At 44.9% G+C, this 115,343-nt stretch carries 94 protein-coding genes; 65 read left to right on the top strand and 29 right to left on the bottom strand.

Features of this window, described 5'->3' with window-relative positions; all coding sequences use genetic code 11:
- Window positions 1–54: 54 nt before the first annotated feature.
- From BLW60_RS02605 to BLW60_RS02565, 9 genes are all read left to right on the top strand, one after another.
- Window positions 55–1,095 (top strand): alpha/beta fold hydrolase, encoded by a 1,041-nt coding sequence (locus BLW60_RS02605; RefSeq protein WP_074714329.1) that lies wholly within the window; start codon window positions 55–57, stop codon window positions 1,093–1,095.
- A 64-nt stretch (window positions 1,096–1,159) separates the two neighbouring features.
- Window positions 1,160–3,436, top strand: coding sequence for a Tex family protein (locus tag BLW60_RS02600; protein WP_074714328.1), 2,277 nt, complete (start codon window positions 1,160–1,162; stop codon window positions 3,434–3,436).
- A gap of 12 nt (window positions 3,437–3,448) precedes the next feature.
- Window positions 3,449–4,093, top strand: coding sequence for a DUF2225 domain-containing protein (locus tag BLW60_RS02595; protein WP_074714327.1), 645 nt, complete (start codon window positions 3,449–3,451; stop codon window positions 4,091–4,093).
- A gap of 282 nt (window positions 4,094–4,375) precedes the next feature.
- Window positions 4,376–4,918: a hypothetical protein gene (locus BLW60_RS02590; RefSeq protein WP_074714326.1), complete on the top strand. Its 543-nt coding sequence runs from the start codon at window positions 4,376–4,378 to the stop codon at window positions 4,916–4,918.
- 11 nt (window positions 4,919–4,929) lie between these two features.
- Window positions 4,930–5,346 carry a Fur family transcriptional regulator gene (locus BLW60_RS02585; protein ID WP_074714325.1) on the top strand — a complete coding sequence of 139 codons (417 nt, stop codon included), beginning with the start codon at window positions 4,930–4,932 and terminating at the stop codon, window positions 5,344–5,346.
- A gap of 143 nt (window positions 5,347–5,489) precedes the next feature.
- Window positions 5,490–5,984 (top strand): hypothetical protein, encoded by a 495-nt coding sequence (locus tag BLW60_RS02580; RefSeq protein WP_074714324.1) that lies wholly within the window; start codon window positions 5,490–5,492, stop codon window positions 5,982–5,984.
- Window positions 5,985–6,136: 152 nt separating this feature from the next.
- Window positions 6,137–6,967 (top strand): hypothetical protein, encoded by an 831-nt coding sequence (locus BLW60_RS02575; RefSeq protein WP_074714323.1) that lies wholly within the window; start codon window positions 6,137–6,139, stop codon window positions 6,965–6,967.
- A gap of 163 nt (window positions 6,968–7,130) precedes the next feature.
- Complete coding sequence (locus tag BLW60_RS02570; protein ID WP_074714322.1) at window positions 7,131–8,060, top strand: AEC family transporter; 930 nt, start codon at window positions 7,131–7,133, stop codon at window positions 8,058–8,060.
- 230 nt (window positions 8,061–8,290) lie between these two features.
- Window positions 8,291–9,511: a MarR family winged helix-turn-helix transcriptional regulator gene (locus tag BLW60_RS02565; protein WP_074714321.1), complete on the top strand. Its 1,221-nt coding sequence runs from the start codon at window positions 8,291–8,293 to the stop codon at window positions 9,509–9,511.
- Between the two features lie 106 nt (window positions 9,512–9,617).
- On the opposite strand, the gene BLW60_RS02560 is transcribed toward BLW60_RS02565, so the two are convergent.
- Window positions 9,618–10,130 (bottom strand): VanZ family protein, encoded by a 513-nt coding sequence (locus BLW60_RS02560; RefSeq protein ID WP_074714320.1) that lies wholly within the window; start codon window positions 10,128–10,130, stop codon window positions 9,618–9,620.
- Between the two features lie 188 nt (window positions 10,131–10,318).
- Between BLW60_RS02560 and BLW60_RS02555 the strand changes: the two genes are divergently transcribed.
- From BLW60_RS02555 to fba, 9 genes are all read left to right on the top strand, one after another.
- Window positions 10,319–11,647 (top strand): hypothetical protein, encoded by a 1,329-nt coding sequence (locus BLW60_RS02555; protein ID WP_074714319.1) that lies wholly within the window; start codon window positions 10,319–10,321, stop codon window positions 11,645–11,647.
- A gap of 209 nt (window positions 11,648–11,856) precedes the next feature.
- A complete protein-coding gene (gene xylB / locus BLW60_RS02550; protein ID WP_074714318.1) occupies window positions 11,857–13,380 on the top strand; it encodes a xylulokinase in 1,524 nt (507 codons plus the stop codon).
- Window positions 13,377–13,877 (top strand): GNAT family N-acetyltransferase, encoded by a 501-nt coding sequence (locus BLW60_RS02545; RefSeq protein ID WP_074714317.1) that lies wholly within the window; start codon window positions 13,377–13,379, stop codon window positions 13,875–13,877. Before xylB ends, BLW60_RS02545 begins: the two co-directional genes overlap by 4 nt.
- A gap of 50 nt (window positions 13,878–13,927) precedes the next feature.
- A complete protein-coding gene (locus BLW60_RS02540) occupies window positions 13,928–15,991 on the top strand; it encodes an Eco57I restriction-modification methylase domain-containing protein (RefSeq protein WP_074714316.1) in 2,064 nt (687 codons plus the stop codon).
- 121 nt (window positions 15,992–16,112) lie between these two features.
- Complete coding sequence (locus BLW60_RS02535; protein WP_074714315.1) at window positions 16,113–16,493, top strand: metal-dependent transcriptional regulator; 381 nt, start codon at window positions 16,113–16,115, stop codon at window positions 16,491–16,493.
- A 20-nt stretch (window positions 16,494–16,513) separates the two neighbouring features.
- Entirely contained in the window at window positions 16,514–17,896 is a 1,383-nt protein-coding gene (locus tag BLW60_RS02530; RefSeq protein WP_074714314.1) for a MurL-like N-terminal domain-containing, read from the top strand.
- Window positions 17,893–19,242 carry a UDP-N-acetylmuramoyl-L-alanine--D-glutamate ligase gene (gene murD, locus BLW60_RS02525; RefSeq protein WP_074714313.1) on the top strand — a complete coding sequence of 450 codons (1,350 nt, stop codon included), beginning with the start codon at window positions 17,893–17,895 and terminating at the stop codon, window positions 19,240–19,242. Before BLW60_RS02530 ends, murD begins: the two co-directional genes overlap by 4 nt.
- A gap of 251 nt (window positions 19,243–19,493) precedes the next feature.
- On the top strand, window positions 19,494–19,811 hold the full coding sequence (locus tag BLW60_RS02520) for a hypothetical protein (RefSeq protein WP_074714312.1): 318 nt from the start codon (window positions 19,494–19,496) through the stop codon (window positions 19,809–19,811).
- A gap of 477 nt (window positions 19,812–20,288) precedes the next feature.
- The gene (gene fba / locus BLW60_RS02515; RefSeq protein ID WP_074714311.1) at window positions 20,289–21,152 is read left to right on the top strand and encodes a class II fructose-1,6-bisphosphate aldolase; all 864 of its coding nucleotides are present in this window, start codon (window positions 20,289–20,291) and stop codon (window positions 21,150–21,152) included.
- 57 nt (window positions 21,153–21,209) lie between these two features.
- Here the strand turns inward: fba and BLW60_RS02510 are convergent, their stop codons facing one another.
- The 14 genes from BLW60_RS02510 to murC form a co-directional block, all read right to left on the bottom strand.
- On the bottom strand, window positions 21,210–21,749 hold the full coding sequence (locus BLW60_RS02510; RefSeq protein WP_074714310.1) for a flavodoxin family protein: 540 nt from the start codon (window positions 21,747–21,749) through the stop codon (window positions 21,210–21,212).
- A gap of 351 nt (window positions 21,750–22,100) precedes the next feature.
- On the bottom strand, window positions 22,101–22,880 hold the full coding sequence (locus BLW60_RS02505; protein ID WP_074714309.1) for a M23 family metallopeptidase: 780 nt from the start codon (window positions 22,878–22,880) through the stop codon (window positions 22,101–22,103).
- Between the two features lie 212 nt (window positions 22,881–23,092).
- Window positions 23,093–25,366 (bottom strand): penicillin-binding transpeptidase domain-containing protein, encoded by a 2,274-nt coding sequence (locus BLW60_RS02500; RefSeq protein ID WP_074714308.1) that lies wholly within the window; start codon window positions 25,364–25,366, stop codon window positions 23,093–23,095.
- A 54-nt stretch (window positions 25,367–25,420) separates the two neighbouring features.
- The gene (locus BLW60_RS02495; RefSeq protein WP_074714307.1) at window positions 25,421–25,999 is read right to left on the bottom strand and encodes a rod shape-determining protein MreD; all 579 of its coding nucleotides are present in this window, start codon (window positions 25,997–25,999) and stop codon (window positions 25,421–25,423) included.
- Window positions 25,989–26,912 (bottom strand): rod shape-determining protein MreC, encoded by a 924-nt coding sequence (gene mreC, locus BLW60_RS02490; protein WP_074714306.1) that lies wholly within the window; start codon window positions 26,910–26,912, stop codon window positions 25,989–25,991. Before mreC ends, BLW60_RS02495 begins: the two co-directional genes overlap by 11 nt.
- 11 nt (window positions 26,913–26,923) lie before the next feature.
- Window positions 26,924–27,940 carry a rod shape-determining protein gene (locus BLW60_RS02485; RefSeq protein ID WP_028518405.1) on the bottom strand — a complete coding sequence of 339 codons (1,017 nt, stop codon included), beginning with the start codon at window positions 27,938–27,940 and terminating at the stop codon, window positions 26,924–26,926.
- 184 nt (window positions 27,941–28,124) lie between these two features.
- Window positions 28,125–28,382 (bottom strand): DUF4321 domain-containing protein, encoded by a 258-nt coding sequence (locus BLW60_RS02480; RefSeq protein ID WP_081348081.1) that lies wholly within the window; start codon window positions 28,380–28,382, stop codon window positions 28,125–28,127.
- Window positions 28,383–28,419: 37 nt separating this feature from the next.
- Window positions 28,420–28,857, bottom strand: coding sequence for a dUTP diphosphatase (gene dut, locus BLW60_RS02475; RefSeq protein ID WP_074714304.1), 438 nt, complete (start codon window positions 28,855–28,857; stop codon window positions 28,420–28,422).
- A 2-nt stretch (window positions 28,858–28,859) separates the two neighbouring features.
- Window positions 28,860–30,890, bottom strand: a complete 2,031-nt coding sequence (locus BLW60_RS02470; RefSeq protein WP_074714303.1) for a U32 family peptidase — start codon at window positions 30,888–30,890, stop codon at window positions 28,860–28,862.
- Window positions 30,890–31,252, bottom strand: coding sequence for a cell division protein ZapA (locus BLW60_RS02465; RefSeq protein WP_028518409.1), 363 nt, complete (start codon window positions 31,250–31,252; stop codon window positions 30,890–30,892). Before BLW60_RS02465 ends, BLW60_RS02470 begins: the two co-directional genes overlap by 1 nt.
- Window positions 31,253–31,450: 198 nt before the next feature.
- Window positions 31,451–32,152, bottom strand: a complete 702-nt coding sequence (locus tag BLW60_RS02460; protein WP_074714302.1) for a hypothetical protein — start codon at window positions 32,150–32,152, stop codon at window positions 31,451–31,453.
- Between the two features lie 5 nt (window positions 32,153–32,157).
- On the bottom strand, window positions 32,158–32,634 hold the full coding sequence (locus BLW60_RS02455) for a pyridoxamine 5'-phosphate oxidase family protein (protein WP_074714301.1): 477 nt from the start codon (window positions 32,632–32,634) through the stop codon (window positions 32,158–32,160).
- A gap of 284 nt (window positions 32,635–32,918) precedes the next feature.
- A complete protein-coding gene (gene lexA, locus BLW60_RS02450) occupies window positions 32,919–33,500 on the bottom strand; it encodes a transcriptional repressor LexA (RefSeq protein WP_074714300.1) in 582 nt (193 codons plus the stop codon).
- Between the two features lie 2 nt (window positions 33,501–33,502).
- The gene (gene murC, locus BLW60_RS02445) at window positions 33,503–34,918 is read right to left on the bottom strand and encodes a UDP-N-acetylmuramate--L-alanine ligase (protein ID WP_074714299.1); all 1,416 of its coding nucleotides are present in this window, start codon (window positions 34,916–34,918) and stop codon (window positions 33,503–33,505) included.
- Between the two features lie 369 nt (window positions 34,919–35,287).
- Here murC and spoVG point away from each other — a divergent pair, with 369 nt between their 5' ends.
- Window positions 35,288–35,596, top strand: a complete 309-nt coding sequence (gene spoVG, locus BLW60_RS02440) for a septation regulator SpoVG (protein WP_074714298.1) — start codon at window positions 35,288–35,290, stop codon at window positions 35,594–35,596.
- 41 nt (window positions 35,597–35,637) lie between these two features.
- Here spoVG and BLW60_RS02435 read toward each other — a convergent pair whose 3' ends face one another.
- Window positions 35,638–36,174 carry an NUDIX domain-containing protein gene (locus tag BLW60_RS02435; RefSeq protein WP_074714297.1) on the bottom strand — a complete coding sequence of 179 codons (537 nt, stop codon included), beginning with the start codon at window positions 36,172–36,174 and terminating at the stop codon, window positions 35,638–35,640.
- Window positions 36,175–36,395: 221 nt separating this feature from the next.
- On the opposite strand from BLW60_RS02435, the gene BLW60_RS02430 reads away from it, so the two are divergent.
- The 18 genes from BLW60_RS02430 to ftsZ all read left to right on the top strand — a co-directional run bounded on the left by BLW60_RS02430 (window position 36,396) and on the right by ftsZ (window position 58,294).
- A complete protein-coding gene (locus BLW60_RS02430) occupies window positions 36,396–37,526 on the top strand; it encodes a cysteine desulfurase family protein (protein ID WP_074714296.1) in 1,131 nt (376 codons plus the stop codon).
- A gap of 29 nt (window positions 37,527–37,555) precedes the next feature.
- Window positions 37,556–38,734: a tRNA uracil 4-sulfurtransferase ThiI gene (gene thiI, locus BLW60_RS02425; RefSeq protein ID WP_074714295.1), complete on the top strand. Its 1,179-nt coding sequence runs from the start codon at window positions 37,556–37,558 to the stop codon at window positions 38,732–38,734.
- A 62-nt stretch (window positions 38,735–38,796) separates the two neighbouring features.
- A complete protein-coding gene (locus tag BLW60_RS02420; protein WP_242872814.1) occupies window positions 38,797–39,342 on the top strand; it encodes a CinA family protein in 546 nt (181 codons plus the stop codon).
- A complete protein-coding gene (locus BLW60_RS02415; protein ID WP_074714293.1) occupies window positions 39,342–41,108 on the top strand; it encodes a class B sortase in 1,767 nt (588 codons plus the stop codon). The genes BLW60_RS02420 and BLW60_RS02415 overlap by 1 nt, the downstream gene beginning before the upstream one ends.
- 6 nt (window positions 41,109–41,114) lie before the next feature.
- Window positions 41,115–42,095: a class B sortase gene (locus BLW60_RS02410; protein WP_074714292.1), complete on the top strand. Its 981-nt coding sequence runs from the start codon at window positions 41,115–41,117 to the stop codon at window positions 42,093–42,095.
- Window positions 42,096–42,124: 29 nt separating this feature from the next.
- Window positions 42,125–43,420 carry a SpoIID/LytB domain-containing protein gene (locus BLW60_RS17370; RefSeq protein ID WP_074714291.1) on the top strand — a complete coding sequence of 432 codons (1,296 nt, stop codon included), beginning with the start codon at window positions 42,125–42,127 and terminating at the stop codon, window positions 43,418–43,420.
- 420 nt (window positions 43,421–43,840) lie between these two features.
- Entirely contained in the window at window positions 43,841–44,272 is a 432-nt protein-coding gene (locus BLW60_RS02400; RefSeq protein ID WP_074714290.1) for a division/cell wall cluster transcriptional repressor MraZ, read from the top strand.
- 58 nt (window positions 44,273–44,330) lie between these two features.
- Window positions 44,331–45,272, top strand: a complete 942-nt coding sequence (gene rsmH, locus BLW60_RS02395; protein ID WP_074714289.1) for a 16S rRNA (cytosine(1402)-N(4))-methyltransferase RsmH — start codon at window positions 44,331–44,333, stop codon at window positions 45,270–45,272.
- Entirely contained in the window at window positions 45,265–45,768 is a 504-nt protein-coding gene (locus tag BLW60_RS02390; RefSeq protein WP_074714288.1) for a cell division protein FtsL, read from the top strand. Before rsmH ends, BLW60_RS02390 begins: the two co-directional genes overlap by 8 nt.
- A 319-nt stretch (window positions 45,769–46,087) precedes the next feature.
- Complete coding sequence (locus tag BLW60_RS02385) at window positions 46,088–48,499, top strand: penicillin-binding transpeptidase domain-containing protein (RefSeq protein ID WP_242872813.1); 2,412 nt, start codon at window positions 46,088–46,090, stop codon at window positions 48,497–48,499.
- Between the two features lie 34 nt (window positions 48,500–48,533).
- Window positions 48,534–49,973, top strand: a complete 1,440-nt coding sequence (locus tag BLW60_RS02380; RefSeq protein WP_074714286.1) for a UDP-N-acetylmuramoyl-L-alanyl-D-glutamate--2,6-diaminopimelate ligase — start codon at window positions 48,534–48,536, stop codon at window positions 49,971–49,973.
- Between the two features lie 23 nt (window positions 49,974–49,996).
- Window positions 49,997–51,037, top strand: a complete 1,041-nt coding sequence (gene mraY / locus BLW60_RS02375; RefSeq protein ID WP_081348080.1) for a phospho-N-acetylmuramoyl-pentapeptide-transferase — start codon at window positions 49,997–49,999, stop codon at window positions 51,035–51,037.
- A gap of 33 nt (window positions 51,038–51,070) precedes the next feature.
- Window positions 51,071–52,348, top strand: coding sequence for an FtsW/RodA/SpoVE family cell cycle protein (locus tag BLW60_RS02370; protein WP_074714285.1), 1,278 nt, complete (start codon window positions 51,071–51,073; stop codon window positions 52,346–52,348).
- 2 nt (window positions 52,349–52,350) lie between these two features.
- Window positions 52,351–53,484 (top strand): undecaprenyldiphospho-muramoylpentapeptide beta-N-acetylglucosaminyltransferase, encoded by a 1,134-nt coding sequence (gene murG, locus BLW60_RS02365; RefSeq protein WP_074714284.1) that lies wholly within the window; start codon window positions 52,351–52,353, stop codon window positions 53,482–53,484.
- The gene (locus BLW60_RS02360; protein WP_074714283.1) at window positions 53,481–54,362 is read left to right on the top strand and encodes an alpha/beta hydrolase; all 882 of its coding nucleotides are present in this window, start codon (window positions 53,481–53,483) and stop codon (window positions 54,360–54,362) included. The genes murG and BLW60_RS02360 overlap by 4 nt, the downstream gene beginning before the upstream one ends.
- 227 nt (window positions 54,363–54,589) lie before the next feature.
- Window positions 54,590–55,849 (top strand): UDP-N-acetylglucosamine 1-carboxyvinyltransferase, encoded by a 1,260-nt coding sequence (gene murA / locus BLW60_RS02355; protein ID WP_074714282.1) that lies wholly within the window; start codon window positions 54,590–54,592, stop codon window positions 55,847–55,849.
- Window positions 55,850–55,870: 21 nt separating this feature from the next.
- Complete coding sequence (locus BLW60_RS02350) at window positions 55,871–56,977, top strand: cell division protein FtsQ/DivIB (protein WP_074714281.1); 1,107 nt, start codon at window positions 55,871–55,873, stop codon at window positions 56,975–56,977.
- A gap of 183 nt (window positions 56,978–57,160) precedes the next feature.
- On the top strand, window positions 57,161–58,294 hold the full coding sequence (gene ftsZ / locus BLW60_RS02345; RefSeq protein WP_074714280.1) for a cell division protein FtsZ: 1,134 nt from the start codon (window positions 57,161–57,163) through the stop codon (window positions 58,292–58,294).
- 45 nt (window positions 58,295–58,339) lie between these two features.
- On the opposite strand, the gene BLW60_RS02340 is transcribed toward ftsZ, so the two are convergent.
- Window positions 58,340–59,101: a hypothetical protein gene (locus tag BLW60_RS02340; RefSeq protein ID WP_074714279.1), complete on the bottom strand. Its 762-nt coding sequence runs from the start codon at window positions 59,099–59,101 to the stop codon at window positions 58,340–58,342.
- 328 nt (window positions 59,102–59,429) lie between these two features.
- Between BLW60_RS02340 and BLW60_RS02335 the strand changes: the two genes are divergently transcribed.
- The 16 genes from BLW60_RS02335 (at window position 59,430) to BLW60_RS16370 (ending at window position 77,048) form a co-directional block, all read left to right on the top strand.
- The gene (locus tag BLW60_RS02335) at window positions 59,430–60,023 is read left to right on the top strand and encodes a helix-turn-helix domain-containing protein (protein ID WP_074714278.1); all 594 of its coding nucleotides are present in this window, start codon (window positions 59,430–59,432) and stop codon (window positions 60,021–60,023) included.
- 424 nt (window positions 60,024–60,447) lie between these two features.
- On the top strand, window positions 60,448–61,935 hold the full coding sequence (locus BLW60_RS02330; protein WP_074714277.1) for a coiled-coil domain-containing protein: 1,488 nt from the start codon (window positions 60,448–60,450) through the stop codon (window positions 61,933–61,935).
- 101 nt (window positions 61,936–62,036) lie between these two features.
- A complete protein-coding gene (locus BLW60_RS02325) occupies window positions 62,037–62,618 on the top strand; it encodes a sigma-70 family RNA polymerase sigma factor (protein ID WP_242872812.1) in 582 nt (193 codons plus the stop codon).
- A gap of 97 nt (window positions 62,619–62,715) precedes the next feature.
- Window positions 62,716–62,991 carry a zinc-ribbon domain containing protein gene (locus BLW60_RS02320; protein WP_028518435.1) on the top strand — a complete coding sequence of 92 codons (276 nt, stop codon included), beginning with the start codon at window positions 62,716–62,718 and terminating at the stop codon, window positions 62,989–62,991.
- A gap of 98 nt (window positions 62,992–63,089) precedes the next feature.
- Window positions 63,090–64,538: a Nif3-like dinuclear metal center hexameric protein gene (locus BLW60_RS16155; protein ID WP_081348079.1), complete on the top strand. Its 1,449-nt coding sequence runs from the start codon at window positions 63,090–63,092 to the stop codon at window positions 64,536–64,538.
- A 9-nt stretch (window positions 64,539–64,547) separates the two neighbouring features.
- Window positions 64,548–65,366, top strand: a complete 819-nt coding sequence (locus BLW60_RS02310) for a putative RNA methyltransferase (protein ID WP_074714276.1) — start codon at window positions 64,548–64,550, stop codon at window positions 65,364–65,366.
- A gap of 114 nt (window positions 65,367–65,480) precedes the next feature.
- The gene (locus BLW60_RS02305) at window positions 65,481–67,232 is read left to right on the top strand and encodes an Rqc2 family fibronectin-binding protein (RefSeq protein ID WP_074714275.1); all 1,752 of its coding nucleotides are present in this window, start codon (window positions 65,481–65,483) and stop codon (window positions 67,230–67,232) included.
- A complete protein-coding gene (locus BLW60_RS02300) occupies window positions 67,229–67,753 on the top strand; it encodes a DNA-3-methyladenine glycosylase (protein WP_347496353.1) in 525 nt (174 codons plus the stop codon). Before BLW60_RS02305 ends, BLW60_RS02300 begins: the two co-directional genes overlap by 4 nt.
- Window positions 67,722–68,534 carry a helix-turn-helix domain-containing protein gene (locus tag BLW60_RS02295; protein ID WP_242872811.1) on the top strand — a complete coding sequence of 271 codons (813 nt, stop codon included), beginning with the start codon at window positions 67,722–67,724 and terminating at the stop codon, window positions 68,532–68,534. The genes BLW60_RS02300 and BLW60_RS02295 overlap by 32 nt, the downstream gene beginning before the upstream one ends.
- Before the next feature lie 427 nt (window positions 68,535–68,961).
- On the top strand, window positions 68,962–69,780 hold the full coding sequence (locus BLW60_RS02285) for a polyphosphate polymerase domain-containing protein (protein WP_074714271.1): 819 nt from the start codon (window positions 68,962–68,964) through the stop codon (window positions 69,778–69,780).
- 3 nt (window positions 69,781–69,783) lie between these two features.
- Window positions 69,784–70,524: a DUF4956 domain-containing protein gene (locus tag BLW60_RS02280; RefSeq protein WP_074714270.1), complete on the top strand. Its 741-nt coding sequence runs from the start codon at window positions 69,784–69,786 to the stop codon at window positions 70,522–70,524.
- A 90-nt stretch (window positions 70,525–70,614) separates the two neighbouring features.
- Entirely contained in the window at window positions 70,615–72,111 is a 1,497-nt protein-coding gene (locus BLW60_RS02275) for a carbohydrate-binding domain-containing protein (RefSeq protein WP_074714269.1), read from the top strand.
- 511 nt (window positions 72,112–72,622) lie between these two features.
- A complete protein-coding gene (locus BLW60_RS02270) occupies window positions 72,623–73,267 on the top strand; it encodes a hypothetical protein (RefSeq protein WP_139283352.1) in 645 nt (214 codons plus the stop codon).
- A gap of 51 nt (window positions 73,268–73,318) precedes the next feature.
- A complete protein-coding gene (clpB, locus tag BLW60_RS02265) occupies window positions 73,319–75,916 on the top strand; it encodes an ATP-dependent chaperone ClpB (protein ID WP_074714267.1) in 2,598 nt (865 codons plus the stop codon).
- Window positions 75,917–76,333: 417 nt separating this feature from the next.
- Window positions 76,334–76,609 carry an HU family DNA-binding protein gene (locus BLW60_RS02260; protein ID WP_028518446.1) on the top strand — a complete coding sequence of 92 codons (276 nt, stop codon included), beginning with the start codon at window positions 76,334–76,336 and terminating at the stop codon, window positions 76,607–76,609.
- A 19-nt stretch (window positions 76,610–76,628) separates the two neighbouring features.
- The gene (locus BLW60_RS16370) at window positions 76,629–77,048 is read left to right on the top strand and encodes a DUF6465 family protein (RefSeq protein ID WP_074714266.1); all 420 of its coding nucleotides are present in this window, start codon (window positions 76,629–76,631) and stop codon (window positions 77,046–77,048) included.
- A gap of 147 nt (window positions 77,049–77,195) precedes the next feature.
- Here BLW60_RS16370 and BLW60_RS02250 read toward each other — a convergent pair whose 3' ends face one another.
- Window positions 77,196–79,541 carry a bacterial Ig-like domain-containing protein gene (locus BLW60_RS02250; RefSeq protein ID WP_074714265.1) on the bottom strand — a complete coding sequence of 782 codons (2,346 nt, stop codon included), beginning with the start codon at window positions 79,539–79,541 and terminating at the stop codon, window positions 77,196–77,198.
- Between the two features lie 341 nt (window positions 79,542–79,882).
- Between BLW60_RS02250 and BLW60_RS02245 the strand changes: the two genes are divergently transcribed.
- Together BLW60_RS02245 and BLW60_RS02240 are read left to right on the top strand one after the other, a co-directional pair.
- A complete protein-coding gene (locus BLW60_RS02245; protein WP_074714264.1) occupies window positions 79,883–83,287 on the top strand; it encodes a pectate lyase family protein in 3,405 nt (1,134 codons plus the stop codon).
- A 205-nt stretch (window positions 83,288–83,492) separates the two neighbouring features.
- The gene (locus tag BLW60_RS02240; protein ID WP_074714263.1) at window positions 83,493–85,610 is read left to right on the top strand and encodes a glycosyl hydrolase; all 2,118 of its coding nucleotides are present in this window, start codon (window positions 83,493–83,495) and stop codon (window positions 85,608–85,610) included.
- Window positions 85,611–85,652: 42 nt separating this feature from the next.
- Here the strand turns inward: BLW60_RS02240 and BLW60_RS02235 are convergent, their stop codons facing one another.
- From BLW60_RS02235 to BLW60_RS02220, 4 genes are all read right to left on the bottom strand, one after another.
- Entirely contained in the window at window positions 85,653–86,054 is a 402-nt protein-coding gene (locus tag BLW60_RS02235; RefSeq protein WP_074714262.1) for a VOC family protein, read from the bottom strand.
- Window positions 86,055–86,094: 40 nt separating this feature from the next.
- Window positions 86,095–87,471 (bottom strand): DNA repair protein RadA, encoded by a 1,377-nt coding sequence (radA, locus tag BLW60_RS02230; RefSeq protein ID WP_074714261.1) that lies wholly within the window; start codon window positions 87,469–87,471, stop codon window positions 86,095–86,097.
- A gap of 11 nt (window positions 87,472–87,482) precedes the next feature.
- Complete coding sequence (locus BLW60_RS02225) at window positions 87,483–88,544, bottom strand: hypothetical protein (protein WP_074714260.1); 1,062 nt, start codon at window positions 88,542–88,544, stop codon at window positions 87,483–87,485.
- A 117-nt stretch (window positions 88,545–88,661) separates the two neighbouring features.
- On the bottom strand, window positions 88,662–89,024 hold the full coding sequence (locus tag BLW60_RS02220) for a hypothetical protein (RefSeq protein ID WP_074714259.1): 363 nt from the start codon (window positions 89,022–89,024) through the stop codon (window positions 88,662–88,664).
- A 216-nt stretch (window positions 89,025–89,240) separates the two neighbouring features.
- Between BLW60_RS02220 and BLW60_RS02215 the strand changes: the two genes are divergently transcribed.
- Entirely contained in the window at window positions 89,241–92,609 is a 3,369-nt protein-coding gene (locus BLW60_RS02215) for a glycoside hydrolase family 97 N-terminal domain-containing protein (RefSeq protein ID WP_074714258.1), read from the top strand.
- Window positions 92,610–92,851: 242 nt separating this feature from the next.
- The gene (locus tag BLW60_RS02210; protein ID WP_074714257.1) at window positions 92,852–94,747 is read left to right on the top strand and encodes a substrate-binding and GGDEF domain-containing protein; all 1,896 of its coding nucleotides are present in this window, start codon (window positions 92,852–92,854) and stop codon (window positions 94,745–94,747) included.
- 320 nt (window positions 94,748–95,067) lie between these two features.
- Here BLW60_RS02210 and cls read toward each other — a convergent pair whose 3' ends face one another.
- Complete coding sequence (cls, locus tag BLW60_RS02205) at window positions 95,068–96,600, bottom strand: cardiolipin synthase (protein WP_074714256.1); 1,533 nt, start codon at window positions 96,598–96,600, stop codon at window positions 95,068–95,070.
- A 103-nt stretch (window positions 96,601–96,703) separates the two neighbouring features.
- Here cls and BLW60_RS02200 point away from each other — a divergent pair, with 103 nt between their 5' ends.
- The gene (locus tag BLW60_RS02200; RefSeq protein ID WP_081348078.1) at window positions 96,704–97,138 is read left to right on the top strand and encodes an acyl-CoA thioesterase; all 435 of its coding nucleotides are present in this window, start codon (window positions 96,704–96,706) and stop codon (window positions 97,136–97,138) included.
- An 83-nt stretch (window positions 97,139–97,221) separates the two neighbouring features.
- On the opposite strand, the gene BLW60_RS02195 is transcribed toward BLW60_RS02200, so the two are convergent.
- The 4 genes from BLW60_RS02195 to BLW60_RS02180 form a co-directional block, all read right to left on the bottom strand.
- Entirely contained in the window at window positions 97,222–98,646 is a 1,425-nt protein-coding gene (locus BLW60_RS02195; protein WP_074714254.1) for a family 16 glycosylhydrolase, read from the bottom strand.
- A 120-nt stretch (window positions 98,647–98,766) separates the two neighbouring features.
- A complete protein-coding gene (locus BLW60_RS02190) occupies window positions 98,767–99,216 on the bottom strand; it encodes a hypothetical protein (RefSeq protein ID WP_074714253.1) in 450 nt (149 codons plus the stop codon).
- Between the two features lie 178 nt (window positions 99,217–99,394).
- Window positions 99,395–103,684: a glycoside hydrolase family 2 TIM barrel-domain containing protein gene (locus BLW60_RS02185; protein ID WP_074714252.1), complete on the bottom strand. Its 4,290-nt coding sequence runs from the start codon at window positions 103,682–103,684 to the stop codon at window positions 99,395–99,397.
- Window positions 103,685–103,939: 255 nt separating this feature from the next.
- Window positions 103,940–104,632: a GTP pyrophosphokinase gene (locus tag BLW60_RS02180; RefSeq protein WP_074714251.1), complete on the bottom strand. Its 693-nt coding sequence runs from the start codon at window positions 104,630–104,632 to the stop codon at window positions 103,940–103,942.
- A gap of 144 nt (window positions 104,633–104,776) precedes the next feature.
- Here BLW60_RS02180 and BLW60_RS02175 point away from each other — a divergent pair, with 144 nt between their 5' ends.
- The 6 genes from BLW60_RS02175 to BLW60_RS02150 all read left to right on the top strand — a co-directional run bounded on the left by BLW60_RS02175 (window position 104,777) and on the right by BLW60_RS02150 (window position 112,420).
- The gene (locus BLW60_RS02175) at window positions 104,777–105,412 is read left to right on the top strand and encodes a GyrI-like domain-containing protein (RefSeq protein WP_074714250.1); all 636 of its coding nucleotides are present in this window, start codon (window positions 104,777–104,779) and stop codon (window positions 105,410–105,412) included.
- Between the two features lies 1 nt (window position 105,413).
- A complete protein-coding gene (locus BLW60_RS02170) occupies window positions 105,414–106,190 on the top strand; it encodes a PhzF family phenazine biosynthesis protein (RefSeq protein ID WP_074714249.1) in 777 nt (258 codons plus the stop codon).
- Window positions 106,191–106,307: 117 nt separating this feature from the next.
- Window positions 106,308–107,039, top strand: coding sequence for a MerR family transcriptional regulator (locus BLW60_RS02165; RefSeq protein ID WP_074714248.1), 732 nt, complete (start codon window positions 106,308–106,310; stop codon window positions 107,037–107,039).
- 169 nt (window positions 107,040–107,208) lie between these two features.
- Window positions 107,209–109,239: a M13 family metallopeptidase gene (locus BLW60_RS02160; RefSeq protein WP_074714247.1), complete on the top strand. Its 2,031-nt coding sequence runs from the start codon at window positions 107,209–107,211 to the stop codon at window positions 109,237–109,239.
- Between the two features lie 3 nt (window positions 109,240–109,242).
- On the top strand, window positions 109,243–111,711 hold the full coding sequence (locus BLW60_RS02155) for an ABC transporter permease (RefSeq protein WP_074714246.1): 2,469 nt from the start codon (window positions 109,243–109,245) through the stop codon (window positions 111,709–111,711).
- A gap of 13 nt (window positions 111,712–111,724) precedes the next feature.
- Window positions 111,725–112,420: an ABC transporter ATP-binding protein gene (locus BLW60_RS02150; protein WP_074714245.1), complete on the top strand. Its 696-nt coding sequence runs from the start codon at window positions 111,725–111,727 to the stop codon at window positions 112,418–112,420.
- Window positions 112,421–112,451: 31 nt separating this feature from the next.
- On the opposite strand, the gene BLW60_RS02145 is transcribed toward BLW60_RS02150, so the two are convergent.
- On the bottom strand, window positions 112,452–113,015 hold the full coding sequence (locus BLW60_RS02145) for a TetR/AcrR family transcriptional regulator (protein ID WP_074714244.1): 564 nt from the start codon (window positions 113,013–113,015) through the stop codon (window positions 112,452–112,454).
- 130 nt (window positions 113,016–113,145) lie between these two features.
- Here BLW60_RS02145 and BLW60_RS02140 point away from each other — a divergent pair, with 130 nt between their 5' ends.
- Complete coding sequence (locus BLW60_RS02140; protein ID WP_028518466.1) at window positions 113,146–113,346, top strand: DUF1858 domain-containing protein; 201 nt, start codon at window positions 113,146–113,148, stop codon at window positions 113,344–113,346.
- Window positions 113,347–113,407: 61 nt separating this feature from the next.
- On the opposite strand, the gene BLW60_RS02135 is transcribed toward BLW60_RS02140, so the two are convergent.
- Window positions 113,408–115,300 carry a hypothetical protein gene (locus BLW60_RS02135; RefSeq protein WP_074714243.1) on the bottom strand — a complete coding sequence of 631 codons (1,893 nt, stop codon included), beginning with the start codon at window positions 115,298–115,300 and terminating at the stop codon, window positions 113,408–113,410.
- Between the last annotated feature and the right edge of the window lie 43 nt (window positions 115,301–115,343).

The raw sequence follows: 115,343 nt of genomic DNA, 5'->3' as shown, positions 1-115,343 counted from the left end.
AATATTCATTGTAAGTCTTATTTTATTTTTCCGTTTTTTGACAGGAGGAACTTTATGCTTAATGCTGATCTGAAGGAATTTCAACTGACTTCTGATTTTGATGAGCTTGTGATCTCGGCTGTACTGGCAGTGCCATCAGGAGATATAAACGGCATTGTTCAGATAGTTCACGGTATGAATGAGCACAAGGAGAGATATTACCCCTTTATGGATTACCTTGCCGAGCAGGGATTTATAACAGTGATACACGATAACCGCGGTCATGGCGGAAGCATAATGGAGGCTGACGATATCGGCTTTATGTTCAGAAAAGGCGGCGAAGGCTTTATAAGCGATATCGCCCAGATAAATAAGCGAATAAGAGCAGCGTATCCGAATACGCCTGTTTTTATGGTGGCAAGCGGTTTGGGAGCTTCGGGCGCAAAGTGCTTCATCAAGGGATACGATGACTGCATTGACGGTCTTGTACTCCTCGGAAGCCTGTATTACAGCCCGTTTTCACCTGTAACAAGAGCAATAAACTCTGTGGCGTCAAAGCGTCCGGGAAGCCGTTTCAGAAGCGAGAAGATATTTGATACTATTGATGACTGCTTAGGAAAATTCTTTGAAGATCCAATAAATTCATGGAGATGCAGCGATCCCGATGTGGTACTTGCATTTAATGAGGATCAGCTCTGCAACTTCAAGCCCACACTCAATGGCTATCAGGAAATGCTGTGGATAATGAGGAATTCTCAGTCTGGGACAGGCTGGCAGCTGAAAAATCCCAAGCTTCCCATACGTTTTATATCGGGCAAGGAAGATATGGCAATGGTATCGGAGAAGAAATTCATGAAGCTGATATCGAAACTGGAAAAGGCAGGATATGACAGCATATCCCACAGACTGTTCGATAATATGCGCCATGATATCCTCATGGAGAAGAACAGCATAAACGTTCATAAGGATATAGCAAAAACTCTGTTTTCGTGGCTTGACCGCTGGAACGAGGAGCGTCTTGAGGCTGCAGCAGAAGTTGCAGCCGAGGTCGCAGCAGTAACAGCAGCCGAGGAAGCACCTGCACAGCAGGAAAACGAAGAAACAGTAAATGAATAAATGACGATCTACAGGACCGCGGCAGTACCGACGGTCCTTATATCGTAAAATGAAAGGATCAATTATGGATATCAACAAGACACTGGCAAAAGAATTCGGACTTAAACAGGAACAGGTAGACAATACAGTCGCACTTATCGACGACGATAAGACCATACCGTTTATAGCACGTTACCGTAAGGAGCTCACAGGCTCTCTCGATGACCAGATACTCCGTGAGCTGTATGACAGGCTCATGTATCTGCGCAACCTTGAAAAGCGCAAGGAAGAGGTAACAAATGCCATTACAGAGCAGGAGAAGATGACTCCCGAGATAGAGGCTGCTATCAGTGCAGCTGTTACACTTGTTGAGGTAGAGGACATCTATCGTCCGTTCAAGCCAAAGCGCCGTACCCGTGCAAGCATTGCCCGTGAAAACGGACTCGAACCACTTGCTGTACTTATCATGGCTCAGGAGAATTCCACAGAGCCTGAGAAGGAAGCAGAGGCTTATATAGACGAAGAGAAGAAGATCACCGATGCTCAGACTGCATTGCAGGGAGCTATGGACATCATCGCAGAGGATATCTCCGACGATGCCGATATCAGAAAGAAGCTCCGTGCCCTTGCAGGTGAAAAGGGAGAGCTTGTTTCAAAGGCTTCCGATCCCGAGGCTGAGAGCGTATACATGAATTATTACGAGTACTCCGAGGCTATCCCGAAGGTTGCAAACCACCGTGTCCTCGCTCTTGACAGAGGCGAGAAGGAGGGCTTCCTCAAGGTAGCTGTAACTCTTGACGAGACAATGGCTACAGATGTTATCTTCGGCAAGTACATCAAGGCAAACAATGCCTGCGGAGAGCTTGTAAGAGCAGCTGCCGCAGACAGCTACAAGAGACTTATATTCCCATCTATCGAGCGTGAGATACGCTCAGAGATGAGTGCAAAGGCTGCCGAGGACTCTATAAAGGTATTCGCAGCAAATCTCCGTCAGATGCTTCTCCAGCCACCGCTCAAGAGCAGTATTATCCTCGGACTTGACCCGGGATATGCACACGGCTGCAAGACCGCAGTTATCGACGGTACAGGCAAGGTACTGGACACAGCTATCATCTATCCTGTAGGCTCAGCAGGAGCTGTTGAGGCTGCAAAGAAAAAGGTAAAGGAATTTATCCAGAAATATAACGTAAACGTTATCTCTATCGGAAACGGTACAGCTTCACGCGAGACAGAGAGCTTTGCCGCTGAGATAGCAAAGGAAGTGCCGCAGGACGTAAGCTACATGGTAGTCAGCGAGGCAGGAGCTTCCGTATACTCCGCATCTAAGGTAGCAGCCGAGGAATTCCCCGAGTATGATGTTTCTATCAGAGGTGCTATCTCAATTGCACGCCGTTTGCAGGATCCTCTTGCAGAGCTGGTAAAGATAGATCCAAAGGCTATTGGTGTAGGACAGTATCAGCACGATATGCCCCAGGCAAGAATGAGCGAGGCTCTCGGCGGCGTTGTCGAGGACTGCGTTAACTCTGTCGGAGTTGACCTTAATACAGCTTCACATTCACTTCTTTCATATATTGCAGGTATCAATGCAACAGTTGCAAAGAATATCGTAACTTACCGTGAGGAAAACGGCAGATTTACCGACCGTAAGGAGCTCCTTAAAGTACCGAAGCTGGGCAAGAAGGCTTTCGAGCAGTGCGCAGGCTTCCTGAGAGTGCGTGACGGAAAAAATCCTCTTGACAATACAGCTGTTCACCCCGAGAGCTATGAGGCAGCTTCTTCACTGCTCAGCGAGTGCGGCTTCACTCTTGCAGATATCGCAGGCAGCGGAGCTGAGGGTATTACAGAAAAGGCTGACAGCATAGGTCTTGAAAATATCAGCAAAAATCTGGGCATAGGCGTTCCTACACTTACCGATATCATCGGCGAGCTTAAAAAGCCGGGACGTGACCTTCGTGACGAGCTCCCCGCACCTCTTCTCAGAAGCGGCGACATCATGGAGATAAAGGACTTGAAGCCTGGTATGGAGCTTGTTGGTACAGTCCGCAATATCATAGATTTCGGTTGCTTTGTGGATATCGGCGTACACGAGGACGGACTCGTTCATATCTCTCAGATATGCAGCCGCTACATCAAGCACCCTCTCGAAGCCGTAAAGGTGGGCGAGGTAGTAAAGGTAAGAGTTCTTGACGTTGACCTCAAGAGAAACCGTATCTCCCTTACAATGCGCCTTAACGACGAGGAGGAGAAGAAGCAGCAGAAGTCCGAGCGCAGACCGAACAACAAAAAGCGTGAGGACCGCAAGCCAAAGGGCTTTGATGCTTCACAGCTCCGCAACAGCAGCTTCCGTATCAAGCAGAAATAAGGAGAGACAGGTATGGCTTTCAGAACCGAGGAAAAGGAAATAAAATGTGCTGTCTGCGGCGAAGTATCTGCTCAGACAGTCGTAGCTGAATTTGCCCCCGATACAAGTGTGCCTGACCTTGATATGCGTCCCAATGAAGAACATCGTTCGTATCTGAAATACTGGGTAAGTGAGTGCCCTCACTGCGGCTACTGCAACGCTTCCATAGATATTCCCGTGCGTTTCACGAAGGAGTTCCTTGAAAGCGATAAGTATAAGAATGTGGGCGGCAGCGGACTTGCTGAAAAGTTTATGAAAATGTCTCTTGTCTGCGAAAAGAACAAGGTGTATGAGGAAGCTCTGAAAGCTTGTCTGTATGCTGCGTGGTACTACGATGACGAGAATGACGGCGAAAAGGCTGCGGAGTGCCGCAGAGCCGCGCTGAAAATATTCGACCTGCATAAGCAGGAATTTGCAGATAAGCCCGATTACGTGCTGCTTGCTGCCGACCTTATGCGCAGGAGCGGCGACCATGAAAGAGTTATCCGTGAATATAAGGGCAGACTGTTCCCGTCACGACTGATAATGGCTCTCGCTGCATTTGAAGCGGAGCTTGCCGAAAAAGGGGACAGCTCATGCCATAAAGCCGACGAGGCAAAAGGCGTAGCACTTAAATAATAAAAAGCCGCACTTTATAGTGCGGCTTTTGTGACGATGAAATCAATTTTCAAAATATAATGTTATGTAACGAGGAGTTTTTGTAGGGGACGCCGCCCTCGGCGTCCCGAATGCTCAAATCTGCTTACTGTTTCGGGCGGACGAGGGCGTCCGCCCCTACAAATTTAATCTTCTGATCAATAAAATTGAAATTTGTGCTATTATTATCATTGACGTTGACAAGGCGGAGAAATAGTGCTATAATCTGTATGAATATTGAATGATAGCAACGGAGGTAACAAAATGAAAAGATTTGCAGCTATTCTGGTTGCATTAACAGCAGCTTCCTGTATTTTTACGGGCTGCGAGCCTAAGAAAAAAGACATAAAAAGCAAAGAGGTAACTGAGCAGAACAGCGATTCGTATGAAAGTGCAATAAAGGAATGTTTTGATGCCATGAATTCTGAAGGCGGCGGAAAAGCGTTCTATTCGTATATGTATCCTGATGCTGCACTTGATGCTATGAAGCAGAGCGGTGAATTCGATGAACTTGTGAAAACATTCAACGACACACAGGCTGAAATAAACAAAAACAGCAATGATAAGTACACATATGCAGGAGTAAAGGAATCAAAAGAACTCAGTGAGAAGCAGGTTTCAGGTGTAAAGTCTTATTTTGTTGAACTCAGTGCGCCATATGTTCCTGACATTAAAGAAGAGGCTCTTGATATAAAGGAAGGCTACGAAGTTACATACAACTATAAGAAAAACGACGAGGACGCAGGCGATGAGACTGTTATAGTAGTTAGTCTCAATAATGAGGGCTGGAAGGTAATCACACGCTGACGGAGGTAATGATGAAAAGAGAGTCGGGATATAACACCAAGCAGAAGGAAAAGCTGCTGGAATATCTTATAAGTAATAAGGAAAAGCATACCAATGTGCAGGAGATAAGCGCGTTTTTGTCCGCAGAGGGCTCCCCTGTAGGTGTGGCAACTATATACAGGCAGCTTGATAAGCTTGTTGAGCAGGGACTTGTCAGAAAGTACGCTTTTGACGGCAAGACCTCTGCCTGCTATCAGTATATCGAGGATAATGAACAGTGCCGCAGCCATTTCCACCTTAAATGTCTTAGCTGCGGCAGGCTCATACATCTTGACTGCGAACATCTTGCAGAGCTGTCACATCATATTGAAGAAGAGCACGGCTTTGAGTTAGATTATTCCCAGACTGTTTTTTACGGACGCTGCTCCGACTGCAAGGAAGATGACTGAGGGGCAGTTTCACTGCCTTTGTGTTCTGTGTTCCTTGGGATATAGATCTTAACATCATTTTCGATATTTTCGGGCATAGTACCACCTCCGTGGATATTATGCCCGTTAATTTGATTTTTATAATGTCACGGAAAGGAAAAGCTATGAAAATACTTAAAGCTCTGCTGAGACTGGCGGCTTGTGAGATACTGTGCCTTTTCATTGATATTACGTTTGCAGCCTCGGGGAGTACTCTTATAAAGCTCATATGCCTTGTCTGCACTGTTATGATAATGATATTTGTTCTTGCCGACTTTTCGGTGAAAGAAGCCAAAGCTGATATGAAAGCTTCGAGAATGGACGGCAGCACCATAAATAAGGCGGCTATATTTGCAGCAGGCGGAGCTGTTACGTTGCCGCCGCTCATAAGCTGGATACTTCTGTATATCTCCGCAAAAGGCAGCAGCTTTGAATATTATCCCCTCCACAAGCTGCTTAATGCGCCTTTTTTGCAGTTTTACAATATCATCAACAGCAGTATCCACGCCTGTGACCTGTCAAATGCAGACCTTACAGTAATGCTTGTGCCGATAGTTTTTCCTTCATTGGCTGTGATAATACCGTATCTTGTCACCTGCGGAAAAGAAACCGAAAAATGACGGGTATTTGCAGAGTTACGGGACTGTTCGCTTTTATGCATTATGCTGAAAAACGTTGGTATATAGCAATATTAAATTCTTTCACTTGACATTATGCTGAGAAATATGCTAAAATATATTCTGTAATATTTTTTGTTTATGGAGGTTTTGTTATGGCATTTTGTAAGTACTGCGGTAAGCAGATCCCGGAGGGAGGCTCTTGTGACTGTCCTGCTTCAAAAGGTGCGGAAGAAGTCAAAGAAGCAGCTGCAACAGTAGAAAAAGAAGTCGACAATGTACAGAACACAGTTGAGAATACTGCTGAAAAGGCTAAGGATACAGCAGCAGAGCTCAAGGAAAAAGCAGGAGATGTTGCTGACAAGGTAGGCGACGGCATCAAGCAGGGCGCAGCAAAGGTAGATGATCTTGCAGGCGAGATATCAGAAAAGCTCCCGGGCGGATTAAAGAACAATAAGGGTGCTGCATATGCTGCATTAGGTGTTATCCTTATCCTTATTATCTGTATCCTCTGTCTTATCTTTGGCGGCGGAGTAAAGAGCACTGTAAAGAAGTATGTAAACTCTGCTTCTGATAAGAAGGGCGGAAAGACATTCTATTCACTTTCATATCCTGAGACAGTTATCGATGCTTTAAAGGACGAGGATAAGTATGATGATATGGTAGAAGCATTCAATGAAGCTGTTGAGGACAGACTTGATGACATGGAAGATGAAGAGACAGCTCCAAAGTTTGAGAAGATCATCAGACAGAAAAAGCTCAGCAAGTCAGAACTCGAAGATTGTCAGGAATATTTCGAGGATATGTGCGACCGCTATGATGCTGATGATGATATAACCGTTTCTAAGGGCTATGAAGTCAAGGTAAGAGTAAAGTACAGAAACGAAGACGGCAAAAAGAAGCACGATACAGAAAAGATCTGTGTTGTAAAGATCAAGGGAGACGGCTGGAAGGTAATTCCGAATTCAATTGATTATATCGGCTGATAAAACAGTCTGAAAGATCCGAAGCAGAAATGCTTCGGATTTTTTATTGACTAATTCAAAGAAATATGGTAAAATAATTCGGTCAATGCAAAAACAGCGGAACGACTCAGCTTTCATTCATAGTATAGATCCGTCTGAAATATATACATATACGGAGGCTAAAATGTCATCTACTATACTTAATCAGACGATAATCATGCTGATACTTATAGGTATCGGCGTACTTTGTGCCAAAACTAAACTTATAAGCGAGACTTCAAACAAAGACCTTTCAAAGTTCGTGCTTCAGGTAGTAAATCCCGTGGTCATATTCATGTCGTATCAGAAGCCTTATAAAGCGGAGCTGGCGAAAAATCTCCTGCTCACATTCGTTATATCGCTGGCTGCAATGACGATAATGATATTATTCTCATATTTTCTTGTGCGAAAGAAAGAGGGCAGGGAATTTGAGATAGAACGCTTTTCTTCTGTATATTCAAACTGCGGCTTCATGGGCATACCCCTTGTGAATGCGCTTTTCGGCGATGAGGGAGTATTCTACCTTACCGCATTTATTACCGTATTCAACCTTATCGTGTGGACACACGGAGTTATACTCGTATCAGGTGAAAAGGACTTCAAACAGGTTGTGAAGGTATTTTATTCTCCGACAATAATTTCCATATTCCTCGGACTCATAACATTCTTCTTTGAGATAAGGCTGCCCGATACAGCAGTAAGCGCACTCAGCTTCATAAAAGATGTAAATACACCTATGGCGATGATAGTTTCGGGCGTTACAATAGCCGCAACTGATGTGCCGAAACTACTAAAAAATTACAGAGTGTACTATGTTTGTTTTTTAAAACTTTTTGTTATGCCACTAATATTGGCAGTACCACTTTCACTTTTTTCCGATTTTGATGACAAAGTTCGCATGACTGTGCTGGTTGCAGCAGCTGCTCCACCGGCAGCAATGTGCACACTTCTTTCCATTCGTTATGGAAAAAATTCTGTATACGCATCGGAGATTTTTACCGCTGGTACTATACTTTCCGTAGGTACACTGCCGCTGGTTGTCAAAGCTACGGAATATTTAACAAAAATACTATAATCAGTTTGTCAAAAACGCTGATTTTAGAAATAATTGCGTTAAAAGGTTTGAATTTTAATAATATTGTGTTATAATATAAATACGTTAAAAAAGATTGGTTTAAAAATAAAAAGAAAAAATTATACGGGCAGTTATAATTGACGGCGGCAAGAAATTCCAAGGGGATAATGTAGGTTGTAGGTGAGGATAAGAAGAATCCGAAACGAATTAAGAAATGGAGTTGTTGTTGTATGGAAAAAAGAGGAATCAGTAAACTTGACCTGAAAAGAAGAAACAGAATGCAGATTCTCAGAGTGATCAGAGAGACCGGTCCTATTTCGAGAGTTGACGTAGCAAGTGCTCTTGAAATAACAAGAGCTGCCGTAACTATCATTACAAACGAAATGATAGAGGAAGGCGTACTTGTCGAGATAGGCGAAGCTCCTGTAAATACTGAGAAGCTTCAGAAGGGAAGAAGAAAGATACTTATCGACATCAATGTCAACAGCCGCTTTGCACTCGGTGCAACAGTTGACGAGAAGGAGGTAAGCATCGGTCTTACAAACCTTAATTCGGAAGTTCTGGACAAGGCAAGCATGGTCATTGATGACAGGACCACAAGTAAGGATATCATCAACTACATAATCAAGACCAGCAACGAAATGGTCGAGAACAGTGCCCTTACAAAGGACAAGATACTCGGACTGGGTGTCGGTGTAGTTCCTTCCATGTGGGGCAAGCTGAAGATATTCTACAAGGACGGTGTACTTGACTTCACCAATTTCATTGATAAGCTCTCGGGCGGACTCAATTTCGAGATCCACTGCGGAAATGCTATCGGACTTATGGCTCTTGCAAGCAATGATTTCAGAACGCAGAACGGTTATCAGACCAATCAGGCGTTCATTCACAACGGAAATCAGGTAAACCTTGCTATGATAAATAAGAATGAGCTTTCAGCAGATTATGTATCTTATACGTCAACTATCGAGAGATATATAGTTTGTCCGAACGGAAAGTCATATGAGGGCTATCCTAACGGCTCTGTAAAGGCAGAGCTTTCAAGAACAGCTATGCTCAATGCTTTCTATGAGATATATTCCAAGGACAAGACACCTGTTCTGTACGAGCTTACAGAGGGTGACAAGACCGCTATCAATACAGATAACGTATTTATGGCACTTATGAGAGGTGAAGAACCTGTCAAGGCACTTGTTGACGATATTATCGCAAAGTATACTGTTCTCATCAACAATCTGGCTATCAGCCATTTTGCAAAGAGGATAGTGCTTCACAACTTCAAGCTCAACGAAAAGCAGTTTGACTACTGCAAGCGTGAGATGATACGCCTTGTAAGTGAAGAGATCGCTGACAGAGTGGTACTCAGCAAATTAGACGGAAAGAACAATTTCCTCGGCGGCTGCGCTCTTATCATTCAGGATAACTTCTACGTAAGAGGCGGAATGCAGTAAGATCAAAGCCCTGAAGAAGCATGACTTCTTCAGGGCTTTTCAGTTATTTATGTAGGGGACGGCGTCCTCGACGTCCCGAGCTGTAAGTCATATTGCTTTCTGCTATCTACTTGCTGCTCACTCTACGGCGTTTGCGCACTATCAACGCTATTATACCCATAATTACGAGCGATATCAGCATACCTGAGGTGACTCCGCCTGTATCTATCATCATATCGCGGAATTCGCATGAACGTCCATTTACGAATTTCTGGTGGAACTCATCGGAAGCTGCATACATGAAACCGAATAATACGACTCCGAGGCTTTTCATTGTGAAGAGCTTTCTTTTGCCCACTGCAAAGGAAGCGCAGAGCCCGAGGAGGGTATATATTGAAAAATGAGCAGCCTTTCTTATCATGAACGAAGTCTTGTCCCACATTTCCTTCTGTACCTCAGGAGTCTGATTGTCATAATCACTGTAAAATATCCTTACAGCATACTTTGTGAACTTGCTGCTGGTTTTTGATGACTCATCTGCGTCCTGTGCCGAGAATATGAATATCAATATCATTACCGCTAAGGTAAGGACAATGAATACGCGCTGCCTGCTGTCCAGCTGTCTGAGCTTTTCGATCATTTCATTTTTTCCTTTCAAATCTTGCTATATATATTATACAATTATTGCGGACTTTTGTAAAGAAGAAGTTTTTCAGAAAAAATTTAAAAAACATCTTGTATCTCGCGAATAAAAATGGTATAATATACTGTGTGTGACTTTTAGCCGCATCGCTTTTATATATAGATAATGATTATTCGGAGGCAATAATGAAAAAAATATTTGCAAATGTCTGGACTAAAAGAGTCGTAGCCATAGTCAGTGTTATATATACATATTTTGTATGCAAGCTTTGCTATTACTCGATATTTTACGATATCCACGTACAGCAGCGCACTTCGCTGTGCCTGTCCATAACAGGTGTCTCACTTGCTGCACTTATAATAATGCTCTATACGAGACATCAGATACTCACACGAATATCAAGCTTTATAATACTTCCTGCGATGCTGCCTGTAGTATTGCTGTATTTCGGCGAATGGGGGCTTATAATCCCGATAATCGTCGTGGGAATAGTGATACTGCTGCTTTCGGGCGCAGGAGAGGGCGTTAAGACTGCTCTTGCCACCATTATTCTTCTCATGTACATTTTCGGCGCACTGGGATACTTCCTTTTTACCTCGTTCTTTGTATCTCCTGCCAAGGAGACAGAGGTAGGCAGCGGCGTTTCACCGTCTGGCGACTACAGATACAGGATAGTTAACAGCGTCGATACTTCAAACGGAAGCACAGCTATCTACGTTGAGCCTAATACAGCCGATGTAAAGTATGCTTTCGCCACATTCACACTTAAAAATATGGAGCGCGTTGTGTTCCTCGACAGACCGTCCGATGACGAGATACAGGTAAGCTGGTCAACAGAGAACCGCCAGCAGATCACAGAGCACCTCAATTCTATTTCCGATAAGATAGAGGTAACTGTTACAGATGCCGAGCTTGAACAGCTTGGATATACTTACGATAACAAGCTCCAGCTCACAAATCTTTCAGCAAGCCGTAAGTTCGCTATAGGTCTTACAGCTTCTGATGTAAATCCTGTTTTTATGGATACACTTACCGATGAACAGCTTGACTTCTACGGTATCGGAAGAGAAGCTGACGGAAGATACTATATCAAGGAACCTTCTGCCGAGCTGCTTGAAGAGATAGACGGCGAGCATGGCAAGAGAGTTTACTTCAATGAACTCAGTGCAGGCGGTCTCAGACAGTTCAACCGCGAGCAGGTAGATGCTGCTACAGGTATCACTCTTTTCAACGTAAAGAAGAGCCACACTGTAATGCTCAATACTCTTACTGATGAACAGCTTGAATCTCTCGGAGTATCGCAGAGCGGTGACGTAATGTCCATAACTGTTTACCGCGATGTAAAGAAGAACGAAGATGAAGAACAGACAGAAGAGACTGAAAATACAGAAGTTGCTGCACCAGAAAGGATAACGGTTGCCGAGAACAAGATAGTTTTCCGCTATTATGTAGCAGAGCTTGAGGACTTCTATGATGTGAATTCAAGACGTATCTCGGTAGAGCTTTTCAATTAATAAGAAATCAAAGGCGTTGCGGGCAAATATGTGAAAAATACCTGCAGCGCCTTACGTTTAAAGTATATTGGAACAAGTCCGCAAAAGAAGCGCAGAATGTAAAAAAATGAGCAAAAAAGGTCTTGAAAAATTTCCCCGCATAAGATATTATAATTTATAGAATAATGCAGGGCAGAGTCCCTGAAATATATAAAAGGAGTTGCAAACATATGGCATACATAATCGGAGTTGACTGCGGTACAAGCGGTACAAAAACAGTTATTTTTGACGAAAAGGGAAGCGTTATCGCTTCAAAAACAATCGAATATCCTATGTATCAGCCAAAGAACGGCTATGCAGAGCAGGAGCCTGCGGACTGGGCAAACGCAATGGTTGATACTATCAAGGCTGTAATGGCTAAGAGCGGAGTTAAGAAGGAAGACGTTAAGGGTATCGGTATTTCAGGACAGATGCACGGTCTTGTAATGCTTGATAAGGATAACAACGTGCTTCGCCGTTCTATAATCTGGTGCGACCAGAGAACTGCTGCCGAGGTTGAGGAAATGAACCGTATCGTAGGCAGAGACAAGCTTGTTGAGATAACAGCAAATCCTGCTCTTACAGGCTGGACAGCTGCAAAGATACTCTGGGTAAAGAACAATGAGCCCGAGGTATACTCAAAGGTAGCTCATATCCTTCTTCCTAAGGACTATCTCAGATTTATCCTTACAGGCGAGTACGCTACAGAGGTATCAGATGCTTCAGGTATGCAGCTTCTTGACGTTCCGAACCGCAAGTGGTCGGATGAGCTTCTCAGCGCATTTGAGATAGACAAGAGCTGGCTTGGCAAGGTACACGAGAGCTGTGAGGTAACAGGTACTCTTACAAAGAAAATGGCTGAGACACTTGGTCTCTGTGAGGGCACTATCGTAGTAGGCGGCGCAGGCGACAATGCAGCAGCTGCTGTTGGTACAGGTGTTGTTGAGGACGGAAAGGCTTTCACAACTATCGGTACATCTGGCGTTGTATTTGCACATACTTCAAATATATCTATCGACAAGAAGGGCAGAGTACATACCTGCTGTGCTGCTGTTCCTGATACATGGCACGTTATGGGTGTTACACAGGGCGCAGGTCTCTCACTTAAATGGTTCAGAGACAACTTCTGCATGACAGAAAAGGAAACAGCTAAGCTCATGGGTGTTGACGAGTACTATCTCATGGACAAGCAGGCTGAGACAGTTCCTGTAGGCGCAAACAGACTCCTTTATCTCCCATACCTCATGGGCGAGAGAACACCTCACCTTGATCCTGATGCAAGAGGCGTATTCTTCGGACTTTCAGCTATCCACACGAGAAAGGATATGCTCCGTGCAGTAATGGAAGGCGTTACATATTCACTCCGTGACTGCGTTGAGGTATTCCGTGAGATGAACGTAAACGTAAGCGACATGATGGCTTGCGGCGGCGGCGGATCATCACCGCTCTGGAGAAGTATGCTTGCTGACCTTTACAACTGCAACGTTAAGACTGTTGCATCTAAGGAAGGTCCTGCACTTGGTGTTGCTATCCTTGCAAGCGTTGGCGCAGGCATCTACAGCAGTGTTCCCGAGGCTTGCGGAGCTATCATCAAGACCGACAAGGTACAGGCTCCTAAGCCTGAGAACGTTCCCGAGTATGAGAAGTACTATCAGCTTTACAGAGAGATCTATCCTGCTCTCAAGGCTCAGTACGCTAAGCTTGCAGCACTGTGATAAATACCGAAAGACTTCTGATACGTCCGTTCAGTATCAGCGACGCGGAAGATGCCTTTGAATGGCGTTCGGATCCTGAAGTGAACAGGTTCATGCCTTATCCTTGCGATGACAATGTTGAGGAACTTCGGCAGAGGATAGAGGAATGGATAGCCGATAATGACAAGTATGCCATAGTTCTGAAAGAAACTGATAAAGTCATCGGTGATATAAGCCTTGAATGGAACGAAAAGGACAAGTCGCATGAGATAGGCTACAATATCAACCGCAGTTTCTGGCGAAAGGGCTATGCTTCGGAAGCTGTCCGCGGACTCCTTGACTGGGCTTATAATGAGCGTGGAATACATGATTTTACGGCTTTTTATGCAAAAGATAACGGAGCATCGGGCAGAGTCCTTGAAAAATGCGGCTTCGTACAGGAGTATACAGGCCAGTATTCCCGTGAAAACGGAAAAATAGTATTTGAAGCACTTTTTGTAAGACTTCATATTGAATAACGAAAGGCGGACTTTATGTCCGCCTTTGGAAATTGTGAGGAGATGTGAAAATGAACGATCAACAACTGAAAAAAACAGCCGCGAGAACGTATTCACAGCTCCTTGCAATATGCGGCGAAAAACAGGCGTATTGCGGCTTTATGCGCCTATGCGCAATGCTTTATGCAAAGCGCGGTGCAGTTGAAACTATCATGGCTGAGCCGGAGAAGCTGCGCAGCGAACTTTTTAAGGAAAAGTGCAGTCAGCTCGCGGATAATTACGGCGGTATTTTTTCGCTTTACGGTGAGCTTTCGGTACCGTCCGCACTTTTATCCGACGGCGGAGCGGCTTCGGAGCTGCTGAGTCTGCCCCGTGAAGTGTTCGCAGGAGATGACGCGGTACTCGGCTGGTGCCACCAGTATTTCAACGAGCCATACAGAAATGAGATAACTGTGGGACTTAAAAAGAGCAAGCGGCTCAGTACCGAGAAAATAGCTCCTGCGACGCAGATCTTCACCCCCGACTGGGTGGTGCGGTACATGGTGGATAACACTCTCGGGAGATATCTTGCGGAGCACGGTCATGCCGTAAATAGCGGAGAACTGAGTTTTCCTGCCGAGCTTAAACAGCACGAAATGATACCGCTTGAAGAGATAAAGCTCATAGACCCCTGCATGGGCAGCGGCAATGTGCTGCTATACGCATTTGATGTGTTTTTTAAGCAGTATATCTCGCTTGGATATGATGCAAAAATTGCTGCGGAAAAAGTGCTGAAATACAACCTTTTCGGACTTGAACTCGACGAACGTGCAAGAGCTGCTGCAGAGACGGCTCTGCGCATAAAAGCTCATAGATACGGCGCAGATGCGCTGCCGCAAGTGTATGACTTTGCTGGAGTAAGTGATACAATAGGCTCGCTCCACTGTGAAAATGACCTTCCTAATGGCAGTGAAAAGGCAGCAATTATTGGTAAGCTTCTCGGGCAGAAATATGCAGTTGTTGTCACTAATCCGCCGTACCTCGGCAAGCCTGCCATGAATGAAAAATTGTCGGGATATGTCAGGAAAAACTTCGGAGATTACGGAGCTGACCTCTTTTCGGCATTTATGGCAAGGTGCATGGATATGGCTGAAAACAGCGGATATCTGGGTTTTCTGACTCCTGCCACATGGCTCTTCTTGCAATCCTACGAAAAGCTTAGAAAACGGATATTTGAAAACTGCTCATTGCAGACGCTTATCCACTTTGAATATTCAGCCTTTGAAGCTGCCACTGTGCCAATATGCTCCTTTACCATAAAAAATACGGCTGAAAGCGGCAGGGGAGTATATCTGCGGCTGACTGACTTCAAGGGCGGCATGGAACAGCAGCGCAAAAAAGCTGAGGAAGCATTGAGCGCAGAGGACTGCGGCTGTCGATTTGAAGCCGATACATCGGACTTTCTGAGGATACCGTCCGCTCCCTGTGCCTACTGGCTGGGACAATGTATGCTAAAGGCTTTCAGCGGAGAACCTCTCGGCAATTCTGTTGATATAAGGGAAGGGCTTATCTCGGGAGATAATGACCGATTTTTGCGGAGATGGTATGAAGTTGATGTAAACAGGATTGCTTTTATGAAAAGTCAGAATAAGCGTTGGTATCTTCTCAACAAGGGCGGCGAGTACAGAAAATGGTACGGCAACCGCGAATTCGTCGTGAACTGGGAGAACGACGGCTATGAGATAAAGCATTTCTGCGATGAAAAGGGGAAACTCCGCTCACGTCCGCAGGGACTCAGCTATAATTTCCGACCTTCCATAAGCTGGTCACAGATAACCAGCGGAGCTTTTTCAGTGCGGTATTATGATGAAAACTTCATGTTCAACGTTGCAGGCTCAAGTGCATTTCCCGAAGAGGAGCATCAGCTGCTTATGCTTCTCGGACTGCTCAACAGCAAGGTAGCCGCAGAGCTTGCAAAAGTGCTCAATCCCACCATAAATATGAATCCGGGAGACGCAGCAAGACTTCCCATGCCCGAAACTGAGATATATGACGCTGATATCGAGGCGATAGTCCGCGAAAACGTGGAAATATCCGCCTCTGACTGGGACAGCTTCGAGACTTCATATGACTTCAGGCGTCACCCTTTGCTGTGAGTGCAGAAAAAGTGTAAATATTTCGCCGCAAAAGTTGATTTATGCGATTTTTTGTGTTATAATAAAATAACCGTATATTGTTGACAGAAGTATAATATTTATATAGATAAGGAGAATACGAATGGCTATTACCGAAGCAGTTGAGAATTACCTTGAAACAATACTGATCCTTTCACAGAAGCAGCCTGATGTCCACGCTATTGACATCTGCTCTTACCTTGGCTATTCCCGCCCCACAGTCTCAATTATCCTCAAAAAGATGAAGGACGAGGGACTTGTTGCCGTTGATGACGATAATCACATCAGACTCACAGACGGCGGAAGGATAGTTGCTGAGCGCATATACGATCGTCATACAGTTCTTACCGAGTTTTTTACATATCTCGGTGTTAAGCGTGATGTTGCAGCTGAAGATGCCTGCAAGGTCGAGCATGACCTGTCGGACGATACCTTTGCCCTTTTGAAAGCACATTACAAAAAGCTTGCCGAAGAGCAGAAATAAGCTATTTTCGGAGGAACTTAATGGGTAAATATGAACAATTCAGGGAGGAAGCTCCCGTATTTGTATACAAGTCATACAGCATAGAGGAAACTGCCGATACTATAGAAGTCAGCTATGAATTCGAGTTCCCGAACTTGGCTAAGTTCACCCCAGGCTGGACTTTCCGTAAGCCTGCGGATATGACGGTAAAGGGCGACCTTACATTCGAGAGGCTGGTCTTTTCGCTTGGTATGGCAGAAGCCGTAAGCTATTGGAAAGCTGCCTGTTCACCTGTGTGCCGCGTAGAGTGCGGCGAGCTTGACAGCGAGCAGATACAGTGGTGGAAGAAGCTGTGGTTCCTCGGACTTGGCGAGCTTTTCTTCGTAAACGGTATCAAAGCCGATTTTGAAAGCTTTGTGGAGATAGTCCCCACAGGAAGCTTTGACAGCTCACTGAAAGAGTCAGAGCGTAAGCCCTCAGGCTGTCTTGTGCCGATAGGAGGCGGAAAGGACTCCGCACTTACACTTGAAACCCTTGTTAATGCAGGTATGAAGTGCAGGTGCTACTCCATAAACAAACGCCGTTCCATAGCCGATACAGTGACTACAGCAGGTCTTTCCGAAGATGCACTGATGATCTCACAGCGTCACTTTGACCGCTCACTTATCGAGCTCAACAACAAGGGCTACATCAACGGTCATACGCCGTTTTCGTCCATAGTTGCCTTTTCTGCTGAGATAACAGCATACCTCAACGGACTTAAATATATCGTCCTTTCCAACGAGTCAAGTGCCAACGAGAGCACAGTTGTAGGTCAGGACGTAAATCATCAGTATTCCAAGAGCTTTGAATTCGAGCAGGATTTCCACAGCTATGAGGAGAAGTATCTCCGCACGGGACAGTACTATTTCAGTTTCCTGCGTCCCCTTGCGGAATTCCAGATAGCTAAGATGTTCGTATCGCATAAGAAGTATCTTCCCGTATTCAGAAGCTGCAACCTGGGAAGCAAGGTTTCTCCCGATATATGGTGCGGAGAGTGCCCGAAATGCCTTTTCGTATGCCTGATACTCTCACCGTTCCTCAGTCTTGGGTCGCTTAATGTCATATTCGGCAGGGATATGCTGAATGATGAGAAAATGAAGGAGTACTTCATCGAGCTTATCGGACAGTCAGAGCATAAGCCTTTTGAGTGCGTAGGAAGTATCGACGAGGTCAATTTGGCTGTTTCACTGGCAATACGCAAACTTGAACAGGAAGGTGAGAAGCTTCCGATGCTGTTTGAGGAATATAAGTCACGGGGACTTTATCACCCAGAGACCATTGATATGCTCAACGAGAAGTGCTGCGGCTCATTCAACGAGCAGAACCTGCTGCCCGAGGAATTCAAAAACATACTGACAAAGGAAATGGAGCGTTTGCTGTGAATAAATTCAGCGAATATATAACAGAATATACTGACGGAAAAAAGATATGCATTCTCGGTTTCGGACGAGAGGGAAAGTCCACATACAAGATACTGGAAAAGTACGGAAAACAGGCTTCTTTGACAATAGCCGACCTCAATCCCGTTGACCGTGAGGCAAACGGACTTCCCGACAGTGTAGAGCTTATCTGCGGTAAGGAATATCAGCAGTGCCTTGACGATTTTGACATGGTGTTCAAAAGTCCCGGAATCGTTCTCGAGAAGCCCCTCAGTGAGCTTAGATGTCAGATAACCTGCGAAACACAGGTGTTCTTTGAGGTCTTTCGTGAAAAGATAGTCGGCATTACAGGTACAAAGGGCAAGAGCACTGTTACTTCGCTCATATATCATGTGCTGAAGGAGTCGGGAGCTGACTGCCGTATCGCAGGAAATATCGGTATCCCCGTATTCGATATCGCTGAGGGTATGTCTCAGGACACTGTTGTGGTCTGTGAGCTTTCCTGCCACCAGCTTGAATATATGACAGTTTCTCCGAGGTATGCAGTATTCCTCAATCTCTATGAGGAGCACCTCGACCACTACGGTACTATGGAGAATTACTACAACGCAAAGAAGAATATTTATCTCCACCAGCATAGTGGTGACCTTCTCTGGATAAACAGCGACATAGCTCCGAGCTGTGATAATACGGAAGTTATCCGCGTTTCAAACTCCGACAGCTGTGCTGATATATACGTTGCTGACGGCGTTGTGAACTATGAAAACGGCAGGAAGTACAATATCCCTGTTGATGATATAAAGCTTCTTGGCGTTCATAATCATTACAACATCGCTATTGCACTTGGTGTTTGCAGTCAGTTCGTGGACGAAGCAGACTTCGACAAGGCTGTACGCACGTTTGATCCGTTGGCTCACCGCCTTGAATATGTGGACACTGTCCGCGGTATACGCTGGTATGACGACTCTATCTCTACAGCCTGCGCAACTGCTATATCTGCATTGCAGAGCGTTCCAAGCGTGGGAACTATACTCATCGGCGGCATGGACAGAGGTATCGACTATACTACCCTTGTGGATTTCCTCGCTGATTTCGATGTCCGTGTCATCTGCATGGAGACTTCTGGCAAGCGCGTATTCGATATGATACAGTCATGCGGAAGCTTTAATAATAAAGACCGCGTACACTATGCAGACCACCTTGAGGACGCAGTAAAGCTTGCTGCGGAGATAACTCCCGAGGGTATGAGCTGTGTAATGTCACCTGCGGCTGCAAGCTACGGCATTTTCAAGAACTTCGAGGAGCGCGGCGACGCTTTCAAAGCACTTGTTGCCCAACTGAGCAAGTAAAAGGGAAACAATCCCTGTAACCTTCCTTATATTAAGAACAGGCGGATATCCGTCTATACACACCAAACGTTTCAGATTTAGTTTCAGAAATAATACACATTTTGTTCACATTATATATCTTATATATTATTATAAGTGTACAAAAAACAGTTCTCCGATCTATCAAACCTTACAAAATCAGCGGCGGCTGTGGAAATAATATTGACATTGTACGCTTGTGGATATATAATACTTGTAAGGGGGCGCATTTTATGTTACGCAATATAGGCAAAAAACTTAAAATAGTGTCAGGAGCAATGTTTTTGATCTCAGTTATTGGCAGCATAATTTCTTCTGTTTGCGCCATAAGCAAACGGAAAGGCTTTTCGCTGGTGTTAACACTTGTCTCATTGTTTTTCAGTTATATTATCTGTTTCGTAATATATGTATTCGGATACTTATATGATTATTTGGCAGAAACGAGCTCCACTTTCTATAATATTGCATCAGCTAACGGAAACAGTTTTCCTGATATTTCCAAAGATAATGAGGACAAAGATGACACAGATGTCTCAGTGTTCTACAGGTGATTATTTAGTTAGTGAGTAGAAAGTAGAGAGTAGTGAGTAGATAGTAGTAGGGCGGATCATTCCGCCCTTTTTATGTTTTTCTATAAGAGGGCAAAAACAGGCTTTTTTCAATTAAAAACCATTGAATATCAAAAAAGATACACCTTGGGTGGAGTTTGTATATATGATATGTAAATATGATCATCGCACAAAAATATTGTCATTTACAGTTATTAAACGGGCGAGCGGAACTCGCCCCTACAGCGCGTTCATGTTAGTTATTGCGTAAGGCTCGGGCTGTCGAGGACGCCAGCCCCTACGATCCTACTCACTACTCACTAATAACTGATAACTATGCACTAACCGCTAAAAAACTTGTCAAATAGGCTTTTATTGCTAAATTTTATGGAAACGCTTGCAATTCACAGCAACCTATGATATAATATTAACGATGGGGTCAAGATCCCCGTAAATGAATTCTCAGGAGGAATTATATCTATGTTAACTTCAGCTACAGAAATGCTCCAGAAAGCAAGAGCAGGCAAATACGCAGTAGGTCAGTTCAATATCAACAACCTTGAGTGGACTAAGGCTATCCTTCAGACAGCTCAGGAGTGCAATTCACCTGTTATCCTCGGTGTTTCAGAGGGTGCTGGTAAGTATATGTGCGGTTTTGAGACTGTTGCAGCTATGGTTGCAGCTATGGACAAGTCTCTCGGAATTACAGTTCCTGTTGCACTTCACCTCGACCACGGCTCATACGGTGCTTGCTACAAGTGCATCAAGGCTGGCTTTACATCAATCATGTTTGACGGTTCACACTTCCCGATCGACGAGAACGTTGCTAAGACAACTGAGCTCGTAAATGCTGCTCACAATCTTGGTCTTTCAATCGAAGCAGAAGTTGGTGCTATCGGTGGTGAAGAAGACGGCGTTATCGGTAAGGGCGAGTGCGCAGATCCTGCTGAGTGCAAGATGATCGCAGACCTCGGTGTTGACTTCCTCGCAGCAGGTATCGGTAATATCCACGGTGTATATCCTGCAAACTGGGAAGGTCTCAGCTTTGAGACTCTCGAAGCTATCAACAAGACAGTAGGTGATATGCCTCTCGTACTCCACGGCGGTACAGGTATCCCTGACGATATGATCACAAAGGCTATCTCTCTTGGTGTTGCTAAGATCAACGTAAACACAGAGTGTCAGCTCGTATTTGCTGAGGCTACAAGAGGATATGTTGAAGCAGGCAAGGACAAGCAGGGCAAGGGCTTTGACCCAAGAAAGCTTCTCGCACCAGGTGTTGAGGCTATCAAGGCTAAAGTTAAGGAGAAGATGGAGCTCTTCGGAAGCGTTAACAAGGCTTGATCATAATAATTCCATAAATATAAAACCTGAGGACTTTGCGTTCTCAGGTTTTTCTTTTTATATAGTATCGCAGAAGGCTGTTATCTCAGCTTTTCTCGGTTCAACGGCTTCCTTGTACTCTATGGAGCAGAGCCCGAGACTGCCGCAGCAGTCTATTTCGAGATGACCGTAGAAGTGCTCTATAGTGCCTATTATTCGCTGGCACTCTTTCATATTCGGACCTGTACGGAGTGCTATGGAATAGCCCTTTTTTCCGCTGCTGAGCTTTGCATGAGGCTCATGTGTATTGCACCACGGAGTGCATCTGTCAATGAAAGCCTTGAACTGAGCAGGAACATCAGCCCAGTAGGAGGGAGCTACAGACACGATGATATCGGCGTTCCCGAACTTATCCATAATTACATCAATGTCGTCGTGCTGAACGCATTTAGCTGTTTTATGGCAGCTCCTGCAGCCTTTGCAAAAGCTGAAATCATAGTCGTCTATGCATATGCTTTCGGCAGTGTATTTTTTTGACAATTCCTCCGTAACTATGCGGACTATCTCCGCAGTTGCGCCGTTTCTTACGGGGCTGCAATTGATGATGAGAGCTTTCATACTGATACCTCCGTTTTATGATAATAAAACAGATTATAGCACAGTATCACGCAAAAGTCAATATGTAAGAGCGATGATTTAGGCGAATGTAGGGAACGCCTTCTCTTGCAAGGCGTTCCCTCTTCAAAAACAGTCCACTGGACTGTTTTTGAATTCACCCTTTGCGATGCGCCTTCGTATTATTTCGCTGTTCTTTAAAAGCTGTGAACAGCGACCAGAGACGCTGTCTCTGGACTCTGCCAAAGGAACACAGTCCCTTTGGAATCCCTTTCATGGGCTCGGCAAATTTATTCGTTAATTCATAATTTGAAAAAGGAATAATACTTCTATATGATAATAAGCTGACATTTTTTAACTTCCCAGTAAAGACAATGGATCAATAAATGCGCCGTTGTGAGTCATTTCGATGTGGATATGCGGAGCAAGTGAGCTTTCGATATCGGCAGAGCCGCCAACAGTTCCTATGACATCACCGCCATTTAGCTTATCGCCCTCCTGCACGGCAAGGTCGGCATTGAGTCCGCAATATTTGGTTGTATATCCGTTTTTGTGGTCGAGGAGGAGAGTTACTCCCCACAGCGCGTCATTCTTCACAGCTGTTACCTCACCGCCTGCTACGGCATAGACCTCTGCACCTACCTCGGCAGCTATATCCACACCGTTGTGAGTCTGCCATGAGCCTGTTGTCTCATTTTTTACAAGCTCGCCGCCGCTGAATGGGTTGATGATATTACTTATATCTGCCACAGGGAGTTTAAGGTCTGTCATGCTCTGTGCGGCAGTTTCATCTGCTTCTGCCTGTACGGGTTCGGCGGGCGGAGCGTCAACGCTTATCTCGGCAGCAGGTATGGTCACTGTGGGAGCATCCGTAAAAATCGGCATTGTGACCACTGAGGTAGTGACTCTGTAAGCAGGAGTCGTGGCTTTTGGTATGTTTGTAACTTGTCTGTCAACGGCTGCTTCATGGACAGCAGGCTTGTTTGTGACAGGTTTCATATCGGCTATTTTGTCACCCTGTTTGTGAGCGAAAAGGCAGGCAGCACCTATCATAACAGCACTTATACCAAGTGCGGCATAGAAGCCCTTAGAGCCTTTTGCGTAATGTTTATCGGTCAGTTCGTTTTTCTTCACACTAACACCTCCGACCATATTATTGACAATTAGTCGGAAAATATACATTTTCATGTTTTAGAACTTAGAGCAGTTGTAGGGGCTGTCTTGCGTAATAGATAACATGAGCGCACTGTAGGGGACGGCGTCCTCGACGTCCCGCAAATTTGAAAAAATAATAAAGGGACGATATAGCATCGTCCCTTTGAGTTTAAAATACAAGTTTTAAATTATCATTGATAGTTCGGATCCTGTGAAGCTTCGGGAGAAAGTGCATTAGGATCGTAAGGCACTGTAGTCTCTGTTGGAACAGCGGCAGGATATTCTGTCCACGGCTGCTGCTGAACAGGCTGAGTCCACGGCTCAGCAGGAGTATCAGTAAGAGGTTCTGTGTATGGCTCGATAACAGTTTCAACAGTAGTTGTGGTAGTCGTAGTAGTGGTAGTTGAGGTAGTAGATGATGTAGTTGTAAGCTCTGGACGTACTTCCTCGGGGAGCTTCTGCTTCGAGGGCTTGACACCGTTAAGACCATAGCACTCCTGATAAGCAAGGAGAAGGTCGCGTATCATATACTTTGAATACTCACCGCTTTCGATAACGCCTGCGAAAGCGACTTCGGGATTGTCAGCAGGAGCAAAGCCGATGAAGAATGAGTTCTGTTCATCGAGGTTACGACCTGTCTGAGGAGTACCTGTCTTTATAGCAACATCGTAGCCTAAGTCTGTAAGAGAGTATCTTGCAGGCATACTTCTTGCAGCGTCCATCATACCGCCGATGATATAGTCATAAAGGTCGGGGGTATTCAGCTCTATCTGCTGAGCAATAGTAGGCTCGGTCTTTTTGATAAGAGTATCTGTGCCGTATTTGTAGTAGCTGTCTACCAGATATGGCTCATATCTTACACCGCGGTTAGCGATAGTATTTGCAACTACAGCCATTTGCAGCGGAGTCATACCACAGTCCTGGTTACCGATACCTGCCTGTATAACGTAACCGATATACCATTCCTGACCGTGCTCGGCAAAGGTCTCCGGGTTACAGAGATAGCCCTCTGCGTCACCTGTTTCGATGCCTGTATGTGAGCCGAGTCCGTAGAGCTTGGCGTACTTTGTGATATTGTCGATACCTAACATTCTTGATACTTCATAGAAGAAGCAGTTACATGATACCTCAATAGCAGGGCGGACAGTGATATTGCCGTGATAGCCTGTACAGGAGTAGTATGTTCCGTAGAAATCATATCCCTGATGACATACAAGGGGAGTGCCGCCTGTGATGACTCCTTCATTCAGACCAGCTGTAGCAGTAATGGTCTTGAAGGTTGAACCCGGACGGTAAAGACCATATGTGCAGCGGTTAACAAGGGGAGTATCCTTAGCCTGCAAAAAGTAGTCATAGTTTTCTGTGTAATCCTTGAGGTTGTAGGTCGGAGCTGTAGCCATTCCTCTTACAGCACCTGTCTTAGCGTCAAGAACGCATATTGCACCGCAGTTGCCTTTGAGTATTGAAGGCTTGGGATTTATAGACGGGAAAGTGTTGGTAAGGAAATTGTCAAGTATATTCTGGAGTTTCAGCTGATAAGCACCGTTTACGGTGAGCTTGACTGTTTCGCCTGATGTGGCATCGGATATAGTCTTTACATCTCTTACCACACCGTCCTTGACAGCTATCTGTTCCTGTCCGTTAAGACCTCTCAGCTCGGTCTCCATAGCGGCTTCGATACCGCTCTTTCCGAGCACATCGTTGTAGCTGTAGCCCTTATTTTTCAGTTCGTCGTATTCCTCAGCGTAGATAGGACCTACAGTACCTATCTCATGGGGGAGGATATCTCCGCGGACTATCTTTCTCTCGGAAGCGTCAACAGCTTCGATGCCGCGGTAGAAGTTGCCAAGCTCTTTAAGGTCAACGACGGTTTTTTCATCGACTCCCTCAGCAAGGAGAAGGTCATTGCTGTAGGAGAAGTCCTTATCTATCATCTGATAGCGCATACCTGCGATGATACGCTTTTCCTCGTCGGTATACTTATCGTCTATCTCGTAATCGGATATGAGCTTGTCGATACAGTTTTCGGCAGTAGCATAAACGTTGAGGTTAAGGTCTGAGATAAGCTCATCTGTCTCTTTTGAGGTGAAAACATAAGGCTTTGTAAAGGATACAGGTATGCTTTCCTTGAATTTATAGCCTCTTTCCTCAAGTGCGCGGTAAATCCCGAGAAGTATCTTATTGCCCTCTTTCAGGTCGGTAGGGAAGAAAGCCATTCTGAGGACAAGGTCTGTTCTGGAGTCGTTTGTAACGATCACATTGCCGTCATAGTCAATTATTTCTCCGCGGGTAGCCTTTACTCCTTTGGCATAGGTAAGAGTACCGGGCTCGTACTGGTTCGGAGCTGCGATATTCTTATCACCTACGACCTGTATTTTCATAAGTCTCAGGGAACTGAGCAGAGCGAGCAGGACTACCAGCAGGATAATGATCATGGATTTTAGGTTTTCTGCAAATCCTTTCAATTAACTGCCTCCTTATAGTTTTGACCGCACAGTTAAAGTGCGGTCCGAAGCATTTCATCTTTTGTTTTCGTTTTGTATATTTGTATTTATAGCTTCTTCGATAGTAAGGTGCTCCTTTGGCATGAGCAGCTTGTTGACAAGCTTTACAAGGAGATACATGAAGAAAGCTGATATTACAGTGTATGCCCAGACTCTAAGGGAAACTCTCACGAATATGCGTCCTACATTTTCGTAATCCCATATTTGGTAGTAGAATTTATAATCCAGCCAGCACTGTATGTATGATACTACAGCAGTTATCATCAGATAATTGATGAAGCGGTTTTTCAGGTAAAGCTCAAAGACAAGATTGGTCAGTATGCAGAAGAATGCAAGTATAACGGCATTATATCCGAAAAGCTTGCCGCAGCATATATCAATGAGGAAACCGCAGAATGCTCCCGTTGCCGCTGAACCGTAGATATTGTTGTTGATAGAGATAGCTATGGCAAGGGGCACAAGGAGTATGGGCTTATAGAGCGTTCCCGAGGTCATTATGATAAAGCTCAGGAAGATAAGCAGGTAATACAGCAGCCAGCGCAGCGTTGTTTTTATGCGCAGGATATGCTGCTGACGGGTAGTTTTAATCCTCATGGGCTTTTCCCTCGTCCTTATCAGCCTTATCCTCTGACTTTTTGTTATCGTCTTCGTCCTCGTCCTCATGGAATTTACCGCTGAAATCGGTTATAACGATGACTGAGGTAAGTCTTGTAACGTCCACACATGGCTGTATATCTGCACATACGGAAAGTCCGTTAGAGTCGAGACCGATATCAAGGATAGTACCGATAGGGTAATCCTTGGGGAAAAGTCCGCTTGTACCTGTAGTAATCATAAGGTCGCCGCGTTTGAGCTTATTCTTTTTCGGAACGTGGATAAGCTTTGTCTGACCGTTCTCAGATGAGAGTATATTGCCCTCGATTATGCCCTGATCGGCATTTGAAGAAGAAGCAACAGCTGCTACGGAAAGGTCGGGAGAAAGGATAGTTCTAACAGTGGAAACGTGCTTTGACACCTCAACTGTTATTCCCACAAGTCCCTCTGCGGTAACAACAGGGCAGTTCACAAGGATACCGTCCTCAGAGCCCTTGTCGATAGTAAAGGACTTGAAAGGATCATTGGTAACATATCCCAGAACGCCGCAGGGCTGAGAAAGCTGATAATCCTCATTCTTTTCCTTTATGGTAACGAATTTGCGGAGCTCTTCGACCTCTGCCTTTATAGCGTCATACTCGGTAAGCTGAGCGTTGAGCTCGCCTATCTGTTTCTTGAGGCGTTCGTTCTCCTCATAGTACTTGTCGGCGTTTGAGAGCTTATCGACAGTATTCTCCATTTTCATGCTTATCCTGTTGGAGGCTGCACGGAAAGGCTTTGTGATCGTATTTATAAAGGAAGCTCCCGAAATGGAATAGCCGCCTCTTGTGACGGCATAGATCATTATACCAATAAGGAAAGCGAGAAAAGCAAGCAGGACCTTACATCTGGTGCTTTTAAAGAATTCACGCATGAAGCTCCTCCTTAATAGTACTTGACGTTTTCGGTGAGAGCGTCCTGATAATCGCTGATATTTTCCAGTATCTTGCCTGTACCCTCTGCAACGCAGTCAAGAGGATACTCTGCGATATAAACGGGCATACCTGTTTCGCGGTTTATGAGCTTGTCCAGACCGCGGAGAAGTGCTCCGCCGCCTGCGAGAGTAATGCCGTGGTCGATTATATCTGCCGAAAGCTCGGGAGGAGTTTCTTCAAGAGTGGACTTTATAGCGTCGATGACTCTTGAAAGAGGCTCAACGAGAGCGTCACGTATCTCGGCAGAAGTAACTGTTATATTCTCAGGGAGACCGTTGAGAAGATTTCTTCCCTTTATCTCCTGAGCTTCTTCCTTCTCACTTGGGAAAGCAGAGCCGATATCCAGCTTGATGTTCTCGGCAGTTCTTTCGCCTATAAGGAGATTATACTTTTTCTTGATATAGTTGATGATAGCTGCATCGAACTCATCGCCTGCACATCTTACAGAGCGTGAAGCAACGATGCCGCCCATTGATATTACAGCGACTTCGCTCGTACCGCCGCCGATATCAACTATCATGCTGCCTGCGGGAGCGTTTGTGGGGAGACCTGCACCGATAGCGGCAGCCATAGGCTCCTCGATAATGAGTACGTTGTTAGCGCCTGCCTTTTTGCAGGACTCACGTACAGCACGTCTTTCAACGGCAGTAACGCCCGAAGGTATACATATGATAACGTTAGCTTTGGTAAAAAGAGTACCCTTTAGGGCTTTTCTTATAAATTCCTGAAGCATTGTGGTAGCTATATCGAAATCGGCGATAACGCCGTCCTTCAGAGGTCTGACAGCAACGATAGAACCGGGAGTACGACCGATGACGTCCTTTGCCTCCTTACCGACATAGCGGCATTTATCCGTTCTTGTATTTACGGCAACTACTGAAGGCTCTCTTATTATTATACCTTTTCCCCTCATATATACGAGGGTATTAGCAGTTCCGAGGTCAATGCCAATATCTTTTGTAAACATTTTGCAGCTCCTTAAAATGCATTAATTCTTGTTATACACATATTATATTATATCACCAATGGGACATATGTACAAGAATTTTCGGCGAGAAAAAGCATTTCCCGACAAATTTAGTGTATTACGGTGACATAACTGTCCGCTGGTGATGAAAAACTGTCGAAAAGGACAACAGCAGATATATTTTTCAGCCTGAGATCACCTTCGGAGCGGTCTTTATGTACGCATATATCGCTGCGATGATACAGATGACCTGTGCAACGCTGATATTTACAGAAAAACCGAAGGTAAGTGAGATAAGATCAGTTGCAAATGTACTCGGAGCGAGTGTGATGCCTCTTGACCAGCCAAGCCATGCAAATGAGCCCGAAGCCGCACTTGCGATTATTCCGCCGAGTATACAGCCGCATATAAGAAGAAGCAGAAAATATAGAGTTTTTTTCATAATAATATCTCCAATCTTTTGTAAAACTTAGTATATATCAGATGCCTGACGAGCCGAAGCCGCCGCTTCCGCGCTCAGTCTCCGAGAGTTCGTCACTGACTTCTATCTCGGGCATTAAGATACGTGTTGGGATCACCTGTGCGATACGCATACCGTGTTCGACCGTGAACGGAGCTTTTCCGTGGTTTATGAGCGGAACGAACCATGCTCCGCGGTAATCGCTGTCAACAACACCGACGCAGTTAGCGAGGGAGACTCCGAATTTTGATGAAAGTCCCGAGCGTGGGTAGATGAGCAGTGCTATATCATCACAGTCAGGCTGTGCAGTGATACCTATGGGTATCATTTTTATCTCTCCTGCTTCGAGAGTAACAGGCTCATCGAGGCAGGCGCAAAGATCAAGACCTGCGCTCCCTGCTGTGGCACGGGAGGGGATAACAGCCTTTGGATCGAGTTTTTTGAAGGTGAGTTTCATATTCAGATACCTCTGTAGTATAGTCCGCGGGTGATGTTTCCCTGCGGCTTTCGCCCTGTGAGAACAGAGCGTATCATATCATCGTCCTCATCTGAGAGATAAGCGACTCCGAATGATATATTGTTCAGCTCGTCTGTTCTGTCGAGCATGGAGAGTCTGTCGGCGTTGAGTATCTCCACATAGTCCTTTGAGCAGGCTACAGTGAGCTCGCGTCCTGTGCGGTCTATGAGCTTCTTTGTGCATTTTCCGCAGCCCACTTCATTCTTTATTGGGCAGTTTCGTGTGAGCATAAGTGGAAGTCTGCCGTATACTGCCGCACCGATCGGCAGAGATGTACACACATTGGCTATCTGCGGCAAGGTAGCTTCTACGGAGAAAATGCAGTCCTCAAGTCCGAGACCGTGAAGGTATTCCGCACTGAATGAGTTGAAAACATTCAGTGTGAAGCTTCCGTGGAGCTTGTATCCCGACTTTCTGCCCATAGCGATATGATCGGGAGTATGGCAGTAAAGCCTGTTCAAGCCCTTGCTTTTCAGCTCTGTGAGTCTGTTTGCGAGTTTTTCCTCATTGACAATGAAGCGCGGAGGAGAAACTATTATCTTTCCTGTATCCACGGCACCGAGAAGTTCATCATTTATCAGCTCTTCGGGGATAATTACATATTCCGAAAGAGGGGCTGCAATGACAGCCTGTTTTACTGTTCGGCAGAAAGCCCTTACAGGAAGCTTTTCTGACATACAGACTGCGGAGCGTTCAGGCTTCTGCGGTAAGTAGTCTGTTATGGTATAAGCAGGTGTATTTGCAGATATAATGCGCTCTGTGAGCTTTTCAGCCACTTCGCGGCGCAGCTCGTTGAGCTTGCCTGCGGGGACTATAAGTCCATCATCTATATCGGCAGTAAGTCTGCCGAAGCTGAATACCGTATCACCAAGCTTTGAAAGCTGCTTTGTGAGCATATCCATATCGGTAGGGCGTTTTATAGCCTGCTGAGGGATATCACCCTCGGCACTCACCGAGATATCGCCGCAGTTCGCGGTGATGCACACAGGTGTGTTATTCTTTATGACTGCATGGAAATCAGCAGTAAAAGCCTTGCGCTCAAAGCGATAAAGCTCGTGTATCTTTGGGATAAGCTCGTGAGCGGAAATAACATCGTCCTTCTCGCGTACTCCGAACATATCCGTTCTCTGCGCGGTATAGTAGCCGTCAGTAAAGCCGCTTCGTGAGAAAACTCCGCGCAGAAGCTTCATATCGGGGGCTTCACCGTCAAGAGAAGCTTTGAGTTCGTGTACTGCCGAAGCTACATATTCGGGGCGTTTCATGCGTCCCTCTATCTTGAATGAGTCAACGCCCATTTCGGCAAGCTCCTGTGCATATGGCAGGAGAGATAGGTCTTTCAGCGACAATACGGCTTTGCTCTTATTTCCCACAGCCGAGAACGGCAGTCTGCAAGCCTGTCCGCAGCAGCCGCGGTTAGCGGAACGCGAACCTATCATGGCGGACATATAGCACTGTCCCGAGACTGACATACACAGCGCACCGTGTACGAATATCTCGGTCTCTATACCCACATTGCAGATGCGTGAAATAGCAGCTTTGTCAAGCTCTCGCGCAGGGACTGCTCTTGTATAGCCCAGCTCACGGAGCAGGGAAGCTCCCTCGGCAGTATGCACCGACATTTGTGTAGAGCCGTGAAGTACGGCATCGGGAACACAGCGGCGTATAAGCTCCGCACAGCCCCAGTCCTGAACGATGAACGCGTCAACTCCGCTTTTTGCAGCGGCTTTGATGTATTCGCAGAACTCTTCGGCTTCTTCATCGGAAATGATAGTATTCACCGCAAGATCCAGCTTTGCACCGTACTTATGGCAGAGCCTTGCGGCTTCGGCTATTTCCTCCGCAGAGAAATTTGCAGCACTGCTTCTGGCGGAAAAACGCTTGCCGCCTATGTATACAGCGTCTGCACCCGATCTGAGAGCAGCCTGTAAAGTCTCCATGCTGCCTGCGGGGGCGAGTATTTCGGCTTTATTCATTAAATGCTGTCACTGAGCTGCTTGAGCTTTACCATATTCTCAAGCTGAACTATCTTTGATTTGAGTACTTCGATCTCCTTCTGTGCAGCGTCACGCTCGATACGTGTTCTGCCTGCCTCGTCAACATATTCCTTAGTCTGGTCGCGGATACTGTCAAGACGCTGATTAGCCTTGTTGAGGTCGTCAAGGAGAGCCATAGCGACCATTATTGAAGCAGCATAGGGTGAAGAACCGCTTGCTGCGGTGATCTCGTTGATCTTTGTTTCAAGTGCTCTTGCAAGAGCAAATACGTAATTAGGTGCTTCTGCGGTCTTTATCTTGTATTCCTTTCCGCAGATGATTACCTTAACTTCATTAAGCATAGTATCGTCCTTTCTGTGGCGTATTTTAAACCAACTTACATTATACACTATTTTTCGCAGAAATGGAAGAGGTTTTTGAAAAATTTTTATTTTAGTGACAAGTTGTCAGTGCGTATTGATAGTGTGAACGTTATTACAGAGCGGGATATTTCTCCATCAATATCGAGCTGTTAAGGGGGGGCAATAATAACTCTCAGCTTATATAAGGGCGAGAATGACACCTATCATAAATACAGCTGATATTATGATATGCGGGATACTTTCCGAAACAGCTTTGCGTATAGGCAGCTGTTTCTTGAAATATCTGTATCCTATTCCGAAAAGAGCAGGGATAAGGATAGCAACAGGGGAAAGCGGTCCCGGTAGTCCCGAGTCCATTGTAATAACAAAAAGCAGAACAGCAATGACTGTAAGGACTATTACTTCGACTGTTTTGGGCGAATAGGCTGAATTCTTTGTTTTTTTCTGATTTTGCGAGCTTGCAAGAGTCAGCATCTCGGAGATCTTTTTCTCGGCTTCTTCTGAACTCAGCCTGCCCTCGGTCAGCTCTGCGGAAAGTGCGGCAACATCAGATTGTAACCTCTCATCTTTTGTTTTTGCACTTTCTTTCTTTTCCTTTGTGCCTGTGAATATGCCTGTGCTCTTTTCCGCGGCTTCCGAGGGTTCTGGAGCTGTCTCGGGCAATTCAAAAGAAGCTGGAGCTTCTTCGGCAGATGAACTGCCGCGCTTTTTCTTTTTGCCTGTACTCTGAGCCCTTGCCTGGGCAAACATTTCCTCGACTTTTGCCGCAGCTTCCTCGGAGCTCATTTTCTGTCCCGAAGAGTTTTCGTCGTCGGACGCAGCTGACTTAAAGGCTGACAGTATGTCGTTAAGATCGTTATTCTGTTGCTTATCCTGCATTGTTATCAACTCTTTTCACTGAACTTTGAATATCCGTTTTCGTATTTTTTGTCACTGTCAAATGAGTCTATCTCTGTCTTTGAAAGATCACCTTTTCCGTCAAAGCGGTAAGATCTGCCGCTTTCGGCTATAATTTCCAGAACGCAGTAGTCCTCATCATCTATGCCCTTGGGATAGTACTTTTCATCGCCCTCATTCCAGAGAAGTTCTCTGTATTCTCTTTCGGAGCGTATCTCAGCTTTTCCGTACAGGCATACGCCCTCGAAGGTCGTATCATCTGAGAAGTACAGGCAGACGTTATTGTTTTTCATCAGGCTCTTTACATGGCTCGAACTTGTATTCGTGGAGATAAGATGTCTGCCCAAGCCCTTGTGCCATACACAGAAAACCTTGCGTATATTCTGTCGGTTTTGTTCGTCGGTGTATCCAATTTCGGCAAATAAAGAACGGTCAATAAGTGCCATTATTTCGTTTAGTGTCATGTTTTTTTACCTCGGAGTTGGTTTAGTTGAGAGTCTGAGATAAATCAGAATTTAGCTTTGCTAAATTTTGATTCAGTTTAGAGTTGAGAGTGTAGAGTTGAGAGTTAATGTGTTCGCTGCGCTCACGTTATTTAAATAGTATCGCCGCAGGCGATACCACAACTCTCAATTCTCAACTCTCAACTTTGCGCTTATGCGCAAAATTCCGATTTATCGTAGTAACGTCTGTCTGAGGGACGTCGAGGACGCCGTCCCCTACAAGCTGACGGCTAACGGCTAAGGGCTCAATAATAACGCTTTAAGCCGATGACTTTGCCGAGAACTTCCACTTCGTCCACGATGATAGGCTCCATAGTATCGTTTTCGGGCTGCAAACGGTAGTGTCCGCGTTCCTTGTAGAAGGTCTTGACAGTAGCCTCCTCACGGCCGATAAAGGCTACTACGATATCGCCGTTTTCAGCGTAATTCACGCGCTGAACGATAACTATATCACCGTCGAGGATACCTGCGTTTATCATGCTCTCGCCGCGTATTTTCAGTGCAAAAAGGTCCTGCGGATCAACTCCCGGAGCTTCAAAGCCGATATATCCCGTGATATCTTCAACAGCTGTGATAGGCTTGCCTGCTGTGACAGTGCCCATAACGGGAACAGAAGTAGTACCACTGTTTGGCAGGCGCAGGGTGCGGTTCAGGTTGCCTGTTTTCTCGATGAGCCCATTGCGGACGAGAGTCTCGATATAACGGTGGGCAGTTGATGTGGACTTGAAGCCCATAGCGTCCATTATCTCTCTTACAGAAGGTGACATACCGTCGCTTAGACGGGATTTGATGTAGTTGAAAACAGCGATTTCCTTATCCTTGAGCATAATCATTCCTCCGAAAGCTTTTTCAGTATCATCTTAGCGATCTTGTAAGCGTCACCGCAGCCGAGAGTTATGACAAGGTCGCCCTCCTCAGCGTGATCGCATACATAGTCGCATATCTGTTCAAAGTTAGCATATTTTCTTTCGTCTGTCCATTCAGCTGTCTCGTCCTGCGGGAACCATATGCAGTTCGGTATCTTTTCTGCAAGGTGACGGGTGAAGATACCGTAGGTGTTTTTTTCGCGGCTTCCCATTATGTCGGTAAGGACTGCGTGGTCGGGTATCTGTAAGACTCTTGCAAAGTCGTCAAGCAGTAGCTTTGTACGTGAGAATGTGAAAGGCTGGAACACAGCCCATACGTGGTTGAAGTTCATCTCCATAGCTGCATTGAGAGTAGCTTCAAGCTCTGTTGGGTGGTGAGCGTAGTCATCGACTACAGTTATGCCCTTTTCAAAGCCGAGCTTCTCGAAACGGCGTTTAGCACCGCGGAAGTCCTCAAGTCCTTTCTGTATGAACTTGAAATCAGTGCCAACATAACGGGCAGCGGCAACTGCTGCAAGTGAGTTGAGGACATTGTGTATTCCTGCAACGTGAAGAGTAACAGTGCCAAGCTTTTCGCCCTTGTACATAGCGTCGTAAGTGGTGAGGAGACCGTTTTCGTGCTTTACATTCTCGGGATAGTAATCGCAGGAGCTGTCCTTGCCGAAGGTGATTATCTCTTTGCCTGTAATGCCTTCAAGTGACTTCATTGAGTTTGCGTCAGAGCCGTTTACGATGATACACTTTGAAGTGTTCTCGTTGAATTTATGGAAAGACTTGATGATATTTTCAAGTGTGCCGAAGTAATCAAGGTGATCGGCGTCGATGTTGAGTATTACGGATATATCGGGGAAGAATTTAAGGAAGTGATCCTCGAATTCGCAGGACTCGCATACCATGATATCGCTTTTGCCTGCAATGCCGCTTCCGCCGATGCAGGGGAGCTTTCCGCCAATATATGCCGAGAGGTCGATGCCTGCTGTGTAAAGTATCTGTGTTATCATTGAGGTGGTCGAGGTCTTGCCGTGAGTACCCGAAACGCAGATAGCGTTGCTGTACCAGCTGGTTACGATACCGAGAAGGTCTGCACGTTCAAGCACAGGGACTCCGCTTGCTCTTGCGGCTACGAGCTCGGGGTTGTCAGCCATGATAGCGGCAGTGTGTACGATAAGGTCAGCACCCTCAATATTTTCTGCTCTCTGACCTATGAAAACGGGAATACCCATTTTTCTTACAGCATCAAGGGTCTCGGTCTCATTATTGTCAGAGCCTGTAAGGTAGTAGCCCTGAGAGTGGAGTATCTGTGCAAGAGGGTACATACCCGAACCGCCTATGCCTATGAAATGAATGTGCTTTTTACCGTTTAAAATATTGGTATCCAAAATGATCACCTTTCTTATATATTATAATAGTATATGCCCGAATAGTATCGGGAGATATAAACAGTCCATTATTTATGATGAACTGATATTTTCTTGTGCTGAAAAACGGAAAATGTTAACAGTATTTGTGATCTCATGATGTTTACAGAGAGGTCAAAACAACGCTGTCACGCGCTTTTCACAAAGTTTTCATCGCTTTGACTTGAAATAATTAGATTTTTTCCTTATAAAAACAAAATTTAGCTTGCATTTTTACAAAATATACGCTATAATAGTTTATAGGTTTACTAACTGCTGCGTAATGTGGGAGATATAAAGAAAATCAGCAGTCAGACCAAGGAGTTCATAGACGTTTAAGGAGGAAAATCTATGGAAATTACAGATGTAAAGGTTAGAAAGATCATGTCTGAGGGCAGACTCAGAGCGGTAGTTTCGGTTACTATCGACGATATGCTCGCAGTGCATGATATCAAGGTGGTACAGGGAGATGAAAGACTCTTCGTGGCAATGCCCAGCAGAAAGGACGAAAACGGAGTATTCCGTGATATCGTTCATCCGATATCAGCTTCCGCAAGAAAGCTTTTTGAGGAAAACGTTATCGAAGCTTACGAAAGACAGCTTGCTATCCTTGAAGCTGAGGAAGCAAACGAAAATGTTGAAGAAGCTGAAGAGGCTTGATCTATGGCACTGTTTAAAGACCTACCGTGAGGTGGGTCTTTTTATATTCCCAGTATACGTGCGGCTTTGAGTATGGTTACCTGTGTTTTGCCGTCACGGATAGTACCGTCCATGACCTGCTTTACGGCTTCCGAAAGAGGTATGCGCTCAACATCGAGAAATTCATCGGGATCAAGGTTCTGGCTGCTGAAAGTCAGTCCCTTTGCAAGGTACATATATGTTACCTCACTGTTGTAAGCAGGAGTAGGCAGCATTTCACCGAGGTAGACGTATTCCGAGCAGGTGTAGCCTGTTTCCTCGAGAAGCTCGCGTCTGCCGCATACGGCGTGATCTTCGCCTTTTTCGAGCTTGCCCGCAGGTACTTCTCTTGTTACTGTCTGAAAAGGATAGCGGAACTGCTTAACAAGGAATATCTCGTTGTTTTCTGTTATTGGTATCACGCATACGCCGCCGTGGTGGTGGAGCACGTCTCTGACAGCAGTCTTGCCGTTTTCAAGCTCTGCGGTGTCGTGAGTGATAGTGAAGATAGGTCCTTCGTATTTAACATCACTGGATATAGTTTTCTCCTGTAAGTGCATAATAATTCCTCCAAGCATATTTTAAGACTTATCAAGTTATAAGCAGATAGATACATTTATTATATCATAAGAGTACTTAAAAAGCAACAGAAAAACGAATATATTTTCGATTTTGCGCTAAAAAGTGGAAAGCGGCAGATCGCTCCGCGCGAGTGTTGCTATTTTTTGAATTATATGTTATAATATAGAGTGCAACTATAAACGAATGAAGGGAACATGAAATGGAAGTTTACCTTGACAATGCAGCTACCACCAAGCCCTGCGCAGAAGCTATAGAGGCTGCTGTGGGAGCTATGACCGATAACTACGGCAATCCGTCGTCGCTGCACCGTGTGGGACTCAATGCGCAGCTCCTCATGGACGGTGCAAGAAAGGCGATCGCCGACTCAATAGGCGTTGAAAGCGGCTGTATAATTTTTACTTCGGGAGCTACCGAGAGCAACAATCTCGCACTCCGCGGAGCTTCGGCTGCTTACGGAAGAAAGCGTAAAAAGATAGTTATATCAGCAGTTGAACACGCTTCCGTGGAGGAGACTGCTGCCGACCTTGAGAAAAAGGGTTTTGATGTGGTGCGTGTTTCGCCTCGTGAGGACGGAAGATACTATGCCGCTGATTTCGTAAATGCCTGCGATGACGATACCTGCCTCATCAGCATGATGTACGTCAATAACGAAACAGGCTATATTATGCCCGTCAAGGAGACTTTCTCCGCAGTAAAGCGGAAATTTCCCGATATCATAACTCATACGGACTGCGTTCAGGCTTACATGAAACTACCTGTTAAAGCAAACGCACTCAGTGCCGATCTCATATCCCTCAGCGGACACAAGATACACGGTGCAAAGGGTGTTGGAGCGATCTACATAAAAAAGGGAGTCCGTGTGCTTCCCGTAGTTACGGGCGGCAAGCAGGAAAAGGGCATACGCTCGGGAACTGAAAGTGTTCCGCTCATTGCGGCATTCGGTGCGGCTGTGAAGAAGCTTGCTCCAACCATATCGGAGCGTTACGAAAAAGTCAGCGGACTTAAAGCCTATCTGCTTGACAAGCTCAGCGGTATAGAAGGTGTTACGGTGAACTCTCCCGAGGACGGTTCGCCATATGTGGTGAATATATCGGCGGTGGGCAAGCGCTCGGAGATAATGCTCCACTTTCTTGAAAGCAGGGAGATATATGTTTCAAGCGGCTCGGCTTGCTCAAAGGGTCAGCAGAGCGGAGTTCTCGGACAGTTCGGCATAAGGGACAAACGTGCGGACAGTGCGCTGCGTATCAGCATGACTGCCGAGACTACCGAGGCGGAGCTTGACAGCTTCTGCGAGGGACTCAGTGAGGGCATGGAAAAGATAAGAGGTTAATATATATTTAAATAGTATAGGAGAAAAATATGAAAGAGTTAATACTTGTAAAATACGGTGAAATGGCACTGAAAGGTCTCAATAAAAAGACCTTTGAGGATATGCTCATAAAGAACATAAAGCGCAGACTGAAGCCACTCGGTCACTTCCAGATGACCAGTGCTCAGTCTACCACATACATAACTCCTCTCGATGATGACATCGACCTCGGTGAAGTTGCCGACAGAGTGGGCAAGATATTCGGTATCGCTACATACTGCCGTGCCTGCGTGTGTGAGAAGGACTTCGATGACATCTGCAATAAGAGCTATGAGTATCTTGAGGACGTACTGAGCTGCGCAAAGACATTCAAGGTCAACGCAAAGCGTTCGGACAAGGCTTTCCCGATGAAGTCACCTGAGATATGCATGGAGCTGGGCGGCAAGCTTCTTGATAAGTTCCCACACCTCACTGTTGATGTTAAAAATCCCGAAGTTACGGTAACTGTGGAGATACGCGACGAGAATGCTTTCGTTCACGCCGAGAACATCAAGGGAGCAGGCGGACTCCCCGTAGGAAGCAGCGGAAAGGCTATGCTTCTTCTTTCGGGCGGTATCGACAGCCCCGTTGCAGGCTATATGATGGCAAAGCGCGGTATCCATATCGCGGCTATACACTATGTAAGCCCTCCCTATACTTCCGACCGAGCACAGCTTAAAGTTGAGCAGCTCTGCCAGAAGCTCACAGACTACTGCGGCGGTATCGCATTCTACTGTGTACCGTTCACAGAGCTTCAGGAGGCTATCAAGGATCACTGTCCCGAGGAGTTCTTTACTATTATAATGAGGAGACTCATGATGGAGATAGCTCAGCGCATCGCGGCAAAGGACAACTGCCTTGCACTTATCACAGGTGAGAGTGTGGGACAGGTTGCAAGTCAGACAATGGCGGCTATGGTTTGCACCGACGCGGTATGCCGCATACCTGTTTTCCGTCCCTGTGTCGGAATGGACAAGACAGAGATAATCGAGATAGCCCGCAAGATAGATACATTTGATACATCAGTACAGCCTTATGAGGACTGCTGTACAGTATTTACCCCTCGTCACCCTAAGGTAAGACCTCAGCTTTCGGATATCGAAAAAGCTCAGAACAGCTTTGATTTTGAGCCGCTCATACAGAAGGCTGTTGAAAATACAGAGATGAAGACCTTCAATTTTGGAGATTGATTTTTTAAGTTTTTCACAAAGTAATCACTTTATTTTTGTGAAATGTTGACTAAAGAGAGCGTGTGAATTTAGTGGTAAGCAGTAAATTTTCTGAATGTAATACCGAAAAACTTGACAAAACAGTTGAAAGTGTTGTAAAATTATTAGAACGGAAGGGTCTGAAGATAGCTACAGCGGAGAGCTGTACGGGCGGACTCCTTTCGGAGCTTATAACATCAGTATCGGGCGCGTCGGCAGTTTTTGAACTGGGGATCTGTACTTATTCGGAGAGAATAAAGACAGAATTTCTTAACGTTCCTGCTGAGGTGATCAAAGATTTCGGAGTCGTAAGTGAACAGACTGCACTTTACATGGTCAGAGGACTAAAGAAAAGTTCGGGTGCAGATGTGTGTGTTTCCGTAACGGGGATCGCAGGTCCATCGGGCGGAACTGCTGAAACACCTGTGGGAACGGTATATGTTGGCTTCGATATCTGCGGCAGACAATTTGTACGGCTGCCCGAGCTTTGGAAGCTCAGTGACATGAGCAGAGAGCATATAAGAAAGTGTACAGCGGCTTTTGCCTTTGACACTATTGAAAAAGTACTGATGGAGGCGGAAACAGACTGATGAGCGATAGATTAAACGACGAAAGCTCAGAAGCTCAGCGCAGAGCTGAGAAGATAAAAGCTATCAGAAGGTCGATACACGGCGAAGCAGAAGTTGCGCCTACGACTTATGACAATAATAAAACATCGGAAAGCGAACGCTCGGAAACTATATCTGATCGTATAATGCGCGCCAAGGAAAAGCACAGCTCAACAGCTGAGGATATCCTTGATGAGCTGGATCAGGCTATAGCTTTTGAAAAGGCTGAAGCTGAGAGAGCAGCTGCCGAAACGGCTGCTGCGGCTGAAAAGTCCGCAGTTGACGCTTCTCCCGATATCTCGGACATCATCAATGAGCTTGAAACACCCGTACAAGAGGAATTGAGCGAGATTGCTGATGAAATTACCGAGGATTTTTCAGAGGTGGATACCGGTATCGCAGCGGAGGTTGAGGACTTCACTGAAACTGTGACTGAAAGTTCGGAAGAAGATACAACGATGGAAGAAACAGCTGCGGCTGTCGAAGAAACGGCTGAGACTTTCACAGAGGCTGAGGCTGATGATACCGAGGATACAATGGTGTTCACTCCTGTTGGTCATAATAATACTGTTGAGGATCAGCTTGCTCCTCTAAAACGGGCTGAGGAGGAGGCTGCACAGCAGCTGAAAAAGACAAGCGAGAGCATTGACGAGCAAAGCTTTCAGAAGAGTACAGTGCCTGACGAGACAGTCAAGCCTGCAAAAAAGAAGAAAAAGAAGAAGAAAAAGACTTTCAAGCAGTGGCTTCGCGGACTGTTCCCCGAAAAAGGCGACAGTGTGCTGGAGTGCGTAAGAAAGATCGTTTTTCTCGGCTCAATAATCGCAATATGTGTCTGCGGATATCTTGTTGGCGATTATTATTACGATCTCTGGTCAAGTAAACACAAGACTTCAGAATTAATGGATATATACGATATCTATAAGGATCGTGAGCCGGATATTGAAGAAGTAACTACTCCCGAGGGAGATAAAAGAAAAAAATATGGCAGTATGCTCGACGGAGCTAAAAAGCTCTGGGACATCAACCATGATATAGTAGGTGTTATCAGTATCCCTGATACACCGCTCAACAACCCTGTTTTACAGGCAGACGATAATTCAAAATATCTGGACAAGAAATATGATCTCACTGATAATATTGCTGGTGAGATATTCATGGACTACAGAAATCACTTCGATGATGTAGGCGAGGACGGATATTTAAGGTATGAAAATTCGCAGAATCTGATCCTTTACGGACATGATATGTACGACGATCAGATGTTTGGCTTTTTAAAATATTATCTCAGGAACGAGGCGTATTACGGAGCACATCCTGTAATTGATCTCAGTTCCAATTATGAGAGATACAAGTATAAGATATTTGCATTTTTTATGCTTGATAACAGTGACGATACAGATACGAGGTTTGACTGCTGGAATACTCTTGACTTTGCTGACGAAAAGGAATTTTACGATTTCGTAAATGAAGCAAAGAGAAGGACGATACGCACAAACGACGTAGATGTTGAGTACGGAGATCAGCTCCTTACACTTTCTACCTGCAGCACCTTCTTCCCCGATGAAAGAGGACGTCTTATAATTCTTGCAAGGCGTGTAAGAGAGGGAGAAGATCCTAAAAAGGGAACTGAACACAGCGAGGCAAATCCTAACATAAAGTGGCCTACATTATATTATTCGATCCATCCGGACGAACATTATGATCCAGATGCCAAATTCGTTCCCTATGGTCCAAAGGGAGGAAAGTGATAAGCAATGAACAAGAACGCTAAAACAATAACAGCCTGCGTAAGCTGCGCTGCGGCTGTTGGACTTGGTGCGTTTGCATTATATTTGAACAAGGACAAAAAATCTGTTCCGACAGTTGACAGTGTTCCCGAGACTGTGACAGAAGCAGCAACGGAGGCGAATGCCGAAAAGCTATCAGCCGATTGGGCAGACAATTATGATTACGTGCCGTCACTTAACGGTGTGTGCGAGAGGACCAAGTCACTGATGCGTCTCAACAAGGACATTATGGGCTGGGTAAAGATCGATGGAACTCAGGTCGATTACCCGTTCTTGAGAGACCCCGGTGAGGTAGCTGCAAACGATCCGTATTACGGACCTGATGAGTGGGTGCCTAATTCCTATTATCTTGAAAAGGATATATTCAGACAGTATTACGACCGCGGAACATTCTATGCGGATTACCGCAACAACTTCGGCGGCGATGAAAGTCAGCAGTCTGATAATCTTGTGATCTACGGACATAACTGGTATGACGGAACTATGATGGGATCGTTGAGAAAATATCGTCCCGATCCCGAATTCTATGAGCAGCACCCCTTTATAGAGGTGAGCTCGAACTATAAGGAATACGAATACGTCGTCTTTGCATATCTCATAACAAGCGGAAGCTATAACGCTACCGATTTCCATTACTGGGATATGGAAGATTTTGATACAGAAGAAGACTTTAAGTTCTACATCGACAACTGCCGTGGCGGACAGCTTCTGGATACAGGTGTCGATGTAAAGTACGGCGACAAGCTGCTGACTCTTTCTACCTGCTACGCTGACTATGATAACTCACGTTTCATAGTTGTGGCAAGAAGACTGAGAGACGGCGAAGTCGCAGGAGACATGACAACTATACAGCACACTGAGGAGTATTTGAAGAAAAAGAAAGAAGAAGCAGAAAAGGCTTCCAAGGAAGAAGCCGAAAAAGCAGCAAATGAAGAAAAGTCTCAGTGAACTGACTTTATAATTTAAAGGAGATTGTTATGAAAATGCAGAAAATGCTTAAACGAGCAGCAGCTGCAGCCTCGGGAGTAATAGTATTCGCGGGGACAACAAGTATGACTACCGCTGAAAGTGCCGAAACTGAAGTGAAAACTTCGGTGACTGCCGAAGAGGTAAGTGATGCAGCAGATGCTGTTACGGAAGCAGCTTCTGAATTAGCTGCGGAGATCGCAGAACCAAAACAGAAGATGCCTGAGGATTGGGAAAAAGCTGATATCAGCGATTATGACTCAAGCCTCACGCTTATAAGCTATGAGCTTGCAACACCTGAAATGGCTAAAGTAGGCGAAGCTGTCGATCCTTATGCAGGCCTTTCCGAGGAAGAGCGCAAGGCTCGTGAGGAAGAAGTGGAAAAGAAGAAGAGTGCTCTGAAAAAGGGAACTCCTACCTTGTCCAAGAACTCTGCAAAGAGCAGGAGCAAAACTCCGACTGCTGTCGAGATAAAAACTTCGGGAGCATTTGTGGGTGATATCCCTGATTCTCAGCCAGGACCTACAATAGACGCTCAGCCGGGACAGTTCGCATTCGTTACATACGGTTGGGGACACGGCGTTGGCATGAGCCAGAACGGTGCTAATTTCTATGCCGCTTATGCGGGCTGGACTTATCAGGATATCCTGTTCCACTATTATCCCGGAACATACCTGATGAATACAGGAATGACAGATGACGAAGAGCTTACTATCGCTCACGAACCCGCAGGTGATACCCTGAAGGTCGTATCCGAGATAGTTAACCGCGAGGTCGGCGGAAGCTTCTCTTACGAAGCTATCAAGGCTCAGGCAGTTGCTGTATATACTTATTTAAAGTATAACGGTGACGATTCAAGAGACCTAAGAGGTAAGCCGAATCCGCCGCAGGTAGTTATTGACGCTTGTCAGGAAGTACTTGGCGAAGCTCTTTATTATGATGATAATTATGCTCTTACAGTATTCTCTGCTTCAAGCGGAGGCTGTTCGGCAAACTGCTATGAAGTATTCTATGCAGACTACCCGTACCTGAGAAGCGTACCGAGCGAGTATGATGCTGCGTTTGATCCGCACTGGGGTACAGTAAAATATATGGACGCCGCAGAGGTGAAGAAGAAGCTGGAAACAGCTTACCACATCACACTTTCCGACGATCCCGACAACTGGATACAGCCTGTATACTCTGAAGAGACAGGTTATGTAACAGATGTAAATATCGACGGACAGACTACTGCAAAGGGCTATCCGTTCTCAATGATGATGGGACTTAAATCATCAAAATTCAATCTTACATATACACATGATTGATAAAAGGCGTAAAACAGCCTGATTAAGAACAAAAGTAATAAGTCTTTGGATATACTAAGTGTTACGGCATTTTATATTCGGAGACTTATTATTTCTTTTTGGGTGATAAAAGGTGAAGCCGAGTGGTGAAAAAATCCTTAAAATTACCCGAAAAGGTGAAAAAAGGTGAAAACAAAACAAAATATTTAACGAATATAAAAACGTTTGTTTCGTTTTAAAGCAACCGTAAGTTAAACTTTAAACAAAATCGACAAAAAATAGCCGATTTTAGGGTTTATACTTGTGAGATATTCCATCTTGAATTTCTACCCAATTAATGATAAAATATGTTTAGGGTGAAAAAAGGTGATTGGATGTGAAATTTTCCAAATTAGGGTGATCTGATCCTAAGAGGTTGTACGAAAGCGAGGCGAAGTTCAAATGGCAGATCTGTTATGTGGTACCTATTACCCAAGTATAGATCAGAAGGGCCGTATGAGCTTCCCGACAAAGCTGCGTGAGATCCTCGGACCTGAGTTTTTTCTCTGTCAGGGACATGATGACTCTTATATCGCCGTATATTCACCTGAGGCATTTCAGGACTATTGTGAGACTCTTAACTCGATCCCGGGCAAGCAGGGTGCTGACATAAGACGTAAGCTCCTTGCAGGTGCTGATAAACAGGTCCCCGATAAACAGGGACGTATCTTTATCACACAGCAGCTCAGAGATCATGCAGGCATCACCGATGAAGTCGTTGTTATCGGTGCAAACAGAAGAGCCGAGATTTGGAACAAGTCCAAGTGGGAAGAATTCAACAATAATATCTCTCAGGAAGAGATCAACAACGTTCTTGCTGATCTTGTCCTCTGATACGAACGTTTTTGTATTCGTTTTCCGAACTTTGTCGGATTAAGGAGAGTTTTGTTTAATGGAATTCAGCCACATACCTGTTATGCTTGAGGAATGTATCGAAGGACTTGACATTCGTCCCGACGGTATCTATGTAGACGGTACCGCAGGCGGTGCTGGTCACTCCTCTGCAATCGCTGCCCGACTGAATGAAAAGGGCAGACTTATCGCTCTTGACAGAGATCCCGACGCAGTTGCTGTTGCAACGGAAAGGCTGTCGGTGTTTCGCAATGCCAGAGTGTTCCACAGGAACTACTCGGAGATAAGGGCGGTCCTCGATGAACTTGATATAGACTATGCCGACGGTATCCTTATGGATCTTGGCGTTTCGTCATTTCAGCTGGACGAGGGAAGCAGAGGCTTCTCTTATCACTCTGATGCTCCGCTCGATATGCGAATGAGCAAGGAGGGTATGAGTGCAGCAGATGTTGTCAATACCTATTCCGAGTCAGAGCTTGCAAGGATAATATTCGAGTACGGAGAAGAAAAATTCTCGCGAAAAATAGCTGCGAATATAATCAGAGCAAGAGAAAATGCTCCTATAGAGACTACATTACAGCTTGCAGATATAATAAGAGAAAGTGTTCCTCAGAAGGCAAGGCGTGATAAAAACCCTTGTAAAAAAACCTTTCAGGCAATAAGGATCGCTGTCAACGGAGAATTCGAGCACCTCGAAAAAGGGCTTGAGGACGCATTCCACAGCCTGAGACCGGGCGGACGGCTCGCAGTTATAACCTTCCATTCCCTTGAAGACAGAATAGTAAAAAAGAAATTTGCGGAATGGTGCAGAGGTTGCATTTGTCCACCTGACTTCCCACAATGTGTATGCGGACACAAGCCGCAGGGAAAACTTGTGAACAGAAAGCCATTAGAGGCTAAAGAAAAGGAACTCGAAAGAAACAACAGAAGCAGAAGCGCAAAGCTCAGAATAATAGAAAGGAGTGCGGAAAGCAATGGCTGAAAACACTGTACGCTATTATAACGACGAAAGCTACGACGATGCCGACTCGGACGAGACAACCGATATGGACGACGCAGTAAAGATGGATACTGAGCAGAAGCCTGAGATACAGATCAGAAAGAACGAAGCTCAAAGCGGTTCGGTCCTTATGATAATATTCGTATCGCTGCTGGCTGCCGCACTGCTTGGCTCGGTTATCTATTCGCTTGACAAGCGGAACACCATGTACAACAAGGTATCCGCTATGAACGAGAAGCTCGATGAAGCCGAAGCCGAAAATGTAAGACTCCAGTCTGAACTTGATAGTAAGATGTCCGCTAAGAATATAGAAGAATATGCGGAAAATGTTCTGAAGATGCAGAAGATAGATTCTACTCAGATAAAGTACATCAAGATACAGACAGGTGATGTCGTGACTATTCCGGAGCAGGAAAAAGGTGTGATAGCGAAAATAAAATCCTTTTTCGATAAATGCGTGGAATATTTCAGAGGGTAAGTCCAATATAAATATAACACAAGGACTGCCTGTATAATTAATGAGCACTATCGGCGATAAAAATATAAAAAGCCGAAGTTATATGTAGAACACGGAGATACAGCGGGTGATCGGAATATCGGAATTGCAGTTCCTGGGCTCTTAGAGAGAAAGAGAGCCCGGGGGCGGCAGTCCCACGCTTGAATAGCGATAAATCCTTCGTCGTATCAAAACAAAAGGACATCCCAAAAAAGAAATAAAGATGTTCACGGGCGGGGCACACAAAAACCCTGCCTTATTTATTTATAGTCGATTTTTCGCGGAAAGGAAGAATTCTGCTGTGATAAATACAAATCCGTCGAACTCTATGCGTTTCAGGTCGAAAATAGTTATGACAGCTGCTTTCAGTCTGCTTTTCGGAGCTGTTGCAGCTAACTTCTTCAAAATATCCGTTCTTAACAACAAGAAGTATCAGGATATGGCAAATGACCAGCATTTCGGTTCGATAAGCATCTCTGCACACAGAGGTACTATATATGATTCAAAGGGCATAACTCTCGCAAAGAGTGCGACTGTATACAAGATCTTCATTGATCCTGCTGCCTTTAAAGAGGACCTTGAAAGTCTTCAGAAGCGCATAAACAAGAGAAATGAAGATAAAGCAAACGGTACATATACTCCTGAGTATGATGAGAACGGTCAGGAGATAAATGTTCTTCCCGAGTCTGCTGAGGAGTTCAAGAACAAGGCAGCCGCTTTTATTGCGCTGAAACTGAATGTAACAGCTGAGAAAGTCAAAACAGCTATGGACGCAGAAGGCAGATACTCTGAGCTCAAGGTCCAGACGGAAAAGGCTGTTGCTGACGAGATACTGGATTATTTCTATGATATGGGCTTTGTTTCCGTAGGAAGTGTCGAGGATACAAAGCGTTACTATCCTCAGAATGACCTTGCTGCCTCTGTAATAGGCTTTACCAGAGGAAACATAGCATACGGTGTAGAGTCATATTACAATAAGTACCTGTCAGGCGTTGACGGAAGAACTGTTTCTGCCAAAGACTCTAACGGTAAGGAGCTTCCCTACAGATACTCCAAGACCTTTGAGCCTAAGGACGGCGATGATGTATACCTTACTATCGACAGAGAAATACAGTATATCCTTGAAAAGCATCTCAAAGAGATGACTGAGGAGCATGATGTAAAGAACAGATCATGTGCTATAATGATGAACCCGAAAACGGGTGCTATACTGGGTATGGCTACATATCCAAGCTTTGATCTTAACGATCCTACCGAGCTTTCAAGCGATATGCTGCTCAAAAGAGTATTATATGATAAAGAGATAGAAAATCCTACAGAAAAGGATATTGAAGAATGTACTCCCGAAGCCCGTGAGCGTCAGTGGAACAACAAGTGTATCAGTGAGCGTTACGAGCCGGGTTCGGTATTCAAAATAATAACAGCTGCCTCTGTAGTTGAAGAAAAAGCTATAGATTTCGATACATGGTCTCATGTTTGCAACGGCGTAGAGTATTTTCAGGACGGCGACCGTAAGCTTCCGATCGCCTGTCATAGTGTAGACACAGGCGGACACGGACCCGTGTCGTTCCAGGAGGCACTTACAAAGTCCTGCAACCCTGCTTTCATGGCTTTGGGTCAGGCTCTCGGCATGGAGAAGTTCCAGTATTACTTCGATGCTTTCGGTTTCAGAGAACCAACAGGCATCGATCTTCCATATGAAGCAAGCGGTGATCTTCCGACTCTTGAAAAAATGATAAATATCGACCTTGCCGAAGCTTCATTCGGACAGTGTGAAACAGTTACACCTTTAGAGCTTATCACCGCTTGCAGTGCAGTCGTAAACGGTGGATATCTGCTTCAGCCCTATGTTGTTGACAAGGTAGTAGATCAGGACGGAAACATCGTTCTGAATAACGAAAGAACTGTAAGAAGACAGGTAATATCGGAAGAGTCCTCGAAAACAATGGCAGATGCACTGAGAAATGTCGTTATAGGCAATATAGAAGGCAACGTTGATATAATGGGCTTTTCAATTGGCGGTAAATCGGGTACTTCACAGCGTTTCAGTGCCATAAAACAGAATGTTGCTCAGGAATACGGCAAGGAAGACGAAAATCTTAATGAATACGGTGCTTCGTATTTATGCTTTACTCCTTCCGATGATCCCGAACTGATACTCCTTGTATTGGCTGATATGCCTGATAAGGCTAACAATCAGTATTACGGAAGCAAATGTGCAGTTCCATGCGCACAGGATATCCTCACAGACGTACTCAGATACCTTGACAAGAGCCCTGAGTATGATGAGACTGAGCTTAAAAACCTTAATGTAAAGGTACCGCTCCTCAAGGGCGCATCTATAGATGATGCAATAAAGACTATACAGGGACTTGGCGGCGGCACCGTAAAATATGAAAAGATAGGCAACGGTATCGAAGTAGTTGAGCAGTCTCCTATAACAGGAACATCTATATCAAAGGACGGCTGTATCTACCTTTATACCGAAAAGGGAAATACCTATGAGCCTGTAACCGTGCCTGATCTTTCGTATTATAGCCCTGAGCTTGCCAACGAGGTGCTTAGCGCACTCGGTCTTAACTATGTTGCGAAGAACTCTCTTGCAACGCAGGAGGGAGCAACGGTCAAGAGTCAGAGCATAGATCCGTATTCAGTTGTAGCTAAAGGTACTACTATAGAACTTGAATTCCAGGCACAGTCGTTCAACGACTGATGATGCCCAAAGAAAAAGACAGGAGGCAGACGAAATGAAATTATGCGATCTTATTGAAAATAACGCCGTGACAGCTATAGGCGATACCGAAATAAGTTCCGTGACCGACGATACACGCAAGGTAACTGAGGGAAGCCTCTTTGTCTGCGTAAAGGGCGGAAGCTTCGACGGTCATACGGCAGCTGCGGAGATGCTGGAAAAGGGCGCGGCGGCTGTTGTGTGCGAACGTGATCTGGGACTTGGCGACAAGCAGATAATCACGGATAATTCCCGTAAGCTTTACGGTCAGATATGTTCGGCATGGTTCGGACACCCCGAGCGAAAAATGAAAATGATAGGCGTTACGGGTACTAACGGTAAGACCACTATAACTAATGTTATCAAGCATATCCTTATGAAAAACGGTCACAAGACAGGTCTTGTGGGAACTATACAGAACGAGATAGGCGATGAAGTGATCCATACCGACAACACTACACCTATGGCATACGATTTCATGCAGCTCCTTGCAAAAATGGCTGATGCAGGCTGCGAGTATGTTGTAATGGAGGTTTCTTCGTTCGGTCTTTGTCAGTACAGGATAGGCTCATCTCACTTTGAAACTGCGGTATTCACAAATCTTACTCAGGATCATCTTGACTATCACAAGGATATGGAGGACTATTATCAGGCAAAGAAAATGCTCTTCGATATCTGTGATACAGCTGTTATAAATGCAGATGATGACTACGGAAAGAGACTTTTCGGTGAAGTCAAGTGCAGAAAACTCAGCTTCAGCGTAAAGGAAAATGCAGACATCTATGCCGACGGCATTAAGATAAAGTCTACAGGTTCAAGCTTCTGGTTCTGCTGCGGCGATAAATCACACCTTATAAAAACAAGAATGCCGGGACTTTTTAATGTTTCAAATATCACAGCTGCTATAGCGGTATGTCTTGAAGCAGGTATCAGCATTGACAATATAATCCCTGCAATTGGGGAATACAACGGTGTAAAGGGACGCTGTGAGGTAATACCTACTGGGCGTGACTTCACAGTTATCTGCGATTACGCACATACTCCCGATGCTATCGAGAATATCCTCAGAAGCGTCAAGGAGTACACCGAAAACGACCTTATATGCCTGTTCGGCTGCGGCGGAAACCGCGATGCGGCAAAGCGTCCGAAAATGGCAAAAGCTGCGGCAAAATACGCCGACAAGCTCATAATAACATCGGATAATCCGCGAAATGAAGAGCCTGAGGCTATCATAAAGGATATACTTGCAGGCATCGAAGGTATGACGGTGAACTATGATGTTGTCACCGACAGACGTGAAGCTATATATCATGCCTTGAAAATTGCTGATAAAGGTGATATAATAGTACTTGCCGGCAAGGGACATGAGGATTATCAGATACTTGCAGGCATGGAGCATATCCACTTTGACGAGCGTGAAGTGGTTGCAGAAGGTCTTAAACTGCTCGATAAATAAAAAACTGGAGTTGTTATTTTAAAATGTCTTTCTGGATAATTAATCTTGTCACAGCACTTCTTTCATTCGTGATAGCAGGAGTTTCGGGTATATTCCTTGTACCTTTCCTGCATAAGATAAAATTCGGTCAGCCCATAAAAACTGTTGACGGACCTAAGTGGCACGCGAAAAAGCAGGGAACTCCCACAATGGGCGGTTTCATGTTCATCATATCCACTGTGCTGACTGCTATTGCAGGCTATTGGATATACAGGTGGAAAGTGGGCATAGATACTACCGATAAAAAGAGCTTTTATCCGTTCTATCTTATGCTGGGCTGTATACTTTTCTCCGCAGCATTCGGTATCATCGGTTTTATCGACGACTACACAAAGGTTGCCAGAAAGAAAAATGACGGTCTTACTCCGTGGCAGAAAATAGCTTTGCAGCTTGTATTCTCTGTAGGCTTTCTTGCAGTGATACACTTCTTCGGTGACGGTGAGACACGTATAGACCTCGGTTTCTGGAAGTCTCCTTCACTGGGAATATTCTATTATATACTTATGATGGCTGTGATAATTTACCTTACAAATGCGGTAAACCTCACAGACGGCGTTGACGGACTTTGCGGCTCTGTTACATTTGTGGCTATGCTCATATTCACAGTATGCTGCACTATCCTCAAAAAAGACGAGATGACCTGCTTCACTATGGCACTTGCAGGCGGCTGTCTCGGATTTTTGCTGTGGAACTTAAATCCTGCAAAATGCTTCATGGGCGATACAGGCTCGATGTTCCTCGGTGCAGCCGTAACAGGTGTGGGACTTATCCTCCACAAGCACCTGCTGCTTATCCTCGTTGCTCTTGTGTATATCCTTGAAGCACTTTCCGTAATGATACAGGTAACCTACTTCAAGTACACCAAGAAGAAATACGGAGAGGGCAGACGTATATTCAAAATGACTCCTATCCACCACCACTTTGAAATGAGCGGATTCAGCGAATACAAGATAGTCATATCTTTTTCACTTTTCGGCATGATTTTCGGAGTATTGGGCATAATTACTCTGCTGGCACTTAACTAACGGCAGCTATAGTCACTACTTTAAGGAGGAAAAATGGCAGCAAGCAAAACTGAAAAGAAAAAGCGCGTTTCGCTCCCGAATGTCTTTTCGGGAGGAAGAAAAGGAGACCTGAGCCTTTCGTTCTTTGCATACGTTATGATACTGCTTGTTGTCGGTATCGTAATGATGTCCTCAGCAAGCTATGCGTGGGCATACAGCGAGCACGGCGGTGATGGTCTTTACTATGCAAAAAAACAGGCGAAAAATGCCATAGTAGGCTTTGTCGCAATGATCTTCTTTATGAAGATGGATTATCATAACTTAAAGAATTTAAAGCTCCCTGTGCTTAAAAAATTCAACATAGCAAGCCTTTTGTATTTCGCGGGAATCATACTTCTCATAGCCGTACTTATTTTCGGTAACGATGAAGGCGGTTCAATGGGCGCAAAACGTTGGATCGACATCGGTCCGCTGAACTTGCAGCCCTCAGAGGTGGCGAAGCTTGCGCTTATCATCTTCTTTGCCTATAATATGGAGCGCGACGGCGATAAGATGAACGACCTCAAAACAGGTATAGTAAAGTACGCTGTTATTCTCGGAGTCTATGTAGTCCTCATAGCCGCTGAGAAGCACATCTCAGGTATCATTCTTATCAGCACTATCGCTATAGCTATGATACTTTGCGGCGGTGTAAACAAAAAGCACTTCCTCGCTTTCGGAGCAGCTGCTCTCGGTCTTGCCATAGCTTATATCTCATGGCAGGCACAGGTACCTGACAGTTACGTAAACGTCAGATTAAGAGCGTGGAGAGATCCCTTTGCAGATAAGCTCGGCGACACATGGCAGAATGCAAACTCCATAATCGCTATCGGTTCAGGCGGACTTTTCGGACTCGGTCTCGGAAACTCACGTCAGAAGTACCTCTATCTCCCTGAGACAAAAAACGACTTCGTTTTCCCTATCGTATGCGAGGAACTCGGTTTCGTGGGAGCACTTGCAATTATAATAGTATTTTTCCTTCTTATTATAGAAGGCTTTTCCATTGCAGTTCGCTGCAAGGACAGATTTGGTATGCTCATCGCTGTTGGTATCACAACACAGATAGGTATACAGACTGTTCTCAACTTAGCGGTTGTAAGCAACCTTATACCTAATACGGGTATCAGCCTTCCGTTCTTCAGCTACGGCGGTACTGCGCTTATTATGCAGCTGGCGGAAATGGGAATAATGCTGAATATATCTCAGCACAGGTATTATCCCGACGAAAAGCCTAAACCGAAAAAGAAGAAAAAAGCTGTCAAAGAAGAACAAGCTGAGTTAAAAGGAGCATGAACATGAGAGTACTCATTGCCTGCGGCGGAACAGGCGGTCATATAAATCCGGGACTTGCAATAGCTGATATAATAAAGAAGAAATATCCCGATACGGAATTCCTCTTTGCAGGAACTCCTAAGGGTATGGAGTCAAAGCTTGTCCCGAAAGCAGGATACAGACTTGAGACAATCAAGGTCGCAGGATTTCAGAGAAAGATATCCCTTGAAAATATCGGAAGAAATGCAAAGGCTGTAGCTTATCTTGTCACCTCGGGCAGGAGGGCAAAGCAGATAATAGAGGGCTTCAAGCCCGATATCGCCATAGGTACAGGCGGTTATGCAGCAGGTCCTGTTATCAGGAAGGCTGCAAGAATGGGCATACCTACGGCTATCCATGAGCAGAATGCTTACCCGGGCGTAACAAACAAGCTTCTTTCCAAGGAAGTGGACTATGTTATGCTCACTGTCAAGGAAGCTCTTAAATTCATGGACAAGAGCAAATTCGAGTACAGCGTTACGGGACTTCCCGTAAGAAGCAATATAAATACAATGAGCCGCGAGGAAGCGCGAAAGAAGCTGGGCATGGACGACAGCTTCACTATCCTTTCATTCGGCGGCAGTCTCGGTGCAGGCTGTATAAACGAGACTATGACAGAAGTCATCAAGTGGCACGTAGGCAAGGGACTTGACATCAATCATATCCACGGCTACGGCGGCATGGGAAAGGATTCTTTCCCACAGGCTATGGAGGCAGCAGGCATACCTCTCAAAAATGACAGACTTCGCATCACCGAGTATATAAATGATATGGACGTTTGTCTTGCTGCGGCTGACCTTGTTATATGCCGTTCGGGTGCGTCCACACTTGCTGAGCTTGAAGCAGCAGGAAAGGCTTCGATACTGATACCCTCGCCTATAGTTGCGGGAAATCATCAGTACCACAATGCAATGGTTCTCGGCAATGCAGGTGCGGCAGTAGTAATCGAGCAGAAGGACGTTACAAATGAGCGCATGATAGCCGAGATAGAAAAGCTTTACGGCGACAGCGCGAAGGTAAAGTCAATGTCCGAAAGTGCTGCAAAGCTCCACCTTGCGGATACAAATGACAGAATACTTGCAGTAGTAGATAAACTCATTGAAAAGAGCAAAAAATGAACACAGGTGAAAAAGTCGAAGTAAACGGCGTAAAGCTCAATGTGTACAGCGAGGGGAGCGGCGATGTTACCATAGTTTTTATGGCGGGCAATGGCGTTACCTGTCCTGTGTTTGAGTATAAGCCGATATATCGCAGAATGTCAAAGAAGTACCGCATTGCTGTCATTGAAAAGGCAGGCTACGGCTTCAGCGACAGTGCGAAAACTCCGAGAACTATCGAAAACCTTGTCAGCGAGGACAGAGAGGCACTTCTCAAAGCAGGTATTGAGCCGCCGTATGTTCTCGCAGCACATTCCTATTCGGGATTTGAGGCTGTATACTGGGCAAATACCTATCCAGATGAAGTTAAGGCTGTACTTAGCATGGACATGGGCATACCGACTATGGCAGTATTGCAGGCTAAAGAAGTTAGCGAGGAAAAACGCTGCGGCATGGTAAAGAAGCAGCAGAAGCTGCTGCAAAAAGTGGCTAAAGGCGGTTTTATCACAAAGCTGTTTAAAAACAAGCTTGAAAATGTTTCGGGACTTCTCAGCGGCAGCGAGCTTAATGACGAGGAAAAGAAGATATACAGGGAAATGTTCTATAAGAACATCGCTAACCCCGAATTTACCGACGAAGCTATGCACATGACAGAAAATGCGCAGAAAGCCGAAAATACAGGCGTTCTGAAATGTCCGTGCTGCTTTTACATAAGTGATATGAAAACTTTGGCAAAAAATGTGTCGTGGAGACAGGTGGGTATGGACTACGCCGAAAAATGCGGCGGAGAGGTACATCTGTCCGATAAAGGGCACATGATGTACGCTTTCATACCCGATGAAATGTCGGAAACATTCAGTGATTTCTTAGATCATAATATTAGCTTAGCTAAATTATGATCTATAATGCTTAATGCTTAATGCGTAATTCGTAATTATTGGTGTCCGCCATTCGGCGGACGGGATCAAAATAATTCTTTGATCTGTCGGCGTAAGCCGACACAATTAATTACGCATTACGAATTATGAATTACGAATTGGATTTAACGGCAAAGCTGTTAAATTATGAGTTGTAACACATTACCGCCCTCAGGCATACAATACAGAAAATGCTGTGAGGTGGTATAATGCAGAAATTCATAATAACGGGCGGCAAAAGCCTGCGCGGAGAGCTTGCCCTGCAGGGAAGCAAAAACAGTTCACTGCCCATAATGGCGGCTGCACTGCTTTGCTGCGGCGAGTGTACGCTGCACAGCTGTCCTAAGCTTACCGATGTGTATGCAGCTTCAAGGATACTGAACTGTGTGGGCTGTCGGTGTACATTCTCGGATAACACGGCTGTGATCAATTCGCAGGTGGTAGATAAGACTCATATATCCGAGGAGCTTATGCGCGAGATGCGCTCTTCCATAATTTTCATGGGTGCTATGCTTGGCAGAGCGGGGGAATGTGTTGTAAGCGTCCCGGGCGGCTGTGAGCTTGGTCCGCGCCCAATTGATATGCACCTTGCGGCACTTAAAAAAATGGGTGTCGATATTGCCGAAAGCGGCGGCAGCATAATCTGCAAGGCTGTAGGCGGCAGAGCAAAGGGTGCAAAGATATCGCTTGCTTTTCCTTCGGTGGGGGCAACGGAAAATATTATCCTTTGCGCAGTTACTGCTGACGGTGAAACAGTGATAAACAATGCTGCCCGTGAGCCTGAGATATGTGATCTCTGCGGATTTCTGAGAAGCTGCGGAGCCGACATAAAGGGCGACGGCGAGAGCAGGATCATAATCAAAGGAAAAAAACAGCTTCACGGCTGTGAATATACAATAATGCCCGACAGGATAGCTGCGGCGACATACCTTTCAATGGTCGCAGCCACACATGGCGAGCTTATACTTACAAATGCCTGCGTCCCCGAAACAGAGCCGTTCCTCTCGGTGCTTGAACAGACGGGGTGCAGCATTTATACATCAGAAAATAAAATATACCTGCGCAGCGGTTCACGCCTGCGCGCTGTAAAGGAAAGGATAAGGACTATGCCTCATCCCGGATTTCCTACAGATGCACAGGCTGTACTCATGGCTGCGCTTGCTGTTGCTGACGGAACGAGTATTTTCGAGGAGAATATCTTCGACTGCCGCTATCGTCACACAGATGCTCTTATAAAAATGGGAGCAGATATACAGGTGCTTGGCAAAGTCGCAGTTGTAAAGGGAGTTGAAAAGCTTCGCGGTGCAAATGTGCAGGCTACCGACCTTCGGGGAGGAGCAGCGATGATAATAGCTGCACTTTGCGGTATGGGGACTTCCGAGATAAGTCGGATCTGTCATATCGACAGAGGATATGAAAAAATTGAAGAAGCCGTAAGACTTCTCGGCGGAGATATGCGTCGGGTCTGAGGCGGAAAGTCTGGAGAAAGTATGAAAGACGTCGAGAAAACAAGTGTCGAGAGAAAGAACAGCCGTAAACGTATCAGACGGCGAAAAAGAATGATGAATGTTTACGGACTTGTTGGACTTCTGCTGGCAATAACCGCAGGAATAACCATAAGCTACACTTTCCTTTTCAATATCAGCGAAATTCGTGTTTCGGGAGAATCCGATATGTATTCCGCTGAGGAGATAGTTGTGGCATCAGGCATAAAAGAGGGAGATAATCTTCTCAGACTCGATCTGAAAAAGAGTGAGCAGAGGATACTTGATGAGCTTCTTTATGTTGAGACTGCAAAGGTGAAAAGAGACTTTCCTTCATCACTGGAGATAACGGTAACAAGGTGTATCCCTGCATTCAATGTACAATACGAAGGCGGAGTGCTCATTGTAAGCAAAAAGGGCAAGATACTTGCCAGCAACGATTTTATCACGGAGGGGCTCCCTGTGATAAGCGGACTCGAGCCGTCACAGCTGACTCCCGGAAAGCCTGTTGCTTCGGAGAATGAGCATAAGAATGAGGCGTTCCACGAGCTTATAAAAACAATGGTATCAATGGGCGATGACAATATATCCATAGTTGATATGAGCGATGAACATTCCATAATCGTTCAGTATAAGAACGATATGATATTCAAAATGGGCAACTGGAACGATGTTGAATACAAGCTCAATCTTGCCAAGAACGTAATGAACGACGATACCGTAAAGGGTAAAAAAGGCTATCTTACAATGATAGGCTCAAATCAGTGCAGCTTCAGAACAAGCGATTCTCCTGCTTCCACACCCGGTATCATAGAGCCGACAACACAGCCTAAAACAGACGAATACGGCAATCCTATAGACGAAATAGGAAGTGGTGAACGAAATCCCGAACAGGAAGCCGACTTTGACCGCATAAACAGTACAACTGCACCGACTCAGCCTGAGCCCGAAACAGAGGCACAGAACCAGTGGACGGATAACGGTTACGACTACAACAGCGGCTATGATGACGGGAGTCAGTGGCAGAACGATAACGGCTACGATAATGGTGGCGGATACAGTGATAACAGCGGAGATTACGGCAATTATGACGGTGCAACACAGCAGTGGTAAGAAATAAAAATGTACAAAATGCTGAAAATATGCTGCTCGTTATTGTTAAATTCGCAGAAATTTAAAAATGTTTTATTTACTCTTGAAAAAAAAGACTCAGTATGCTAAAATATAAAGTGTATTTATAGGTTAATATATAAATTTGATGATTTATAAGGATAATAAATAGTAGGAGGAGTTCAAATGTCAGATTTCAATTATGAGGAAACACTCGAACCCGATGTTAATATAAAGGTCATAGGTGTAGGCGGCGGCGGCGGAAACGCTGTAAACTGCATGGTAGATTCGGGCGTTAATAATATAGAATATATCGCTATCAATACAGATGCAAAGGCTCTCAACAAGTCAAAGGCTACTACAAGAATACCGATCGGTGCTAAGCTCACAAAGGGCAGAGGCGCAGGTAATAAGCCTGAGATCGGTCAGCGCAGTGCTGAAGAGAACCGCGATGAGATCGAGACACACCTCAAGGGTGCTGATATGATCTTCATCACAGCAGGTATGGGCGGCGGAACAGGTACAGGTGCTGCTCCTGTTGTTGCTAAGATCGCTAAGGAAATGGATATCCTTACAGTTGCTGTTGTTACAAAGCCTTTCCTCTTTGAGAGAGAGCAGAAAATGGCACAGGCTGAAAGAGGTATCGCAGAACTTAGAAAGTATGTTGATTCTCTTATCGTTATCCCTAACGAGAGACTTCTCGTAGGTCTTGACAAGCCTCTTACAATGATGCAGAGCTTCGCTCTTTCAGATGACGTTCTCAAGACAGGTGTAAAGAGCATCTCTGATCTTATCGTTGAGGAAGGTTACATCAACCTCGACTTCGCAGACGTTTCTACTATCATGAAGGACGCTGGTTATGCTCACATGGCTATCGGTCACGGTACAGGCAAGGACAAGGCAAGAGATGCAGCAAACGCAGTTATCTCCAGCCCGCTTCTCGAAACATCTATCTCGGGTGCTAAGAGACTCCTTATCAATATCGCAATGTCAGAAGATATCCTTTCATCTGATGTTGATGCAGCTACAAAGATGATCACAGATACAGCTGCTGAGGGTGTTGAGTTCATCTTCGGTACAGCATTCAAGGAAGATATGCAGGATGAGATGACTATTACAGTTATCGCAGCAGGCTTCGATGATGATACAGCTCCTGTTGCTGATGCTCCTATCGAGGAAGCTCCTGAGGAGGAGATAATTCCTATCGACAATCCTCTTATTGACGGCTTTGGCTATGGTGCTCCACAGCAGAGACCTGCACAGCCTTCTTCAAGTCAGGATTATGATCTTGACGATATCTTCAAGATGCTTGGCAACTAATAAAAATATAGGCGGTCCATTCGGACCGCTTTTTTGTTCGTTATATCATCTGTCTGGATACTGATCGTTCCTGCGTTTCCTGTCATGCAGTACTACTATCAATATGATAGCTCCTACTATGACTAAAAACAGGGCTTTTATCACTACACTGCCGATCAATACAGCTGAAATTCCCTTGCCTACATTTATTCCGTGGTCGAGGGTGCATTTAAGAGACTGACCGTCAGCCTTTACATAATAGTTGACAGGCTCGTCTGTTATCTCGGGCTCATACGCTTCCGTGACCATAAGCACATTTCCTTTTTCGTCGCAGTATGCTACTTTCAAGCTGCCGTAATAGCTGCTTATCTCGGTGTTCTTGGCTTTTTTTGTGCCGAGCAATATGGTTACAGGTCTGTATTCTCCATCGGAAGTCGTGTATTCCGTTGCAAGAGCTCTTCTAAACATAAGGCTGGTATAGCCGTCGTCATATTTTGCAAGTCCGCAGTCCTTATCAAGCTCTATAGTACGTTCTTTAACATTGATATTCCTGGTGTTGTAGCCAACATATCCTTCATTTGTCTCTTCTTCGGAATATTTTATATTCACACTTGAACATGGACTTTCACCGTCTTTGCCGATGCCGTATATGTCACCCTCTGTATTTTTAAACAGTATGTCCGCAAAAACTGTCCCTTCGGGAGCGTTTTTGTACTCTATAATAAACGAATAGTCGTTATTCGCCCATGCATAAGCGTTCGTGCTTCCGAATACACACATTGTTACAGTAAATAGTACGGCTATAAATGATTTTATAAAAGCTTTCATTATTATTACTACCTTTCAGCCTTTATTGGCTTATTATCTTGTTTGACCTAATTATATCACCGATAGGACAGTAATTCAATAAACATACTTGTATTTTAAATATATTGTAAAAACTTCGTAATAAAGACGGATATTCTTTGACCATCTTTTAATAATTTTTTTCACTGCATTTGAGTGCAGATAGTGAATACTTCGATATATAGCCATGTCAAACAGATTTTGCAGAGAAAAAATGCTCCTGCAAAGCAGATTTGGTTGATATGTATCACGCATAATGCTATGATGAGTTCGGACAAGGGGAGTACCCTTGCGAAAGGAGTGAAATGTTATGGAACTGCATGAGAGAATAAAAAAGCTGAGGAACGAAAAAGGCTGGTCACAGGAGATGCTGGCAGAACGCGCGTATGTCAGCCGTCAGACTGTATCCAACTGGGAGACCGACAAGTGCTATCCCGATGTCCGCAGCCTCATTATACTTGCAGATATCTTCGGCGTTTCGCTCGATGAGCTTATCAAAGGAGATGTTGATACCATGAAAGAGACTATTACAAAGAACGACGGAAAGATGCTGAAAAAGCTTGAATATCTGGCACTTTTTGAAATGCTCGTGCTGATGTTCGGTGTGACGCTGCTTGTTGACTGGGGAGGTGAGATCGGGCGGCTTATTGGACTTTTCTTAGCAGGAGCACTGACGGCAGCCATATTTATGACATTCCATAAAATGGAGCAGATCAAGAAGGACAACGATGTTCAGACATATCGTGAGGTAATAGCTTTTATGAAAGGCGAGTCGCTTGACGATATTGAAAAGGCAAAAGAACTTGAAAAGCGCGGTGCTGAAAAGAAAAAGATACTGATATTCTTGATTTGCTATGTTTTGAGTGGAGCAATTCTTGCGCTTATCTGTCATTATTTGCTGTAAAAGCATAGTGCGTAACAGGCTTCTGCTCTGAAATTATATGTCATTTTCAGGGCGGAAGCCTAATTTTATGTCAAAATTGTATTTCTTTATCATTTTATATTTTTTAATTGTAAATAAATATATATTTATTACCGTTAAAGTTAAAAAGAATGACTGTAAAATGTACAGATGGTATATTTTGAGTGCTTTTTATAGTAAAGTGCACTAAAATCAATCCAAAATTTCTACATTTCAATAGTTGAAATAATATAGGCAATATGTTATAATTTATGTAAGGCATAAATCGGCAGAACCTGTATTCTTATACTGTGAAGGCTTATTTATATGCAATATCACCAATGAGAAGAGCTTCACTGTGTCAGAGTGCGGGTTTTTGTTCCTTAAATTTTTAACCTCGTTCTTAACGAGGGGAATGGAGTGTACCATGAGCGAACCAACACCAACAGTATTAAGAGAAACCAAAATAGGTCAAAAAGGCTTTGTGAAAGAGGACGTTATCACATATCTTGACGAACTCAATTCAAAGATAGTTGCCCTTGAGGAAGAAAATAAAGCTTTAAAGGAGAATGGACCTGCAACCAATTCTGACGAGCTGAAAAAGGCTTTATCTCAGGTCGAGAACCTTCAGGAGAAGCTCAATACCTCCAACAATGCTCTCAGAACCGCTAAAAGAGAAAACGAAGAACTTCAGAAAACTATAGCTGAACTCAAGGCTGCCGGCGGCGGACAGGCATCTGTTGCTGCTCTCGAGGCTGCTAAGAAGGAAATAGAAACACTTAAGGGACAGCTCAAGGCTGCTGAGCAGAAGGCTGCAGCAGGCGGAAACGCTTCACAGGCTAATGCACAGACAACAGCTGCACTTGAAGCTGCTAAGAAGGAAATAGAAGATCTCAGAAATCGTCTCAAGGCTGCAGAGCAGAAGGCTGCTTCTACAGGTGCAGCTGCTGCAACAGGTGCTGCTGCTGACGGTGAGATAGCTAAGCTCAAGCAGGAGATCACTAAGCTCTCTGAGGATATCAATGCTAAGAACAAGGAGCTTTCAGAGAAAAACGGAAAGCTTGCTGACCTTGATAAGAAGGACGCTGAGATCAAGTCTCTCAATGACGAGATCGCTAAGCTCAAGGAAGAGGGAAGCAATCCTATCGCTATGATGGGCGCAATGTTCGCAGAAGCTCAGAAGAACGTTAACCAGATCCAGAATCAGGCTAAGATCGACGCTGAGAACGTTACTAAGGAAGCTAATGACAAGGCTGCTCAGATACTTGATGATGCAAATATCGAGGCTGAAAAGGCTGTTGCAGTTGCAAATGCTGCTGCTGAGACTTGCATCAAGGAAGCTAACGATCAGGCAAGAAATACTATAAATGAGGCTAATGCACACGCTGATAAGGTAAATTCAATGTCCAAGACTGTACGCGAGATGCTCCTTACAGAGATTGAGAGCGTAAACAGCAAGTTTGCTGATATCAAGTCTGTACTCAATAACCTTACAGGTCAGTGCACAAGCAGAATGGGCGAGGCTCAGAACCTTATCGGTGAAGCTCGCAAGACTGTTGATACTGCAAAGTCTGACGAGAATACTATAAAGAAGGCAGAAGCTCCAAAGGCTGAATTCTCACCTTCAAAGGCTCCGAGAGCTGACCTTTCAGATCTCCCTTCTGCTAAGACAGGCGATAAGAAGAGCGATCCATTCGCTAACGTAGGCGGTTTCAATAAGGATAATAACAACAAGAATAACAATAATAACTTCAATAACAATAATAATAACAATAATAAGCCTGCACAGGCACCTGCTCAGAACCAGCAGCAGAACAAGCCTGCACAGGGCAACAAGAGCGCAAGCTTCAACTTTGATATGGCAGAGCTTTTAAAGGCTGCTGAAGAGGAAGCTGCTAAGGATCCTGAGAACTAATATGACGAATTACCGATCTCCCTTCGGAGCGATCCGAGGGGAGTCGGCAATAATACACTTGTATGGAAAATGCAGATTGTTGGGTGGATATCTTGCTTGATTTGGATTTCAATTTAAACGAACTGAACAGCAAACCTGATGAGGAACTTGCCGTTCTTGGAAAGACCGATAAAACAGCAGCAGCTGTCCTTATATCACGCTATTCCAGACTTATTTTTATTAAATCGGAGATATATGCTACTGCCGAAACTGACAGCGATGACCTGCATCAGGAAGGTATGCTGAGTCTCCTTAAAGCTATCGAGGCATTTGATCCTAAAAAGGGAGTAAAGTTCTGCACATTTGCTGAGGTATGCATCGTTAATCGCATGAGGACTCTTTCAAAAAGATCGGTGAAGAATACATCTTTTGCAGAGCGTATCGATGACGATGAGGCAGCAGATGTACTGTCTGTTGATGAAACTCCAGAAAGTATCTATTTTTATAAAGAATTTTTTTCTGAGCTCTGGAAAAACATCTGCTCGGTGCTGTCATTGACAGAGCTTAATGTTCTTACTCTGTGCGTACAGGGATTAAGCTATAAGAGTGCAGCTGAAAAGCTCGGTATTACCGAAAAAGCTGTTGACAATGCCATGCAGCGTGCAAGAAAAAAGATACGTGCTGTCATGCACGACATAAATTGAATATGACCGTGTAGCTCAAGCCAGAGAGCGTTGTTTTACAAAGATGTGGGTGGAAGTCCAACCGTGGTCGAAGAAATAATTAAGCGAGGTATTTAAGATGTACGAAGACAAGACATTAGTTTGCAAAGAGTGCGGTCAGGAGTTTATTTTCTCCGCAGGTGAACAGGAATTTTACGCAGAGAAAGGCTTCGTAAATGAGCCACAGAGATGCAAATCATGTCGTGATGCAAGAAAGAACGCAGGCAAGGCTGAGCGCGTTATGTACACAGCAACTTGCGCTTCATGCGGCGGCGAAGCAAAAGTTCCTTTTGAGCCAAAGGAAGGAAGAGCTGTTTATTGCAGCGAGTGCTTTGCAAAGATGAACGAAGCATAATTGATAAGACCGAAAGCACAGTCGGAAACGGCTGTGCTTGGTTTTGTTTATGCGTACTGCCGTGCAGTGCGCTATTTTTGAGTTTATGAGGTGCAGAAATGCTTGATAACAGACTGAAAAAAATTGCAGAGCTTGTCAGCGGCGAGGGCATCGCCGTAGATGTCGGTACAGACCACGCATACCTCGCGGCTGAACTGGTAAAGAGCGGAAAGTGCAGCAAGGTCATCGCTTCCGATGTTAAGGAAGGACCGCTTGAAGCTGCGCGTAATACTGTAGAAAAGTACGGAGTAAAGGACAGCGTTGAGCTTGTGCTCTCCGACGGACTTGACAATGTTGACCTTAACGGTGTGTCCGATATCATTATTGCAGGCATGGGCGGCGAGACTATCGCTGAGATAATCGGTAATTCCACAGCAGATAAGCCTGAAAATGTCAGATTTATACTACAGCCAATGACAAAAGTAGAGCTTCTTCGCAAAAAGCTCTATGAATATCAGTATGAGATAACAGGGGAATATGCCGTAGAGGATAAGGATAAGATATATGTTATTATAACTGCGGAAAGGTCAGCTGACTGGAAGCAGCTTACGGAGAGCGATGCTTTGTACGGCTTTTTTGACGATAACGATGAGATGGGAAAGAAATACCGCAGCCGCGAAAAGGCGAGGCTTGAAAAGATAAGTGCTTCGCTGAAAAATGCAGGCGATAAAAACGGCAGTCAACATTATGCGGCTCTGGCGCAAAAAATGGAAGGCGGAGCTGACATTACCGAGATATCGGATATATACAGTTTCCTCAACAGCCTTTACCCCTTCGGTTTGCAGGAAAAATGGGACAATTCGGGGCTTCTGGTGGAAAATTACGATATGAAGTGCAGCAAGGTAATGCTTTCCCTTGATATTACCAACAAGGTAATAGATGAAGCCTTTGAGAAGGGGGCTGAGCTCGTAATCTCTCACCACCCCGTTATATTTGAGCCACGAAAGAGAATAACTCGGAATGATCCCGTGTTCAGGCTTATCGAGCGTGAGATAGCGGCTATCTGTATGCATACCAATCTTGACATAGCAAAGGGCGGTACTAATGGCGTTATACTGAGCAAGCTCAGTGAGAAATTCGGAACTGTTGGCGATCCTGAGCTCTTTGAGGAGCTTGGCGGCGAGAACAGTCTCGGCTGGATAATAACTCTTGAACAGGAAGTATCTGCAAAGCAGCTCGCAGAAGTGTGTAAGGAGGTATTCGGCTGTGAGTTCGTTCGTCTCAGCAAAAGAACCGGTGAAATAAAGCGTATTGCTTTTTGCTCGGGTTCGGGCGGCTCTATGCTGGGAGAAGCTTTGGAAAAGGGCTGCGATGCCCTGATAACAGGTGATGTGAAGCACGACGTATGGATAGACGCAAACAACAGTAATATAGCAGTCCTTGACTGCGGTCACTTCCACACGGAAAATATCGTTTTATGGGAGCTCCGCCGCGTACTGGAGGAAAAATTCCCACAGCTCGATATTGAGATCGCAGCAGCTTCTGTGGACCCCTGCGAGTACGTCTGAGGTGAGAATATGAGTATATTCATATGTCCCGTGTGCGGAAAAAAGCTTGATTTTTCGAGAAATTCCTACGTATGCGATAAGGGACACAGCTTTGACAGGGCAAGGAGCGGCTATGTAAATCTGCTGCTCTCGAAGCATATGGGTAAGACAGTCCACGGTGACAATAAGCTCATGGTGCAGGCGAGGCGAGATTTTCTGAATAAGGGATACTATTCGCCACTTTGTGATGCACTGTGTGAAGCTGTATGTGATAACCTCAAAGGCTCGGTCATAATTGATGCAGGCTGCGGTGAGGGCTATTACACAGCAGCAATAATTGATAAGCTGAAAGATAAGGGCGTTGAACCGTTGATTTGCGGTATTGATATCTCAAAAACCGCGGTCGAGTACTGTTCAAAGCGCATCAAGTCGGCAGAACTTGCAGTCGCAAGCGTTTTTCACATACCTGTCGCAGACAGCTCATGCGATATGCTGGTAACATTATTTGCGCCGTACTGCGGCGAGGAGTTTCAGAGAGTCCTCAGAAAAGGCGGCATAATGATAATGGCTATACCCTCAGAGGAGCATCTTTGGGAGCTTAAACAGGCTATATATGATACGCCGTATAAAAACGAAGTCAAGCCCTATGAGCTTGAAGGATTCGAGCTTGTGAGCCGTAAGCGTGTGACCTATGAGATGCATCTTGACAGTCAGGAGGATATAAACGCACTGTTTTCCATGACTCCCTATTACTACAGGACAGGACGTGAGCAGCAGGAAAGGCTGTCACAGATAAACCAATTAACAACAAAAGCAGATTTCGAGTTGCTTGTCTATCGCAATATCTGATAGATTATGACTCGCAATAAATGCTGCTGAATTTACATAACACTATCAACGCTCATAGCTGAGTCAGTTGAAAGCAGTGGAACTGCACATAAAAAATAGCAAAGGAATGATCTTATGGCTCTTGACGGAGCTTTCTTATATGCAGTCAGAAACGAACTTTTGCCACTTATCGGCGGAAGAGTCGAAAAGATACATCAGCCCTCCCGTGAGGAGGTCATAATTTCCATACGTACCAGAAGCGGCAGCAAAAAGCTGTATATTTCCTCAAATGCAGGAAGTGCGAGGGTGCATATAACTGAAAATACTGTGGATAATCCCCAGACTCCGCCAATGTTCTGTATGCTTCTTAGGAAGCGTCTCGGCAGCGGTAAGCTCATTGATATCAGGCAGGACGGACTGGAAAGAATACTCTTTTTTGACTTCGAGTGCGTCAACGAGCTTGGCGATGTAGTCACAGTGACGCTTGCCTGCGAGATCATGGGACGCTGTTCAAACCTTGTCATCATCAGCCATGAGGGCAAGGTCATCGACAGTATCAAGCGAGTTGACGAGGATATGTCCCGTGAGAGACTTGTGCTTCCGGGAATGAAGTACACTATGCCGCCCCGTGATGACAGGTTGAATTTCCTTACAGCCGAGCCCGAGGAGATAGTTTCGCGGCTGCGGAGTACCGAGCCAAAGGAGCTTTCAAAGGCTCTTATCCGCATATTCGAGGGCATATCGCCTATACTCGCCCGTGAGTGGGCATTCTTTGCAGGCAGGGGAGCGCATCTCGAAAGCGATACCATAGACGGCGACCAACTTGACAGGCTTCTTTTCGTCATAAAGCGTACAAAGGGACAGCTTGAGAACGGCGAGTGCTGCTTCTCGGTGGCAAGCGACAAGGAAGGACAGCTGAAGGATTTCTCGTTTATCCGCCTTTCACAGTTCGGAACGCTTATGTACACAAAGGAAATACCCACAGCCTCGGAGCTGCTGGACTATTTCTACTCCGAGCGCGACAGGGCAGCGCGTACAAAACAGCGCGCAAATGATCTTTTCAAGCTGCTGATGAATTTGACTGACCGTACTTCAAGGCGTATCGCTGCCCAGCGTGAGGAACTCGACGCCTGCGCTGACAAAGAACACGCAAAGCTCTGCGGCGACCTTATCTCGGCTAATATGTATCGTATTCAAAAAGGCGACAGCAGTGCAACTGTGGAGAATTTCTACGATGAGAGCTGTCCGCAGATGACCATAGAGCTTGATGTGAGGAAAACTCCTGCACAGAATGCTCAGCATTACTACAACGAATACAAGAAATCAGTTACTGCCGAGGAAAAGCTGGCAGTGCAGATACAAAAGGGCGAGGAAGAGCTTCAGTACCTTGAAAGCGTGTTCGACTCGCTTACAAGAGCGACCTCTGAAAACGATATCATACAGCTTCGACTTGAGCTGCGTGAGCAGGGCTATGTCCGCTATGCAGGCGGAAAAGCCAAGCCGCCAAAGGCTCTGCCGCCTGTGGAATACAAGTCCAGCGATGGTTTTACCATACTTGTGGGACGCAACAACAAGCAGAATGACCAGCTCAGTCTGAAATTTGCGGAAAAGTCCGACATATGGCTGCATACACAGCTTATTACGGGCTCTCATGTGCTTATACTCACTGACGGAGCAACTCCCCCAGACAAGACCATTGAGGAGGCTGCCATAATAGCGGCAGTAAACAGCAGCGGCAGAAATTCGGGACTTGTTCCCGTTGACTACTGTCTTGCCAAGTTCGTTAAGAAGCCTGCCGGAGCTAAGCCCGGAAAGGTAATATTCACCAACTACAAGACCGCATTTGTTAAGCCCGACGCAGAGCTTGAACAGAGTCTGAGGGTATGAGCATGAACAAGAGACTTGATGCGGAGTTTTTCCACCGTGATGCACTTGATGTAGCTCCCGACCTTGTGGGGAAGATACTGGTTCACAGACTTCCCGACGGCACTGAGCTCCGAGAGCGTATCGCTGAGATGGAGGCTTACCGCGGCGAAGAGGACAAGGGCTGCCATGCGGCAAAGGGGCGAACAAAGCGTACCGAGCTGCTGTACGGTGAGAGCGGTGTCATTTATGTGTATCTCTGCTACGGTATGCACTGGCTCATGAATGTCATAACAGGCGAAAAGGACCAGCCGCAGGGCGTACTTCTCCGTGCAGGGGAGCGTTTTGACGGACCTGCAAAGCTTACCAAAAAAATGCAAATAGACGGCAGCTTCAACGGTGTGCTGCTCAAAGGCAATGAAGAGATATGGTTCGAGGACGACGGATACAGACCCGAGATAAGGACTGCGCCCCGTGTGGGCATAGATTACGCAGGCGACTACTGGAAGGATATTGAATGGCGGTTCATCGCTGACGGGAAGTGATAATGTGAATATACGCTGTACAGGCTGGAACTCCATATATAAAAGCGGAACTGTGATGAAAAAGCAGGCTGACGGTGAGTATATGCTCATGCTCATTAGGAGCAGAAGCCGTGTAGTTATTGACGGAGCGGATATGCACCTTCCTGCAAATACACTTCTTCTGTGCAGCGGTGAGCGCACTCTGGAATGTTCGGCAGATGAATGTGCTGTGGTATGTGACTGGATATGCTTTGAGGCAGGAGACGAGAAAGATTTTCTGGACTCTCTTGAACTTGACTTTGACCGTCCTGTAAGGTTTGCGGATACAGAGTTCATATGCGGACTTATGCGGAATATTTCCGAGGAGTATTATTCTATCGGTGCAAGAAGGCTGAAAATGCTTGACAGTCTCATGAGGATACTGCTCGTAAAGATAAGCGATGCGGGAGTTCACAGAGATATGACTGTGCAGACTTCCGAGCCTCATTACGGGCTGCTCATAGAGCTGAGAGAAAAAATATACCGCAATCCTCAGATGAAATGGAACGTTGATACAATGGCAGCGTATGTAAATATGTCGAGATCCTATTTCCAGCACCTTTACCGCGAGACATTCGGTGTGTCCTGCATAGCCGATGTTATCAGCGGAAAGATCGAAAAAGCCAAGGAGATACTCAGCGAGACTGGCTGTACCGTATCACAGGTGGCAGCCATGTGCGGCTATGACAATGAGGAGCACTTTATGAGACAGTTCAAGAAAACTGTTGGAGTGACTCCGACAAAGTACAGAAAGCAGCTTTGATGTTAAAAAATAGTTCACAATTAACAAAGATTATTAACAGTAATGTGCGGCTAAACAACGAAATAACGGCATTTATGTCAATTATTGCGGACTATTGTTCAATTGTTGCTGTTTTTATATACAAAAGGGGTGATTTAACTTAAAAATGCAATACGCCTATGGCAAAATAATGGTATATTTCAACAATAATAAACAAAATATTGTTATTTGGCTGCAAGGCAATTCTTATAACCAAAATAAAAATTCATTGTATGGTGATCGCAAAGGACGTATTACAGGCGAAAAACAGCTTTTATTCTCCTTTTGTGGAATAGAGATGAAGATTTGGTGAATTAGTGGCAAACTTAAGACTATTTTAAGGAACGGCTACTATAATGTAATCAAATGATACGAAAGGAGTGTGAGACTCCATGCGGAGGTATCCGTTATGGAGGCAGTTATGGCAATCAATACATTTGCTCGAAAAGAAATTAAATTTCTCCTTAATATGGATCAGTATCACGGACTGATGGAGGTCATATCGGAGTATATGAATCCTGATGATTACTGTATAGGCGGTAAGGAGTACGGTATCTACAATATCTACTATGATACTCCGGACGATTATCTTATAAGAGAGTCCCTCTCAAAGCCTTATTACAAGGAAAAGATCAGACTTCGCAGCTACTATTCGCCTGCAAAGCCCGATGACAAGGTATTCCTTGAAATAAAGAAAAAGATCGGCGGTATTGTTACAAAGAGAAGAGTGTCAATGACTCTTGCAGATTCAGATGCGTATTTCGCTGACAGAACAAAGCCTGCATTCGATAAGTACATAACAGAGCAGGTCTTCAGAGAGCTTGATGTGTTCCTTGACAATTACCCCATCGCACCAAAGCAGTACATCAGTTATCAGCGCGAGGCTTTCTTCGGAAAGCACGATCACGATTTCCGTCTTACATTTGACAGAAAGATAACTGAGCGTCGCTATGATCTCGGATTGAACTATGAGAGCTACGGCAATTATATAATCGGCGCAGACCAGAGACTTATGGAAGTTAAGGTCTCAAACGCTATTCCTGACTGGCTGGTAGGCAAGATGTCTGAACTGGGCATATTCAAGACCAGCTTCTCAAAGTACGGCAGAGCATACCAGAATTTTGTTAAGACTCAGATCGAGGGTGCTCAGCAGACAACAGGAAGAAGGATCTATATATCAGGCATCTCAATGGTTAATAATAACGTAATTATGAACAGGAGCGTATAATTTATGTTTGAACACGGTTTTTTCGGAAATGTACTTTCAAAGTACTATGAGTCGAGTGATTCGGTTTTAGGCACAAGCACTTCATTGGTACCTATTAAAGCGGGAGAGTTTTTCCTCTGCGTTGGCGCAGCTCTTGTGATAGGTTTCCTCATAAGCCTTATCTACATCGTAACTCATAGAAAAGAGGGTTATTCTCAGAGCTACGTTCTGACAATGATAATGCTTCCGACTATCGTTTCACTTATCCTTTTACTTATCAATACAACAGCAGGCGCACTCAGCCTTGCAGGTGCATTCACACTTGTACGATTCAGAAGCGTTGCGGGTGACCCGAAAGATATTGCGTACATTTTCTTCGCAATGGCAGCAGGTACAGCCTGCGGAATAGGATACATCGGCTTTGCTATCGTATTCTTCATTATCCTCGGCGTTGTAATGTTTATCCTCAGCGAGACAGACTTCGGCGGCTGCAAGAAGAGACATATGACTCTCAAGATCGCTATCCCCGAGAACCTTGACTATCAGGGCGTATTTGAGCCTGTACTCGGCAGATACACTACATACCACAAGCTCAGAAGAGTTAAGACAACAAACTTCGGTACACTCTTTGAGCTTATCTACAGCGTTGATGTTCTTGACAATATCGACCAGAAGAAGTTCGTTGATGAGCTCCGTGCTCTTAACGGCAATATGACCATCAACCTCGTATTCTTCAAGTATGACGATAAGATCTACGAAGGCTGATATAAAAAATTAAAACCCTCTCCAGCGAATTTGTCAGGCTCTAATTATAGGTCTGACAAATTTTGCATATTTGGAAAAGGAGATACAGATATGAAATATAGAAGGTTTATTGCAGCGGCTGCTGCACTTTTAACACTGATAACAACTATATCCTGCGGAAAAGATGAAGTACCTGAGTCTGACAAAGACCAGAGACCGACCGTATATACTGAAACTACCACCAAGAACTCACAAAAGAAGCTTGACTGGGGCGACAGCCAGCAGAATAAACAGCAGCAGAGCAACGGTGGTCAGAATATGCCGCAGAACGGCAATAACGGGGGAGGTATGCCCAACGGCAATGCTCCTCAGGGCGGTAATTCAGCACCGCCAGTGAACGGAAATAATTATTCGCAGAATAATAACAATAACTTCTGGGGTAACAGTAATCCAAATAACGGCGGTTCATACAACGGGGGACAGCCCAATGGCAATAATGCGTGGGGCGGCTTCCAGAACAACTATTACGGCGGCGGTTTCAGCGGCTATAATGGAGGTAATAATGGAGGCGGCAGCGGTGAGGGCAGCAGTGAAAATAACGGCAATGAGCAAAATCAGAGTACACAGCCTGCTACACAGCCACCAACTGCACCGACTAACAATTCCTCTGAACCAACAACGATCGAAGATAACATGAAATATACTGCTGAGGTAACTCTCGGCAGTGAGGTAAATGTAAAGGGCAGCAATGTTAAGGTGAACGGCTCGGCAGTAACTATTACATCTGAGGGCGATTATATCTTTACAGGAAGCCTTACCAACGGATATATCTGCGTTGATACAGAGTCTCCTACAGATAAGGTGACGATAGTGCTCAACGGCGTTGATATAGCAAACTCAAACGGACCTGTTATTCTTATTGATGAGGCTAAAAAGTGTACTATCAAGGTGAAGGACGGAACAGCGAATTTCCTTACTTCCGGCGGCGACAACAAGATATACGACGGAGCTATCTTCTCAAATGATACCCTCAGACTTAAAGGTAACGGTGAGCTGTATATAACTGCAAACAATTCTCACGGTATATCCTGTGATGACGATGTTATCGTTGATAACGGTACATATAATATCATGTCTGCAAAGTCGGGAATTATGGTACATGATGATATAACGATCAACGGCGGCAGAGTAAACATCAAGGGTGGTACAAACGGAATCAAATCCAAGGGTACTATAAATATAAACGGCGGCTGTACTATGATCTCAGGCGGATATAAAGAAGAAAAGCGTTCTATTTATGCTATGGGAACATTCAGCTATACAGGCGGATACGTATTCGCAGCAGGCAATCAGGTATCTGTGCCGACATATTCCGAGAGACCTTATGTTATCATGGATCTCGTTGATCCTGTTGAGGGCGGCAGCAGCGTTGAAATGGTGCTCAATGATGTGCAAATGGCTACATTTGTTCCGCATACAGAGTTCAGAAGTCTTATGATGCTCGCACCTGAAATAACAGCAGGGAACACATTCTATGTTGTAATAAACGGTGAAGATACCGAGACTTTCACCATAGAAGAAGGACTAAACTTATTTACGACAAAATAAAAGAATTATTATAAAGTAAATGTAAATATGTAATATATAAATACTTATTTACATAAAATTAACTTGAAAAAATATGAAAAAAAGAGCAAAAGTACACATTATTATATTTTTGTAGACAAATGTATATTGTAAAGTACGTGATAATGCAATATAATAAATACAGCAAATGAAGATTATTGGTATTCAACATCAAGTACCCTCCCCTCTCATGTGCTTGATATTGAGTATTAGTTCACTTGCACGCCATAGAAATAGTTTTGTCAAGTAATAAAACTAACCCCTTTCATTTGTAATTTTTTCATGTTTTCTATTCTCAATAATTTGTTTTAACTTATCGTCTATGGCTCGACTCACAGTGCTAAACGAGAAATCGTTTGAGTCGAATATCCGCTCCCTCTGAGCGGATTTTTTTTTGCATTGTGAAATTTGCGTGAAAGATTATATAATCCGCTTGACAAATTCTATAATCCGTGATAGTATATATGTAATGAAGAAGGGAAGTGATGTACCCGTGAAAAAAAGTGTATACAGTCTCGTTCTTATGGACGATGTTATAAAAGCCGTGGACGAACAGGCTTACCGAATGGGAACGAGCCGCTCAAATCTTATAAATCAGATACTTGCCGAGCACCTTTCCTGTGTTACCCCCGAGATGCGTATGAGGGAGATCTTTGAACAGGTGGCAGAGCTTGTGAGCAGCAGCTTTCGCATACAGGAGCAGCGTTCACCGTCGCTTATGACAGTGCGGACGGCACTGGAATACAAGTACCGACCTACTATCAATTATAAGGTGGAGCTTGAACGCTCACCGTCGGACTATATAGGTACGCTGAGAGTGAATATAAGGACGCAGAGTGCTGCGCTTATAGATATGTTCCACAGCTTTTTTGCGTATCGTGCAAAGCTTGAAAACTCATATTTGAAGCAGCTTGGTATAAATAAGTACAGCTGTGAGATAGGTGACGGAAGCTTTTCACGAAGCCTTATAAATACAGGAAAGCTGTCAGGCGAGCAGGTGGGCGAAGCAATAGGCGAGTACATCAAGGATCTCGACCATGCAGTGAAAGTCTATTTTGCATCTCCGAGTGAATTCGGCGAAAATGCGCCCATACTTGAAAAGAATTATCGGGCACTGCTGGGCAGGTATATTATTTAGTGAAGAAAATGATTTGTTGATAAGAAAGAAAATGTGAATGGAGGAATAAATATGAATGCAGAGAAATTGACTCAGAAATCCATAGACGCTGTGAGAAAGGCACAGAGCATTGCTGTAATGCTCTCAAACTCAGTGATCGAACCTATTCATCTTCTTGCAGGACTTGTTCGGCAGGAGAACGGACTTATACCGCAGCTTCTTAAAAAGATGAATATTGACGAGGATATCTTCGACTCCGAAGTCGAGAAGAAGATGAACGGACTGCCAAAGGTAACAGGCAGCGGCAGAAGCAGTAATATCGGAATTTCGGCTGAGTGCGACAGAGTTCTCACATCTGCTGAGGGCATCGCTTCAAATATGAAGGACGAATTTGTTTCTGTTGAGCACCTCATGCTTGCGCTTATAGACAGCAAGGACAGAGATGTATCTCAGCTGCTCGGCACCTTTAATATTACCCGTGACAGCTTCCTCAGCGCACTTATGTCCGTCAGAGGAAATACAAGAGTTACCAGTGAAAATCCTGAGGACACATACGATGTCCTTACAAAATACGGTCAGGAGCTCGTTGGACTTGCGAGGAGAAACAAGCTTGATCCCGTTATCGGACGTGACAGCGAGATACGAAACGTTATCCGCATACTCTCAAGAAAAACGAAAAACAACCCTGTGCTCATTGGTGAGCCGGGTGTCGGAAAAACTGCCATTGCTGAGGGACTTGCCCTGCGTATCGTGGCAGGCGATGTGCCAGACAGCCTTAAAGACCGCAAGGTGTTCTCACTTGACATGGGAGCTCTCGTCGCAGGAGCAAAGTACAGAGGCGAGTTTGAGGAGCGTCTGAAAGCTGTCCTCAATGAGATAAAGAACAGCAACGGACAGATACTGCTCTTTATTGATGAGCTTCACACTATCGTTGGTGCAGGCAAGACAGACGGTGCTATGGACGCAGGCAACCTTTTGAAGCCTATGCTTGCAAGAGGTGAGCTGCATTGTATCGGTGCTACAACACTTAATGAGTACCGCCAGTACATCGAGAAAGACCCTGCACTGGAGCGTCGTTTCCAGCCTGTTATGGTGGACGAGCCAAGCGTTGAGGATACTATCTCCATACTTCGTGGACTCAAAGAGCGTTATGAAGTGTTCCACGGCGTTAAGATAAGCGATAATGCACTTATCTCGGCAGCTGTACTCTCTAATCGTTATATTACAGACCGTTTCCTGCCCGATAAGGCTATCGACCTCATTGATGAAGCCTGCGCAACTATCCGTACAGAAATGGACTCTATGCCTACTGAGCTCGATGTGATCTCACGTAAGATAGTACAGCTTGAAATTGAAGAAGCTGCGCTGACAAAGGAGAGCGACAATATCTCTCAGGAGCATCTTGAAGAGATACAGAAAGAGCTTGCAGAGCTACGTGAGAAGTTCAACAGCATGAAGGCAAAGTGGGAGAACGAAAAGAACGATATCTCCGCTGTTCAGAAGCTCCGTGAGGAGATAGAAAAGACAGGCGGCGAGATAGATAAGGCAGAGCGTGAATACGACCTCAACAAGGCTGCCGAGCTGAAATACGGCAAGCTCCCACAGCTCCAGAAGCAGTTGGAAGAGCTTGAAAAGCAGGCTGAACATGATGTGGAGAACGGCAGACTTCTCCGTGACAAGGTAACTGAGGACGAGATAGCAAAGATAGTATGCCGCTGGACAGGTATCCCTGTATCAAAGCTCATGGAGGGCGAAAAGGAAAAGATACTTGGACTTGAAGGTCTTCTTCACAAGAGAGTTATCGGACAGGACGAGGCTGTTACAAAGGTAAGCGAAGCTATCCTGCGTTCACGCGCAGGCATACAGGCTCCTGACAGACCTATCGGCTCATTCCTCTTCCTCGGACCTACAGGTGTGGGTAAGACAGAGCTTGCAAAGGCACTTTCAGAGATACTCTTCGATGACGAGAGAAATATTATCCGTATCGACATGAGCGAATACATGGAGAAATTCAGCGTAAGCAGACTTATTGGTGCGCCTCCAGGCTATGTTGGTTACGATGAGGGCGGTCAGCTCACGGAAGCAGTCCGCAGAAAGCCTTATTCTGTTGTACTCTTTGATGAGATAGAAAAGGCTCACCCCGATGTGTTCAATATACTCCTGCAAGTTCTTGACGACGGACGTATCACCGATTCACAGGGCAGAACAGTTGACTTCAAGAATACCATAATCATACTCACTTCAAACCTCGGTTCACCGTATATCCTTGAGGGCATAGACGAAAACGGCGAAATAACCGATGAAGCACGTTCGCAGGTGGAAGGACTGCTGAAAACTCAGTTCAGACCTGAGTTCCTTAACCGTCTTGATGAGATAATCTTCTACAAGCCGCTGGCTAAGACTGAGATAATCAAGATAGTTGACCTTATGCTTACAGACCTTCAGAAGCGTCTTGACGACAAGCACATACGTATAAATGTAAGCGATGCGGCTAAGAACTATATCGTTGAATGTGGTTACGATCCGAATTTCGGAGCAAGACCGCTGAGAAGATTTATACAGCGAAACGTTGAGACTCTTGCAGCAAAGCGTATCATAGGCGGCAATCTGTCAGCAGGCGATGTTATCGACATTGACATTGACGCAAATGGTAAGCTTATCGCAGACTAAAATAACAAGCCATAGTATTTCTGAGCCTCAGAGATACTATGGCATTTTTATACTCTTTTCGGGGGAGCTTCTTCAATTTATTCTTATAAATATGTTGAAAAACCTGTATTTTAGCGCGAGTTCACAAAAAGTTTAGAAAGTCAGTGCTGAAAACGTTGATTTTTTTACCTTCAAAGGGCTGATTTCAGTGTATATTTCGGAATATTTTAGATATAATATACAAAAAGTAAAATGATAAATGCTTAACAAGGCAGTTCTCAACGGAAAATAGGCAAATTCTATGGCGGAATTGAATAAAAATGGGGCGGTATACAGCCAAATATAGGTAGATTTGTCATTTTTTTACGAATTCCTTGACAAATCATCACAAAGGGTATATAATTCAATTGTAAAATCTTATTTATGGAGGATAAAATTATGACAAAGACCGAATTAATCAGTGCAGTTGCCGACAAGGCAGACTTCACAAAGAAGAATGCAGAGACTGCTGTAAACGCTATCATCTCAACAATTACAGATGCTCTCGCAAGCGGAGAGAAGGTTTCAATCGTAGGCTTTGGAACATTTGAAGTACGTGACCGTAAGGAGAAGCAGGTAATCAATCCTCAGACAAAGAAGATGATGACGGCTCCAGCTTCAAAGGCTCCTGCTTTCAAGGCTGGTCAGGCATTCAAGAACGCTGTAAACAAGTAATTCTAAGGAGGATATTATCATGCCGGAGAAGAAGACTGCAGAAACAAAAGTAGTTGAGACAGCTGCTCCTGTAGAGGAGAAGAAGGCTGCTGCTGCAAAGAAGCCAGCTGAGAAAAAGGCTGCTGCAAAGAAGCCTGCTGAGAAGAAGGCTCCAGCTGCTAAGAAGCCAGCAGAGAAGAAAGCTGCTGCAAAGAAGCCTGCTGAGAAGAAGGCTCCAGCTGCTAAGAAGCCTGCTGCAAAGAAGGAAACAGCTGAGGAGAGAAAGGTATTCATTCAGTACAATGGTGCTGAAGTTGCAGGTACAGACCTCATTGATAAAGCAAAGGCTGTTGCCGGAGTAAAGTCTGCTAAGAGCGTTGTTGTATACGTAAGACCTGAGATCAACAAGGTATATTACGTTATCGACGATAACATATTCGGCAATTTTGATCTTTTCTAAGAATTGAAAAGCTCCGCTATATGCGGAGCTTTTTTGCGTCATGCGGACATAAACAAGGCTCTCCGTACAGGAGAGCCTTGTTAACTATATCATGTTTTGCAGTTGCAGCTGCTTTCGCTGCTGAATGTTATTTGTGCTGCGTTATTTTTAATCAAGACCGAGGAGTATGCGCTGTATTGCAAGTGCGTCCTGAGTTGAGAGACCGCCGCCGTTAATATCGCCGAGAGCAGATCCTCTCTTTGTGATGTGGTTTTCGTCAGTACCGTTTTCGCCGTACTTGTTAGGATTTGCGAGAGACTGCATTATAAGTACGACATCGCCCATATCAAGTGAGCTGTCCCCATTGGCATCACCGATATCACCTGTGTATTTGCTTACTTCAAGTTCGCCGCGAATGATAGTATTGTTATCAGGATCAACATAGATATCGCCTGAAACTATATCGCCCTTGCGGAGATCTAAGTCAGCACTGCTGCTTCCGAGCATACTTTCTCTGTTGTTAATAGTGTAAGAGCCGATCTTGCTTATAACAAATCCGTTTTCTGAACCGATAGTGAAGTCTGTGACCTCAGCGTTGCTGATCTTAACGAGCTTAGCTGACTTATCAGCTGAATTGATGTAGACTATAAAAGAGAATTCAACTGATTGTGTGTCATAAACAGTGCGGTCGGATGATTCACCTTCTACATTGCACTTGAAGCTGCCGTCTGTACCTATCTTTACGATATAAGCACCGCCCTTGAGTGTGCTGAACTCATCGGCTGAAACAGAAGTCTTTCCGTCAAGTGACTCTATCTTGATGTATTCGGGATAAATGTTTGTGATATCCCATAAGTAATCGGTCCTTAAAACCTCAAAATTGCCCTTGTTTGAATGTCTGTTTACGCTGTGGTAAGCACTGATAGCAAGACCGCTCAGATCGAGTGACTCGCCCTCGTCGTAGATAGTCTTTGTTGGGATAGTCTTTATCTCGTTGAAGTGGTCAACGCCTGTACCGTACATCCAGAGTTCAGGTTCTGTATATGTTGTTGAATGGTCGGGAACATCGTTATTTGTACCGCCGTAAGGGTAAGATACATTAGCTGTTGTGGTAGGGCTCGGGTTATAGTGAGTTGTAACAGAATATAGATCAATGCTGAAAATATCATAGAGATAGTTTACAGCCATATAGCTTTGATTAGCAGTTACTATTATATTATCGCCCTTATTGAGGCTCTTTAGTATTTCTGTGACTTTTTCATCGGAAAGACCGCCTTCGAGACGGAGAGAACTTAAAGTGTATTTTATACCGCCGCTGAGATAAAGCTCCTTATAGCTACCACAATCAACATAGCTGTCGAAAGTACCTCTGAACGATGTGCGGTCATATTCTTTGACGCTTGTTACCGGAGCTGTTAACGTAGTTGTGATCGTAGCAGTTGTTACGGGCTGAGAAGTAACAGCTCCGCGGACAGTTACCTTAAATGATTGCTTAGCCATTCCTTCGCCTTCGCCGTATGTTACGTAGATAGTATAAGTACCCGGCTTTGTGTTGTCAAATTCAGATGAGTCTACCTTGAAATACTTTGAATCTATTGGCTGTGGGAAAGTATCTCCGAGCATTCCGAGAGAATCATATACGGTTCCGTATGCGCTTCCGCCTGTGAAATCAAGCTCTTCACCGATATTGTATTCGGTTTTTTCAGGAGGGATCAGGGAAAGAGCATATTGTTTCCAGTAGGTTGTAGTAGCAGGCAATGTCGTGTTAATGCAGGTGGTCGTTGTCGTTATTGATGTCTGGACGCTTGTTGCTGTAGTTGTGCCTTCAATTGTCTTTTCTACACTTATAATAGTATCCGAAGATGAAAGGGTAACATTTATTATATTGCCCTTACTGAGCGAATTGACGGCTGCTGCCAGTGATTCGCCATATGGATATTTTTCGTTGTTGATGAAATAGAGATAACCGTCCTCTGCATGGTCGAAAACGCCTGCAATACCGTGAACTTCATTATCCTCCACAGTTACAGCGGAATCGTTTTCTGTGCTTGCGCTTTTGAAAGTTATGATATAATGATCGTCTGTATGCTCGGGATTATCCACATATGTATATTCCATATTCAGTTTTTCACCGACTTTGGGTTTGTGACCGAGCTTGTTTGTGAGGTGCTGTAATTCAAGGGGAGCATTGAAGAAGAATTTTCCTGCCTTGTCGAGAGTTAACGAATCGTTGTCGATAGCAGTTATAATACCGCTTGTGCTGGTTGTTATTGTCGGGAAGCAGCATGAAGCAGCGGGATAGCAGTCATAACAAGCGGAACAGCCGTTTGAAGCAATGTGTATTTCGCTTTTTGGCACTTCCTTATGACAGAGCATACACTTTGCCATATAGGCTTCCTGTGCTGTATCAGCGGCTACAGCTACTGATGTACTTGTGATCGTAGGTGCAGCTGAAATCATTGATGCTGACATTGCAGCTGCAAGTGTGATTGATAATATTTTTTTGAATAGCATAAATAATACCTCCTTTGTAAATTTTTCATGCTTTCTATTACTTAGACGGATCAGGATAAATAATCTCTCACATTTTTTCAGAAAAATATTATGAACTTTTTATTAAGAGATACTCTACTTTTATTACTGTATATAAGATATAAATAGCAAAATTACTACCATATGAGATGATAATTGACGGATTGTGTGAGACTATATATACTTATAGCACAAAATATCATCTAATAAGTATTATATGTCATTGAAATAGTGGCATGGGAGGCATATAATATAGACAGTGAGAAAAAGGTATGCGATAGGCATACTGTTCAGAGGATATTAAAAATCTGGAGGGATTTGCTATGAAAAAAACTGACCTTAAAAGGAGAGCGGTATCTGTAGCAGCTGCGGCTGTTATGACAGTGTCCGCAGCAGTCGGTACAACAGCCAATGTATTTGACTTTGGCGCAGATGTTTCTGTAATGACCGTGTATGCGGCTGATAGCAGTGTGAAGGTGCTCAGCAGCAAAGGCTACGGCGAGGGCGTTTATGCCACATGGTCATCGGTATCGGGCGCATCGGGCTACAATGTCTATGTTGACGGCACTCAGATAGACAGTATGCTCATAAGACAGTACAGCGGCTACATGAGAGCTGATGCAGTAGGTCTCAAGGCAGGAAGTCATACTATTAAAATAGTACCTGTTATAGGCGGCAGGGAGGATAGTTCAAAGGCTGCCGAGACTAAGGCAAATGCCTATGCACACGACAGAAGCGGCTTCGCTTTCGTAGGCGGCAATGCTAACGGTGCATACAATGCAGACGGCACACTCAAGAGCAATGCTGTCGTTGTATATGTTACAAACTCCAATAAGGACAGTGTTACGGCAAGTATTGATGCTACTGGTAAGGGAGCAGAGACTCTTACAGGCGTTCAGAACATCATTACAGGCTACAAAAAAGGAAAAGAATCAAGACCGCTGAATATACGCTTCATCGGTAATATAACAGATCCCTCGGTTCTCACTAAAGGCGATCTCATGCTGGATACGGTCACAGCAGGCTGTACCGTTGAGGGAATAGGAAATGATGCAACTCTTAACGGCTTCGGACTCGTTATGAAAAACTGTTCAAACGTTGAGGTGAGAAACCTCGGCTTTATGAACTGCAACAGCAACGAGGGCGACAACTGCGGATTACAGCAGAATAATAACCACGTATGGGTGCATAACTGCGATTTCTTCTATGGCGATGCAGGCTCCGATGCAGATCAGGTAAAGGGCGACGGAGCACTTGATACCAAGACATCTACATATATAACTCATTCCTATAACCACTTCTGGGACAACGGCAAGTGCAACTTGCAGGGTATGAAGTCTGAGTCGACAGATAATTATATCACATACCACCACAACTGGTATGACCACTCAGACTCACGCCATCCCAGAATAAGGACCTGCTCTGTACATTGCTACAACAACTATTTCGACGGCAATGCAAAGTACGGTGTAGGCGTAACAATGGGGGCTTCATGCTTCGTTGAGAACAACTATTTCAGAAACTGCAAGTATCCTATGCTTATTTCCATGCAGGGCTCTGACGATATCACAGGCGGTACATTCTCAGGTGAAGCAGGCGGCGTTATAAAGTCCTTCGGCAATATTATGACAGGACAGAAGGCTTATACCACATATCAGCAGAATAATACTGATTTCGACGCATATGAGGCTTCTTCAAGAACAGAGAAGATAGGTTCTGACGTAAAGGCAAAGAGCGGCGGAACTTCATATAACAACTTCGATACATCAAGTGTGATGTACAGCTATACTCCCGATAATGCCAATGATGTGCCTTCCATAGTCACATCAAAGGCAGGACGAGTTGACGGCGGCGACTTCAAATGGCAGTTCAACAATGCTGTGGACGATGAGAGCTATGCAGTCAATCAGGGACTTAAATCCGCACTTGTGGCATATAAGGACAGCGTAACAGCTATCGGCAGCGGCTTCAAGGAGGATAATGCTCCTGCGCCTGTAGTAACGACTACAACTGTTACTCAGCCTGTAGCTACAGATATAACTACTACCACTACCACAGTTTCACAGGCAGCTTCAACGACTACTACGTCTGCTCCTGTGGTAACTCCCGTAGCAGGCGGAAATATCATCTTCGCTTCACCAAATGGCGGCGGTGACGGTAAGTCTGCAAACTCACCTACAGACGTTCTTACAGCTATAAAATCAGTACCCGCAGGCGGCACTATATATCTTCTTGCAGGTACATACAAATATACCTCAACTATCATGATAGAGGAAAGCAACTCAGGCAAGGCAGGCGCATACAAGACTATTGCTGCTTATCCAAATGCTGAAGTAAAGTTCGACTTTACAGGACAGGCTGTTGACGGTGCAAACCGAGGATTTGTTCTTGACGGTTCATACTGGCACTTCTACGGCTTTGAGATAGCAAATGCAGGGGATAACGGTATGCTCCTTTCAGGCGATAACAATATTATCGAAATGATGATATTTGACGGCAATCAGGATACAGGACTCCAGATATCGAGGTATAACAGCTCATATACAAGCGTATCACAGTGGCCAAGCAACAATCTCGTCAAGAACTGTACCTCGCGCAATAACTGCGATGATGCCACAATGGAGAATGCAGACGGCTTTGCTGCAAAGCTTACCTGCGGCGAGGGCAATGTATTTGACGGCTGTATCTCATACTGCAACTCTGATGACGGCTGGGACTTATACGCTAAGGAAGCTACAGGTCCTATAGGCGTTGTAACAATAAAGAACTGTATTGCATTCCGCAACGGTTTCACAGAGAGCGGCAAGGGCTACGGCGACTGTGACGGCAACGGCTTCAAGCTTGGCGGCGGCGGTGTTGGCACACGCCATATCGTTGAGAACTGCCTTGCATTCGAGAACCTCAACTGCGGCTTTACAGACAATAATAACCCGAAATTCGGCGATATGAAGAACTGCACCGCATACAATAACGGTATCGGCGGCAAGGGCAAGGCTAATTATATGGTATACCGCTGCGATACATCTGCGACCTTTAATGGTATGATGTCATACATCAATACCGGCAAGGTCTCAAAGACAAATGCGGCAGGCATTAAAGTCTCAAATGATAAGTTCGTCGGAAATATGACCAACTCAATTTACTACAACAGCAAGTACTACTTTGCAAAGTCAAATACTGTTATGACTAACGGTGCAAAGCTGGGCGATATCATTACTCCTGCGGACAGTGACTTTATGACACTTAACGTTGCTGCTATGGGGACTGATTTCCACAAGGCATGGAGAAATGCTGACGGCTCACCAAAGACAGGCGGCTTTGCTGAAACAGCATCAGGCAGTGCGTACAAGAACATTGGTTATCATATGAGCAGCGGAGTTAAGCAGACTTCAACTCCCGATCCTTACGCAAACGGTACATCAAATCCTGTACAGACTACATCTTCCGCAGCAACTACTACAACTACAACTTCAATGACAACATCTACATCAACTGCACTGCCAAATAACAACGGTGTGGCAGGTGATGCAAACGGCGACGGCGAGATAGATATGTCTGATATCGTTCTTATCATGCAGAGTCTTGCAAATCCGAACAAGTACCGGATAGCTCCCGAAAACCTTACAAATGCAGATGTTAACCAAAGAGGCAACGGAATAACCAACGGTGATGCACTGGCTATACAGAAGTATCTCCTGCATCTCATACCCACTCTCCCCGAATCATAATATGATCGGGCTCCAAATAAATGATACAATGGAAAAAGGAACCTCCCCCCATCAGGTTCCTTTTTTCATAATTTAAGCTTTCAGCTTAAATTATAACAGATTTTTTACATTTAAAGATAGATAAAGTGTTGACATTGAGCTTAAAAGAAAGTATAATAAGATTAAAGAATTATTGGAGTTTTCCAATAAAAGGAGGATATATAACATGAAAAGCAAGTTAAGAAAAGTGATCGCACTTGCTGCTGCGGGAGTCATGGCAGCTGTACAGTGCAGTTCAACAGGTCTTTTCAATGCTATCGCAGCAGGTGAGGCAGCTGCTGCTACAGCTTTCCCTTACACTATCGAGGGCGAAAAGATGAAGGGTGCAGACCTGTGGACATCTATCTATCAGACAGAGATACCGGGATACTCAGGCGAAGGTTTCTATTATCTCACAGCTCAGCCTGCATCATTTGAGGTAACTGTTCCCGAGGACGGAATGTATTCTATCGTTGTCCGCGGAGCACAGATACTCAATGAGGGCGGCAGACAGCAGGCTGTAAAGATCAACGGAGTTAAGTACACGACACAGGCTGCTTATTCGGACAAGTGGATAGACTATGATTTCGGAATGGTGCGTATGAACAAGGGCGTAAATACTATCGAGTTCATAAGCGAGTACGGCTATATGGCTATTGATAAGGTAACGGTGGATAATGCACAGTTCCCAGATCTTTCAAAGGCAAGCGGCACTACTGTGGACGCTAAGGCTACTCCCGAGACAAAGGCTCTTATGAAGTATCTCAAGAGCGTTTACGGTAAGCATATCCTTTCGGGACAGCAGGAGATATACGGCGGCGGTCACGCTGTTGAAACTACTATCCGCTATGACGCAAATGCAAACAAGTGTGTAGATCAGGACGGCGTTGAGTACGTTATCGATCAGGAGAGCTGGGACAAGACCGAGCAGGGCGAGAAGTTTCCGTGGCACTGCACAGGTCCAGACGGACAGGTCTATACCTACAGCACTCAGAACCGCAATTACACATATAACGACTATAACTATGAAGTAAGATACATCAAGGAGCTTACAGGCGAAGAGCCTGCTATACGCGGCTTTGATTTCGGAAGCTACTGCCCCTGCTATGCATGGGACGACGGCGTTGCACAGCGTATGATCGACTGGGCTACAAAGAAAAACGGGATATGCACAGCTTCATGGCACGTAAATGTTCCGACTGTAAAGGCTGACTACACTCTCGGTGAGCCTCTTGACTTCGCAAAGACAACTTATACTCAGAATACTGACTTCGTAACTGCAAACTGCATGGTAAAGGGGACTATGGAGTACGATTACTTCCAGCTCTGCATGAAAAATCTTGCAGCTGAGCTGAAAAAGCTTCAGGACGCAGGTGTACCTGTAATATTCCGTCCTTTCCATGAAGCTGAGGGAAATCCCAGCCATACCGATGATCCTATCGACGGTTCGGGAGCATGGTTCTGGTGGTCCAAGGAAGGCGCAGTTGTATACAACAAGCTCTGGAACTTCTTGCAGGATACTCTCACAAACGAGTACGGGCTCCACAATCTTATCTGGGAGCAGAACCTCTATGCATGGTCTGACAACTCCGCAAAGTGGTACTCAGGCGATGACAAGGTGGATATCGTAGGCTTCGATAAGTACAACTGCCAGTACAACCGCCACGACGGCAAACAGCAGGGAACTCCTAACGAGGACGCTGAGGCAGGTATATTCTATACTCTGAATAAATTCGTTAACGGCAATAAAATGGTATCAATGCCTGAGAACGACTCCTGCCCGAGCCTTAACAATATGCAGGTAGAACACGCTTACTGGCTGTACTTCTGTCCGTGGTATGATTCTGAGCAGGCACACTTCCTCTGTGGTAAGGAGTATCAGGATCCCGATACATTCAAGGAGCTTTACAAGAGCGATTTCTGTATCACGCTTTCAGAGCTGCCAAAGGATCTTTACAAGGGCAGTTCAGAGCCTTCAACAAGCACAACAACGACTACTGCTAAGCCTGTAACAACTACGACTACTGCCACAACTTCTTCAACACCGGCTGTAGCAGCTAAGAAGTACGGCGATGTAAACTGTGACGGCGAGATAGATATGTCTGATGTTGTACTTATCATGCAGTCACTTGCAAATCCTGACAAGTTCGGCATAAAGGGTACTGATAAAAACCATATCACCGAGCAGGGTGAAGCAAACGGCGATGTTGACAAGAGCAGCAAGGGCATTACTTCCAACGATGCACTCCGCATACAGGAGTTTCTCCTCGGCAAGGTAAAAGACCTTACACCGTCAACCAAGTGATAATAAAAAACCGAAAGCAATGCTTTCGGTTTTTTTATATATTTATCGCTCAAATGGCTTATTGAATGAACCGATCTCGATCAAATTGCCTTCGGGATCGGCAATGTAGCAGGTACGCTGTCCCCACGGCTCTGTAGTGGGTTCTAATACTGATACTGCGCCTTTTTCAACAGCCTTTTTGTATTCGATGTCCACTTCTTCAAACGTGTCCACATACAAAGCTATTTCGGAATGACCGTTCATGCCTTTGATGTATTCGTACTTTCGGCTGGTCATCTTTTCAAAATCATTTCTGCCGTAGAGCAGGAACAGAGTTCCGTCCTTAATGAGATATACGTTGGAGGTATCTTCGGCTTCTTTTATCTCAAAGCCAAGTACATCGCGGTAAAAACGTATCATTTTTCCCATATCTTCAACGAATAATCCGAAGCCGTCAAGTCTCATAAGATCCTCCTAAATAGTATCAGTTGGTGGTTGGAATACATTATTTTATAACGGCAAAAGCCTGTTTCAGTGTACTTGCAGGGATAATATTTATATTATAGTCCTTTGGGTCTATAGCCGACATGGACTGCTTCGGCACTACACAGGTGGTAAAGCCCATGCGTTCAGCCTCGCGTATACGCTGTACTATATGTGATACCGAGCGTATCTCTCCGCCAAGACCTATCTCACCGAAAGCTATGAGCTGCTCGTCTATCTGCTTATCCATTATGCCTGAGTACAGAGCCATTGCTACGGGCAGGTCGCCTGCGGGCTCGTCAAGCTTGAAGCCGCCGACGATATTGAGGTAAACGTCCAGTCCGCCCATGAATATGCCGAGACGTTTTTCAAGTACGGCGATTATTATATTTAGCCTGTTGAAGTCAAATCCCGTGACCATACGGCGCGGAGCAGAATAGCTGGTCTTTGCGGCAAGTGCCTGCACCTCCGCAAGTATAGGGCGGCTGCCCTCCATGACACAGGCTACGCAGGTTCCCGATACGTTATGGGGACGACCTTCAAGGAGCATCTGCGACGGATTTGATACCTCACGCAGTCCCTTGTCAAGCATCTCGAATACACCTATCTCGTTAGTAGAGCCGAAACGGTTCTTAACAGCGCGGAGTATACGGTAGCTCTGATGCCTTTCGCCCTCGAAATAAAGCACAGCGTCAACGATATGCTCCATTACCTTTGGACCTGCAATAGCACCGTCCTTGTTTACGTGACCAACGATGATTATCGGTATCTCCTGATTTTTGGCGGTATGCATGAACAGGTTGGTACATTCTCTTACCTGTGTGAGACTTCCGGGACTTGATGTGATATGGCTTATGCTCATAGTCTGTATGGAGTCTATTATAGCGATATCGGGAGCACTTGAAGCGATAGTCTGAGATATTGCCTCAGCGTCTGTTGCTGTGAGTATGTAAAGGTTTTCCGTATCGACTCCGAGCCTCTTTGCGCGGAGCTTTATCTGCCTTGCTGACTCTTCTCCCGAAACGTAGAGTACGGAATGTTCCTCACCGAGAAACTGGCATATCTGGAGGAGTATGGTACTCTTACCGATACCCGGTTCTCCTCCGAGAAGAACAAGAGAGCCTTTTACAAGACCTCCGCCGAGGACTCTGTTAAGCTCTCCGATACCTGTATCATAGCGGACATCGCTGTCTGCACCGATATCCTCAAGTTCGAGGATATTGTCGGAAAGGTCGGGAGCAGCTCCGTTTGATGCCGATGAACGCATACCAACAGGAGCAGTATCGGCGATGTCCTCCTCGAAGCTGTTCCAAGCTCCGCAGGAGGGACATTTTCCGTTCCATTTTGTGCTTTCGTAGCCGCACTGATTACAGGTGTATATATATTTTGATTTAGCCATTTTTTACCTCATTAAGCAAAGGCTTTGTCGATATTTTCAGCTGTAAGCGGATATTTTCTTCCGCAGAGCATAGTACTGTCAGAAGGCTTGAAGTTTGAAACATCAGAGCCTGCAAGAGACCAGCACTGTACCTTTCCGTCAAAATCAGTAGCATAGAATATCTTTGAAGTTACATCAAAGTGTATGCCGCCGTCGGTATCGCAGGTGGTATCAAGTTCCTTGATGCCGTCCTCTTCAAGGTAGAATACACATACCTTTGAGTCATCGAGGATACCTGTGGATACGACTACCTCAGGGACTCCGTTTACGTCGAGGTCAACTATCTCAAATGCAGCATCATTGAGTTCGGACTCGGCAAGTATCGACGACAGCTTTTCCTTGTATACTGACTTCTGGTCGTCCTTCATAACAGTGTTCCAGCACTCGGTATTATTCAGAGCGTAGTCAACAGCATTGTCGCCCATAGTGTATTTTCTGCCCACCTCTGCTGTGACGAAATCGCGGTAAAGGTGGAGGTATTCCTCATACTTTGCAAGAGTTACCTCATTGCTGTTTATTTCATAGCGAATGGTAGTGCCCGAAGAAGCACTTCCCGAATTGTTGTAGAAATCGAACTCTTTGTTGAAGCTTCCTTCCTTGAAGGTGAGATATTCACCTGTAGAGAAGCTTTCTCCGTCATAGGAGAAGCCAATAGCAGTCTGCGACGGTATGTACTGGAAAGTACCGTAAGCTCCCGTAGTGGCAATAAGGTCGGCAGTGCTGCCGATGAGCATATATACATCGCACTGTGAAGCAGCTTCCGAAGAAGGTGATATCACAAGCTCGGGGATATCATCGCCTGTAAGGTCACAAAGATCAAACATTGAGTCGTCCGAATAGTTTTCAGAGCTTTTGAAGCTGCTGATGATCGTTTTAAAAGGCTGCTGCCAGTCAAAGGTCACATCGGACGGAGCAGAATTCACTTCAAGCAGACTCGGCGGCGGTTCAACTGCCTTTTTTGTTTCATTACAGCCTGTAAAAGCTGAAAGTGCAGCTGCCATTATGAGTAAAGTAGTGTTTTTCTTTATATTCACTGTTGTTGCCTCCTGATTTTATATACAATTATTGTACCACTTTTGACGAACTCTGTCAATAAATATTATTACAGGCTGAAAGAGCATTTTTTTATGAAAAACAACGGTTTTTCGATGTTAAATACGGTCATATCTCAACTCCCAGAAGTACTTGCGTTTACATTCGGGGAAATCATCGAGCACACCATGTTCGGGATCGTAGAAAGTACCTTCGCAGTACAGCGACCAGTGCCAGCAGCGCGGAGTTTCAAGGCTCAGCAGACAAAGTGGCGGCAGTTGGGAATTATCCTCAGCCTGTTTACGTTCATCGGATATGTAAACACCATGGTCGCGGAAGGTGCGCTTCATCTCTTTCAGGTCTGTTTCACGGTCATTATCAAGGTATTCACATATGTATTCGGGAGTTTTTTTCAGTACCATAGCAAGTACAGCCTGACCGCACTGGAGGTCTGTAGGTTCATGTATGTAAGAAATATCCATTTTATCACCTCTCTGATATTTTACCATATCTGTAAAATGGTGTAAAGACTGTATTTTTGGCAAAATATCCACCTTATCTGTGTTATCGGGGTTGAAATAGGGAAAAAATAGAGGTATAATATATAAAATGGACAAAATATAGAATGGGATAATAATAAAATTATACACTTTATACTGTAAAGTGGTAATTTAATAATATAGAAAGAGGGTATTAAAATGAGGAAAAACTTGATCCGAAAAACTATCAGTACAGCTGCGGCATTATGTGTACTGATACAGCCGTCGGTACAGATAATACCGCGGACCACCGCAGCAAACACAGCATTAAACTATTCAAATGCAGTCGCAGCCAATAAGGGCTCTGCCGCAGGCGATGCCGTTATCAAGGGCGGCAGTGCAGCGGTAGTGTATGACAGTACCCTGAAGTCAGATGTGCTGGACCTGCACGGCGACTCCTTCGGCAGCGGCTGGCTGCAGCTCCCTGCAATGTTCGGCAAGGGGTGTGAGAACGGTTTCAGCTTCTCATTGAAGTATAAGCTGGACAGTTATGCTGAGAACTACACAAGGCTTTATCAGTTCTCACCCGTACCCTTCGGAGCAGGTGCAGCACCCAGCTATTCTTCTCCCGATATATCAATTGACCTAAAAGACAAGAAAGCTTTCAGAACAAGTATATTCGTGGGAAAGGGAACGACTACCGAGAACGACGACAAGCACAGAGCTATATTCGATGTTCAGTCTGCTCCCGACAGTGGAAAATGGCATGAGCTTACGGCTGTATATTCAAAGAATAAGGCTGAATTCTACATTGACGGCAAATTACAAAGCATAAGTGATGCGGATACTCTTACTGATACCATGAGCAGCCTTTTCAGTGAGGGAGTCCTGCCGTCTTATATCTATAATTCTATCGGACATTCGGTGTATTCCGATAACGATATAAAAGCCTGCGTGGACGATGTGGCACTTTACGGCTACGCACTTACTGCACAGCAGGCAGCATCACTTCCAAATGATCCGCTGTATCTTTACACATTTGAGGAGGATACCATAACCGAGGGCGAGGCTGTTCCCGAGCAGGAAAATGCTACAGCCCGTGACGGCACAGTCCTTACAAGCATTCCCGAGTACGAAACTGTTTCTCCCGACGGTACTCTGGTAACAAAATTCTGGAAAGACAGCAGAGGCAGCTATTACTACTCTGTAAGAAAGCAGAGCAACGGTACATGGGGCACAGTCATCGAGCCCTCAAAGCTGGGACTTGTTACTACTACCGAGGATCTGTCATCGGGCTTTTCGCAGACAGCTCCTGCAGCTGCGATCGTGGAGCATGACGAGACCTACTCCATGCCTTACGGCAAACATTCTAAAATACGAGACAACTACAAGGAAATATCATTTCCGCTGAAAAAGGGCAGCTCCACTCTTACAGTCTATTTCCGTGTTTATGATGACGGCATGGGCTTCAGATATGCCCTTGACCACGGTGCTTCCATAAAGGAGGAGACCAGTCAGGTCATCTTCCCGAGCAAGAGCAAGTTCTGGGGCAACTGGCCAAACGCCACCTATGAGTGGGACATGGTCGAGCTCCCAAGAGACAGGGCAAACGAGACGAATGCTACCTATTCCTGCCCGTATACAGGCGTTATCAACGATAAGTACTGGGTAACTGTCACAGAGGCAAGCGTTTTCAATGAGGACGATCCTTACTGTGCAGGCTCTTTGCAGTTCATCGGCGATTATCACAGCCTGCGATTCAAGGGCGGCGTAAAGGTCAGCGGCATAACAATGGGCAGTGCTTTTCATACTCCGTGGAGAGCGGTAGTTATCGGCGACAGCCTTGACCAGATGTCCTCCAGCGACCTTGTACTCAACCTTAATCCTCCCTCGGTAATAGAGGATACAAGCTGGATAAAACCGGGTAAAACAGCATGGTCATGGTGGAGCAGCGGCGGCGATTCACCTGTGGAATATCATACTCAGAAGGACTATATCGACTTTGCGGCTGATAACGGCTGGGACTTCGTATGTCTCGACTTTGGCTGGGCTCTCTGGGACGACAGTGAAGCTAAGGTCAAGGAGCTTTGCGAGTACGGCGCAGAGAAAGGCATAGGCATCTATCTCTGGTACGGCGTTAACAACAAGGGACATTCAGGCTATAAGGACAGCAAGGGAAATCCTGCATATCCATATTATTCGCTCCTTGATGAAGCAACTATAGTACGTGAGTTCAAGCGCATAAGAGGTCTTGGAGTAAGCGGAGTCAAGGTAGACTACTACGAGAGCGACACTCAGGAGACCATGAAGCAGATGAACCTCTGCGCAAAGATAGCTGCTGAAAATCATCTCATGGTGCTCTTCCACGGCTGTACCATTCCACGCGGCGAAAGCAGAACATATCCTAATATAGTCTCATATGAGGCTGTAAACGGAACAGAGTATTATAAGTGGTTTGACGCTCCTGCACTGGCTAACCGCGTGTCATATACATTCACAAGAAATGTAGTAGGCTCGGCAGACTTCACACCTACAGGTATACCGATATACGGCATAAAGGCTACAGCAGGCTTTGCACTTGCCGACGTTGTAACTATCGAGTCCGGCATACAGCACTTCGCACATTCTGTATACACCTATCAGGGCAACAAGGCTCTGCCGTTTCTCAATGATGTTCCCGTTGCATGGGACGATATGAAAGTACTTGACGGCTATCCAATGCAGTTCAATGTTACAGCAAGAAGAAGCGGCAGCGACTGGTACGTAGGAGCTTCCACGCTGTCGGCAAGAAAGGTCACAGTAAAGCTTTCCAAGCTCATTGACGATGACGGAACATATACCGCTTATCTCTTCGGCGATAACAAGGACGGCAGTGAGATAGAGGTCAGGATAATCGAGGACCTTACTAAAGACAGCGTTATCGAGCAGCAGCTTCTGGCAAACGGCGGTTTTGCAATGAAGATAACCAAGAGCGGCATGAAGCTTACGACTCCGTACAGCAATTTCAAATTCTACGAAGCTGAGAAGGCTAATATATCAGGCAATGCGAGAATCACCTCTGGCAAGGACGGCAAGTACAGCTCCGGCAGCGCATACGTAGGCTACATCGGCGGCGGAGCTAACAATGCAGTCACATTCGAGAACGTAAATGTTGACAAGGCAGGGGAGTACACTCTCCGTATCTACTATGTATCGGGCGAGAGAAGAAGCCTCAGCGTAGATGTAAACGGCACAAACGCAGGCAGACTGGACGGACTTTATGCAAACAAGAACGACTGGTCGGGTATTGCGGCTGTTGATACCAAGGTCACTCTGAAAGCAGGCAATAACACTGTCAAGCTTTACAACGCCAGCGGCAATGGTCCGTCTATCGACCGTATAGCTGTAGCTATACCTGTTGAGGATATTGAAGGTGACGTAAATCTTGACGGCGAATTCAGTGTGGCTGACCTTGTTCTCATGCAGAAATATCTGCTTGGAGCAGCTTCATTCAACAAGCAGCAGTTTGCTGCGGCTGATCTGAATAGGGACGAGATAATAGATATCTATGACCTTATAAAATTCCGCAGACAGCTCATTTCAAAGTGAGATAAAAGCTTTATAAACAATATTATCGCGGAAAGCTTTCTTATGAGAGTTTTCCGCGATATTTTTCTCAATGATAAAAATAAATACTCCTTTATCGGAGCGGCAGCAGGTGATCACAGCATTTTTTATAAAATATGAATATTTTTTGCCTGAGATATTGATATTTTCCGATATTTATGTTATAATATAGTATTACAGATCTCGGTTTAATATTCAACTTATTTACAAAAAGGGGTGCAATAATGGATAGACCAATTGAAATAGCTGTTATTGTTGCGGGAATCGATGAAGAGTATCAGAACGCTGTTTTAGAAGGTATAAAAAAATGTGCCAAAAGGTACAGAGCTAATATTTCCTGTTTTTGTTCATTCAGCGGAGTCCTCTCCAGCAGAAAATTTGATATAGGCGAATACAACATTTTCAATCTTATCAATTATAAGAAGTTTGACGGAATGATACTTCTTACCAATACTATCAGTGATCCTCTCGAAAAGGAAAAGATCACTTCAAAAGTAAAAGACTCGGGTATCCCCGTAACTGTCCTCGACTGTGACGACTATCCCGAATTCTATAACATAAGCATAGACAATTACAAAGCTATGCGTTCACTTGTGGATCATATCCTCGATGAGCATAAGGTAACGCTGGTAAATTACATATCAGGTCCTATTGCAAATCCCGAGGCTTCTGCAAGGCTTAACGCTTTCTATGACTCTATGGACGCTCATTCTATCCCTGTGGATAATGACCGTGTTTATCTCGGAGAATTCAGAGCTGCTGACGGCAAAAAGGGCGTAGATCAGTTCATAAGCTCGGGAATGCCGCGTCCGCAGGCTATAATATGTGCCAATGACGCAATGGCACTTGCCGCTATTGAAGAACTGGGCAATTTCGGTTATAATGTTCCGAATGATATCATCGTAACAGGTTTTGACAACACCTATAACGCTCAGCATCATGTACCTGCGCTGACAACAGTATCACGTCCTCTCGAAGAGGCAGGATATAAAGCCTGCGAGATACTTGTCAAGGTAGCAAAAGGCGAAGAACACGATGACGATACTGTCTTTGAGGCTGTTCCTGTATTCAATGAGAGCTGCGGCTGTAAAAGTAAAAAGCTCAATGATCTTGATGAATTCAGGACATCTGCATATAAGCTGCTCAATAAATGCAGGGGAGATATATCTCTCCTTAACCGCATGACGACAGAGCTTGCCGAAAAGGACGATCTTGACAGCAATCTGCGTACTGTTGCCTGCTTTATACGTGATATAAAATGCGACAGATTTTGTATATGTTTATGCACGAACTGGGACGAGGTCGCATCTGAAAGTAATGGTTCAAAGGGGTATACCACGAAGATGAGTGCTCCGCTGGTACTGGAAGACGGAACGAACCTGCCTGTAAAGGAGTTCCCGACTGCGGATATGCACCCTGTTCCGCTGAAAAACGGCGGAAATATAAGTTACTTTATGCCGCTCCACTTCCGTGAGAACTGTCTGGGATACTACATATTTGTAAACAGCAGCTTCCCCACGAAGAGCCTGCTTTGCCATACGCTCATGCTTAATATAAGCAACTCTATCGAAAATATCCGCAAGCTTTTGCATATGAACAGCATGATAAAGGAGCTTGACCGCCTTTATGTTATTGATCCGCTCTGCAACATCTATAACAGAAACGGATTTATCAGAGCAGCTGATGAGATGCTGAAAAAGAGTCAGGGCACTAATAGTAAATTCCTTATCTCTTTCATAGATATGGACGGTCTGAAGCCCGTAAATGACAATTACGGTCATAAAGAGGGAGATTTCGCTCTCCAGCAGCTTGCAAACGTTATAAAGGAGTGTTGCCGCGGCGGCAGGATATGCGCACGTTTCGGCGGTGATGAGTTCATTATTTTCGGCGACAACGCCTGTGATGAGGATATTGACGCACTTGAAAGCGTTTTCAATGTTCAGCTTAAAAACATGAATAGACTGATCCATAAGCCTTACGAGCTTGATGCAAGTATAGGCACTATAGTTACCGAGGTCAATGACGAAACTTCACTTTTCAACCTGATAACACAGGCTGATGAAATAATGTACGAGAGGAAAAAGCGTAAGAGAACTTCACGCTACCTCAGACACGACTGATATGATGACAAAACTCCCCGATATAACTGCGGCAATCGTATAGAAACTTTATACGGGAATATCGGGGGAAACCTTTCTGAGGAAAGGTTATCCCCCGAACCCCCTTCCAAAGACTTTTATCTGGTTTTTCCCTCTATAGGGCGCGTACATAATAAAAAAAGACCTGTAAATTACAGATCGCGCCCTATAGAGGGAAAAACAAAAACGAAAGTTTTAGGGAAGGAGTTTGAGGAAGAACCCTTTTTCAAAAGGGTTCTTCCTCAATATCTCATGTAAAGCTTATATACAAATACCGCGGTCATATATCGGGGCGTACGTTATCAAAGCAGCGGAGCGAACATATTTAGTATAGCTCCTGCGATTTTTTTGAACACTGAACGGCTGTTGCAGTCCTCCATAGTTATAAGCTGTGAAAGCTCGGCAGTTTCATTGAAATCCCGTACCATTTCCTTTATTACGGAACACTCATACAATACGCTTCCACATTCAAAGTGCAGGTAGAAGCTTCTGTAGTCGAAATTGATAGTACCTATAAGTGCAGTCTTGCCGTCTGCAACGCAGGTCTTGGCATGGATAAACCCGGGAGTGTATTCATATATCTTTACTCCGAGTGCAGTAAGCTGTGCGTAGTTGTTCCATGCTATCATGTGGACATACCATTTGTCGGGGATATGCGGAGTGATTATCCTTACATCTACGCCTTTCTTAGCGGCAAATCCGAGAGCATTTGTCATCTCCTCATCGAGGATAAGATAGGGCGTTGTAATGCAGACGTACTCACGGGCATTATTAATAAGCTCAAGATATACGCGCTTTCCCACAGGTTCTTCATCAAGTGGTGAATCGGAAAACGGCTGCACAAAACCGTCATCTTTCAGCATGGAAAGATACGGGGGAATTTGCGGACTGAATTTCTGCAATTCGCTGTTTTCAGCCTTTTCCCAGAGCTGTAGGAACATGACTGTATAATTCCACACTGCCTGTCCGCGTATCATGATGCCTGTGTCTTTCCAGTGTCCGAAACGCTCCTTGCGGTTGATGTATTCATCGGCGATATTCGTACCGCCGTTAAAGGCTGTATGACCGTCGATAATAACGATCTTTCTGTGGTCTCGGTTGTTCTGCACCGATGATATCATAGGGCGGAAAGGATTGAACACCTTACACTTTATGCCTTGATCTGCAAGGTTGCGGAATGGCTTGACAGAGTTGAGCATACCTGTGCCGATGCCGTCATACATAAGCCTTACGTCCAATCCCTCAGCAGCTTTCTTAATGAGAAGTTCCGATAAGGTGTCAAACATATATCCCTCGGTGATTATAAAAAATTCAAGGAATATGAAGTGTTTTGCGGACTCTATTTCCTCAACGAGTCTTTCAAACTGTACCTCGCCAAGAGGAAAATACTCCGCATTAAGATTTCTGTAAACGGGGTACATACCATAGTCCGAAACATATCTTGCAAGATTGAGTGCATCGGGGCACATGGCAGACAGCTCGTTCATTATGTCATTATCCTGAACAAGCAGTTCCTTTGTCTGCACTTGATTTCGCATATCAAGGGATTTTGGAAATTGCTGTGAAAGCTTTATGAAGAGATAGGATATACCGCCCATAAGAGGGAAAATACTGATAATTACAATCCATGCGAAACGATAGGCGATAGGTTCGTTCTTGTTGGTGATATATATAGCAAGGATTATGTCAAGGATAATAAGTATGAAGTATACAAAGTAAAAACGTGTTCCGAGACTTGCTACAGCAAGCATCAGAAATGCGATCTGAAATAGCAGAAGTATAACGAATGCAGCGTTTGTACTGAGGATACTGCTGAGAAGTTTTTTTATCTTCATTTTCCACCTCCTGATGATGATATAAAGATTATATCATAAAAGTTCAGAAATAGCAACGAGTAGTTCACACGATGACTTAAATATGATGAAAGGAATGATGTATATGAATAATATCAGACCATATGAAAGAAATGTTTATTACTATGAGACAGATAAAATGGGTGTGGTGCACCATTCAAACTATATAAGGATATTCGAGGAGACAAGAATACACTTCCTCAACGAAGCAGGAATGCCTTTTGAGCAAATAGAAGCTATGGGAGTATATATGCCTGTGCTCTCTGTAGAGTGCAGGTACAAGCGTCCCCTTAGTTTTGATGAGCCATTTGCAGTATACCCTAAAATCGTAAAGTTTAACGGTACAACGCTTCACATTGAATATAAACTTATAAGCAGGAAAACAGGGGAAATCTGTGTCGAGGGCAGTTCTTCGCATTGCTTTACCGATCTCGAACTGAAACCGCTCAGGACAAAGCTCCACTATCCTGATATATATAAGGTATTCAGCGAATATAACGGATATGAGATAACAGAATAAAAAGCAAAAGCTCCCATAAAGGGAGCTTTTTTGGTATAGGAACGAAGATGTTTTTGATCAGATTTAACTGGTCATGATAGAGGTCAAGCTATCTCTTCGATTCTTACATTTGAAATATAAACTGTAGCAGTTGAACCTCTGTGACCGAGATTGTACTCAAGACGTCCCTTTGGATCGTCCTTTTCCTTCATCTCGAATTCATAGGTAAATGTCTGCTTTTCGGGAGTTACAGTAAGCTTTGTATCCTCGAAATATCTTATCCAGCCTGCTTCGGGAGCAGAAACGCAGGTGATGATCTCTCTTTCCTCATCTGCATATGCGTCGAAAGAGAGCTTGTACTTCTTGCCCTTTATCATCGGGATATCAGGCTGTACCAGCTGTACAGAGTAGTCCTCTGTGCCTTCCTTTTCTGAGGTGATAACTATCATGTTATCCTTTATCTCAGCTGCACCCTCACCGCCGTTGAAGAGCAGGAACTTCCAGTTTACATCATCAGTGAGATCCTCTGCCTCTGAGAAATCGCCGTTGTAGATGTAGTTGCCGTCCTCAAGTGGCTCACGGTAGGTCTTTTCGGGCTTTTTAACATTTGTGTCGTATTCGGGCTTCTGATAAACTCTTACGTAGTCTATCTCGAACTCTGCGTTGTCAAAGTTTGTAGTTTCGTCAGGGTTACCCGGCCATGTTCCGCCTACTGCCAGGTTCATCTGAACGAAGAACGGCTGATCGAATGGTGCAGGATAAGGCTTTTCGTCCTCGCCCTGAACTGCTGTGAACCAGTCGTTTACTGTATTGTAAAGATTGCCGTCGATATACCAGCGTATCTCACCCGGCTCCCATTCTACAGAGAATTCATGGAAGCTGTCAGCGTATGTCTGACCTGTAAGGTTCCATGTGCCCTGCTTTTCGCCGTGAGGTTCGCCGTAATGGAGAGTACCGTATGCAGTGCTTACGTTATTTCCGAGTACTTCCATAATATCTATTTCGCCGCACTTAGGCCACTGTCCGTAGTAGCTCTCGTCCTTTGGCATCATCCATATAGCAGGCCATAAGCCCTGTCCTTCAGGGACTTTAGCACTTACGACTACTTTACCGTAAGTGAAATCGGTCTTGTTCTGACCTGTTACCTTACCTGATGTGTAGTAGTCCTTGCCGTCCTTTTCGGACTTGATAGCCTTGATGACCAGCTTGCCGTCACGGATAAATACGTTATCTGTTGAGGTAGTGTATTCCTGTAACTCTTCATTGGTCCAGCCCGGTTCGTGGGGCTCGTAGTTCCACTTGCTTTCGTCAAGTGCATCAGCGTTGAATTCATCGTTCCAGAGCAGGTCGTAGCCATCTATCTCTGGCACTTCGGTCTCATTGGAAGCAGCCTCTGTAGTTGTCTCGGCAGATGCTGTAGTTTCAGGTGCTTTTGCGTTATCAGTGTTTTCGTTTTTATCTCCGCAGCCTGCTGCTGAAACCATCATTGCAAGAGCTGCGATAAAAGATAAAGCTTTGTAATTCTTCATGTTTATTCCTCCTTAAATGTGAGGTTTATTCTCTTATGGCATTATTATAACTTTTTACCCTGAAAATTTATAGCAAAATGGACTGATTTATAGTAAACTTATGATATGATATAAATTGTATCAGCCGTATCCGCAAGTACGGATAAACCATGGCGAGTCATCTGTGCTGCGTTGTAGGATCCAGCTCCAGCCTTTATACATATTGCCATAATTCCATGAAGCGTCCGACCAATACAGTATCGGAAGATCCTTAGCGTAAAAATCCGAAACAATGACCATTGTCTGAAAACCCGTACTGCTTTCTTTATGGCTCTCTCTGCCATCTCCCTGATATCTGAGCTCTCTGAGCTCGCAGTTTTTAAATTTAGGGAAATAATCCTTTATACATTCCACAGCGTCATCGTAGTCATGCTGAGTGTATATTTCTGATGAAATAGGCTGTATCACTGCTTTATCCACTGTACCTGCGGGGAGCGGTTTTCTGTTGACGCTTAACACTAATGCAAAGAAAATAACGATGAAAAGCAATATAAAGCTTGCTGATATAATAATAGCTTTGCGTTTGGTCATATAATTGCTCCTTTCAGTATTTTTTCCATGATAATAATATAGCATACGGATATGACTTTATCATGAATTTTCTATAACAATTCTGATATTATTATTTTATGTAATGAAATAAACCAAGCCCGAAAGCGTTTCCGAGGCCGCTTTCGGGCTTGGCTGTATAGGAGAGGTGATTATTTCGTTATGGTTCGAGGGACTTTACAAGTCCGAGGAGATACTTCTGTATCTGCATAGCGTCATTGTTTGTTATGCCGCTCTTGCCGTTTTCGTAAACGTCTGCATTGAGCTGACCCTGTTCGGTGATGTGGTGCTCGTCAGTACCTGTGAGACCATATCTGTTAGGATTAGCCAGTGACTGCATTATAAGAACTATATCATTCATTGCAACTTCGCCGTCGCAGTCTGCATCGCCGTAGAGTATATCTTCATCAGGGATATCCTGAGGTGCTTCTGCGATATTGTCGAAGTCGAGCCAGAGCTGTACATATTCGCTGTCGGCAGCATAAGCAGGAGAAGCTGTGTTCTGTGAGGAGAGTTCGGAAGCTGTAAGAGCCTTGCTGTATACTCTCATTTCGTAGAAGTTTGCCTGTGAATTTCTTCCTGTTTCGGGGCAGGCACCAAGAGTCAGCGGATAGCCCGAATGAGCAACACCTGCTGAGCCGCCTGCCTTTTCAGCAAGCATCTTGCCGTCGCAGTATACTCTCAGCATATTGTTTTCCGCATCGTAAATACCTGCAACCTGATGCTTTTTGCCGAGCCAGTCCGAACCTATCTCAGCACTTACGCTGTTCCATTCTCCGCCTGAGTAGATGAAGAAATAGAGTACGGAAGGTTCTGCTCTGAGACCGAATGAGTAGTCGCCCTTGCTTGCAAACATATTGTACTGCTGCGAGCCTGTAGGAACTACATTTGCCTCAACTGTAAAGGAGTTTTTGCCTTCAAGTGTGCTTTCGAGCTTGCTGCATGAAGGTATTGTAACTGCACCAGATACATAGTTTCCGTCAGCTGAATTTGTGAGCTTAGCACCTGAGCTTATAGGCACTTGTAAAGCATTATTGCTCTTATCCTGTATCACTGTGCCGTTTGAGCGGAGCTTTGCAGCGGTATCGGATATAGTGCTGGCAGTGCATGATGAAGCTATGGGCATGATAGTGTATGACCAGCTGTACTGTCTGCCTGAGGGGAGACGGTATTTTTCAAGTGTAGCCTGTCCGCAGGTAGCACTTCCTGTACCCATTGAGCCGTAGTCAACGCTGAGCATGGTCTCGCTTCTCGGTTTAAGCTTGTATGGGTGGTCTGCATTCTGGAGATCCTCGGGAGTGAAATGGAGCGCACTTGCTTCCACTGTTCCGTCAGCTGCGATAAGCAGACTTGATTCCTTGCTGATGTTCTTTACTGAGATCCACTTGACATCGGTAAGGTTGCCGCAGTCGTCAGCCTTCAGATAAGGGTAGAACATCTCGGAAACTGTGTTGGTCCAAACGCCCATTCTGCCGTTGGTCTTTCTGTCATTGAATGTTTCAACAGGACCATTGCCGTACCAGCTTACTTCCTCTGCGCCCTCGGGGAGCTTCATTATAGAGCCTACACGTATGAAGTTGCCAAGACCTGCACCTGCTGCGTTGACATTGAAGTTTACTGTTACGCTGCCGTTGCAGTGGATAGTATAGGTGATATCCACCTTGGTATTGCCTGCGTTGGGGAGTGTGAGATGAGATACAACTACCTTCTCGCCGTTGTCGCCGTCAAGTATGTCTATCTTGTCACAGCGTGCGCCCTTCATTGCGTTCTTCCAGCCTGCATCAAATGAGCCCTTTGCGCCCCAGCCTGTATCGTTTTCAACGTTGCCGCGCCAGAAGTTGGGAGCAGGTCCGTCTGAGATAAGTATCTCACCATTGATCGTATAAGACTTCATAAGACCTGTTGACTTGTCGATAGCAAAGTTGAAGCCCTTTCCTGTAGGAACATAGCAGTCGGGAGTATCGACTACAGTAACAGCATCGCTGCCTGTATCGTACTTGGCTACCTTGCCTGTAGCTGTTATTGGGAACTGAGCATATGATATCTCAGTGCCTGCGGGGAGAAGGTCTGAACCATTGCGTACCTTTACTGAGATATCGAGGTACAGCTCGTCACCTGCAAGGATATTCTTAGGTATTGTGAACGGTACTTTAAGAGTGCTCTTTGAAAGGGGAGCAGCCTGTGCGTCTGTAATATCGCCTCTCTCGATGCTTACGCCGTTTTTGAGGAGCGACCATGAAACATCGAAATCACTGAGGTCTGCGAAATTATTCTCGTTGTATACGCTTATCTCTTTATTTGCCAGCTGAGATGCATCTGCGCTGAACCAGAAATTCTGATACTGATACTTTACTTCCGCAAGCTCGGGCTGTGGATTTCTGTCAGGGCTTATAAGACCGTTTTCACAGAAGCTGTTATCGTTTGGCCAGTCGCCCCAGTCTCCGCCGTATCCGTAGTATTTGCCCTTTATCTCTTCGGAGTAAAGGTTCTTCTGAGCGTAGGACTCCGAGTAGTAATCCCAGCTGTTATTCGGGAGAGCAACAGCTCTTGACTGGTCTACCCAGTCCCAGATGAAGCCGCCCAGCATATTGTCTGCGCTTCTTATAACGTCCCAGTATTCCTTGAGCGCACCTACTGAGTTGCCCATAGCGTGGTCGTATTCGCACATAACATAAGGCATCTTGCCCTTGCCTGCGTTGTTTCCGATAACGTTAGAGCCGGGGTACATATTGCTTCCCATGTCAACGCCCATGCCGAAGCCCTGACCTTCACTGTGTACAGGTCTTGTGGGATCGTTCTTCTTGAAGTACCATATCATATCGCGGAACATTCCGCCTGCGTCTCCTGCATTGCCTGTATAGCCCATTTCGTTTCCGATAGACCATGCAACTATAGCAGGATTGTTTTTCAGACGCTTGTATGCGGTCTCTGTTCTGTCCATAGCAAGCTCATAGAACAGAGCCTTTGTGTTGTTGTTCTTGCCGTCCTGAAGTGCGTGGCACTCCATATTGGTCTCGCCCATAACGTACATACCGTACTTGTTGCAGAGCCAGTAGAGGTATGAATCGTTGCTGTAGTGAGAGGTCCTTATAGCATTGATGTTGTTCTTTTTCATAAGGGAAACGTCCTCGCGGATAGTTTCCTGAGGTACAGCCTTTCCGTAGAACGGGTCTGTATCGTGTCTGTTTACGCCCTTGAGGAGCAGACGCTTGCCGTTGATGGTTATAGGCTGCCACTGCTTTGTAGTTACCTGATATGAGCCGTTTACCTCAGCCCTTGTGAAGTTTATCTCACGGAAGCCCAGCTGTGAGGAGAGTATCTCCTGCACTTCGCCCTTATCGTCGCAGAGTTTCAGCACAAGGGCATAGATATTCGGCTTTTCAGCAGACCAAAGCTTAGGAGCTGTAACGTCTGTTTTTATTGTATAGACCTTTCCTGTCGATGCAGCAAGGTCATTTATTTTCGCGGAAGCACCGCTGAGGATATTGTTTCCGTCCTCGTCATAGGCTTCGGCGATAACGCTCCAGCCGTTTTTGGCATTGCCTGAGCGGTTGCTCATATCAAGGGATATTTCAAGTGAAGCGTTAGTGAAAGTATCGTCAAGGTCTGTGCGGACGGTATAGTCTCTTATCTGTACATCGGGAGTACTTACGAGGAAAACATCGCGGAAGATACCGCCGTCGTAGATCATATCCTGATCCTCGAACCATGTACCGTCACAGAATTTATGTACCTCTACTGCAAGTGTATTCTCACCGTCAGTAAGCAGGTCTGTGATATCGAAGCGGTGAGGGCTGAATGTATCCTCGCTGTAGCCTACGGCAGTACCGTTTACATATACATAGTATGCTGACTCTACGCCGTCAAACTCGATATAAACTCTTCTGCCTGATTTGCGCATTTCGCTGTCAACAGTGAACTTCTTGCGGTAAAGTCCTACAGGATTATAGTTCGTGGGAGCCTGAGGCGCAGGTACATTGCTGTCGTACTTAGCCTGCCACGGCTCGTTGATATTGGTGTAGATAGAGTAGTCGAAGCCCTGTCTTGTCCAGCTTTTTGGCAGCTGTACCGTTTTCCAGCCGTGTTCTGATGAGGGCTGATATTCGGGCTTGAAGCAGCCTGCATTGATGTGCGAGCTTGCCTGCTGAGAGTTCTGCACTACTACAAGATCCCAGTCCTCGTTCTTTCCTGTGAGCATCTGCAAATACTCCGACTCCTCCCGCGCGTTATAGTCCCATACTGCGGTTACGGCAGCTTCTGTGGACTGATAGGGCACAGGGTTGCACGATGCGGCTTCGCGGTTCACCTGAAATACATCTTCAGCACCGTTTTTTCCTGTCCACTCGTTTCCTGTAAAGGTAACGGCAGAAGCTTTCTGCGGCGCAGTGATGCCAAGTGATGCGGCGGCAGTCATGACAGCTACGATAGCTGACACAATACGTTGTTTCATAATTAAGATCCTCCTTGTTTTAATAATTCCCCTGAAATGCAATTTCTTTTATCTTTGGTATAACATCTATGATTTATTGTGTTAAATAAATAACTCTTTGATGTTGATAACCACTTATTGTGTATAATATAGCACAAAAATGAGCAGATTGCAACTGCATTTTTGAAAAAATAGTGTAAAATATAACGATTTTTGTTATTTTGTATTGCATATTACCAAAAAGACCACTCTCATATCATGAGAGTGGTCAGTATTTCAGTCACTTTCTATTATATTTTTGATATCCTGCATACGTCCGTCCCATTCTGCACTCTGGTCTGCGCATTTTTTCAGCTCGTCAGCAAGGAGATTGAGCTTGAACGGCGGAAGATTTTTCTTGTAGCGGAGCTTGTGTTCGAGACTTGCCCAGAAGTCCATAGCGATAGTTCTCAGCTGTACCTCGGCTCTGACGAGACGCTTTTCATTTTCAAGGAATATGGGCACAGCTACGATAAGATGCAGGCTTCTGTAGCCGTTTGCCTTAGGCTTTTCTATGTAGTCCTTTTTCTCGATAAGGGTGATGTCGTCCTGCTGCAAAAAGCAGTCTGCCAGTCTGTAGATATCCTGCACGAAGGAGCATACCACACGTATTCCTGCGATATCACTGATATTGTTTTCGATAGCTTCGATATTCCGCGGTATATGCCTTGAAAGCAGCTTTCGGAATATGCTTCCGTAGCTCTTTATCCTCGACTGTATGAACTCTATGGGATTGCTTTCGCCGTTCAGTGAGAACTGCTCGTTGAGTACGCGGAATTTAGTCTCTATCTCCATAATTGCGCACTTGTAATATGTAAAGAACTGCTGCATGGGTATCATGTTATTCTCAACTGAACGCAGAAATTCCGCCTCGGACATTTCTGCTTCCGTAAGCTCACGCAGGTCTCTTATCAACTCATTTTTTTCCATGAAAATACCTCAAATCCGTATTGATGATATTATTATACCATTATTGCAGGTCAAGGTCAATCGTAGTTTATGCTTTTTCATTTGTTTGACACAGAACTGTCAGCTGTGATATAATCAGTATATATTTCTGAAAGGAGCATAGTCATGGCTTTTGATTACAAAAAGGAATACAAGGAATACTATATGCCGAAAAATCAGCCTCAGATAATTGAGATACCGTCAATGAACTTCATCGCAGTCCGCGGAAAAGGCGATCCCAACGAAGAGGGCGGCGAGTACAAGCAGGCTTTAGAGCTGCTGTACGGTATCGCCTATACAATAAAGATGAGCAAAAAGACCGACTACCGTATCGACGGCTATTTCGACTATGTTGTGCCGCCACTTGAGGGCTTGTGGGAGCAGGAGGGCAGAGTCGGTATCGACTACAGCTGCAAGAGCAAACTAAAGTGGACAGCTATGATAAGACTTCCCGATTTTGTCACAAAGGCGGACTTTGACTGGGCTGTGGAGCAGGCAACAGTGAAGAAAAAAACGGACTTTTCTAAAGTTGAGTTCATTACCGTGGAGGAGGGGCTCTGCGTTCAGTGTATGCACATGGGCTCATACGACGACGAGCCTGCAACTGTTACCCTTATGGACAGCTACGCGGAGTCTATGGGTTATGATATTGACATAACTCCTCAGCGTCAGCACCATGAGATATACCTTTCAGACCCAAGAAAGACTGCTCCCGAAAAGCTTAGGACAGTTGTACGTCACCCGATAAAGAAGAGGGGATAAAATGAAACAGTATATAGTTGACGCTTTTACGGATAAGCTGTTCGGCGGTAATCCTGCGGCTGTCTGTGTTGCGGACAGCTTCCCCGATGATAAGCTGATGCAGGACATAGCCTCTGAAAATAATCTCTCGGAGACTGCCTTTGCCGTAAAGGACGGGAACTCATACAGGCTGCGCTGGTTCGCGCCCAAGGGTGAGGTTGACTTCTGCGGTCATGCTACTCTCGGTGCTGCATTTGTGCTGTTCGGCTTTTATGAAAAGGACAGCGAGAGTATAGTATTTGAGACTGCAAAAGGCAGAATTGATGTCAGCCGCAGGGGAGAGCTTATTGAAATGGACTTTCCTGCATACGCTCTTGAACACGTTGAAATAACCGACAGCATGATAGAAGCTTTAGGGGCGATACCGCTTGCCGCATACTGTGACCGAGATATCATGTTCGTGCTGCGTGATGAAGACGAGGTACGGTATTTGCAGCCTGACCTCGAATTGCTCTCACTGCTTGACTGTGCGTGTATAGCTGTGACAGCAAAGGGCAGTGAATACGACTGTGTATCAAGAGTTTTTGCTCCGAAATACGGTATACCCGAGGATCCCGTTACAGGCTCGGCGCACTGCATGATAGCCCCCTACTGGTGCAGGAGACTCGGCAGGGACTCTATAACAGCATTTCAGGCATCATTGCGTACAGGAGTACTTAACTGTACAGCCTGCGGAGACAGGGTGAAGATATCAGGAAAAGCGGTGCTGTTTTCGACTGCCGATATAAAAATCAGATAAGGCGATATGTACAAATCATAAGCGTTTTTTTGTGAGTTCCTACAAAGTTGAAAAATACTATTGACTCTCACGTTACGTCATGGTCTATACTGAGATCACACGAGAGGAGTGGATAAGATGATGACAGTCAAGCAGGTCAGTGAGCTGACGGGAGTGAGTATACGCACTCTGCGATATTACGATGAGATAGGGCTGCTGCCCCCTGCGTCACATACCGAGGGCGGATACAGGCTGTATGACGATACGGCACTGGAAAGGCTTCAGCAGATATTGCTTTTTCGCGAACTGGAGTTTCCGCTCAAAGATATAGTGCGCATAGTGAGCAGTCCCGATTTTGACCGTAAGCAGGCTCTTGAGCAGCAGATAGAGCTCCTTGAACTGAAAAGGAAACGGCTTGACGATCTCATCAGCTTCGCTCGGAGAATTAAAGTGATAGGAGTGAGAGCAGTGGATTTTACTGCATTTGACACATCAAAAATCGACGAATATACACAACGCGCAAAGGAAAAGTGGGGCAATACCAAGGCTTATGAGGAGTTCTCACAGAAAAAGCGTTCGGACGAGGAAAATCAGCAGGTAATGGAGGACTTCATGCAGCTTTTTGCCGAGTTCGGAAAGCTTAAAGAGGGCAGTCCCGAAAGCGATGATGCGCAGGCAATGGTGAAGAAGCTGCAAGGCTTTATAACCGAGCATTTTTACACCTGTACCAATGAGATACTCAGCGGACTTGGCAAGATGTACGCGGCTGACAGTGAGTTCAGAGACAATATCAACAGTGCAGGCGGCAAGGGCACGGCAGAGTTTGCAGCAAAGGCTATCGCAGTATATTGCGGTGAGGTTAAAAAATAATATATAAAGCGGAGCTTTTACAGCTCCGTTTTTTTATGAAAAGCAATATTCTTATTTGTAGTTAAGACTTATTTAAGAATTATTTAATTGACAAGAATTTCCGTTAAATGTATAATATATATCGTGGTATTTGTTTTTTATATGCCATAGTAATTATTGGAGGACGAAAATGAAGAAACAGCTTAGAGTCTTTTCGTTTCTTCTTGCGGGTATGCTTGCGGTAAGCTGTGCAGGCTGTTCATCATCGAATAGCAGCGAAAGCGATGACACCAAAACTGCCGTAGGGGAAAGCGATGAAAAGAAAGACGCTGACAGCGTCAAAGACAGTAAAAAGGTGAAGCCCAGAGCTGAGGACGATTTTTACGGCTATGTCAACTACGATCAGCTCATGAACGCTGAGATACCATACGGCGAGAGCTATATGTCGGGCTTTGAGGACGAGGATAACAGAGATATAATCCCCGATATGATAAAGGAGATAGGCGAAAGCAGCGAGAAATACGCTAAGGGTACAAATGAACAGCTTATCCATGACCTTTATCAGCAGGCAAAGGAATATAAGGACGACGGTTCTGTATATAAAGAAGCAATGGACAACTGCGAAAAGATACTCGCAGCCGATAACATACAGGAGCTTTTCGCTATGTGGGGCGAACTGGTGCGCAACAGCGAAGCAAGCTCTTTATTCGGTTTTGAGGTCATGAATGATTTTAGGGACAGTTCAAGGAATTCTCTGTATCTTACACCTGTAAAATCTTTTATTGAGACGAGCCTTGAAGATATAAACGATAATTCCGAAAAGTGCAAGGAAGCTAACAATATAGCAAGAGATATGCACAGAGTTATGGGCGATGACTATGAAGAAGCCGATGAAAAGGGCAGGCAAATGGTGTATCTCGGTCTCGAAATAGCTCATCATACGGATTTTGAGACAAAGGAGACTCTTGAAAATATCTCAAAGATACCGATGTCTACCTTTGAAGAACTTGACAGCATAATGTCAAATCTTGACGGTTCTGCTGTGGAAATGTTCTTAGGAGATGTAAAAAACAGCACGGACGGTATCTATATTTGTGATCCCGAACAGCTGAAAGCTATAAATTCTCTTATAACAGATGAAAATCTGGAGAAGTGGAAAACATATATATTTACAACTTATCTTTATGACAGACGTGAATTTATTTCCGACAGCAATAAGATACTGAAGGAGTATGCTCCCGAAAGCAAGGAAACTAAGGAAGATCAGGCTGCGACTATTGTGCAGGCTAACCTTGCTTCGCAGATAAGCGAGGTGTATGCGGAGAGATTTTATACTCCCGAGCTTGATAAGGGTATCCATGAGCTTTTTGACGATATCATAGACAGCTATGACGAGCTTATAAACAATGCTGACTGGCTTACAGCCGACACAAGAAAGGCACTGCTGAAAAAGCTCCGCAACATAATCCTTATCACTGCTCCCGAGCCCCATAAGGTAGATGTTAAGGACGCTGAGCTTATCGGAAAGAACCTGTATGAGACTGCAAATAATATCAGAAAAAAGAAAACAGCCGATACTATAAAAGAACTGTCAGAGGAAGTTGACAAAACAAAGTCAACTATGCTCGCTACTGAGGTCAATGCGCAGTATCAGATATCAAATTCTATCAATATCACTGTTGCTATAATGCAGAAGCCGATGTTTGATCCCAATGGCAGCCGTGCTGAAAATCTCGGCGCACTTGGTGCAGTTATAGGACACGAGATAGGTCATGCATTTGACTCTAACTGTATCAATTACGATCCTGACGGCATTTACAACCCCGACTGGCTGGGCGAAAAGGATAAGCAGATACTTGAAGAACGCGCGGATAAGCTTGCCGAGTATTACAGCAGATACACTATCATGGAAGTGTTCCATGTTGACGGAGAGCTTACAAACGGTGAGAACTATGCCGACCTCAGCGGTGTTGAATGTGTAACTAATCTCATCGACGACAAGGACGAGCTTAAAAAGCTCTTTGAGAGCTACGCTAAAAGCTGGGCTACCCTTATGGTAGACTCTGACGGCATAAAAGCACTTGAACTTGATGAGCACAGTCCTGCTGAGACTCGTGTTAATGCTGTACTTGCATCGAACAAAAAGTTCAATGAGGTGTACGGCTTGAAGGAGGGCGACGGAATGTACGTTGCTCCCGAGGAAAGGGTAAGCAGGTGGTAAGCGATGAGACTGATATTTAAACATACATTAAAGAATATATGGGCACATAAGCTCAGAACTATCCTGCTTCTGATCTGTATCGCAGTGTGCAGCTTTACGGCTATGCTCTGTTTTGACATGAGCGGCTCACTTGATAAAATGGTAAAGAGTATGTTTGCCAATATGGCAGGCAATACCGACATTATGATATCAACAAAGTCTCCTATCGAGGAAGGCTTTGCTGACGGAGCTCCCGAATGTGATATCATGTATCTCAGCGGCGGCAGCTGTTATTTTGACAGACATCTTGATATGGATATATCCTATGTCCGCCGTAAGCAGGTAAATATATTTGCTATCGACGCAGATCAGGCAAAGAAGATGAAGCTTGTCAAGGATACTCTTGATCTCGGCGGCAAAAAGGCTGCTATCTCCGAGGAATTTTCCAAGGAATACGGCTACAAAAAGGGCGATAAGATAGTTCTTCACGGTGAAAGGGATATACCTGTAGAGTTCACTGTAAGCAGTGTTGAAAAGAAGCAGGGTATCTTTGATGTTGCCAACAGGGTAGCTATCAGTCTTGATGACATGAAAGACCTTGTAATAGCTGATGAGCCAGAGATAATGATGGCTTTCGTCGATGTGAAAAAGGATTCGGAGGTAAAGGAAGCAGAGGATTTCTTCAAGAAAAAGTACCCTACAGCTGAAGTTGATAACTTCTTCGACAATGAAGAGCTCAACGAGCAGATAGGCTCTATAACAAGAATGTTCCTTGTTCTCTTTGCTATCTGTATGCTCCTTGTAATATTCGTAACAGTTTCCGTCTGCGAGCGTATGATCGTTGACAAGATGTCGGTAGTCGGTACTTTCCGAAGTCTCGGAATATCCTCGCGCATCACTACGATCGCTCTCCTTTTCGAGAATATCCTCTACGGACTTATCGGCAGTGTGATCGGTGTCGTGCTTTATTCATATTCAAAACAGCCGTTCTTTGACTCCATGTTCACTTTCAGTTCAAACGGAGAGGATACGATACACCCCGATGTGCCAAAGGCAAAGCTTTTAGTCATTATCGGCGTTATTCTCGGTGCAATGATAGTAGAGTGTCTCTGCCCCATAAAGGAAGTAATAAAGGCAGTAAAGACACCTATCCGTGATATCATCTTTGATACAAAGGATACTGAGTATCGTCCAAGCAGAACAGGTACATACATAGGATTTGGCTTGCTTGCAGTATCTGCCGCAGCGTACTTCTTCAAGGATCATTTCTGGGGCGGTATGATATGCTTTGTGTGCTTCATCGCCGCAGTAGGACTGCTTTACAATTACATTTACCGTTTTGCGGCAAGGCTGCTGGAAAAGCTTTTTGAGAAGTTCGGTTTTCCTATTGCAAGACTTGCAGCTGTTGAAGCAGGTGCGAAGAAATGTACAGTCGGAAGCTCTGTTCTCTGTGTAACAGCAGCATCACTTGCAATGGTCATTTATATATTTACAAATTCTATTTCTGCTGTGTATAACCACAGTGTTTTCAAGAGCGATGTTATAGCGATGATAGGAGGTTCAAAAGCTTCATACCTTTCATACGTCAAGGACCTTGACGGCGTTGACAGATCAGAGCTTGTCTACATGACATGGGACAACGCAAAGATAAACGATGATGAGAAAGAGACTCAGATAGCCGTATATGGCTGGCGTGACGGCGGATATGAGCTGCTTGATGCTTTTTCGGAAGATCCTGAAAGTGTCGGCGACGGAGAAGTATTGCTCGACAAGGTGCTTATGAAAAAGTATGGGCTCAAAACAGGCGATACGATAAAAATAAACTTCAATTCGGACGGATATCTCCCTGTTGAGGAAGAGCTGAAGATAGCAGGAAAGATAGAATACGATTACTATGCAGGCTCGGGAACGAGCGTAGTCATCTCTGAGAAGCACTATAAGGAGCTTTTCGGTGATCATCCGTCAAACCTCATTGTTACAGGAAATGACGCAAAGGCGTTAAAGGATACCATAAAGGATCATTCTGCCGATTATATAAACGAGATATATACTCACGAGGAATTCGATCAGTATCTTGCTACTGAACGTGCATCGCTGAATATGATACTGACGCTTCTTATCTGTATCGGTATAGGTCTTACCTTTATCGGTGTAGTCAGCAACCAGCTCATAGGACTTGAAGGACGTAAGCGTGAATGTGCGGTAATGACTTCTGTAGCAATGCCTCGTAAGAAGCTGTCAAAGATGTTCCTTATGGAAAGCTTTATTGCTGCGTTTATCGCACTTGTTGCAGCAGTCCCCATAGGAATATTCATGTCACATATATTCATGGGTATCATGGAGCAGCTTGAGATGTTCATACCTCTTGAGATATCCGTAGCTGCCTGCATCAAGTATGCACTTATCCTGTGTGCAGTCTTTACACTTGTTTCACTCTTCCCGATAAGAGCACTCAGGAAAATGGATATAGTTTCACAGCTCAAATACGAATAAAGGAGAATGTATAATGGCTAATCTTATAGAAGTTAACAATGTATATAAAACATTCGGAAAAGGCGAGTCGCTGACAAAGGTGCTTTCGGGAGCTACTCTGAACGTTGAAAAGGGTGAGTTCGTGTCTCTTATGGGAGCTTCGGGAAGCGGTAAATCTACGCTCCTGTACCTTATCGGCGGACTTGACAGAAGGTTTGAAGGAAGTATCTCCATATGCGGAAATGATATCTCAAAGATGAAGGAAAAGGAGATGTCAAAGCTGAGACTTGAAAAGATAGGCTTTATCTTCCAGTTCTACAATCTTGTGCAGAACCTTAACGTTGAGGATAATATCCTGCTTCCGTCAAGCGTAAAGGGAAAGAGCAAGTCTGAGATGAAGGCTCAGCTTGACGAGATACTGAAAATAACAGGTCTTACTGAGAAGCGCAAGGCAAAGCCTGCACAGCTCTCGGGTGGTCAGCAGCAGCGTGTTGCCATCGCAAGGGCAGTCATCGGAAATCCAGAGATAATACTTGCCGACGAGCCGACTGGAAACCTTGATACGGTAGCAGGTGCTGAGATAATGAATTTATTCTCGAAAATAAACAAGGAAAAGGGAATAACTATACTACAGGTAACTCATTCCCATAAGTGTGCAGCTTACGGCGACAGAGTTGTAGAGCTCGTAAACGGTATGACAAATATCCAAAATACAGAGCAGACTGTATAATAAGAAAAGGGACTTAAAAAAGTCCCTTTTTTCATGCTGTTTCGTTGCTGGCGTTTTTGAAGTAAAGTCCGCCGTAGAGGCTGAACATAAGCTTTTTGAGGAAGTCCACATCGGTTTTTGCACCTGTGAGTATGTAGTTCTTTGCGATGCTGTTCATGCCGCTGGCTATGAAATCGACTATGAATACTCTTTTTTCATCGGCTACATCGCTGATGAAGTATTTACAGTCCATGAGCGACTTGTACTGCACATCGTAGAGGAAATGTATCATGTCGTTGCGTACGAGCAGTGATATTATGTGGCGTTTATCCACGATATAACGGCTGTAGCCCTCACAAAAGCTGCGGAATATAGCGGAATGACATGAAGTTGCATTTTCTTCGGGAAGAAAGCAGCAGTTATGGCTGAGTTCGTATAATATTACGTTTTCCTTCGTACCGAAAAGAGAATAGAATGTCTGGCGTGATACCTGAGCTTCACGGCAAAGGTCGCTTACGCTTATGTCATTGAAAGACTTTTCTTCAAGAAGTTTTAAAAGTGCTTCGGAAATAAGCTTTTGTGAAAGTAAAGCTGATTTATTGCTGCCCTGATACATTGACAAACTACCTCGCTTTGTAAAAGTTTAGTGAAGCTCATTGACAAATGTCAAAGAGTATGATAATATTATAACAAAGGAGTGGACATTTGTCAAGCCCCTTTAAGTGAATTTTACGGAGGTCAAAACTATGGCACAGGTTACTAAGGATACAAAGATCGGCGAACTTCTCCAGCTTGATACAGACGTATCACCAATTCTTTTCAGCATCGGTATGCACTGCCTCGGATGTCCTGCATCTCAGGGCGAGACTATCGAAGAAGCTGCAATGGTACACGGCGTAAACGCTGACGAGCTTGTAAACGCTATCAATCAGAAGCTTGCTGAATAATATCAGTATATCATTACAAACAAAAGGACACTTTGGGGCTTACCTCAAGTGTCCTTTATTTTTATACTATGTTGTGATCGTAGACCAGTATCGTGTATTTTGTGGAGTTGATCTCGGTAACGAATGAATACTGCGGAATATCGTTTTTATAGGCTTCGGACGACATGAAATCGTTTCTTTCTCTTCCCTCAAGTATCAAGAAGTACTTCTGCTGTAAGGGATCGTCCTCATACCATTTTGTTGATGACTGATATCTGCGCCTTGACACGCCTGTTTCGTCGATGTATACATCGCTTACCTTTACTTTTCCGCCTGATATAAGGGTAACTGAGTTTGCGTTCCAGAAAGATGAATAGCCCTTTGTCAGACCGTGGTCGTACAGATAGCCCGAGAGCTGGTACCATGTGTTCTGCTTGTAGCCGTCCTTTGGCATCTTCATAACATTTGACACGCTGAGAGTGCCTGCGGCGAATACAGGTATAATGAGCAGTGATACTAACCTTGAACAGTCAGCCTTTGCAGAGACAGCCCGGCATACGAACAGTATGCTCAGGATAAGGGAAGTACCTACCACTGGAGTGAGTCTCCAGTCTGCAACAGCAAGGACTCCGCATATATAGCCCATAAGCACTACAGCTGTCACAGCCCAGTGCATCCATACCCATATGCGCATCATTCTGCCTTTGCGGTCACTGCCGTATTTTTTATAGCAGAAAGTAGCGGCGATAGGGAGCACAGTCAGCATAAGAGCGGAGATGATATATATAATGTTGGGGATACCCTGTTTATCCGTGAACATAATATCGGGCATATCCTCAACGCCCAGCAGTCTCAGCCATGCAAGGGGCAGCTTCTGAACATGGGCTGTCCATGAGCTCATTTCCGAAAACTCCGAGTTTGCGTCCTGATAACGTGCCTGTAGGTTTCCGAGAAGCAGGTTGTTTATGAGATTACCCACAACTGCCATTATGATGAAAACAAGGGCACGGAAAGTAACAAGAGCTGTCCTGCCGCTTAAAATGCTGTATTTCTTGTTGATGAACTGTTCAATGAATATTGCACCTGCAAAGGGGAGTGCGAACAGAGTAAAGCCTGTTATGCCGTCCATTCCCGTAAGCAGCATGAATACACACAGACACAGGAATATGAGCAGCTTGTGCAGTGAAGCACCTTTTGCGTTTTTGCCCTCTTTTTTCAGTTTGAACTCCATGCTTCCAACAGACAAGAGCCTTGAATAGAGAAAAGCTCCTATAACAAGGAAGAGTATGCCGAGAGAATAGTAGATAGTATGTCCCCAGAATATCTCTCTCAGCTTTGGCGTTGCAAGGGTAATGGAGAGGAAAATTGCCGTACCCATAAAGCCTGCGGGAGTGCTGCCTGTTATCTCTCTCATCATAAGCAGCATAAAGAAGGTAAGGAGAATGAAAAAGCAAAGCATACCGCCTACATGAGCGGTCATGCATAAGCCGAATATCTTTATCAGCGGTATCATAAGAGTACTTGTGCTGAAGGGCAGGAAGCAGGCGTAAGTGAAGCTGGGATCGTAAAGCTTTCCGCTTTCCACAGAGGCGTTTGCCCACAGTATAGTGTCGGTACAGTCTGCGTGGAATTCATATCTTGCTGCGAAAACTATATAATATACGGCTGCCATAACAGCGCATACGAATACAAAAAATGTTGATGCAAAGAGCAGGGTATCCGCAAGGAGCTTTTTCTTCTTATGCTTTTTCTCAGCAGTATCTTCTGTAATCGTATCAGAAACGGCAGCTTGATTTTCAGCAGGAGCTTCTGTGGGAACGTCATCGGCAGGTGGGACTGCTTCCTCAGTAAGGTCAATGACATTTTCTGTGATTTCAGGCTGTACTTCTGTCATATCGGCAGTTTCGGCCACGGGTATCTCAGCTGCTGCGGTATCATCGGTATCGGGAAGTGTTGTCTCGATCTCTTTATCCATTGTATTACCTCACAATACGTGAACGGGCAGCATAAGCTGCCCG

Source organism: Ruminococcus flavefaciens, assembly GCF_900108555.1.
Taxonomy (GTDB): domain Bacteria; phylum Bacillota; class Clostridia; order Oscillospirales; family Ruminococcaceae; genus Ruminococcus; species Ruminococcus flavefaciens_P.
This window is presented reverse-complemented; position numbering and strand designations above follow the sequence as displayed.

Coding starts and splice junctions, on each gene's coding strand:
- BLW60_RS02605 (WP_074714329.1), top strand. CDS start 55: ATGCTTAATGCTGATCTGAAGGAATTTCAACTGACTTCTGATTTTGAT.
- BLW60_RS02600 (WP_074714328.1), top strand. CDS start 1,160: ATGGATATCAACAAGACACTGGCAAAAGAATTCGGACTTAAACAGGAA.
- BLW60_RS02595 (WP_074714327.1), top strand. CDS start 3,449: ATGGCTTTCAGAACCGAGGAAAAGGAAATAAAATGTGCTGTCTGCGGC.
- BLW60_RS02590 (WP_074714326.1), top strand. CDS start 4,376: ATGAAAAGATTTGCAGCTATTCTGGTTGCATTAACAGCAGCTTCCTGT.
- BLW60_RS02585 (WP_074714325.1), top strand. CDS start 4,930: ATGAAAAGAGAGTCGGGATATAACACCAAGCAGAAGGAAAAGCTGCTG.
- BLW60_RS02580 (WP_074714324.1), top strand. CDS start 5,490: ATGAAAATACTTAAAGCTCTGCTGAGACTGGCGGCTTGTGAGATACTG.
- BLW60_RS02575 (WP_074714323.1), top strand. CDS start 6,137: ATGGCATTTTGTAAGTACTGCGGTAAGCAGATCCCGGAGGGAGGCTCT.
- BLW60_RS02570 (WP_074714322.1), top strand. CDS start 7,131: ATGTCATCTACTATACTTAATCAGACGATAATCATGCTGATACTTATA.
- BLW60_RS02565 (WP_074714321.1), top strand. CDS start 8,291: ATGGAAAAAAGAGGAATCAGTAAACTTGACCTGAAAAGAAGAAACAGA.
- BLW60_RS02560 (WP_074714320.1), bottom strand. CDS start 10,130: ATGATCGAAAAGCTCAGACAGCTGGACAGCAGGCAGCGCGTATTCATT.
- BLW60_RS02555 (WP_074714319.1), top strand. CDS start 10,319: ATGAAAAAAATATTTGCAAATGTCTGGACTAAAAGAGTCGTAGCCATA.
- xylB (WP_074714318.1), top strand. CDS start 11,857: ATGGCATACATAATCGGAGTTGACTGCGGTACAAGCGGTACAAAAACA.
- BLW60_RS02540 (WP_074714316.1), top strand. CDS start 13,928: ATGAACGATCAACAACTGAAAAAAACAGCCGCGAGAACGTATTCACAG.
- BLW60_RS02535 (WP_074714315.1), top strand. CDS start 16,113: ATGGCTATTACCGAAGCAGTTGAGAATTACCTTGAAACAATACTGATC.
- BLW60_RS02530 (WP_074714314.1), top strand. CDS start 16,514: ATGGGTAAATATGAACAATTCAGGGAGGAAGCTCCCGTATTTGTATAC.
- BLW60_RS02520 (WP_074714312.1), top strand. CDS start 19,494: ATGTTACGCAATATAGGCAAAAAACTTAAAATAGTGTCAGGAGCAATG.
- fba (WP_074714311.1), top strand. CDS start 20,289: ATGTTAACTTCAGCTACAGAAATGCTCCAGAAAGCAAGAGCAGGCAAA.
- BLW60_RS02510 (WP_074714310.1), bottom strand. CDS start 21,749: ATGAAAGCTCTCATCATCAATTGCAGCCCCGTAAGAAACGGCGCAACT.
- BLW60_RS02495 (WP_074714307.1), bottom strand. CDS start 25,999: ATGAGGATTAAAACTACCCGTCAGCAGCATATCCTGCGCATAAAAACA.
- mreC (WP_074714306.1), bottom strand. CDS start 26,912: ATGCGTGAATTCTTTAAAAGCACCAGATGTAAGGTCCTGCTTGCTTTT.
- BLW60_RS02485 (WP_028518405.1), bottom strand. CDS start 27,940: ATGTTTACAAAAGATATTGGCATTGACCTCGGAACTGCTAATACCCTC.
- BLW60_RS02480 (WP_081348081.1), bottom strand. CDS start 28,382: ATGAAAAAAACTCTATATTTTCTGCTTCTTCTTATATGCGGCTGTATA.
- dut (WP_074714304.1), bottom strand. CDS start 28,857: ATGAAACTCACCTTCAAAAAACTCGATCCAAAGGCTGTTATCCCCTCC.
- BLW60_RS02470 (WP_074714303.1), bottom strand. CDS start 30,890: ATGAATAAAGCCGAAATACTCGCCCCCGCAGGCAGCATGGAGACTTTA.
- BLW60_RS02465 (WP_028518409.1), bottom strand. CDS start 31,252: ATGCTTAATGAAGTTAAGGTAATCATCTGCGGAAAGGAATACAAGATA.
- BLW60_RS02460 (WP_074714302.1), bottom strand. CDS start 32,152: ATGCAGGATAAGCAACAGAATAACGATCTTAACGACATACTGTCAGCC.
- BLW60_RS02455 (WP_074714301.1), bottom strand. CDS start 32,634: ATGACACTAAACGAAATAATGGCACTTATTGACCGTTCTTTATTTGCC.
- lexA (WP_074714300.1), bottom strand. CDS start 33,500: ATGCTCAAGGATAAGGAAATCGCTGTTTTCAACTACATCAAATCCCGT.
- spoVG (WP_074714298.1), top strand. CDS start 35,288: ATGGAAATTACAGATGTAAAGGTTAGAAAGATCATGTCTGAGGGCAGA.
- BLW60_RS02435 (WP_074714297.1), bottom strand. CDS start 36,174: ATGCACTTACAGGAGAAAACTATATCCAGTGATGTTAAATACGAAGGA.
- BLW60_RS02430 (WP_074714296.1), top strand. CDS start 36,396: ATGGAAGTTTACCTTGACAATGCAGCTACCACCAAGCCCTGCGCAGAA.
- thiI (WP_074714295.1), top strand. CDS start 37,556: ATGAAAGAGTTAATACTTGTAAAATACGGTGAAATGGCACTGAAAGGT.
- BLW60_RS02415 (WP_074714293.1), top strand. CDS start 39,342: ATGAGCGATAGATTAAACGACGAAAGCTCAGAAGCTCAGCGCAGAGCT.
- BLW60_RS02410 (WP_074714292.1), top strand. CDS start 41,115: ATGAACAAGAACGCTAAAACAATAACAGCCTGCGTAAGCTGCGCTGCG.
- BLW60_RS17370 (WP_074714291.1), top strand. CDS start 42,125: ATGAAAATGCAGAAAATGCTTAAACGAGCAGCAGCTGCAGCCTCGGGA.
- BLW60_RS02400 (WP_074714290.1), top strand. CDS start 43,841: ATGGCAGATCTGTTATGTGGTACCTATTACCCAAGTATAGATCAGAAG.
- rsmH (WP_074714289.1), top strand. CDS start 44,331: ATGGAATTCAGCCACATACCTGTTATGCTTGAGGAATGTATCGAAGGA.
- BLW60_RS02390 (WP_074714288.1), top strand. CDS start 45,265: ATGGCTGAAAACACTGTACGCTATTATAACGACGAAAGCTACGACGAT.
- BLW60_RS02380 (WP_074714286.1), top strand. CDS start 48,534: ATGAAATTATGCGATCTTATTGAAAATAACGCCGTGACAGCTATAGGC.
- mraY (WP_081348080.1), top strand. CDS start 49,997: ATGTCTTTCTGGATAATTAATCTTGTCACAGCACTTCTTTCATTCGTG.
- BLW60_RS02370 (WP_074714285.1), top strand. CDS start 51,071: ATGGCAGCAAGCAAAACTGAAAAGAAAAAGCGCGTTTCGCTCCCGAAT.
- murG (WP_074714284.1), top strand. CDS start 52,351: ATGAGAGTACTCATTGCCTGCGGCGGAACAGGCGGTCATATAAATCCG.
- BLW60_RS02360 (WP_074714283.1), top strand. CDS start 53,481: ATGAACACAGGTGAAAAAGTCGAAGTAAACGGCGTAAAGCTCAATGTG.
- murA (WP_074714282.1), top strand. CDS start 54,590: ATGCAGAAATTCATAATAACGGGCGGCAAAAGCCTGCGCGGAGAGCTT.
- BLW60_RS02350 (WP_074714281.1), top strand. CDS start 55,871: ATGAAAGACGTCGAGAAAACAAGTGTCGAGAGAAAGAACAGCCGTAAA.
- ftsZ (WP_074714280.1), top strand. CDS start 57,161: ATGTCAGATTTCAATTATGAGGAAACACTCGAACCCGATGTTAATATA.
- BLW60_RS02340 (WP_074714279.1), bottom strand. CDS start 59,101: ATGAAAGCTTTTATAAAATCATTTATAGCCGTACTATTTACTGTAACA.
- BLW60_RS02335 (WP_074714278.1), top strand. CDS start 59,430: ATGGAACTGCATGAGAGAATAAAAAAGCTGAGGAACGAAAAAGGCTGG.
- BLW60_RS02330 (WP_074714277.1), top strand. CDS start 60,448: ATGAGCGAACCAACACCAACAGTATTAAGAGAAACCAAAATAGGTCAA.
- BLW60_RS02320 (WP_028518435.1), top strand. CDS start 62,716: ATGTACGAAGACAAGACATTAGTTTGCAAAGAGTGCGGTCAGGAGTTT.
- BLW60_RS16155 (WP_081348079.1), top strand. CDS start 63,090: ATGCTTGATAACAGACTGAAAAAAATTGCAGAGCTTGTCAGCGGCGAG.
- BLW60_RS02310 (WP_074714276.1), top strand. CDS start 64,548: ATGAGTATATTCATATGTCCCGTGTGCGGAAAAAAGCTTGATTTTTCG.
- BLW60_RS02305 (WP_074714275.1), top strand. CDS start 65,481: ATGGCTCTTGACGGAGCTTTCTTATATGCAGTCAGAAACGAACTTTTG.
- BLW60_RS02300 (WP_347496353.1), top strand. CDS start 67,229: ATGAGCATGAACAAGAGACTTGATGCGGAGTTTTTCCACCGTGATGCA.
- BLW60_RS02285 (WP_074714271.1), top strand. CDS start 68,962: ATGGAGGCAGTTATGGCAATCAATACATTTGCTCGAAAAGAAATTAAA.
- BLW60_RS02280 (WP_074714270.1), top strand. CDS start 69,784: ATGTTTGAACACGGTTTTTTCGGAAATGTACTTTCAAAGTACTATGAG.
- BLW60_RS02275 (WP_074714269.1), top strand. CDS start 70,615: ATGAAATATAGAAGGTTTATTGCAGCGGCTGCTGCACTTTTAACACTG.
- clpB (WP_074714267.1), top strand. CDS start 73,319: ATGAATGCAGAGAAATTGACTCAGAAATCCATAGACGCTGTGAGAAAG.
- BLW60_RS02260 (WP_028518446.1), top strand. CDS start 76,334: ATGACAAAGACCGAATTAATCAGTGCAGTTGCCGACAAGGCAGACTTC.
- BLW60_RS16370 (WP_074714266.1), top strand. CDS start 76,629: ATGCCGGAGAAGAAGACTGCAGAAACAAAAGTAGTTGAGACAGCTGCT.
- BLW60_RS02250 (WP_074714265.1), bottom strand. CDS start 79,541: ATGCTATTCAAAAAAATATTATCAATCACACTTGCAGCTGCAATGTCA.
- BLW60_RS02245 (WP_074714264.1), top strand. CDS start 79,883: ATGAAAAAAACTGACCTTAAAAGGAGAGCGGTATCTGTAGCAGCTGCG.
- BLW60_RS02240 (WP_074714263.1), top strand. CDS start 83,493: ATGAAAAGCAAGTTAAGAAAAGTGATCGCACTTGCTGCTGCGGGAGTC.
- BLW60_RS02235 (WP_074714262.1), bottom strand. CDS start 86,054: ATGAGACTTGACGGCTTCGGATTATTCGTTGAAGATATGGGAAAAATG.
- radA (WP_074714261.1), bottom strand. CDS start 87,471: ATGGCTAAATCAAAATATATATACACCTGTAATCAGTGCGGCTACGAA.
- BLW60_RS02220 (WP_074714259.1), bottom strand. CDS start 89,024: ATGGATATTTCTTACATACATGAACCTACAGACCTCCAGTGCGGTCAG.
- BLW60_RS02215 (WP_074714258.1), top strand. CDS start 89,241: ATGAGGAAAAACTTGATCCGAAAAACTATCAGTACAGCTGCGGCATTA.
- BLW60_RS02210 (WP_074714257.1), top strand. CDS start 92,852: ATGGATAGACCAATTGAAATAGCTGTTATTGTTGCGGGAATCGATGAA.
- cls (WP_074714256.1), bottom strand. CDS start 96,600: ATGAAGATAAAAAAACTTCTCAGCAGTATCCTCAGTACAAACGCTGCA.
- BLW60_RS02200 (WP_081348078.1), top strand. CDS start 96,704: ATGAATAATATCAGACCATATGAAAGAAATGTTTATTACTATGAGACA.
- BLW60_RS02195 (WP_074714254.1), bottom strand. CDS start 98,646: ATGAAGAATTACAAAGCTTTATCTTTTATCGCAGCTCTTGCAATGATG.
- BLW60_RS02190 (WP_074714253.1), bottom strand. CDS start 99,216: ATGACCAAACGCAAAGCTATTATTATATCAGCAAGCTTTATATTGCTT.
- BLW60_RS02185 (WP_074714252.1), bottom strand. CDS start 103,684: ATGAAACAACGTATTGTGTCAGCTATCGTAGCTGTCATGACTGCCGCC.
- BLW60_RS02180 (WP_074714251.1), bottom strand. CDS start 104,632: ATGGAAAAAAATGAGTTGATAAGAGACCTGCGTGAGCTTACGGAAGCA.
- BLW60_RS02175 (WP_074714250.1), top strand. CDS start 104,777: ATGGCTTTTGATTACAAAAAGGAATACAAGGAATACTATATGCCGAAA.
- BLW60_RS02170 (WP_074714249.1), top strand. CDS start 105,414: ATGAAACAGTATATAGTTGACGCTTTTACGGATAAGCTGTTCGGCGGT.
- BLW60_RS02165 (WP_074714248.1), top strand. CDS start 106,308: ATGATGACAGTCAAGCAGGTCAGTGAGCTGACGGGAGTGAGTATACGC.
- BLW60_RS02160 (WP_074714247.1), top strand. CDS start 107,209: ATGAAGAAACAGCTTAGAGTCTTTTCGTTTCTTCTTGCGGGTATGCTT.
- BLW60_RS02155 (WP_074714246.1), top strand. CDS start 109,243: ATGAGACTGATATTTAAACATACATTAAAGAATATATGGGCACATAAG.
- BLW60_RS02150 (WP_074714245.1), top strand. CDS start 111,725: ATGGCTAATCTTATAGAAGTTAACAATGTATATAAAACATTCGGAAAA.
- BLW60_RS02145 (WP_074714244.1), bottom strand. CDS start 113,015: ATGTATCAGGGCAGCAATAAATCAGCTTTACTTTCACAAAAGCTTATT.
- BLW60_RS02140 (WP_028518466.1), top strand. CDS start 113,146: ATGGCACAGGTTACTAAGGATACAAAGATCGGCGAACTTCTCCAGCTT.
- BLW60_RS02135 (WP_074714243.1), bottom strand. CDS start 115,300: ATGGATAAAGAGATCGAGACAACACTTCCCGATACCGATGATACCGCA.